109 protein-coding genes, 1 other RNA gene, 1 pseudogene and 1 riboswitch (2 of these 112 cut by a window edge) are annotated in these 114,146 nt (G+C 72.3%); of the genes and pseudogenes, 31 read left to right on the top strand and 80 right to left on the bottom strand.

From position 1 onward, the window contains the following. A protein-coding gene (locus ACZDYF_RS12140) for a nicotinate phosphoribosyltransferase (protein ID WP_475057054.1) crosses the window boundary here: on the top strand, positions 1-7 show its 3' end. Its footprint begins 1,394 nt before the window's first position; only the last 7 of its 1,401 coding nucleotides appear in the window; its start codon lies off the left edge, out of view; its stop codon occupies positions 5-7. Between the two features lie 77 nt (positions 8-84). On the opposite strand, the gene ACZDYF_RS12135 is transcribed toward ACZDYF_RS12140, so the two are convergent. The 9 genes from ACZDYF_RS12135 to ACZDYF_RS12095 all read right to left on the bottom strand — a co-directional run bounded on the left by ACZDYF_RS12135 (position 85) and on the right by ACZDYF_RS12095 (position 9,943). Beyond that, positions 85-1,839, bottom strand: coding sequence for a DEAD/DEAH box helicase (locus ACZDYF_RS12135; protein ID WP_225226564.1), 1,755 nt, complete (start codon positions 1,837-1,839; stop codon positions 85-87). Positions 1,840-1,931: 92 nt separating this feature from the next. Then, entirely contained in the window at positions 1,932-2,282 is a 351-nt protein-coding gene (locus ACZDYF_RS12130; RefSeq protein ID WP_475057050.1) for a DUF3039 domain-containing protein, read from the bottom strand. 112 nt (positions 2,283-2,394) lie between these two features. Continuing rightward, complete coding sequence (gene nagB, locus ACZDYF_RS12125; RefSeq protein ID WP_191788885.1) at positions 2,395-3,177, bottom strand: glucosamine-6-phosphate deaminase; 783 nt, start codon at positions 3,175-3,177, stop codon at positions 2,395-2,397. Next, the gene (locus tag ACZDYF_RS12120; protein WP_307824141.1) at positions 3,177-4,157 is read right to left on the bottom strand and encodes an ROK family protein; all 981 of its coding nucleotides are present in this window, start codon (positions 4,155-4,157) and stop codon (positions 3,177-3,179) included. Before ACZDYF_RS12120 ends, nagB begins: the two co-directional genes overlap by 1 nt. Before the next feature lies 1 nt (position 4,158). Next, positions 4,159-5,088, bottom strand: coding sequence for a carbohydrate ABC transporter permease (locus tag ACZDYF_RS12115; RefSeq protein WP_372440741.1), 930 nt, complete (start codon positions 5,086-5,088; stop codon positions 4,159-4,161). Next, the gene (locus ACZDYF_RS12110) at positions 5,085-6,038 is read right to left on the bottom strand and encodes a carbohydrate ABC transporter permease (RefSeq protein WP_191788884.1); all 954 of its coding nucleotides are present in this window, start codon (positions 6,036-6,038) and stop codon (positions 5,085-5,087) included. Before ACZDYF_RS12110 ends, ACZDYF_RS12115 begins: the two co-directional genes overlap by 4 nt. A gap of 158 nt (positions 6,039-6,196) precedes the next feature. Beyond that, positions 6,197-7,495, bottom strand: coding sequence for an extracellular solute-binding protein (locus ACZDYF_RS12105; RefSeq protein ID WP_475057035.1), 1,299 nt, complete (start codon positions 7,493-7,495; stop codon positions 6,197-6,199). A gap of 134 nt (positions 7,496-7,629) precedes the next feature. Continuing rightward, a complete protein-coding gene (locus ACZDYF_RS12100) occupies positions 7,630-8,790 on the bottom strand; it encodes an ROK family transcriptional regulator (RefSeq protein WP_191788882.1) in 1,161 nt (386 codons plus the stop codon). Positions 8,791-8,965: 175 nt separating this feature from the next. Further along, the gene (locus tag ACZDYF_RS12095) at positions 8,966-9,943 is read right to left on the bottom strand and encodes a PfkB family carbohydrate kinase (protein ID WP_475057027.1); all 978 of its coding nucleotides are present in this window, start codon (positions 9,941-9,943) and stop codon (positions 8,966-8,968) included. A 58-nt stretch (positions 9,944-10,001) separates the two neighbouring features. On the opposite strand from ACZDYF_RS12095, the gene ACZDYF_RS12090 reads away from it, so the two are divergent. From ACZDYF_RS12090 to ACZDYF_RS12080, 3 genes are all read left to right on the top strand, one after another. Continuing rightward, entirely contained in the window at positions 10,002-11,048 is a 1,047-nt protein-coding gene (locus ACZDYF_RS12090) for an LLM class flavin-dependent oxidoreductase (protein WP_191788881.1), read from the top strand. 189 nt (positions 11,049-11,237) lie between these two features. After that, positions 11,238-12,218 (top strand): DUF4349 domain-containing protein, encoded by a 981-nt coding sequence (locus ACZDYF_RS12085; RefSeq protein ID WP_475057020.1) that lies wholly within the window; start codon positions 11,238-11,240, stop codon positions 12,216-12,218. Beyond that, positions 12,211-12,588 (top strand): hypothetical protein, encoded by a 378-nt coding sequence (locus ACZDYF_RS12080; protein ID WP_475057017.1) that lies wholly within the window; start codon positions 12,211-12,213, stop codon positions 12,586-12,588. Before ACZDYF_RS12085 ends, ACZDYF_RS12080 begins: the two co-directional genes overlap by 8 nt. Positions 12,589-12,694: 106 nt before the next feature. Here ACZDYF_RS12080 and ssrA read toward each other — a convergent pair. The 16 genes and pseudogenes from ssrA to ACZDYF_RS12000 all read right to left on the bottom strand — a co-directional run bounded on the left by ssrA (position 12,695) and on the right by ACZDYF_RS12000 (position 25,928). Next, positions 12,695-13,063: a transfer-messenger RNA gene (ssrA, locus tag ACZDYF_RS12075) on the bottom strand. 129 nt (positions 13,064-13,192) lie between these two features. Then, complete coding sequence (locus tag ACZDYF_RS12070; protein WP_191788878.1) at positions 13,193-13,606, bottom strand: hypothetical protein; 414 nt, start codon at positions 13,604-13,606, stop codon at positions 13,193-13,195. 134 nt (positions 13,607-13,740) lie between these two features. Continuing rightward, positions 13,741-14,211 carry an SsrA-binding protein SmpB gene (gene smpB / locus ACZDYF_RS12065; RefSeq protein ID WP_030151535.1) on the bottom strand — a complete coding sequence of 157 codons (471 nt, stop codon included), beginning with the start codon at positions 14,209-14,211 and terminating at the stop codon, positions 13,741-13,743. 111 nt (positions 14,212-14,322) lie between these two features. Beyond that, on the bottom strand, positions 14,323-15,687 hold the full coding sequence (locus ACZDYF_RS12060; RefSeq protein ID WP_475057011.1) for a peptidoglycan DD-metalloendopeptidase family protein: 1,365 nt from the start codon (positions 15,685-15,687) through the stop codon (positions 14,323-14,325). Position 15,688: 1 nt separating this feature from the next. Further along, a complete protein-coding gene (ftsX, locus tag ACZDYF_RS12055) occupies positions 15,689-16,600 on the bottom strand; it encodes a permease-like cell division protein FtsX (protein ID WP_191788876.1) in 912 nt (303 codons plus the stop codon). Between the two features lie 204 nt (positions 16,601-16,804). Then, positions 16,805-17,485 (bottom strand): annotated as a pseudogene (ftsE, locus tag ACZDYF_RS12050) (cell division ATP-binding protein FtsE); the annotation flags it as partial. A gap of 181 nt (positions 17,486-17,666) precedes the next feature. Next, entirely contained in the window at positions 17,667-18,791 is a 1,125-nt protein-coding gene (prfB, locus tag ACZDYF_RS12045) for a peptide chain release factor 2 (protein ID WP_475057005.1), read from the bottom strand. A gap of 73 nt (positions 18,792-18,864) precedes the next feature. Further along, positions 18,865-20,097 carry a hypothetical protein gene (locus tag ACZDYF_RS12040; RefSeq protein WP_475057001.1) on the bottom strand — a complete coding sequence of 411 codons (1,233 nt, stop codon included), beginning with the start codon at positions 20,095-20,097 and terminating at the stop codon, positions 18,865-18,867. Between the two features lie 113 nt (positions 20,098-20,210). Continuing rightward, on the bottom strand, positions 20,211-20,816 hold the full coding sequence (locus tag ACZDYF_RS12035; protein WP_191788872.1) for a hypothetical protein: 606 nt from the start codon (positions 20,814-20,816) through the stop codon (positions 20,211-20,213). Between the two features lie 221 nt (positions 20,817-21,037). Continuing rightward, entirely contained in the window at positions 21,038-21,463 is a 426-nt protein-coding gene (locus ACZDYF_RS12030) for a pilus assembly protein TadG-related protein (protein WP_475056994.1), read from the bottom strand. Positions 21,464-21,549: 86 nt separating this feature from the next. Further along, the gene (locus ACZDYF_RS12025) at positions 21,550-21,960 is read right to left on the bottom strand and encodes a pilus assembly protein (protein WP_475056992.1); all 411 of its coding nucleotides are present in this window, start codon (positions 21,958-21,960) and stop codon (positions 21,550-21,552) included. A gap of 161 nt (positions 21,961-22,121) precedes the next feature. After that, positions 22,122-22,544, bottom strand: a complete 423-nt coding sequence (locus ACZDYF_RS12020; protein ID WP_475056988.1) for a TadE/TadG family type IV pilus assembly protein — start codon at positions 22,542-22,544, stop codon at positions 22,122-22,124. After that, entirely contained in the window at positions 22,541-22,738 is a 198-nt protein-coding gene (locus ACZDYF_RS12015; RefSeq protein ID WP_475056983.1) for a hypothetical protein, read from the bottom strand. Before ACZDYF_RS12015 ends, ACZDYF_RS12020 begins: the two co-directional genes overlap by 4 nt. A 133-nt stretch (positions 22,739-22,871) precedes the next feature. Continuing rightward, entirely contained in the window at positions 22,872-23,822 is a 951-nt protein-coding gene (locus tag ACZDYF_RS12010) for a type II secretion system F family protein (RefSeq protein WP_475056979.1), read from the bottom strand. Continuing rightward, the gene (locus tag ACZDYF_RS12005; RefSeq protein WP_475056974.1) at positions 23,819-24,679 is read right to left on the bottom strand and encodes a type II secretion system F family protein; all 861 of its coding nucleotides are present in this window, start codon (positions 24,677-24,679) and stop codon (positions 23,819-23,821) included. The genes ACZDYF_RS12010 and ACZDYF_RS12005 overlap by 4 nt, the downstream gene beginning before the upstream one ends. Position 24,680: 1 nt before the next feature. Further along, the gene (locus ACZDYF_RS12000; RefSeq protein WP_204809524.1) at positions 24,681-25,928 is read right to left on the bottom strand and encodes a TadA family conjugal transfer-associated ATPase; all 1,248 of its coding nucleotides are present in this window, start codon (positions 25,926-25,928) and stop codon (positions 24,681-24,683) included. Positions 25,929-26,182: 254 nt separating this feature from the next. Here ACZDYF_RS12000 and ACZDYF_RS11995 point away from each other — a divergent pair, with 254 nt between their 5' ends. Beyond that, on the top strand, positions 26,183-27,457 hold the full coding sequence (locus tag ACZDYF_RS11995; RefSeq protein ID WP_475056965.1) for a pyridoxal phosphate-dependent aminotransferase: 1,275 nt from the start codon (positions 26,183-26,185) through the stop codon (positions 27,455-27,457). A 14-nt stretch (positions 27,458-27,471) separates the two neighbouring features. On the opposite strand, the gene ACZDYF_RS11990 is transcribed toward ACZDYF_RS11995, so the two are convergent. The 4 genes from ACZDYF_RS11990 to ACZDYF_RS11975 all read right to left on the bottom strand — a co-directional run bounded on the left by ACZDYF_RS11990 (position 27,472) and on the right by ACZDYF_RS11975 (position 31,464). Then, entirely contained in the window at positions 27,472-28,761 is a 1,290-nt protein-coding gene (locus ACZDYF_RS11990) for an LCP family protein (RefSeq protein ID WP_475056961.1), read from the bottom strand. A gap of 112 nt (positions 28,762-28,873) precedes the next feature. After that, on the bottom strand, positions 28,874-30,157 hold the full coding sequence (locus ACZDYF_RS11985; protein ID WP_475056956.1) for a multidrug effflux MFS transporter: 1,284 nt from the start codon (positions 30,155-30,157) through the stop codon (positions 28,874-28,876). Positions 30,158-30,265: 108 nt separating this feature from the next. Beyond that, entirely contained in the window at positions 30,266-31,066 is an 801-nt protein-coding gene (locus ACZDYF_RS11980) for a hypothetical protein (RefSeq protein WP_475056953.1), read from the bottom strand. Beyond that, positions 31,063-31,464: a PadR family transcriptional regulator gene (locus ACZDYF_RS11975; protein WP_475056948.1), complete on the bottom strand. Its 402-nt coding sequence runs from the start codon at positions 31,462-31,464 to the stop codon at positions 31,063-31,065. The genes ACZDYF_RS11980 and ACZDYF_RS11975 overlap by 4 nt, the downstream gene beginning before the upstream one ends. A gap of 127 nt (positions 31,465-31,591) precedes the next feature. Between ACZDYF_RS11975 and ACZDYF_RS11970 the strand changes: the two genes are divergently transcribed. Next, the gene (locus tag ACZDYF_RS11970; protein WP_364072434.1) at positions 31,592-32,335 is read left to right on the top strand and encodes an SOS response-associated peptidase; all 744 of its coding nucleotides are present in this window, start codon (positions 31,592-31,594) and stop codon (positions 32,333-32,335) included. A gap of 9 nt (positions 32,336-32,344) precedes the next feature. On the opposite strand, the gene ACZDYF_RS11965 is transcribed toward ACZDYF_RS11970, so the two are convergent. Continuing rightward, positions 32,345-33,508: an adenylate/guanylate cyclase domain-containing protein gene (locus ACZDYF_RS11965; protein ID WP_475056941.1), complete on the bottom strand. Its 1,164-nt coding sequence runs from the start codon at positions 33,506-33,508 to the stop codon at positions 32,345-32,347. Between the two features lie 40 nt (positions 33,509-33,548). Continuing rightward, the gene (locus tag ACZDYF_RS11960; protein ID WP_475056936.1) at positions 33,549-34,517 is read right to left on the bottom strand and encodes a biotin--[acetyl-CoA-carboxylase] ligase; all 969 of its coding nucleotides are present in this window, start codon (positions 34,515-34,517) and stop codon (positions 33,549-33,551) included. Positions 34,518-34,649: 132 nt separating this feature from the next. Between ACZDYF_RS11960 and ACZDYF_RS11955 the strand changes: the two genes are divergently transcribed. From ACZDYF_RS11955 to ACZDYF_RS11925, 7 genes are all read left to right on the top strand, one after another. Then, positions 34,650-36,269, top strand: coding sequence for an acyl-CoA carboxylase subunit beta (locus ACZDYF_RS11955; protein WP_307824148.1), 1,620 nt, complete (start codon positions 34,650-34,652; stop codon positions 36,267-36,269). Positions 36,270-36,354: 85 nt separating this feature from the next. Then, positions 36,355-36,963 (top strand): hypothetical protein, encoded by a 609-nt coding sequence (locus ACZDYF_RS11950; RefSeq protein ID WP_239527411.1) that lies wholly within the window; start codon positions 36,355-36,357, stop codon positions 36,961-36,963. Then, positions 36,960-37,226 (top strand): acyl-CoA carboxylase epsilon subunit, encoded by a 267-nt coding sequence (locus tag ACZDYF_RS11945; protein WP_191788859.1) that lies wholly within the window; start codon positions 36,960-36,962, stop codon positions 37,224-37,226. The genes ACZDYF_RS11950 and ACZDYF_RS11945 overlap by 4 nt, the downstream gene beginning before the upstream one ends. Beyond that, positions 37,223-38,206 (top strand): hypothetical protein, encoded by a 984-nt coding sequence (locus ACZDYF_RS11940; protein WP_475056922.1) that lies wholly within the window; start codon positions 37,223-37,225, stop codon positions 38,204-38,206. Before ACZDYF_RS11945 ends, ACZDYF_RS11940 begins: the two co-directional genes overlap by 4 nt. A gap of 51 nt (positions 38,207-38,257) precedes the next feature. Continuing rightward, positions 38,258-40,012: a DUF885 domain-containing protein gene (locus ACZDYF_RS11935; protein WP_204809531.1), complete on the top strand. Its 1,755-nt coding sequence runs from the start codon at positions 38,258-38,260 to the stop codon at positions 40,010-40,012. Next, on the top strand, positions 40,009-40,725 hold the full coding sequence (locus ACZDYF_RS11930; protein ID WP_475056916.1) for a Maf family protein: 717 nt from the start codon (positions 40,009-40,011) through the stop codon (positions 40,723-40,725). The genes ACZDYF_RS11935 and ACZDYF_RS11930 overlap by 4 nt, the downstream gene beginning before the upstream one ends. 274 nt (positions 40,726-40,999) lie before the next feature. Further along, on the top strand, positions 41,000-42,817 hold the full coding sequence (locus ACZDYF_RS11925) for an acetyl/propionyl/methylcrotonyl-CoA carboxylase subunit alpha (protein ID WP_475056912.1): 1,818 nt from the start codon (positions 41,000-41,002) through the stop codon (positions 42,815-42,817). A gap of 96 nt (positions 42,818-42,913) precedes the next feature. On the opposite strand, the gene ACZDYF_RS11920 is transcribed toward ACZDYF_RS11925, so the two are convergent. Next, positions 42,914-44,341: an MFS transporter gene (locus tag ACZDYF_RS11920; protein WP_475056907.1), complete on the bottom strand. Its 1,428-nt coding sequence runs from the start codon at positions 44,339-44,341 to the stop codon at positions 42,914-42,916. A gap of 161 nt (positions 44,342-44,502) precedes the next feature. Between ACZDYF_RS11920 and ACZDYF_RS11915 the strand changes: the two genes are divergently transcribed. Next, positions 44,503-45,045: an NUDIX hydrolase gene (locus ACZDYF_RS11915; RefSeq protein ID WP_307824151.1), complete on the top strand. Its 543-nt coding sequence runs from the start codon at positions 44,503-44,505 to the stop codon at positions 45,043-45,045. Positions 45,046-45,152: 107 nt separating this feature from the next. Here ACZDYF_RS11915 and ACZDYF_RS11910 read toward each other — a convergent pair whose 3' ends face one another. Beyond that, entirely contained in the window at positions 45,153-45,533 is a 381-nt protein-coding gene (locus tag ACZDYF_RS11910) for a DMT family transporter (RefSeq protein WP_475056899.1), read from the bottom strand. Between the two features lies 1 nt (position 45,534). Further along, complete coding sequence (locus ACZDYF_RS11905) at positions 45,535-45,849, bottom strand: DMT family transporter (RefSeq protein ID WP_138823905.1); 315 nt, start codon at positions 45,847-45,849, stop codon at positions 45,535-45,537. A gap of 13 nt (positions 45,850-45,862) precedes the next feature. Next, a riboswitch (guanidine-III (ykkC-III) riboswitch) is annotated at positions 45,863-45,929 on the bottom strand. Positions 45,930-46,060: 131 nt separating this feature from the next. Here ACZDYF_RS11905 and ACZDYF_RS11900 point away from each other — a divergent pair. From ACZDYF_RS11900 to efeB, 4 genes are all read left to right on the top strand, one after another. After that, on the top strand, positions 46,061-46,837 hold the full coding sequence (locus ACZDYF_RS11900; RefSeq protein WP_364072415.1) for a methyltransferase domain-containing protein: 777 nt from the start codon (positions 46,061-46,063) through the stop codon (positions 46,835-46,837). A gap of 228 nt (positions 46,838-47,065) precedes the next feature. Then, entirely contained in the window at positions 47,066-47,941 is an 876-nt protein-coding gene (gene efeU / locus ACZDYF_RS11895; RefSeq protein WP_475056890.1) for an iron uptake transporter permease EfeU, read from the top strand. Then, positions 47,938-49,158 (top strand): iron uptake system protein EfeO, encoded by a 1,221-nt coding sequence (gene efeO / locus ACZDYF_RS11890; RefSeq protein WP_475056886.1) that lies wholly within the window; start codon positions 47,938-47,940, stop codon positions 49,156-49,158. Before efeU ends, efeO begins: the two co-directional genes overlap by 4 nt. A gap of 13 nt (positions 49,159-49,171) precedes the next feature. Continuing rightward, positions 49,172-50,566: an iron uptake transporter deferrochelatase/peroxidase subunit gene (gene efeB, locus ACZDYF_RS11885; protein WP_475056881.1), complete on the top strand. Its 1,395-nt coding sequence runs from the start codon at positions 49,172-49,174 to the stop codon at positions 50,564-50,566. 38 nt (positions 50,567-50,604) lie between these two features. Here efeB and ACZDYF_RS11880 read toward each other — a convergent pair whose 3' ends face one another. The 5 genes from ACZDYF_RS11880 to ACZDYF_RS11860 all read right to left on the bottom strand — a co-directional run bounded on the left by ACZDYF_RS11880 (position 50,605) and on the right by ACZDYF_RS11860 (position 57,098). Continuing rightward, on the bottom strand, positions 50,605-51,720 hold the full coding sequence (locus ACZDYF_RS11880) for a TIGR03842 family LLM class F420-dependent oxidoreductase (RefSeq protein WP_475056877.1): 1,116 nt from the start codon (positions 51,718-51,720) through the stop codon (positions 50,605-50,607). Between the two features lie 16 nt (positions 51,721-51,736). After that, positions 51,737-53,173: a dihydropyrimidinase gene (hydA, locus tag ACZDYF_RS11875; RefSeq protein ID WP_475056873.1), complete on the bottom strand. Its 1,437-nt coding sequence runs from the start codon at positions 53,171-53,173 to the stop codon at positions 51,737-51,739. A gap of 76 nt (positions 53,174-53,249) precedes the next feature. Then, positions 53,250-54,083: a nitrilase-related carbon-nitrogen hydrolase gene (locus ACZDYF_RS11870; protein ID WP_475056868.1), complete on the bottom strand. Its 834-nt coding sequence runs from the start codon at positions 54,081-54,083 to the stop codon at positions 53,250-53,252. Continuing rightward, entirely contained in the window at positions 54,080-55,546 is a 1,467-nt protein-coding gene (locus ACZDYF_RS11865; protein WP_475056864.1) for an aminotransferase class III-fold pyridoxal phosphate-dependent enzyme, read from the bottom strand. The genes ACZDYF_RS11870 and ACZDYF_RS11865 overlap by 4 nt, the downstream gene beginning before the upstream one ends. 13 nt (positions 55,547-55,559) lie before the next feature. Then, positions 55,560-57,098 carry a CoA-acylating methylmalonate-semialdehyde dehydrogenase gene (locus tag ACZDYF_RS11860; RefSeq protein ID WP_475056860.1) on the bottom strand — a complete coding sequence of 513 codons (1,539 nt, stop codon included), beginning with the start codon at positions 57,096-57,098 and terminating at the stop codon, positions 55,560-55,562. A gap of 197 nt (positions 57,099-57,295) precedes the next feature. On the opposite strand from ACZDYF_RS11860, the gene ACZDYF_RS11855 reads away from it, so the two are divergent. Continuing rightward, entirely contained in the window at positions 57,296-60,007 is a 2,712-nt protein-coding gene (locus tag ACZDYF_RS11855) for an endonuclease/exonuclease/phosphatase family protein (RefSeq protein ID WP_475056857.1), read from the top strand. A 75-nt stretch (positions 60,008-60,082) separates the two neighbouring features. Here the strand turns inward: ACZDYF_RS11855 and ACZDYF_RS11850 are convergent, their stop codons facing one another. Beyond that, positions 60,083-61,531, bottom strand: a complete 1,449-nt coding sequence (locus tag ACZDYF_RS11850) for an NAD(P)H-quinone dehydrogenase (protein WP_475056855.1) — start codon at positions 61,529-61,531, stop codon at positions 60,083-60,085. Between the two features lie 110 nt (positions 61,532-61,641). Here ACZDYF_RS11850 and ACZDYF_RS11845 point away from each other — a divergent pair, with 110 nt between their 5' ends. Together ACZDYF_RS11845 and ACZDYF_RS11840 are read left to right on the top strand one after the other, a co-directional pair. Then, complete coding sequence (locus ACZDYF_RS11845; RefSeq protein WP_191788843.1) at positions 61,642-62,481, top strand: purine-nucleoside phosphorylase; 840 nt, start codon at positions 61,642-61,644, stop codon at positions 62,479-62,481. A 1-nt stretch (position 62,482) separates the two neighbouring features. Then, positions 62,483-64,306: a phospho-sugar mutase gene (locus ACZDYF_RS11840; protein WP_475056851.1), complete on the top strand. Its 1,824-nt coding sequence runs from the start codon at positions 62,483-62,485 to the stop codon at positions 64,304-64,306. A 105-nt stretch (positions 64,307-64,411) separates the two neighbouring features. Here ACZDYF_RS11840 and ACZDYF_RS11835 read toward each other — a convergent pair whose 3' ends face one another. Next, complete coding sequence (locus ACZDYF_RS11835) at positions 64,412-65,113, bottom strand: DUF4352 domain-containing protein (protein ID WP_475056848.1); 702 nt, start codon at positions 65,111-65,113, stop codon at positions 64,412-64,414. 171 nt (positions 65,114-65,284) lie between these two features. On the opposite strand from ACZDYF_RS11835, the gene ACZDYF_RS11830 reads away from it, so the two are divergent. Then, complete coding sequence (locus ACZDYF_RS11830; protein WP_475056843.1) at positions 65,285-66,733, top strand: sensor histidine kinase; 1,449 nt, start codon at positions 65,285-65,287, stop codon at positions 66,731-66,733. 28 nt (positions 66,734-66,761) lie between these two features. Here the strand turns inward: ACZDYF_RS11830 and ACZDYF_RS11825 are convergent, their stop codons facing one another. Beyond that, a complete protein-coding gene (locus ACZDYF_RS11825; RefSeq protein ID WP_475056841.1) occupies positions 66,762-67,715 on the bottom strand; it encodes a DUF2332 domain-containing protein in 954 nt (317 codons plus the stop codon). Positions 67,716-67,835: 120 nt separating this feature from the next. On the opposite strand from ACZDYF_RS11825, the gene ACZDYF_RS11820 reads away from it, so the two are divergent. After that, entirely contained in the window at positions 67,836-68,480 is a 645-nt protein-coding gene (locus ACZDYF_RS11820) for a response regulator transcription factor (RefSeq protein ID WP_475056837.1), read from the top strand. A 52-nt stretch (positions 68,481-68,532) separates the two neighbouring features. Here the strand turns inward: ACZDYF_RS11820 and ACZDYF_RS11815 are convergent, their stop codons facing one another. From ACZDYF_RS11815 to ACZDYF_RS11745, 15 genes are all read right to left on the bottom strand, one after another. Then, positions 68,533-69,345, bottom strand: coding sequence for a siderophore-interacting protein (locus ACZDYF_RS11815; RefSeq protein WP_475056834.1), 813 nt, complete (start codon positions 69,343-69,345; stop codon positions 68,533-68,535). Positions 69,346-69,462: 117 nt separating this feature from the next. After that, entirely contained in the window at positions 69,463-70,170 is a 708-nt protein-coding gene (gene deoC, locus ACZDYF_RS11810) for a deoxyribose-phosphate aldolase (RefSeq protein ID WP_475056830.1), read from the bottom strand. Further along, positions 70,167-71,282, bottom strand: coding sequence for an adenosine deaminase (locus tag ACZDYF_RS11805; RefSeq protein ID WP_475056827.1), 1,116 nt, complete (start codon positions 71,280-71,282; stop codon positions 70,167-70,169). The genes deoC and ACZDYF_RS11805 overlap by 4 nt, the downstream gene beginning before the upstream one ends. Positions 71,283-71,382: 100 nt before the next feature. Continuing rightward, positions 71,383-71,631, bottom strand: coding sequence for a hypothetical protein (locus ACZDYF_RS11800; RefSeq protein ID WP_475056824.1), 249 nt, complete (start codon positions 71,629-71,631; stop codon positions 71,383-71,385). A 28-nt stretch (positions 71,632-71,659) separates the two neighbouring features. Beyond that, complete coding sequence (locus ACZDYF_RS11795) at positions 71,660-72,721, bottom strand: hypothetical protein (RefSeq protein ID WP_475056820.1); 1,062 nt, start codon at positions 72,719-72,721, stop codon at positions 71,660-71,662. 43 nt (positions 72,722-72,764) lie between these two features. Further along, a complete protein-coding gene (locus ACZDYF_RS11790; RefSeq protein ID WP_475056818.1) occupies positions 72,765-73,079 on the bottom strand; it encodes a DUF202 domain-containing protein in 315 nt (104 codons plus the stop codon). Continuing rightward, positions 73,076-73,513, bottom strand: coding sequence for a YidH family protein (locus ACZDYF_RS11785; protein WP_377677538.1), 438 nt, complete (start codon positions 73,511-73,513; stop codon positions 73,076-73,078). The genes ACZDYF_RS11790 and ACZDYF_RS11785 overlap by 4 nt, the downstream gene beginning before the upstream one ends. A gap of 1 nt (position 73,514) precedes the next feature. After that, positions 73,515-74,861 carry a thymidine phosphorylase gene (locus ACZDYF_RS11780; RefSeq protein ID WP_475056815.1) on the bottom strand — a complete coding sequence of 449 codons (1,347 nt, stop codon included), beginning with the start codon at positions 74,859-74,861 and terminating at the stop codon, positions 73,515-73,517. Continuing rightward, positions 74,858-75,289, bottom strand: a complete 432-nt coding sequence (locus ACZDYF_RS11775) for a cytidine deaminase (protein ID WP_475056813.1) — start codon at positions 75,287-75,289, stop codon at positions 74,858-74,860. Before ACZDYF_RS11775 ends, ACZDYF_RS11780 begins: the two co-directional genes overlap by 4 nt. Positions 75,290-75,293: 4 nt before the next feature. Beyond that, positions 75,294-76,571 carry an ABC transporter permease gene (locus ACZDYF_RS11770; protein WP_400273298.1) on the bottom strand — a complete coding sequence of 426 codons (1,278 nt, stop codon included), beginning with the start codon at positions 76,569-76,571 and terminating at the stop codon, positions 75,294-75,296. After that, a complete protein-coding gene (locus ACZDYF_RS11765) occupies positions 76,568-77,836 on the bottom strand; it encodes an ABC transporter permease (protein ID WP_191788828.1) in 1,269 nt (422 codons plus the stop codon). The genes ACZDYF_RS11770 and ACZDYF_RS11765 overlap by 4 nt, the downstream gene beginning before the upstream one ends. Continuing rightward, positions 77,833-79,386: an ABC transporter ATP-binding protein gene (locus ACZDYF_RS11760; protein ID WP_191788827.1), complete on the bottom strand. Its 1,554-nt coding sequence runs from the start codon at positions 79,384-79,386 to the stop codon at positions 77,833-77,835. Before ACZDYF_RS11760 ends, ACZDYF_RS11765 begins: the two co-directional genes overlap by 4 nt. 111 nt (positions 79,387-79,497) lie before the next feature. Then, positions 79,498-80,589, bottom strand: coding sequence for a BMP family lipoprotein (locus ACZDYF_RS11755; RefSeq protein WP_400273648.1), 1,092 nt, complete (start codon positions 80,587-80,589; stop codon positions 79,498-79,500). Positions 80,590-80,900: 311 nt separating this feature from the next. Beyond that, positions 80,901-82,091: an amidohydrolase gene (locus tag ACZDYF_RS11750; RefSeq protein WP_475057192.1), complete on the bottom strand. Its 1,191-nt coding sequence runs from the start codon at positions 82,089-82,091 to the stop codon at positions 80,901-80,903. Between the two features lie 232 nt (positions 82,092-82,323). Continuing rightward, complete coding sequence (locus ACZDYF_RS11745) at positions 82,324-83,493, bottom strand: mannose-1-phosphate guanylyltransferase (protein ID WP_475056807.1); 1,170 nt, start codon at positions 83,491-83,493, stop codon at positions 82,324-82,326. A 324-nt stretch (positions 83,494-83,817) separates the two neighbouring features. Here ACZDYF_RS11745 and sdhC point away from each other — a divergent pair, with 324 nt between their 5' ends. The 4 genes from sdhC (at position 83,818) to ACZDYF_RS11725 (ending at position 87,351) form a co-directional block, all read left to right on the top strand. Continuing rightward, positions 83,818-84,201 (top strand): succinate dehydrogenase, cytochrome b556 subunit, encoded by a 384-nt coding sequence (gene sdhC, locus ACZDYF_RS11740; RefSeq protein ID WP_082608862.1) that lies wholly within the window; start codon positions 83,818-83,820, stop codon positions 84,199-84,201. Beyond that, a complete protein-coding gene (gene sdhD / locus ACZDYF_RS11735; RefSeq protein ID WP_191788824.1) occupies positions 84,201-84,662 on the top strand; it encodes a succinate dehydrogenase, hydrophobic membrane anchor protein in 462 nt (153 codons plus the stop codon). The genes sdhC and sdhD overlap by 1 nt, the downstream gene beginning before the upstream one ends. Positions 84,663-84,745: 83 nt before the next feature. Beyond that, on the top strand, positions 84,746-86,578 hold the full coding sequence (gene sdhA / locus ACZDYF_RS11730) for a succinate dehydrogenase flavoprotein subunit (RefSeq protein WP_191788823.1): 1,833 nt from the start codon (positions 84,746-84,748) through the stop codon (positions 86,576-86,578). Further along, positions 86,578-87,351 carry a succinate dehydrogenase iron-sulfur subunit gene (locus ACZDYF_RS11725; RefSeq protein WP_191788822.1) on the top strand — a complete coding sequence of 258 codons (774 nt, stop codon included), beginning with the start codon at positions 86,578-86,580 and terminating at the stop codon, positions 87,349-87,351. Before sdhA ends, ACZDYF_RS11725 begins: the two co-directional genes overlap by 1 nt. A 69-nt stretch (positions 87,352-87,420) precedes the next feature. Here the strand turns inward: ACZDYF_RS11725 and ACZDYF_RS11720 are convergent, their stop codons facing one another. The 7 genes from ACZDYF_RS11720 to sigE all read right to left on the bottom strand — a co-directional run bounded on the left by ACZDYF_RS11720 (position 87,421) and on the right by sigE (position 93,931). Then, positions 87,421-88,617 (bottom strand): YihY/virulence factor BrkB family protein, encoded by a 1,197-nt coding sequence (locus tag ACZDYF_RS11720; RefSeq protein ID WP_475056803.1) that lies wholly within the window; start codon positions 88,615-88,617, stop codon positions 87,421-87,423. A gap of 29 nt (positions 88,618-88,646) precedes the next feature. Further along, the gene (locus ACZDYF_RS11715) at positions 88,647-89,198 is read right to left on the bottom strand and encodes a 2'-5' RNA ligase family protein (protein WP_191788820.1); all 552 of its coding nucleotides are present in this window, start codon (positions 89,196-89,198) and stop codon (positions 88,647-88,649) included. Continuing rightward, a complete protein-coding gene (gene trpS / locus ACZDYF_RS11710; RefSeq protein WP_475056800.1) occupies positions 89,198-90,235 on the bottom strand; it encodes a tryptophan--tRNA ligase in 1,038 nt (345 codons plus the stop codon). The genes ACZDYF_RS11715 and trpS overlap by 1 nt, the downstream gene beginning before the upstream one ends. A gap of 68 nt (positions 90,236-90,303) precedes the next feature. Beyond that, on the bottom strand, positions 90,304-90,681 hold the full coding sequence (locus ACZDYF_RS11705) for a twin-arginine translocase TatA/TatE family subunit (RefSeq protein ID WP_191788818.1): 378 nt from the start codon (positions 90,679-90,681) through the stop codon (positions 90,304-90,306). Positions 90,682-90,690: 9 nt separating this feature from the next. Next, a complete protein-coding gene (locus ACZDYF_RS11700) occupies positions 90,691-92,286 on the bottom strand; it encodes a S1C family serine protease (RefSeq protein ID WP_475056797.1) in 1,596 nt (531 codons plus the stop codon). Next, the gene (locus tag ACZDYF_RS11695) at positions 92,283-93,299 is read right to left on the bottom strand and encodes an anti-sigma factor family protein (protein ID WP_475056795.1); all 1,017 of its coding nucleotides are present in this window, start codon (positions 93,297-93,299) and stop codon (positions 92,283-92,285) included. The genes ACZDYF_RS11700 and ACZDYF_RS11695 overlap by 4 nt, the downstream gene beginning before the upstream one ends. Continuing rightward, positions 93,296-93,931, bottom strand: coding sequence for an RNA polymerase sigma factor SigE (gene sigE, locus ACZDYF_RS11690; protein WP_475056793.1), 636 nt, complete (start codon positions 93,929-93,931; stop codon positions 93,296-93,298). Before sigE ends, ACZDYF_RS11695 begins: the two co-directional genes overlap by 4 nt. Before the next feature lie 288 nt (positions 93,932-94,219). Here sigE and ACZDYF_RS11685 point away from each other — a divergent pair, with 288 nt between their 5' ends. After that, positions 94,220-94,807, top strand: a complete 588-nt coding sequence (locus ACZDYF_RS11685) for an O-methyltransferase (protein ID WP_475056790.1) — start codon at positions 94,220-94,222, stop codon at positions 94,805-94,807. A gap of 60 nt (positions 94,808-94,867) precedes the next feature. Here ACZDYF_RS11685 and ACZDYF_RS11680 read toward each other — a convergent pair whose 3' ends face one another. The 6 genes from ACZDYF_RS11680 to dapE form a co-directional block, all read right to left on the bottom strand. After that, a complete protein-coding gene (locus ACZDYF_RS11680) occupies positions 94,868-96,496 on the bottom strand; it encodes a leucyl aminopeptidase family protein (RefSeq protein ID WP_475056788.1) in 1,629 nt (542 codons plus the stop codon). A gap of 6 nt (positions 96,497-96,502) precedes the next feature. Continuing rightward, positions 96,503-96,670: a DUF3117 domain-containing protein gene (locus tag ACZDYF_RS11675; protein WP_064506638.1), complete on the bottom strand. Its 168-nt coding sequence runs from the start codon at positions 96,668-96,670 to the stop codon at positions 96,503-96,505. A 203-nt stretch (positions 96,671-96,873) separates the two neighbouring features. Next, a complete protein-coding gene (locus ACZDYF_RS11670; RefSeq protein ID WP_475056783.1) occupies positions 96,874-98,220 on the bottom strand; it encodes a hypothetical protein in 1,347 nt (448 codons plus the stop codon). Then, positions 98,217-99,188, bottom strand: coding sequence for a dihydropteroate synthase (gene folP / locus ACZDYF_RS11665; protein ID WP_475056779.1), 972 nt, complete (start codon positions 99,186-99,188; stop codon positions 98,217-98,219). The genes ACZDYF_RS11670 and folP overlap by 4 nt, the downstream gene beginning before the upstream one ends. Before the next feature lie 47 nt (positions 99,189-99,235). Beyond that, positions 99,236-100,054, bottom strand: a complete 819-nt coding sequence (locus tag ACZDYF_RS11660; protein ID WP_191788812.1) for an LOG family protein — start codon at positions 100,052-100,054, stop codon at positions 99,236-99,238. Between the two features lie 42 nt (positions 100,055-100,096). Beyond that, a complete protein-coding gene (gene dapE, locus ACZDYF_RS11655; protein ID WP_475057189.1) occupies positions 100,097-101,203 on the bottom strand; it encodes a succinyl-diaminopimelate desuccinylase in 1,107 nt (368 codons plus the stop codon). A 122-nt stretch (positions 101,204-101,325) separates the two neighbouring features. Here dapE and dapD point away from each other — a divergent pair, with 122 nt between their 5' ends. Then, entirely contained in the window at positions 101,326-102,309 is a 984-nt protein-coding gene (gene dapD, locus ACZDYF_RS11650; RefSeq protein ID WP_475056774.1) for a 2,3,4,5-tetrahydropyridine-2,6-dicarboxylate N-succinyltransferase, read from the top strand. A gap of 139 nt (positions 102,310-102,448) precedes the next feature. Next, positions 102,449-103,309, top strand: coding sequence for a hypothetical protein (locus ACZDYF_RS11645; protein ID WP_475057187.1), 861 nt, complete (start codon positions 102,449-102,451; stop codon positions 103,307-103,309). A gap of 83 nt (positions 103,310-103,392) precedes the next feature. Here the strand turns inward: ACZDYF_RS11645 and ACZDYF_RS11640 are convergent, their stop codons facing one another. The 3 genes from ACZDYF_RS11640 to fdxA form a co-directional block, all read right to left on the bottom strand. After that, the gene (locus tag ACZDYF_RS11640) at positions 103,393-104,691 is read right to left on the bottom strand and encodes a citrate synthase (protein WP_475056772.1); all 1,299 of its coding nucleotides are present in this window, start codon (positions 104,689-104,691) and stop codon (positions 103,393-103,395) included. Between the two features lie 296 nt (positions 104,692-104,987). Then, on the bottom strand, positions 104,988-106,124 hold the full coding sequence (gene dapC / locus ACZDYF_RS11635; protein WP_475056767.1) for a succinyldiaminopimelate transaminase: 1,137 nt from the start codon (positions 106,122-106,124) through the stop codon (positions 104,988-104,990). Positions 106,125-106,141: 17 nt separating this feature from the next. Further along, positions 106,142-106,459, bottom strand: a complete 318-nt coding sequence (gene fdxA / locus ACZDYF_RS11630) for a ferredoxin (RefSeq protein WP_056764260.1) — start codon at positions 106,457-106,459, stop codon at positions 106,142-106,144. 92 nt (positions 106,460-106,551) lie between these two features. Here fdxA and ACZDYF_RS11625 point away from each other — a divergent pair, with 92 nt between their 5' ends. Continuing rightward, a complete protein-coding gene (locus tag ACZDYF_RS11625) occupies positions 106,552-106,881 on the top strand; it encodes a hypothetical protein (protein WP_475056763.1) in 330 nt (109 codons plus the stop codon). A gap of 5 nt (positions 106,882-106,886) precedes the next feature. Here the strand turns inward: ACZDYF_RS11625 and ACZDYF_RS11620 are convergent, their stop codons facing one another. The 7 genes from ACZDYF_RS11620 to ACZDYF_RS11590 all read right to left on the bottom strand — a co-directional run. Next, positions 106,887-107,288, bottom strand: coding sequence for a RidA family protein (locus ACZDYF_RS11620; RefSeq protein ID WP_204809553.1), 402 nt, complete (start codon positions 107,286-107,288; stop codon positions 106,887-106,889). Between the two features lie 61 nt (positions 107,289-107,349). Further along, positions 107,350-108,414 carry a prephenate dehydrogenase gene (locus ACZDYF_RS11615; protein WP_475056758.1) on the bottom strand — a complete coding sequence of 355 codons (1,065 nt, stop codon included), beginning with the start codon at positions 108,412-108,414 and terminating at the stop codon, positions 107,350-107,352. Then, positions 108,411-109,433, bottom strand: a complete 1,023-nt coding sequence (locus tag ACZDYF_RS11610) for a prephenate dehydratase (protein WP_475056754.1) — start codon at positions 109,431-109,433, stop codon at positions 108,411-108,413. The genes ACZDYF_RS11615 and ACZDYF_RS11610 overlap by 4 nt, the downstream gene beginning before the upstream one ends. Continuing rightward, entirely contained in the window at positions 109,430-110,317 is an 888-nt protein-coding gene (locus tag ACZDYF_RS11605) for a hypothetical protein (RefSeq protein ID WP_475056750.1), read from the bottom strand. Before ACZDYF_RS11605 ends, ACZDYF_RS11610 begins: the two co-directional genes overlap by 4 nt. Positions 110,318-110,596: 279 nt before the next feature. Then, positions 110,597-113,188, bottom strand: a complete 2,592-nt coding sequence (locus tag ACZDYF_RS11600) for a VanW family protein (RefSeq protein WP_475056748.1) — start codon at positions 113,186-113,188, stop codon at positions 110,597-110,599. An 81-nt stretch (positions 113,189-113,269) separates the two neighbouring features. Beyond that, positions 113,270-113,731: a DUF6113 family protein gene (locus ACZDYF_RS11595; RefSeq protein ID WP_475056746.1), complete on the bottom strand. Its 462-nt coding sequence runs from the start codon at positions 113,729-113,731 to the stop codon at positions 113,270-113,272. Beyond that, positions 113,728-114,146: the 3' end of a PIG-L family deacetylase gene (locus tag ACZDYF_RS11590; RefSeq protein ID WP_475056744.1), read on the bottom strand. Its footprint extends 679 nt past the window's final position; 419 of the gene's 1,098 nt are visible here — the last part of the coding sequence; its start codon lies off the right edge, out of view; it ends in the stop codon at positions 113,728-113,730. The genes ACZDYF_RS11595 and ACZDYF_RS11590 overlap by 4 nt, the downstream gene beginning before the upstream one ends.

Here is a 114,146-nt window from a genome sequence, read left to right as displayed (position 1 = left end):
CGACTGACACGCGTCTCCCGTCGACGGCGCGAGGCCCGCACGCTCGGTGAGCGTGCGGGCCTCGCGCCGTCGTGGCACAGGTCGCTACTTCTTGCCGACGAACCATCCTCGGAGCACCGCGACCCGCGCGTCGAGCTGGGCGACCGTCGCCAACGGCACCTCGGGCCCACCGCAGCGGCGGCGCAGCTCGGTGTGCACCGTGCCGTGCGGCTGCCCGCTGCGGCGCGCCCAGGCACCGACGAGCTGCGACAGCTCCTTGCGCAGCTCCGCGGCACGACGGTGGTCGAGCTCGCTGCGCTCGACCTCGGCCGCCCGAGACTTCTTGGACCTGGCGGACATCTGGTCGGCCTGACGCTGGCGCAGCAGGCTCGTGACCTGGTCCGCGTCGAGCAGCCCCGGCAGACCGAGGAAGTCCTGCTCCTCGTCAGAACCGACGTCCGCCTCGGTGCCGAACTCGCCCCCGTCGAAGAGCACGCGGTCGAACGACGCCTGCGCCTCGAGCGCCTGGAAGGAGCCCTGCATGCCGTCCGCGAGATCGTCGGACGCCTTGTCCTCCCGGTTGGCGGCCGCCATGAGCGCGTCCTCCGGGTTGTACATGTCCCCCTGCTCCTCGGCCGTGAGCGGCCGGTCGAGCGCATGGTCGCGCTCGAGCTCCAGGCCGTTCGCGAGCGCGAGCAGGTGCGGCACGCTGGGCAGGAAGACCGATGCCGTCTCGCCGCGCCTGCGAGCACGGACGAACCGTCCCACGGCCTGCGCGAAGAACAACGGGGTCGCGGTCGACGTCGCGTAGACGCCCACGGCGAGCCGCGGCACGTCGACCCCCTCGGAGACCATCCTGACCGCGACCATCCACCGACCGTCACCGTCCGAGAACTCGTCGATGCGACCGCTCGCGCCGTCGTCGTCCGACAGGACCACCGTCGGCGACCTGCCCGTGATGCGCGCCAGATGACCCGCATAGGCCCGCGCGTCGGTCTGGTCGGTAGCGATGACCAGGCCGCCCGCGTCGGGGATCGCCCGACGGACCTCGGTCAGACGCTTGTCGGCCGCTGCGAGCACCGACGGGATCCACTCGCCGTCCGGGTCGAGCGCCGTGCGCCAGGCCTGGCCCGTCATGTCCTTGGTGAGCGCCTCGCCGAGACGTGCGCTGACCTCGTCGCCCGACTTGGTACGCCAGCGCATCTGTCCCGAGTACGACAGGAAGATCACCGGGCGCACGACGTGGTCGCGCAGCGCGTCGCCGTAACCGTAGGTGTAGTCCGCGGCCGACCGACGGATGCCGTCGGCGCCCCGCTCGTACGTCACGAACGGGATCGCCGCGGTGTCCGACCGGAACGGGGTACCCGTCAGGGCGAGGCGCCGGGTCGCGGGCTCGAACGCGTCCCGGACGGCCTCGCCCCACGACAGGGCGTCGCCACCGTGATGGACCTCGTCGAGGATGACCAGGGTCCGCTCGGCCTCGGTCCGCGCAGTGTGCAGCGCGGGCTTGGCGGCAACCTGGGCGTACGTGAGCGCGACACCGTCGTAGCTGGAACCGTGGCGTCCCTGGCTGTTGCGGAAGTTCGGGTCGATGCGCACACCCACGCGGGCCGCTGCGTCCGCCCACTGGTGCTTGAGGTGCTCGGTGGGCGCGACGACGGTCACCCGGCGAACGACCCCCTGCTCCAGGAGCTCGGTCGCGACACGGAGCGCGAACGTCGTCTTGCCCGCACCCGGGGTAGCGACCGCGAGGAAGTCACGCGGCGCACGGGTCCGGTAGAGCTCGAGCGCCTCGGCCTGCCAGGCGCGCAGCTTGGACGCCGTGCCCCACGGGGCACGACGAGGAAAGGCCGGCGACAGGTGCGACGCGGCGGCCGAGGACGCCCCGAGCGGGGCCGTTGGGGGAAGGTTCGAGGACGGGCGAGCGGACGAGTTCGAGAGTGGTTGCCCGCTCACTTGCCGGAATCACCCTCGCCGTCCTGCGGGGCGCGAAGGCCGTCGTAGATCTCCTTGCACGTGGGGCACACGGGGAACTTGTTGGGGTCACGGCCCGGCACCCAGACCTTCCCGCACAGCGCGATCACGGGCTTGCCGGACAACGCCGACTGCATGATCTTCTCCTTGCGCACGTAGTGCGCGAAACGCTCGTGGTCCCCGGGCTCGACCTCCGCCGTGGTCTCCGTGCGCTCAAGGACGCTCGTCGACGTACCGCTGCTCGGGTCGCTGTCCGGGACGATCGGTTCCGGTCCGGACGGGCTGCCTACCGCAGGTCCGTTGGTGGGGAGGGTCAAGGGTTCGATCATGATCTCGAGTCTACGTCGGGGAAGGAGAAACCCGTCGGCTCCGACCAGGGGCGTGATCGGAACCGACGGGCGGCTGTGGGTCGGGCCCGCAGGGCCCGCCGGGGTGGGTCGGTCAGAGACCCTGCCACTCCGGCTTCGAGAGGAACGTCTGGCGGTAGTAGTCGCCGAGCTGCAGACGCGAGGCTGCGGCATCGTCCACCAGGACGGTCGCGTGGGGGTGCATCTGCATGACCGTGGCGGGCCACATCGCGGAGACCGGGCCCTCGACGAGCTGGTGGACGGCTTCCGCCTTGCCCTTGCCCGACGCGAGGAGCACGAGGTGTTTGGCCGACATGATGGTCGCCAGGCCCTGGGTGAGGCAGTGCTGCGGCACCTGCGCGAGGTCGTCGCCGAAGAAGCGCGCGTTGTCCTCACGGGTCTGCGCGGTGAGCGTCTTGATACGCGTCCGCGAGGCGAGCGACGAACCCGGCTCGTTGAACGCGATGTGCCCGTCCGTGCCGATCCCGAGGATCTGCAGGTCGACGCCGCCGGCATCGACGATCTTGCGCTCGTAGTCGGCGCACGCCGCGACGAGGTCCTCGGCGTTCCCGTCGGGTCCCTGCACGGCGTCCGGGGCGAAGTCGACGCGCGAGGCGATCTCCTTCTCGATGACGTTGCGGTAGCGCTCCGGGTGGTCCTCCGCGATCCCGACGTACTCGTCGAGCATGAAGGCCTTCGCCTGGGCGAACGAGAGCCCCTCCTGCGTGTGACGACGGACGAGCTCGTCGTACACCTTGAGCGGGCTCGAACCGGTCGCGAGACCGATCACCGAGTCCGGCTTGGCACGGACCAGCTTGTCGATCGCCTCGGCGGCGAGCACCGCGAGCTGATCGGCGGGCGCAATCACAACTTCCATTAGGACACCTTCCTACGGCCGGCGATGGCTGCTCCCACCGCGGCAACGGGCACATCGCTGGGTGCCAAGGAGACACGCTTCTCCAGCTCCAGCGAGGACAAGAACGGCGACGTGCTCGCCTGGGCGACCAGGGCCCCCCGCACGGCGTCGAGGAGAGGCTGACCGAGACCGGTCACTCCACCTCCGAGGACGACGTGCCGGACGTCGACCGTCAGCTCGAGGATACGGACAGCACTCGCCACAGCGGCGGCGAACTCGCCCTTGATCCTGAGCGCTTCGGGATTCCCGGCCGCGGCCGCCTCGAAGAGCTCGAGCGGCGCCGGACGGCCGAACTGCGAGGGCCATCGAGCGCTGAGCGCCGTGCCCGAGGCGTAGGTCTCGACGCAACCACGCTGCCCGCACGCGCACAACGGCCCCTCGGGGTTGATCGGGATGTGGCCGATCTCACCGGCCGCCCCGCTCACACCACGACGGAGCCGACCTCCGAGCACGATGCCGGCCGCGAGCCCCGTACCGAGGGCGAGGAAGGCCAGGTCCTGACCGTCGGCGCCCATCGCGTGCGAGGCGCCGAGCGCCGCGACGTTCAGGTCGTTGTCGACGTCCACGGGGATCCCCCCGAAGATCGCCGACAGCTCGTGGGCGAGCGCGAACGGCTCACCCTCGATCCCCAGGTTCACCGCGTGCATCACGGAGCCGCTCTGCGGGTCGACGAGCCCGGGGACACCGAGGCCGAGTCCCGCGAGCGCGGCAGGCTCGAGGCCTGCCGCGTCCGTCAGGGACCGGACGGCCCGAGCAGCACTGGAGACCACACCCTGCGGGCCTCGAACGGTCGGCAGCTTGACCGACCCCTCGATCGAGCCGTCCGGTCCGAGCAGGACGCCGAGGACCTTCGTTCCTCCGACGTCCAGGCCGACCGAGTGGCCGCCGGGCAGGGCGGCTGCCTCGCCGAGCGACGAGGCAGCCGTTCTCACCTCGCTCACGTCAGCCCTTCACCGCACCCGAGACGAGGCCACCGGTCATGCGTCCCTGGACGATCAGGAAGAAGACGACCACGGGGATCGCGATGAGCACCGAACCGGCCATCAGCCCGCCCCAGTTCGTCGCCTGGGTCGCCTGCTGGAACGTCCGCAGCCAGAGCGGCAGCGTCATCGACTCGGGACGCGTCATGATGATCAGCGCCATCACGAACTCGTTCCAGGCCTGGATGAACGCGAAGACACCGGTCGCCACGAGACCAGGGGCAAGCAGCGGGAAGGTGATCCGCCAGAACGCCTTGGACCGCGAGCAGCCGTCGATCATGGCGGCCTCCTCGAGCTCTGCCGGGACGCCTGCCACGAACCCACGAAGGGTCCAGATCGTGAAGGGCAGCACACCCGACAGGTAGACGATGCCGAGGCCGATGATCGTGTTGAGGAGCTGCCAGCCGTCGATGATCCGGAAGATCGAGATCATCATGGCCTCGCCCGGGATCATCTGCACCGCAAGGATCGCGATGATGAACGCCTTGCGACCCTTGAAGTTGAACCGGGTCACGGCGAGCGACGCCATGAACGCGAGGATCATCGACACGATCAGGACGAAGAACGTGACCAGGATCGAGTTGCCCAGCGCGGGCAGGAAGGGCGCGCGCTCCTGGTTGAAGATCGCGTCCTGATAGTTGTTGAGCGTGAAGTTGGACCCCGGGAAGAACGTCAGGTCCTTGTTGCGGATGAGGTTCGTCGGGAGGAACGACGAGTTGACCATCCAGTAGACAGGGAAGATGGAGCAGAGGAAGACGACCACGGCGATCACGCTGTAGATCGCGTTCGAGACCTTCTTGCGCTGTCCCTCGCGGGTCTTGCGCGGTCCGCGCCCCGCCGACAGGGGTGCCACCTTCGCCGTCCCGGCGACGGTGGGGTTGAGGGTGCTCACAGCTCTTCCTCCTTGACGGTCTGGCGCACGTAGTAGTACGAGATCCCCATCATGATGAACACCAGGATCACCGCGATGGCGCTTGCGGCGCCGTAGTGCCCCTGCGCCATGCCCATCTGGTAGATGTACACGCCGATGGTGTTGGTCTTCTCCGCGATACCGCCGATGCCCTGCAGCGCGAAGATCTGGGTGAAGACCCGCAGGTCCCAGATGATCGACAGGATGATGAGCACCACGATGATGCTGCGCACGTAGGGCACCATGATGAGGCGGAAGCGCTGAGCCGGCGTGGCGCCGTCGAGCGACGCGGCCTCGAGCACCTCGCCGGGGACCTGGGTGAGGCCGGCGTACATCGTGAACGCGACGAACGGGACGCTCTGCCAGACGATGACGAGCGTGGCGACGAGGAAGAACATCCACGGGTTGATGAGCCACGAGTGACCCATCCAGTTGTCCCCGGTGATCTTCGTGAGGATGTTGTTCACGACGCCGTACTGGGTGTCGAAGATCCACCCCCACACGATGACGGCCGCGAGGGCGGGCATCGCCCAGGCGAGCAGCAGGCCGACCGACACGAGCAGCCGGAAGAACTTGTTGAGACGCATCATCAGCAGGGCGAGGAGGATCCCGATCGCCATGGTGAGGAACACGCACACGACCATGAAGGCGAAGCTGCGCGCGAGGACCGTCCAGAACATCGGGTCGGTCAGCGTGTCCGTGTAGTTCTCGAGGCCGACCCACTCAGCAGGCACGCCCATCAGCTGGGCGCGCTCGTACTTCTGGAACGACATGATGAAGAGGTTGATCAGCGGGTAGCCGACCATGATGCCGAGCACCAGCAGGCTGGGGGCGAGCAACAGCCACGGCAGCTTGGGCGAGCGCTTCTTCGGGGGCTTGAGAGTGTCCTTCAGCTCGACCGCTGGGGACGACTCGAGGGTGGATGAGCTCATTTTCTCACTCCGTCGAGGGGGTGCACGGTTCGAGCAGGACCGTGCGGGGTACAAGTCGTGCGATGGTCCAGTCATGCCGAGGGGCGGGGGCTCCGTGGAACCCCCACCCCTGCGGCACCTGGTAGGGCACCCCTCCTCACGAAGGCGTACCCCGGGGATCAGCTGTTGAGGGTTTCCTCGATCTGCTGGTCGAGCTTCTCGGCGATCGCCTTGACGTCGCCACCCTCGGCGATCTGGACGAACGCGTCCTGGAGGTAGCGCTTGGCCTCGACGTCAGCCCACTTCGGGGAGGCCGGGGTCAGCTCCGAGTTCTTGGCGGCAGCAGCGCCGGCCAGCGTGATCTCGTCCTGCGGGAGGAACTGCGCCTGCGATGCCTTCGCGGGGATGTTGCCCTTCTCCGCGAGGAACTTCTGGTAGCCGTCGCTCAGCATGATCTCGAGCGCGCTCAGCGCGAGCTCCTGGTTCTTCGACTTGGCCGCGATGGCCAGGTTCGAACCACCCGCGAAGACCTTGGCGGCCTCGCCGGCCGTCGCACCCGGGAGGGCGAAGGCGTGCAGGTCCGAACCGTAGGTCGTGGGGCAGCCGGGCGCCTTGGCGTCGTCCTCAGGCGTCTTGATGGCGCCCTGCAGCCAGGTCGGAGCGGACAGGTAGCCGATGTTGCCCTCGCAGAACGGAACCTGCTGGTCCGTCTCCTGGCCGTCCTTGGGAGCCTTCGAGGCCGTCGTCATGACCTCCTGCACCTGCTGAAGGCCCTTGATGCCGCCCTCGGACGAGAACCCGGCCTCCCACTTGCCGTCCTTCTGCTCGGCGATGAAGCCGCCGTTCTCCCAGACGTAGGGCAGAGCGTTGTACCAGTCCTGGCCGGGCCAGTAGATGCCCGAGCGCGTGTCGGTCGTCATGGCCTGGCCGTTCGCGACGTACTCGTCGAGCGTCGTCGGGACCTGCGTGCCGGTCTGGTCGACGACCTGCTGCGAGTAGAAGACCACGCGCGCGCCCGAGTAGTACGGCGGGGCGTAGAACTTGCCGTCGTACGAACCGGCCTTGACGAAGCCCTGGAGCAGGTCGTCGCCGCCGAGCTCCTCGTAGTGGTCCGTCAGGTCCGTGAAGAAGCCGGACGAGGTGAAGGCAGCGGCCTGCGTGTTGCCGACCTCGACGACGTCAGGGCTGTCCGAGCTCGCGAGCGAGGTCGTGAGCTTGTCGACCAGGCCGGTCCAGGACTGCTCCTCGATGGTGAGGGTCGAACCCTTGTTCTCGGCCTCGAACGTCGTCTTCAGGTACTCGCGCGCTTCCTTCGGCGTGTCCGTGGCGCCGACGAGCCAGACGCGGATGTCGCCGGTCTTCGCGTCGCCGGACGCGGTCTCGCCGGAGCCGGAGTCGCCGGAGCCGCAAGCGGTCAGCGCAAGCGCAAGGGTGATCGTCGAAGCCACCGTGGTGGCGACGAGGCGGTTCCTCTTCACTGGGGTACTTCCTCTCGGTAATTCGAAGTGGCGGCGTCGATGACACCACCTGAGGTGAAACGGGAGGTACTGCGGTACTGCTACTGGGATTACTGCAGGACCGGTTCAGCCTGACGGGAGCTCACGAGCAGTGCTCACGAGACGCCCAGCTGGCCGGACAGGATGAGGACGGCGGCTCCGGCGAGGACGACGTCCTCGTCGAGAGAAGCCATCCGGAGCTCGAGGCCGGAGTTGATGGCCGGCATCGTTCGAGCGTTGATGGTGTCGATCGCTGCATCGCGCAGAGGACCGTCGAGCAGGTCCGCCGGACCGCTGATGAGGATCTCGCCGAGGTTGAGCGCTGACACAACAGGCGCCAGGGCGATGCCCAGGAGCCTGCCGACCGAGGCCAGGACGGCATCGGAAGATTCCTTGTCGAGCCCGTCCACCGCGCGGCGCAGAGCCGGCACAGAGAGGATCGTCTCGAGGCACCCCGACCGCCCGCAGGCGCAGGGCAGACCGTCGTCGACGACGGTGACGTGGCCCAGCTCGCCCGCCGCGTCGGCAGCGCCGCGCACCCGGGAACCGTCGAGCATGATGCCCGCGCCGACACCCTCGCCGACGGTGAGGACCATGAGGCCCGTGCCGTCCGCGCCGCCGAACGTGAACTCACCGAGGGCCGCGATGTTGGCGTCGTTGGCGACGTGCACGGGCAGGGCCAGGCTCTCGCTGAGCTGCTCCGCGAGCGGGACGTCGTACCACCGGCGGTTCGGCGCCTCGACGACGCGCCCCTCGCTGTCGACGACACCCGGCGAGCCGATCCCGACCCCAAGCACCGGACGCGTCGCGACGGCGATGAGCCCCCGGCAGAAGCGCGTCAGGAGGTCCACGAGCTCTGTGCCGGCACGACCTTCGATCGGCAGGCTCTGCCGGACCACGAAGTCGCCCGTCAGGGACATGACGGCCCCACGCATGAGGGCGTCGTCGGTGAGGTCGACGGAGACGATCTGGTAGGCGCTCGTGCGCATCCCGATGAGGATGGCCGGCTTGCCCACCCGCTGCCCCGGACGGATCCCGAGCTCCTCGACGAGCCCCTCGGCGATGAGCACCGAGACGAGGTCCGAGATGGTGACCCTCGTCAGCGAGGTCGCTCGCGCAAGGTCTGCACGCGACGTCGGGCCCTCGTGGAAGAGGTGCTGGAGGACGAGCGAACGGTTGTGCGCGCGAGCGTGCTCGGGAAGCACCTTGGAGGTGGGCCTGAGACCTGTGCTCAGACCTCTCCGGGTGACTGCACTTCGCGTGACTGCCGTTGTCATGTTTGTTAGTAGACCTCCTTTACTAAGCGCCTGTCAACCCGCTCGGGCGGCCGAGACCAAACCGTTGTACTTCGTTCGGGCCGCTGCGCATCCCGGCCGGGAGCGCCCGAGGTCAGACCACTCGGTAGCCGCGAGATCGTGCCGTTCCGGCCGCGCGCGGCCGGCCTCGAGCGACTCAGTGCGCGATCCAGCCACGCGCTCCTTCGAAGGTGACGGAGCGGCTCGCGACGACCGACGCCTCCCGCAACGCTCCTTCCCACGACCGCCCGCGGGACACCTCTGCGGCGAACGCACCGTGCAGGACGTCGCCGGCTCCCAGGGTGTCCACGACGATCCCCGCCGCCGGTACGGGGAGCTCGGAGCGGCGGCCGTCGTCGAGCACCTCGAGCGGCTCGCCGCCGCGTGAGCGGGCGACGAACGCCGGACCGAGAGCCGCCACGTCCTCGAGCACGTGCTCGACCTGACCTCCGGCCACCCTGAAGTCCTGCGAGAGCACCACCGCGTCGCACAGCCGGACGAGCTCGGCGGTGCCGTCCTTCCACGAGCCGCCGTCGAGCACGACGAGGACGCCCAGCTCGCGAGCCCGCTCTGCGAGCGCTCGGGCGAGCCGAGGATGATGGCCGTCGAGGAGCAGCACGTCGCGCCCGCCGTCCGACGCACCGCGGGTCGAGCCGGTCGCGCCGCTCGTCCCCTCGCCGATAGCGCTGACCGACACCGACCCGACGGCGGCGACGGAGCGCACCCCGTCGAACGCACGACCCACCGCGCCCGCGTCGCCGGAGGCCGCGGGTCGGTCCGTCGCGTTCGTGCTCACGACCGCACGTTCGCCCGTCCCACCGGTCACCAGGACGGTGGACACCGCGGGCCCCCTCACCACCGCATCCGCTGCACCGGCCGCACCCACGGTCACGTCGACCAGGTCGACCCCGGTGGCGAGCACCTCGGCGCGCACGACCTCGGCGAGAGCCCCTGCGCCGATCGCCGTGACGAGCCGCACGGGCACCCCGAGGGCTGCAGCCGTCGCGGCCGCGTTCGCGGCCGGCCCTCCGAAGGTCGCGCGCTGCGACGTCGCGACGACCTTCTGGTCCGGCCCTGGCATCTCGTGGACCACCTGGGTGATGTCGAACGTCGTGAGCCCGCAGCAGATCAGCACACCTCATCCTCGCGCACGCGACGGGGAATATCCGCCTGCTCCATACGTTTGCATTGACATGCGACTTGGCTTCTACACCTTCGGCGACAACGCCCCCGACCCGACCACCGGCGAGCAGATGCCGGTCTCCCAGCGTCTGCGCGACGTGCTGGAGCGGATCCGCCTCGCGGACGAGGTCGGGCTCGACTACGCCGGCATCGGCGAGCACCACCGTCCCGACTACGCGATCTCCTCCCCCTCGACGATGATCGCCGCGGCGCTCGCCCAGACGGAGCGGATCACGGTCGGGAGCGCCGTCACCATCCTCTCGACCGAGGATCCGGTGCGCGTCTACCAGCAGTTCGCGACGATGGACCAGTACTCGGGAGGCCGCGTGGAGCTGCTCGCCGGGCGCGGTTCGTTCATCGAGTCGTACCCGCTCTTCGGGGCCGACCTCGACGACTACGACGCGCTCTACGACGAGAAGATCGTGCTCCTGCGCCTGCTCGACGAGGGCAAGCCCGTGACATGGTCGGGCAAGTTCCGACCGCCGCTCGAGGATGCGCTCATCCTGCCCCGACCGTTCGACAAGCCCGGGCGCGGCGAACACCTCGACATCGCCATCGCCACCGGCGGCAACCCGCAGTCCTCGGTGCGCGCAGGCGTCCTGGGCCTGCCCGTCAACTACGCCATCATCGGCGGCAAGCCCGCGCAGTTCGCCCCGCTGGTCGACCTGTACCGCCGTGCCGCGACCCAGTCCGGGCACGACGCCGCCGCGCTCGAGGTGTCGGTGTCGACCATGGGGTTCCTCGCGGACGACGGCAAGCAGGCTCGGGACTTCTTCTATCCCTACTACCTGCAGAACATGAAGAAGATCTCGGCGGAGCGCGGGTTCCCCATGCCGAGCCGTGTCTCGTACGAGGCGACGGCCGCACGCGGAGGCGCCTACTTCATCGGCGCGCCCGAGGAGGTCGCGGAGCGCATCGTCGAGCTGCACGGCGCGCTCGGCCACGACCGCCAGATCTTCCAGATGGACCTGTCGGGCGTCCCCCAGAAGGAGTCGCTGCGCGCGATCGAGCTGCTGGGCACCGAGGTGGCGCCCCGCGTCCGAGAGGCGCTCGGCTAGGCTCCGGCGCCCCCTCACGGACCCCGGGTGGAAGCGTTCTCGCAGGTCGAGGGGCTGGGAAGGGCCCCTCGACCGACGCCCCGTCGCGGCACGGCCACGTGTATCGGTGCGATGTCGGAGAGTTCACAAGACGGTCACGATCCGCCCGAAACACCGACCTCCGGGCGACCCCCCACCTAGGGTCGTCGCATGCGCACCTCGCCCCGCACGCCGTCGGTCGTCACGATCGCCCTCCTCGGCAGTCTTCTGCTCGCGGGGTGCTCCGCCACGGACCGCGGCACCGACGCGTCGGACGCCGCGGGGGCCGCGGGGGCCGTCAGCCAGCAGAGCGTCGCAGACGACGGAGGCGACGGTGGGTCCGGCCTCCAGGTAGGGGCGTCGGCCCCCGACGAGGACCGCGAGGTCATCACCACGGGCGACCTCACGGTCGTCGCGGGAGACCCGCGAGCGGCGGTCCAGGCCATCAGCGAGCTCGTCGAGACCGCCGGCGGCCGGGTGGAGAGTCGCGCCGAGCACGTCGGGGACGACGGCGAGGCCTTCGGCAGCCTCACGGTCCGCGTCCCCGCGGAGAAGGTCACGGCCACCGTCGAGGCCCTGGACGGGATCGGCGAGGTCCAGGACGTCTCCCTCGACGCCCAGGACGTCACCGCCACCGCGATCGACCTGGACGCGCGCATCCAGGCGCTCAGCACCTCGGTCGCCCGCCTCCAGGCGCTCATGGCCGAGGCCGCCACGACCGCGGACCTCCTGGCGGCGGAGAAGGAGCTCACGGCACGGCAGGCGGAGCTCGAGAGCCTCCAGTCCCAACGCGCGTCGATCACCGACCGGGTCGACATGTCGACCCTCACCGTCCAGGTCCTCTCGCAGGCTCCCGAGGTGACGATCCGCCCCGCGGGCTTCCTCGGGGGCCTCTCGGCCGGTTGGGGTGCGCTGCTCGTCGCGCTCAACGCGCTCGTCGTCGCCGTCGGCGCGCTGCTTCCCTGGCTCGTGGTCGCCGCGCTCGTGCTGCTGGTCGTCCGCGCGATCGTGACGGCCTTGAGGAACCGGCGCCCGGGCACCGCCCCTCGCGGCGGGCACGACGGCCCCGAGTCCCCCGGCGACGACGACGGCGGCGGAGACGCTCCCCACCAGGACGCCCGTCTCGTCGGATCCGGTGGTCGCCGTGGATGAGCTTGCAGCGGTCGAGGGGCGCGAGCAGCGGCTAGAGACGTATCGGCGTCGCGTCGGGAGGGTGTACGACGGAGCCGCTCCGATCGGTCACCTCGTGACCAGGGTCTGCACGCACTGGGAGACCGTGGGCCCGCAGTCCTTCCCGACCTACGTCAACCCCGAGGAACGCCTGCAGTGGCGCGTCCACTTCGACGACGCCGACCGCGTGGACGCCTTCAGCGACGACCGCGACCGGTACGTCACCGACCTCCTGGGCCGCGAGATCGACGCCTGGGAGGCGGGGCGCCTCGAGCTCGGCGACCTGGTCCTGCGCATCGACTGGCTCGACGGCGACGACGGAGCCGCGGCCTGGCGGGCGAACGGCTGGTAGCGGTTGCCCGCCCCCGTGAACGGCAGAGACGGACACGACGAAGGGCCGCCCCGTGGGGCGGCCCTTCGTCGTGACAACTGGGGTGATACGCCGCCCGAGGGCGGCATGGTGGAGGTGCGGGGAATCGAACCCCGGTCCGGTGGCGCAAATCCAGGACTTCTCCGGGCGCAGTCTGCTGTTGATTTTCTCGGCCCCAGCACTCACGCAGACAAGGTGCTGACGGGCTCAGTCATCTAAGAGTCCCTACGCCGCCGGTGACGAACGTCGTAAGCAGTGGCTCTCTAGCTGACGCCAGGGACCGGGGCGAGAGCAACCCCGGGCTGACGGACTTCGAAGGCTCGCTCAGGCGGCGAGTGCGAAGTCGGTGCGCTTGGAATCGGCACCTATTGGTTTGCAGACGTCGTTTACGAGATAAGTCTGCATCCTCGGCCCGCTTCTCCTCGAAGCACGACCACCGTCGAAACCGATCACCCCCTGTGCAGTTGTCAATCACCGACCGAGCCCCGCCCCGTCCGGCCGCCGTGGCGACCGTCCGGTTCGACACCGTGTCAGTGGTACCAGCCTACGGGATCAACACCCCCGCGGGCGAACGTATTTCCAGGCGCTACTTCTTACGGCTCAGGGCGTCGACGAGGAGCCCGCCGGCGATGCCCAGGAGGAAGACGTCCTTGGCGAGACCGATCCCCTGAGGGGTGGGCCGGATACCGTCCTGCTCGGTCATCCCGGGCGTCTTGAGGTACATCGAGACGAGCCCCGCGGAGAAGGCCCCGAGCCCGAGCGCGACCACGCCGGTCGGCACGAACGGGACGAGAAGTGCCGTGCCCAGCGCGATCTCGGTCGTGGACAACGCCTTGGTGAACTGCACGGGGTCCTGGTCCTCGAGGAACGGGAACGTCCCCGCGGCCATGCCATGGATCCCCTGCGCGGTGGCCTCGTCCGCGCCGCGCTTCGTGAGTCCGGAGTTGAGGATGAAAGCGCCTGCTGCGACGCGAGGGATGTACTGACGGAGCTTGACCACGGGGCCTCCTCGGCAAGGTGACGACGACTACCCTGCGACGCTACGTCGTCGGGCAGCCGGATGCACGTCCACCGGGCGGGCGCGCCGTCCGACGGCGCGAGGAGGACGACGACGTCGCCCACCTCGCGCACTCGTCACCGGTTCTGCCGGTGGCGCATGGCGCGCTGCGCCTCACGGTTGTCCTGCTGCTCGCGCAGAGCCTGACGCTTGTCGTACTCGCGCTTGCCCTGCGCGAGAGCGATCTCGACCTTCGCGCGGCCGTCGAGGAAGTAGAGCGAGAGCGGCACGATCGTGTACCCCTTCTCGCGCGACTTCGCCTCGAGCCGCAGGATCTCGTCCTTGTGCAGCAGCAGCTTGCGCTTGCGCCGGGGAGCGTGGTTGTTCCAGGTCCCCTGCGAGTACTCCTGGATGTGCACGTTCTCGAGCCAGGCCTCACCGCCGTCGACGGCCACGTAGCCGTCGAGCAGCGACGCTCGCCCCTGACGCAACGCCTTGACCTCGGTGCCGCTCAGGACGAGCCCGGCCTCGAACACGTCGACGATCAGATAGTCATGGCGGGCCTTGCGGTTGCTGGCGATGATCTTGCGGCCAGTCTCCTTCGCCATGAGGGCATCATCCGATCTGCTCGAGCTCGTGGTGCGCCCAGGACGGACCCACCCGCACCGTGCGGCGCGACGTCCCAGGTTACGCGAGTTCGACGCGCGACCAGTAGGTGATTAGCGCAGCCACTTGGCCGGGTCGACCGTCGACCCGTTCTCGTAGACCTCGAAGTGCAGGTGACAGACCTGGCTCGTGCCGGTCGTCCCCGAGTAGCCGACGAGGGTCCCCTGCGAGACGCTCTGCCCGGCCGAGACGACGTACCGGGTGAGGTGGTTGTAGCTCGTCATGAGGTTCTTGCCTCCGACCGTGCCGTGGTTGACCACGACCTGGTTGCCGAGACCGCCGTACGTCCGCGCGAACTGGACGGTGCCACCGGCCGCCGCGTAGATCGGGGTGCCGCAGTACGCGCGCAGGTCCATGCCCGCGTGCAACCTCGTCACGGGCAGGAACGGGTGCTTGCGCATCCCGTAGCTCGAGGTGATGTGCGGGACCGCCGTCGGGTAGGCCAGGAACCCGGACGTCACGGCACCGCCGCCGCCACCACCCCCGCCGCCGCCGCCGGTGCTGCCACCACCCCCGCCGGACCCGCCACCCGTGGCGGGCGGCGGCTGCTTGACCGCCTCCTCGGCGGCCTTCCGGTCGCGCTCGGTCTGTGCCGCGATGATGCCCTGGAGCTCGGAGGTCAGCGCTGCCTGCGCCTGCTCGTTGGCGGCCATCTGGGCGAGCGCGGCTTCCTTGCGCGACTCGATCGTCGCCTGCTTCGCCTGCTGCTCCGCGATCAGCCCCTCGATCTCGGCCTTGCGGTCCGCCGCCGCGGTCCGCGCGGCGTCGGCCGCGACGACGTTCTGGTCCGCCTGGACCTTGAGGTCCGCGATCGTCTCGCGGATCGCCGTCAGGCGCGCCTCACGGTTGCGTGCGATCGACTCGGCCTCCTGGAGGTCCGTGAGGGCGCGAGCCTGCGTGCGCGCCGCCGTCGACGACATCGCGTACTGCTCGATGAAGTCCTCGGTGCTCTGCGCGCCGGTCACGATGCCGAGACCGCTGACCTCGCCCTGGCCCCGGTAGGCCTGGCGAGCCATCTCCGCGATGCTCTGCTTCGCCGAGCTCGCCTTGCCCGCGGACTCCTGGATGTCCAGGTTGATGGCCTGCTCCTCGGCCTGCGCGTCCTGGAGGCGCACCTCGAGCTGCGCGGCCTCGCGCTGGGTGCGCTCGAGCTCCGCCGTCGCCGTGTCGAGCTCGGCCTGCGCCACGGGCAGGCGACCCTCGATGGTCTGCAGGTCCAGGATCGCCTGGGCCAGCTCCGCGTCGGTGCCCTCGAGCTGCGACTCCAGCCCCTCCCTGTCCTTGAGGGCCTGGCTCTGGCGACGCTCGGCCGCGGCACGCTTGTCGTCCAGGTCGTCGGCGGTCGCGGCGACCGCGGTTCCCAGGAGGAGGAGCAGCGCGGTTCCGCCCGCTGCGAGGCGTCGGGTCAGCTGGGACATGTCACACCCTCGTGTATCGGCTGAGCGTGACGACCGAGGAGATGGCCGCCAGGACGAATGCGATGAGGAGCAGCAGCGGCGCGATGCGCAGCACGTCTGACTCGGAGATGTACGCGATCCAGCTCACCGAGCTCTGGAGCCAGTCCGTCACGAGGTACTTGACCCCGAGCCACAGGCCCCCGACCGCGAGGAACGCACCGACCACCGCGGCGATCGCCCCCTCGAGGATGAACGGCAGCTGGATGAACAGCTTGGACGCGCCCACGAGCTTCATGATCTCGGTCTCGCGCTGACGACTCATGGCGGACAGGCGGATCGTCGTCGTGATCAGGAGCACCGCGGCGAGCATCATCACGACGGCGAGGCCACCGGCCATGAGCGAGGCGCGGTTGAGCGCCAGGAAGAGCGAGTCGAAGATCCGGCGCTGGTCCTCGACCCCCTCGACGCCCGGGCGGCCGGTCACGACGTCGTTGACGACCTCGTAGTTCTCCGGGTTGGTCAGCTTGAGGCGGAACGAGGCCTGCATGTCGTCGACCGTGAGCTGCGTGCCGTTGTACCCGTCGGGGAACCGCTCCTGGAAGGCCGCGAACGCGTCCTCCTTCGACTCGAAGTAGACCGTCTGGACCTCGGCTCCGAGCTCGGTCTCGAAGAGCGACTCGAGCGACTCGACCTGCTCGGGCGAGGCCTCGCCCGCGGCGCACGTCGGGTTGGGCGAGTCGATGGGGCACAGGAAGACGGAGACCTCGACCCGGTCGTACCAGTCGTCCTTGAGCTTGTCGATCTGCATCTGGAGGAGCGCGGACGCCCCGACGAACGTGAGCGACACGAAGGTCACGAGGACGACCGAGATGGTCATCGCGAGGTTGCGGCGCAGGCCGGCACCGATCTCGGCGAGGATGAACTGGGCGCGCACCTGCTACCACTCCCCCCGGCTGGACCGCTGCACCTGCGTCGAGCTCACGGCGGAGCCGCGCGTCGCACCCTGCTGCGACGGCTGGACGCGAGCAGGCGGCTCGATCGTGGGCACCGGGCGCACCTCGACGGGCGGCGACCACGGTCGCTCCGCGAGGTGACCGGTCGGCTCACGCAGAGCGTCGCCGTCGGGCATGGGCACCCCCGCGCCGTAGACGCCGTCCTTCTGGTCGCGCAGCACGACACCGTTCGAGAGCTCGATGACGCGCTGGCGCATCTGGTTGACGAAGCCCGAGTCGTGCGTGGCCATGACGACCGTGGTCCCCGTGGCGTTGATGCGGGACAGCAGGTTCATGATGCCGAGCGACGTGTTCGGGTCGAGGTTTCCCGTGGGCTCGTCCGCGAGCAGGATCGAGGGTCGGTTGACGAACGCGCGAGCGATGGCGACACGTTGCTGCTCACCGCCCGAGAGCTCGTGCGGGCGCCGCTTCTCCTTGCCCTGCAGCCCGACCGTCTCGAGGACCTCGGGGACGGTCACGGCGATCATGTGACGCGGCCGGCCCGTCACCTGGAGTGCGAACGCGACGTTCTCGAAGACCGTCTTGTTCTGCAGCAGGCGGAAGTCCTGGAACACGACGCCGATCTGCCGGCGCAGCGACGGGACCTTCCAGCTCGACAGGGTCGACAGGTCGCGGCCGGCGACGAAGACCTTGCCCTGCGTGGGCCGCTCCTCGCGCAGCGCGAGCCGCAGGCAGGTCGACTTCCCGGAGCCGGACGCGCCGACCAGGAAGACGAACTCGCCGCGCTCGATCTCGGCGGACATGCCGTTCAGGGCAGGTCTGGCGCCGCGGGCGTAGACCTTCGAGACGTTCTCAAAACGGATCACAGGGGTTGACCAGTCTCTCGTTGGGGGAAGCGAAAACAGTTCGCTGGTCGCCCACGAGAGTAGGCACGCCCTCATGCCCTGACACCGCTGACACGCCGGGTGCGTCGGGATCCGGACCGCCGGAGGGACGTTTCACCCCGGGTGACGGGAGAGGCCGGGACACGAGGTCCCGGCCCCTCCGTCAGGCCTGGTCAGCGCTACGGCGCCACCGGATCCCGGCCTCGATGAAACCGTCGATGTCGCCGTCGAAGACCCCCGAGGTGTTGCCTACCTCGTACTCGGTCCGCAGGTCCTTGACCATCTGGTAGGGGTGCAGGACGTACGAGCGCATCTGGTCGCCCCAGCTCGCCTTGATGTCTCCTGCCATGGCCTTCTTGGCCGCGCTCTCCTCGGCCTGACGCTGCAGGAGCAGGCGGGACTGGAGCACGCGCAGGGCCGCGGCACGGTTCTGGATCTGCGACTTCTCGTTCTGCATCGAGACGACGATCCCCGTGGGGATGTGGGTCATGCGCACGGCCGAGTCCGTCGTGTTGACGGACTGCCCGCCGGGGCCCGACGAGCGGAACACGTCGACCTTGATCTCCGACTCGGGGATCTCGACCGAGTCCGTCTGCTCGATGAGCGGGATGACCTCGACAGCGGCGAACGAGGTCTGGCGGCGGCCCTGGTTGTCGAACGGCGAGATGCGGACCAGGCGGTGCGTGCCGGCCTCGACCGACAGGTGCCCGAAGGCATAGGGAGCCTTGACCTCGAACGTCGCGGACTTGAGGCCTGCCTCCTCGGCGTAGGACGTGTCGAGGACCTGGGTCGGGTAGCCGTGGCGCTCGGCCCAGCGCAGGTACATGCGCATGAGCATCTCCGCGAAGTCGGCCGCGTCGACGCCGCCGGCACCGGCGCGGATCGTCACGACCGCCTCACGGGCGTCGTACTCGCCCGAGAGCAGGGTCTTGACCTCGAGGACGCCCAGGTCCTTGCGGATCAGCTCGAGCTCGGATGCCGCCTCAGCGAGGGTCGCCGCACTGTCAGCGTCGCCGACGTCAGCATCACTGGCCATCTCGACGAGCGTCTCCAGGTCGTCGATCCGGTCGCTCATGCTCGTGATGCGGTCGAGCTCGGACTGCGTCTGCGAGAGCGCGGTCGTGACCTTCTGGGCGGCGTCCGTGTCGTCCCACAGGTCCGGCGCCGACGCCTTGTCCGACAGCTCGGCGATCTGGACGCGCAGGGCGTCCGGGTCGCTCACGGCGCTGATGGTGTCGAGCGTCGATCGGAGGGCGCGGATCTCGTGCGGGAAGTCGATGGTGGCCACGGTCCTCAAGGTTACGCGACGACGGCGCCCCGCACGGCCCGGTCCCGTGGGCGTGCGCCCGCAGCGTCTCTCGTCAGCCGCCCGACGACGGCGCTCGCGCCCCGTGCACGGGCTCGACCTCGGCGTCGGGTGCGGCGAGCGTGCCCGTGCCGGGCTGTGCGGGAGCGGTGCCGTCGTCGGCGGCGGGCTCACCTGCCGCCGAGGCGCGACCTTCGGCGCGGGCCGTCGCGAGGAGCGCCTCCAGACGCTGCTTGCGGCGTCGGCGGTTGTCGCGCACGCCGAGCACGACGAGCACCACCACGGCGACGAGGAGCAGGTGGACCCAGGGGACGGCCCAGGTCGTCACCGTGACGGTGACGGGACGCAGGTCCGCGGCGGGGACGTCGATCGCGCCGCCCGTCTCCCCCTCGGTCGCCACGAGCGACGGGACCACGACGACCTCGGTCGTCACGGGGCCGACGGGCCAGATCCCTCCGATCGTCACGGCCGTCGAGCGCGACGTGCCGGGGATCAGCTCCTTGACCCCCTCGACGCCCCGGTCGACGGTCGTCGCTCCGATGCCGAACGCCCCGGAGGCCTTGATGGTCTGGTCCCCGCCGACCCGCAGGTTGCCGTCGTTGGTGACCTCGTAGGACACCCGGACGTCGCCGGGCGCGAACGGGTTCCACGACGGCGTGTAGGTCGCGGTGACCTGGTCGAGCGCGATCGACGGCACGACCTCCCCCGGCACCCGCAGGTTGACGCGGACACCCACCCGGCTCTCGACCCCGACCCCGGGGCCGGCGGCAGAGGATGCCGTCGTGACCGTCGCGACGATCCCGGCGGGGTGGTCGCCCGGTGTCACGTTGTCCGGCACCGTGATGGTGAACGGCACGACGACGGTCTCCCCTGCGGGGACCTCGACGCTCTGCTGCACCTCGAACCACCCGCCGGAGTCCTGGGGCTCCTGGTCGGAGGTGCGGATGTCGAAGCTCCCCGTGGGCGTGAAGATCCCGTCGTTCGTGACCATGGCGAACGTGACGGGGGCAGGGCCGTGGTTGGAGACGGCGACCTGGTCCTGGATCTGGGCGCCCGGTTCCGCGACGAAGTCGAAGATCCTCCGGTCGTCGGGGCCGTCGGGCGAGGCCGTGGTGACCGAGAACCGGATGCCCCCCGGGTCGGGGGCGGTCGCCTGGGCAGATCCGACGACGCCTGTCAGGGCGAGGGCCAGGACCCCCAGCGACGCGAGCCCGCGCACGAACCCGCCACCAGGCCTCCTCGCAGGCCGAGGTCCTGTCTCACGCGCCTTCTTCATGTCCGTGCTCACCACGACTTCCGGTCTTCGTCGAACGGGATTGCTGCTCCGGAGACGGTACAGGGCCGACGGACATCCGTCGGCCCTGCGTCGTCACCGTCCGTGACTGGTCTCGCGAGGAGCCGTCAGCTCTCCATGAGCGTGAGCGTCAGCGTCGACGCGTACGCACCGGAGGGCGTGCCCTTGGGGACCGTGAGGTTCAGGCCGGCCTTGACGCCGAACGACTGCCCCTTGGCCTCGAGCGAGGAGCCGCTCGACACCAGCAGGTCGCCGACCTGGACGCCACCCGTGAGCCAGTCCCCACCGGGGCCCTCGCCTGCGGGGACCTCCTGGAGCTCGCCCGCGATCGGCTGGCCCGGCGTGACGTTGAAGTCGCCGGGGATCGGGTTCGCCAGCTCGGGGACCCAGCCGAGGTTGGAGGAGTCGATCTCCGGCAGGCCTGCCGCCGTGAAGCTGCTGACCTGGCCGGTGACGGTCCAGCTCGCGTCCGCACCCACGTCGTTGCGGTCGTCGGTCACGCTGATACCGTCGAGGAGACCCGTGAACTCACGGTTCCCAGCGGCCCAGATGTCCTCGTCCGTCGTCTCGCCCAGCGTGACGGACGGGTTGGCGACGTTGAGCGCGAGTGCTCCGACCGGCGTGACGGCGACCTGGATCTGGACGTCCTCCTCACCGTGGGTCACCTCGTCGGCGACGGCCCCGGAGGCCATCGCGACGGTTCCGAGAAGCATCGCACCGAGTGCTCCGCCGGCAATCCACTGCTTCCTTGCACGTGCGTTCATGTAAGTCTCCGTCGTTGGAGGGTGTCGGACCGGATCACCATAGCGGCGAACCCTTGTTTTGTCAGTCATCAGACAAAAGTTGCATGGTTCGTTAAGAAAGTGAACGTACTTGGTCACCTTGTACCGCCCGTGTTCACCGGATGGTCATGCGTACCACCGACCCTCGGGACTCACCAAGCGCGCGCTCTGGACTCGGCACGCACGAGGATGCCGTCCGACCACAGCTGGGTCACCCAGGTGACGAGGACCGGGCGGGACAACCCGACCAGCCGGACCTCCGCGGTCCGTCCGTCGGGCGTCGACGCCTCGACGATGGTGACAGCATGCAGGTCGTCCAGCATCTCGGGGTGCGCGGCCACGAACTCCTCGACCGAGGCCCGCACCTCCGCGTCGCTGAGCCGGAGCACCGCCTGCTCCCCAGGGACGGGCACCCGCCCCTCGTAGAAGATGTCCTCGCTCATCGAGTCGGCGGCGTCGAGCGCCGCCGCGTCCGCGACGTCGAGAAGTCGCTTGCGGTCGAGGTGGACCCCCGTCGCCGAGACCACCACGGTCACCAGGAGGAGCGCGAACGCGACGAAGGCGCTCGTGAGGAGCATGATCTGGCCGTCATCGTCGCGCCCCCGCACGAGCCGGCCGCGTCCTGCGTCGGTCCGGGGCGCTGACGCGGTCCGGCGTCCGCGCCTCACGGCCGGGCCCCCGCGTACCGGTCCACGGGCGAGACGTGGGCGGCCTCGACCGGGACGGACAAAGGTACCCACGACCGGACCCCCGGCGGGACGAACGGGAGCGGGACGTCATAGCGCACGACCGTGGCGACCTCGCTCCCCGGGGCGAGGCAGTGCGGGCTCGAGCACGAGATCGACAGGACGTCGGCAGGTCGCACCTCCTCGAACCCCTGGTCGGCCAGCGCCAGGGAGACCGCGACGCCGGCCCGCGCCTCACCCTGCGCGACCGAGTCGGCCGTGACGAAGGCACGGGCCGACTCCTTCGCGGCGCCCTCGACCGCGAAGGTCGCCGCCTGGATCCTCCCGAGAGTCAGCGCGAGGTACATCACGGGCAGGAGGAGCAGGAGTGCGGCTCCCAGGAACTCCACGATCGCGTTCCCCTGCTCCCGCCCCCCGAGACGTCTCGAGCGACGCCTGGGGACCGCGCGGGGCCCGGGTCCCCTCCGCAGCCTCCGGACTGCCACTCGGGCGGCCCCTCCGTCCCGGGCCGCCCGCTCACGCTGTCGCACTCCGGCCCCCTCGCGCCCGCTCACTGCTCCTCCTTCAACGCATGCCCGTCCACCGTGACCGCTCCCGACGGGCCGAGCAGCCCGACGGCGGGCAACGGAAAGGTCACCGTCACCTCGACGACCCGCAGCCCGTCGTGGTCGACCTCTCGCGCCGAGACGTCCTGCGCGAACCGCTCCGACAAGGCCGCGTCGATCAAGGCTCGCGTCCGCGCCACTCCGTCCTCGGTGGTCCGGTCCGCCGTGCCAGCCAGCCGCGCTCCTTCCGCCGCGCTGTCGATCACGATCGCTCGCACGTACACCGCGAGCACCACCTGGAGAACGCCCAGGAACAGGACGAGGAGAAGGACGGAGACGAGGACGAAGTCGACGACAGCCGAACCCTGCTCCTGCGCGCGAACGCCCCGGCCAGGGGGCGGGACCAGTCGCCGACGCGCCAGGCTCACGGACCGCCGACGCTGTTGATCGCGTTCGTGAAGGTCTCCGTGAGCGCCGGGCCCGCGACGGCCCACAGCGCGATGACCAGTCCCGCGGTCATCAGGGTCACCAGGACCCAGCCCGGGACGTCTCCGCGATCACGCTCCTGCGCGACCTGCTGGAACCTCGCACGCACGGTCATGCTCATCAGTCGTCTCGTCATCTCGTTCCTTCGGTCGGTCGCGCGCTGCGGTCGCGTGCGGTCGTGGTCCAGGTCGGTCGTCCTGGTCGGTCGTCCAGGTCTTTTCGTCAAGATCGAGAACGGACGGCGGGTCGCCCGCCGTCCGGAAAGGTCGTCACAAGCCGATTCGCAGGGTCGCGATCGACGGGAATATCGCGAAAACCACGGTCACGGGGAGGATCAGGAAGACGACGGGCACCATCATGAGAACCTCCTTGCGCCCACCCGACTCCATGAGGGCCCGGCGGCCCGCCTCCCGGACGTCCTGCGCCTGCGCGCGCAGGACGTCGGCGAGCGGCGTGCCTCGCTCGACGGCCACGGCGACCCCCTCCGCGAAGCGTGTGAGGCTCGTCAGCGCAGTCCGGTCGGCGAGCCCTTCGAGAGCACGGGCCAGCGGCACCCCCGAGCGGACCATCGAGAGCGTCAGCGCGAGCTCGGTCGACAGCTCGCCCCGGGCCATGGTCGCGACACGCTCCATCGCCGCGACCGGCCCCTCCCCCGCCCCGACGGACAGCGCGAGCAGCTCCGCGATCGTGGGAAACTCCATGAGCATGCGCTCCTCGCGCCGGGCGACCTGCCGAGAGAGCCGGTAGTCGCAGCCGAGCAGCCCACCAAGTCCGCAGAAGGCGACGAGAGCAGCCAGGACCACGGGGGACGATCCCCTGGTCGCGGCCAGGAGCAGGGCGAGGAGAAGGCCGCCGACCAGTGCGAGCGCTGCCCACACCACCTGCTGGGCCCAGAACTGGTCGACGCTCTCGAGTCGGCCGGCCTGGTCGAGGCGCCGGCGAAGCACCGCACGGGTCGACCCGAACTTCTCGAGCCCCCGCCCGACCTCGGCGAGCCACGGGCCTACGAGACGGTCGAGGGACGGGAAGGGCGATCGCGTCGACGACTCCTGCAGCAGTCCCGACGTGGTGCCGATCACGCGCAGATAGGGTCCGACCCGCTCGTCGAGGCGGACCCGGCTGGCACGCAGACGCGACACGACGACGAGGAGCCCGCATCCCAGCATCGCCCCGGCCACGACACCGATCCACGACACCTCGATCCCTTCGGACCCGTTCACCGCAGGACCCGCACTTCCTCGGGCAACCGCCCGATCCGACGCATGATCTGGTAGGCGACCACCGAGGTGAGCGCGCCGGCTCCGAGCACGACGGCCCCCTGGAACGAGCTGTAGGCCTGCGCGGTCTCGGGTCGGGTGGCCAGCAGGGCCAGGACGACCCACGGACCTGCCACCGCGAGTCGGGCGCCGTTCACGGTCCACGACTGGCGCGCCTCGAGCTCTCCTCGCGTCCTGGCGTCCTCGCGCAGGAACATCGCGAGCGTGCGCAGCAGCTTGCCGAGATCCGTGCCCCCCACCTCCCTCGTCATGCGCAGGGCCTCGACGATGCGGTCGGCGACGGGATCTGCCAGTCGCGCCTTGAGCGCGTCCAGGCAGTCGCCGAAGCGCCCGGTCGCACGAAAGTCCTGGGCAAAGCGAGCGAAGGGTTCCCGCAGCTCGACCGGCCCCCGCTCCCCGAGCTGGCCCACCGCCTCGGGCAGCGAGAGGCCCGCACGCACGCCCGAGGCAAGGTGATCCACGACCTCGGGCCACACGTCACGCAGGCTCGAGCGGCGCCGTCGGGCACGCGAGCGCACGAGAGCGACGGGCGCAGCGCCCGCCATCGCCGCGAAGCACACCGCGACGGGCAGCGCCCGGGTGAGTGCGAGCACGACCAGCAGGACGAACGCTCCGAGTGCCACGCTCACGCCCACCAGGGCGCGCGGGGTGACCGTCGGGGCCCCGGCGAGCACCAGGAGGTCCTGCGTCCTCGTCGCCCAGGCGTCGGCCCGACGGGGAGGGCGAGGCGCCGGCTCCCACCAGGCCCACCAGACGCAGAACACCCCGACCCCGAGCAGCAGGCCCACCATGACGCCCATGTCAGCGGGCCTCCCCCGGTCGTGGACCGACCATGAGCGCCGCGAGGTCGATCCCGGCCCGGGCGAAGCGCTCCTCTGCCGGCGGGAACCCGTCGCCGCGCACGAGACCGCCCCCGACGCGGTGGAAGAGGTCCGAGGTCTCGACAACCCCCTGCTCCACGCGCCCGGGGACCCCGACGATCTCGCGGACCTGACGTCGACCGTCCGCGGTCACGCCCAGGTGGACCACGACGTCGACCGCACCGGCCACGGTCGGGACGACGAAGCGGTCCGAGACGTTCTCCCCGGCCAGCAGCGGCAGCGTGCACATCTTGGAGATCGCCTCCCGCGCCGAGTTCGCGTGGATCGTGCACATCCCCGGGACGCCAGCGTTCAGGGCGATCAGCAGGTCGAAGCTCTCCGCCTCGCGCACCTCGCCGATGACGATCCGGTCCGGACGCATGCGCAACGCCTCCTTGACCAGACGTCGCAGCGGGATCTCCCCCGTGCCCTCGAGGCTGGGCTGACGACACTGCATCGAGACGATGTCGCGCACCGCGAAGCGCAGCTCGAACACCTCCTCGCACGTGATGACCCTCTCGTGCGAGGGGATCGACCCGGCGAGCGCGTTGAGCATGGTCGTCTTGCCCGCCTGCGTGGCGCCCGCCACGAGGACGTTCAGCCCCGCCCGGACGCAGGCGTGCAGGAACGCCGCGGCGTGCGGGGTGAGGGACCCCAGGCGCACCAGGTGCTCGAGGTGAGAGGCCCGCACGACGTGCTTGCGGATGTTCACGGCGAAGTGCTCGCGCGTGACGTCCGGGATCACGACGTGCAACCGCTCGCCCCCGGGCAGCGCGGCGTCGACGAAGGGGCTCGAGAGGTCGAGGCGCCGACCGGAAGACTTGAGCATCTGCTCGACGAGGTCGCGGACCTGGGTGCTCGTGAGGATGGTCGAGGTGAGCTCGGCCGTCCCGCCGCGCGCGACGAAGACCTGCGCGGGCGAGTTGATCCAGACCTCTTCGATCTCCGGGTCGTCGAGGTACTTCTGGAGGGGGCCGAGCCCCGCGACGGCGTCGAGGACCGCCCGCACGGCGCCGGGGACGTCGGCGAGCGGGGGCACGACGCCCAGCGCCGTGCGGGTGTCGTAGTCCGCCAGGGCGTCGGCGACGAGCTGGTCGATCCCCGCCTTGTCGCGCAGCGGGTCGACGCCTCGGCGGCGGATCAGCTCGCGAACCTCGCGCTCGAGGATCGCCACGCCTGCGGTGCTCATCGTCGTGCCACGCTCCCCTGCGTCCCTGCGCGCCCCCCGCGCAGTCGACCACCCGGCGGGGTGGTTGCGCGCCGAGACTAGGGCACGACCGGCCGGGTCCGCACCGCCCCCTGTGGACAACCGCTCAGGATCCGCGGGATCTCGCGGATCACACCTCGGTGGATGTCCGAACTGTGGTCAGGGCCCCACGAGCTCCGGGCAGGGCAGCAGCGCGGGCCGCCACGGCGAGCGCACACCCGGCATAGGGTCGGCGCATGTCTGCGAGCACCCCCGCCGTCCCCCGTCCCGCCCTTCCCCAGGTCCCCGGCCGTTGGCGCGCCGCGGCCGCCGCGACGGGCCTGCTGCGCCCCGACGGGTCGGTGGCGTCGACGATCTTCGCCGAGATGACGAACCTCGCGCTGCGCACGGGGGCGATCAACCTGGGCCAGGGCTTCCCCGACGTGGACGGCCCGCACGCGATCAAGGAGGCCGCGATCCGCGCGATCGAGAACGGTCACAACCAGTACCCGCCGGGCACGGGCATCCCGGTGCTGCGCGAGGCGGTCGCGGACCACCAGCGCCGCCACTACGGTCTCGACCTGGACCCGGACACCGAGGTGCTGGTCACCACGGGGGCCACCGAGGCGCTGGCCGCGACGATCCTGGCTCTGGCGGGACCGGGCGACGAGGTCGTGACCCTCGAGCCCTTCTACGACTCGCACGCGGCGTGCATCGCGCTCGCGGGCGCGACGCACGTGCGCGTCCCGCTCCACCCGACCCCGGACGGGTTCCGCCTCGATCCCGCGCAGGTGCGCGCCGCCGTCGGGCCGCGGACGCGGTTGATCCTGGTCAACACGCCGCACAACCCGACCGGGACCGTCCTGACGCGCGCCGAGCTCGAGGTGGTCGCGGAGGCGGCGCGGTCCGTGGACGCGGTCGTCGTGACGGACGAGGTCTACGAGCACCTCGTGTACGACGACGCGGTGCACGTGCCCGTCGCGACGCTGCCGGGCATGGCCGAGCGCACGATCACGATCTCCTCGGCCGGCAAGACGTTCTCCTTCACGGGCTGGAAGATCGGCTGGCTGCACGGCCCGGCGCACCTCGTGGAGGCCGTGCGCACGGTCAAGCAGTTCCTGACGTACACGTCGGGGGCGCCGTTCCAGCCCGCGATCGCGCAGGCCCTGGCCGACGACGAGGCGCCGCGCGCCCTGGCCGCGTCCCTCGCGGCCCGGCGGGACCTGCTGTGCGAGGGCCTGGTGGCCGCGGGCTTCGAGGTCGTCGTGCCGCGGGGCACGTACTTCGTGGTCGCCGACGGCGCGCCGCTCGGCTTCGAGGACGGCACCGAGCTGTGCCGTCGGCTGCCCGGGCTCGCGGGCGTCGTGGGCGTGCCGGTGAGCGCGTTCTGCGCCGCGTCACCGGGCGACGGGGACCCCTCGGGCCCGACGACGGCGCAGGCCCTGGCCTCTCGGGTCCGGTTCACGTTCGTCAAGCGTGAGGACGTGCTCCGCCAGGCGGTGAACCAGCTCGCCACGCTGCGCCCGCGCTAGCGACCTCGGAGGAGTCAGCAGACCCCCGGCAGGCGCGGGTCGTCCTCGGGCACGGGCGGCGCGACGGGGGTCTCGCCGCCGGTTGTCCCGGCCCCGGTGTCGCCACCGGACGTCGAGTCGGTCCCGGTGTCGGCACCCGCGCCGGTGCCGGTCCCCGCGTCCGGCACGGTCGCGTCGTCGCGAGGGTCGGTCGGAGCGGAGGTCTCGTGCCCGGGTGGCGGGGTGTCGGTGGCCATACGGTCCCAGATCGCCTGGGCGTCCTTGGTCCACACGACGCGGTTCTTGTCGGTCGGTGCCTCGACGACGGGCAGCTCGGTGAAGACGATCTCGTTGGTGTCGATGTCCTTGAGCGAGAACGCGAGGCCGGCGAGCGAGTCGAGGCCGGCGAGGTTCGGGCTCGCGCTCACGGACGACAGCACGGCCTTGATCATGGCGTAGAGCTGGGGTGCGTTGGTGATGAGGTTCTTGGACAGGACCTCGCGCAGCATCGAGTCGATGAAGGCCTGCTGCCGCGGGATGCGGGACAGGTCACTGCCCATCTCGAGGCCCATGCCCGTGCCGTGACGGGCCCGGAGGAAGCTGATCGCCTGGTTCCCGTCGAGCGTGGTCTGACCCGCCGGCAGGTCGAGCGTCCCGTACCTGGGGTTCTCCTTCATGGGCTCGGGCAGGCACATCGTCACCCCGCCGATCGCGTCGACGACGCCCACGACCCCGTTCATCTTCACCACGACGTGGTCGGTGATCGTGAGCCCGGTGAGCGACTGCACGGTCGAGATGGTGCAGGCCGCAGCGCCGACCATGTCGTCGTCCTTGCCCGCCCCGATCTGGAAGGCCTCGTTGAACATCGCGCTCTTGCGCGCCTTGGTGGTCGACCCGTCGGTCAGGTTGCACGCCGGGATCGCGACGAGCGAGTCGCGCGGGATCGAGACGAGCTCCATGCGGGTCCGGTCGCCCGAGACGTGCACGACGAACGTCGTGTCAGAGCGCATGCCCTCTTCCTCGCCCGCGATCGCAGCGTTCTCGGCGTCACGGTAGTCCGTGCCCATCACGAGGATGTTGAGCGCCTGCCCGGCGAACGGGTCGTCGGGATCGCGGGGCGGCTCGGGCGACGCCCCCACGACGAGGTCCGAGACGTCGCTCACGTCCACGGCGTTCTGCATGTCGACGTACGTCGCGACGGCCGCGGAGCCGACGAAGACGAAGGCAGCGGTCGTCAGCATGCCGACCGCTCGAAGGACCTTGTGCGTGCGCTGCGAGCGCGCGTGATGAGGGCCGCTCTTCGAGGCGGTCTTCGGGCTGGGCATGGGATGAGCCTAGATGCAGCTCACGGGTAAGGCCTTCGTGTCGTGCAAAGGAAATGTGAAGTGTCCTGCTGGATCGCCCGTCCGACGGGGGGTGCATCGACCCTGGGTGAAATCATGCGGGCAGGTGCCAGCCACCCTTGCGGAACGCGGGCGTCGCGAGCCCGAGGACGAGGAGGGAAGCCACGACGGCCCCCAGCATGACCGTGCTCATGGCCACCGCGTCGCCTCCGAGGACCCCGACGAGGGGGCTCACGAGCCCGGCGACCCCGGCCTGGAAGGCCCCGATGACCGCGGCGGCCGTCCCGGCCCTCTCGCCGTGCCGGGTCAGGGCCAGCGCGGAGGCGTTGGCCGGGATGAGTCCCTGGAGCGCGAGCGTGAGCCACAGCGCGGCCAGGAGCCCGATCAGGCCGCCCGCCCCGGTGAGCGCCACGACGAACAGCCCCACCGCGAACACCCCCTGGAGGACCAGGGCGGCGCGCAGGATCCGCACGGGGGCGACGCGCCGCACGAGCGAGGCGTTGACCTGGGCCGAGATCACGAGGCCGATCCCGTTGACCGCGAACAGGGCGGCGAACTGCTGGTGGGTGAGCCCGTACCCTTCCTGCAGGACGAACGGCGAGCCGACGACGTAGCTCATCAGGACGGCCATGCCGAGCCCGGGGAGGACGGCCAGGGCGACGAAGTGGCGGTCCTTGAGGAGCGCTCCGTAGCCGCGGAAGACGCTGCCGACCCCGCCCACCTGGCGGCGTTCGGTCTCGAGGGTCTCGGGCATGAAACGCAGGACGACGAGCCCCAGGACGAGGCCCAGGACCGCGAGGACCCAGAACACCCAGCGCCAGTCGCCGTGCCCGGCGACGAACGAGCCGATGGTCGGCGCCAGGAGCGGCGCGAGCCCGATGACGAGCATGAGCCGCGACAGGATCCTGGCGGCGTCCGACCCGGTGAACCGGTCGCGGATCACGGCGATCGAGACGACCTGGGCCGAGGCGTTGAAGAAGCCCTGGAGGACGCGCAGGACGATGAGCCAGCCGATGGTCGGCACGACCGCGCACAGGACCGAGGTCACGACGTGCAGCGCGAGGCCGATGATGACGGGCGCCCGGCGTCCGTACCGGTCGGACAGCGGGCCGATCACGAGCTGTCCGAACGCGCCGCCGACGAGCATCCCGGCCAGGGTGAGCTGCGCGAGGGCGGGGCTGGCGTCGAGGTCCGCCGCGACGTCGGGCAGGGACGGCAGGTACATGTCGACCGTGAACGCCGGGAGCGTGGCGAGTGCGCCGAGCAGGAGGACCCACTTGACGGTGGAGCGGCCGGGGCGCCGGGCCGTGGCGGCGGGCTCCGAGGTGGAGCGGGGGGCCGGCGGGGTGGGTGCAGTTCCTGCCGGGGGTGTCTCCATGGGTTCGATCATAACGATTCGACCGCCCGGCCACGCCCGGATCCGGGACCAGGTTTCGTGACGTGCTCGACGGCGCAGCCGCCTGTGCCACCCGACCTCACCGCACGCTCAGCGGCCCAGCAGGAGCCACGTGACGCCGAGGGAGACGAGCGCGAACGCCGGAACGACCCACGTGACCGTCGCCGACAGGCGTCGCGTCCGCCGCACCGGGCCGTCCTGCGGTTCACCGGGCAGCGGCGAGACGATCGGGTCGTCGAGCGTGCCTCTCCTGGCCTGGACCGCGCTCCACGCCGTGCCCACGGCGAGCACGAGCGCACCGGCGACCGCGACGGGCCAGGCCGGGAGCGAGACGAGGACGCCGTCCAGCAGGACGGGGACCACGACGAGCACCGCCATGCAGCCCGCCAGGGCGAAGAACGACACCAGCGGTCGCTCCAGGATGGTTCGCAGCACCGGGGAGCTGAACCGGTAGAAGAGCAGGATCGCCGCCCCGAACGCCGCGATCATCGCGAGCATCCCGGCCGTCACGTCGACGCTCGGCGCCGCATCGCCGGCTCGCCCGGCCAGGGCCACCGCCGAGCCGCCCCAGCCGAGGAGCAGCAGCCCCAGGAACTGGGCGGTCACCGGCCCGAGCACCTTCACGACCTCCCACCGCTTGTCGGGCTCGACGGGCAGGTCGAGGCTCCTCGCGTAGGCCACGGGGTTCCCGAACGCCTCTGCGGCGGACTCTCCGCTCTCCGCGCAGTGGGACTCGACCTCGGTGAGCGCCCCACCGAGGGCGGCGCCCGGCACGTCGAGCAGCCTCAGCTCGATCAGGAAGGCCTCGGCCCACTCCTCCTCGACGTGCGGCGCGAGGCGCCTCTCGATCTCGTAGCGCGCGGCGGTCCGCTTCTCGCTCGTGCGGGTCATCGGTTCTCCTCGGTGGGGGTGGATCGACGGGCGGGGTCGTCGGCGCCGGGCTGCTCGGCCTCGGCCCCGGTGCCGGCGACGAGCTCACGGGTCGTCCGGGTGAACGCCTCCCACAGCGCGACACGCTGCGCGAGCTCGTGGCGGCCCGCGTCGGTGAGGTCGTAGTACTTGCGCCCGGGCCCGCCATCTCCGGCCCGCCACTCGACCGTGACGAGACCGCCCGTCTCGAGGCGCCCGAGCAGCGGGTAGAGGGTCCCGCCCTTGATGACCCCGAGGCCGCCGTCGGCGAGGCGCGCGGCGATCGCGTACCCGTAGGTGGGGCCCTCGGCGAGGGTGCGCAGCACGCAGACGTCGAGGACGCCGCGGAGCCACTCGCTGGGCCAGGTGCTCTCGGTCATGGCTAGATCGTGTCGCTAACTAGTCAGCCTGTCAACCTAGCCACGACCGAGGCCCGACGGCGCCGCTCGCCGACGCGATCGCCGAGCGCAGCGCGCGGCGTGGGTGGCACGAGGCATCCTGGGAGACATGTGCGGACGCTATGCCTCCTTCCGGGACGCCCAGGACCTCGCCGACGATTTCGCGATCGCCGACCTCGCCGACGACGCGCGGCTCCTGCCACCGTCGTGGAACGTCGCCCCCACCGACCCCGTGCGAATCGTCGTCGAACGAGCGGCCAAGGACACGGGCGAGGTCCGCCGTTCCTTGCGCGTCGCCCGCTGGGGCCTGGTGCCGAGCTGGGCCAAAGACCCCGGCGTCGGGGCGCGCATGATCAACGCGCGGGCCGAGTCGTTGCTCGACAAGCCCGCGTTCGCCAAGCCGTTCGCGGCCCGCCGCTGCCTCGTGCCGGCCGACGGGTACTACGAGTGGCGGAAGGTCGAGACGCCTCCGGCTCCCGGATCCACCGCGCGCAGGCCCAAGGTGACCAAGCAGCCGTTCTACATCCATCCGGACGGGCCCGCGGTCGCCGCCTTCGCGGGCCTCTACGAGTTCTGGCGGGACCCCGCCAAGGCCGACGACGACCCCACCCGCTGGCTCGTCTCGACCACGATCATCACGACCGACGCCGCCCCGGCGCTCGCCTCGATCCACGACCGCATGCCGCTCGCGCTCGCCCCGGACCGGTGGGACGCGTGGCTCGACCCTGCGGTCGGCAAGGACGAGGCTGCGGGACTGCTGGTCGCACCCGAGGTCCGCATGGAGGCCCAGGAGGTCGCGCCGCTCGTCAACAGCGTCGCCAACGACGGCCCGGAGCTCGTCCAGGCGGTCTGAGGCCCGACCTCAGCCCTTGTACGCCCACTGCAGGCGCACGGGCTCGATGACCCCGAGCCCGTGCACCTCGCGCTCGGGCTGCGCGGTCAGCGCGAACCGCGAGTCCCTGGCCAGCAGGGCCGCGGTCTCCCGGTCCATCAGCACGGTCGCGGGCTCGGCGATCTCGGTGAGTCGCGAGGCCAGGTTCACCGACGGTCCGAACACGTCGCCGAAGCGTGAGAGCACCCGGCCCCAGACCAGGCTGACCCGCACGGGCGGGACCTCCACGCCCTCGCCGGCCCGCTCACCCTCCTCGGCGAGCCCCAGCGCGACCTTGGCGCCGGTCGCGACGTCGTCGGCGACGTAGAGGACCGCGTCGCCGATCGTCTTGACGACCCGGCCGCCCGCCGCGGTGATGATGTCGCGCGCACGGGTCTCGAAGAGCTGGACGAACTCCGCGAGCTCGCTCGACCCGAGGCCCGCGGTGCGCTTGGTGAACGACACGATGTCCGCGAAGCCCACGGCCCGTGGCAGCGGGAGCGCCTGGGAGTCCGCGACGTCCCCCGCCCGCGCCTCGGAGAACTCGACCGTGAACCGCGCCGCGACCGCCGCGAGCTGGCGGCGCCACGCGTGGCGCAGCTGGGTCTCCAGGACGGGGGCGAGGTCGGGCAGGCGGTCCAGGACGAGCAGGCGGGCGCTCGTGTCGTCGAGGTCGAACCGCTTGGTCATGTGCTCGACGAGGGCCTCGACCTGCCACAGCACCAGCCGCTCGGTCGTGTGCCCCATCGACCGGATCAGCGTCGTGAGCGACCGGTCGTCGAACTTCTCGCGCTCCGCGACCGAGTAGATCTCCTCGAGGGCGACCGCGTCGTCCTCGGTGAACATCTGCTCCTGCTGCTCGGTGATGGGCAGGCCGAGCGCCTGCCAGTAGGAGCGCACCTGCCGCTCCGTGAGCCCGGCCCGCTCGGCGAGCCCCTCGACCGTCAGCGCGCGGGGCCCGCCCAGGAGCGCCTCGTCCAGGTCCGCCTCGACCGGGGAAGGGGCGGAGGGCGCAGAGGGCGGGCCGCCTGCCCCGGAGAGCGCGGAGAGCGCCGCCACGTCGGCTCGACCCTCCGGCCGACTCTCCCCAGCAGCCTCGGTCGTCTCGATGGTCTCGATGGTCTCGTCGGCTGCCTCAGGGATGTCGTGCGTCACAGACCGATCCTAGTTCAGGCGACCTGACACCCCGTCGCACTCACCCCGCGGGGACGTCGCCGCCCGCCCCTGCAGAGGGGGTAGGCACAGCAGAGGGGGTCGGCACCGCAGCGGGGGCCGCAGCGCCTGCACCCGCGGGCGCCCCGTCCCGCAGCCGGAGGTGGTGCACGTCGCCGCTGTGCAGCACGCGGGACGTCCCGTCCTGCTCCCGCACCAGCAGCGAGCCGTCCGGCCCGAACCCGTAGGCCTCACCGCTCACCTGGCCGCCGCCCGTGAGGTCGACCCGCACCTGCGCCCCGAGCGTCGCGCTGACCTCGGCGCACTCCTCGGCGAGCCCGGCCTCGACGGCGTCGCCCACTGCGTCCTGCCACCGGCCGAGGGTCTGGGCGAACGACTCCTCGAGCGCGGTCAGCAGCACCTCACGGTCGGTCGTCGCGGCCCCGACCAGGGCGAGCGAGGTCGCCGACGCGACGGGGAGCTCGCTCTCGCTCTGCCGGACGTTGAGCCCGACGCCCACGATCGCCCCGCCGTCGGGCAGGAGCTCGCACAGGATGCCCGCCACCTTGCGGTACGTGCCCCACCCGGCCATCTCGACGACGGGTCCCGCGCCCGGCGCAGGGACCAGGACGTCGTTGGGCCACTTGACCACGGCCTCGACCCCCGCGGTCGCGCGCAGGCACCGGACCGTCGCGAGGCCCGCGAGCAGCGGCAACCAGCTCAGACGCTCGCGGGGCACGTCGGGACGCACCAGGAGCGAGCCCGTCAGCGCGGTCCGGGCGGGCGTCTGCCACGCGCGGCCCGAGCGCCCCCGCCCGGCCACCTGGTGCTCGGCCACGAGCAGCGCGGGCGCGGGCCAGGCCTGCGGGTCGGCGGCCACGGCCGCAGCCAGCTCGGTGTTCGTCGAGGCCGACTTCGCCACGACCTCGAGCCGGGCGAGCGGGCCGTGCGGGGCCACGAGGAGGTCCGCCAGGAAGCCGGGGCGCAGCGCAGGGTGGTCGGCAGTCGTCATGTGCTCATCATGCACGCGCACGGGCCGTGCACGGCAGAGGGAACACCTTGTGGAAACCCTCCAACGTCTGCGGCCACGCCGGTGCGATCCCTCGCACCCTCTTGGTCCCACCCACCAACTAGGCTCGGCTGCGTGAACGAACCTGTCGCCGGCACCACCCCGGCCCCCACCGGTCAGCTCATCGGCACCGCAGCGAAGCTCGCCGACCTCGACCGTCGGCGCGCCGAGGCGTCGCTCGCGCCCGAGGAGGCCGCGCGTGCCAAGCAGCACGCCCGGAACAAGAAGACGGCCCGCGAGCGCATCGAGGCCCTGCTCGACGAGGGCAGCTTCGTCGAGCTCGACGCGTTCGCCAAGCACCGTTCGGTGAACTTCGGGCTCGAGAAGAAGCGCCTCGCGGGCGATGGCGTGGTCGTGGGCCACGGCACGGTCGACGGCCGCCAGGTGTGCATCTACTCCCAGGACTTCACGGTCTTCGGCGGCAGCCTCGGCGAGGTGCACGGCCAGAAGATCACCAAGGTCCAGGACCTCGCGCTGCGCACGGGAGTCCCCCTCATCGGGATCTCGGACGGCGGCGGTGCGCGCATCCAGGAGGGCGTCGCGGCCCTGACCCAGTTCGCGGAGATCTTCCGCCGCAACGTCGCGGCCTCGGGCGTGATCCCGCAGATCTCGCTCATCCTGGGCCCGAGCGCGGGCGGCGCGGTGTACTCCCCCGCCCTCACGGACTTCATCGTCATGGCCGACCAGACCTCGAACATGTTCATCACGGGCCCGGACGTGATCCGCGCGGTCACGGGCGAGGACGTGGGCTTCGAGGAGCTCGGCGGGGCACGCACGCACAACGAGCGCTCGGGCGTCGCGCACTACATGGGCACCGACGAGGACGACGCGATCGACTACGTGCGCCATCTCCTCGGCTACCTGCCGCAGAACAACCTCTCCGACGCGCCGAGCTTCGCCCCCGAGGACACCGAGCTCGAGGTGAGCGACGAGGACCTCGAGCTCGACGCGCTGATCCCCGACTCCGACTCGCAGCCGTACGACATGCGCACCGTGATCGAGCACGTCCTGGACGACGGCGACTTCCTCGAGGTCCAGCCGCTGTTCGCGAAGAACGTGATCGTCGGATTCGGGCACGTCGAGGGGCAGTCGGTCGGCGTCGTCGCGAACCAGCCCCTCGCGATGGCCGGCACGCTCGACATCGACGCGGCCGAGAAGGCCGCCCGGTTCGTGCGCACGTGCGACGCGTTCAACATCCCCGTCCTGACCCTCGTCGACGTCCCGGGCTTCCTGCCGGGCGTCGACCAGGAGCACCAGGGCATCATCCGGCGCGGCGCCAAGCTCATCTACGCCTACGCCGAGGCCACGGTCCCGCTCGTCACGCTCATCACGCGCAAGGCGTACGGTGGCGCGTACATCGTCATGGGCTCCAAGCAGCTCGGCGCGGACGTGAACCTCGCCTGGCCCACGGCCCAGATCGCGGTCATGGGGGCCGGCGGCGCGGTCAACATCCTCCAGCGCGGGGCCCTGAAGGCCGCAGCCGACCAGGGGCTGGACGTGGACGCCGAGCGCGCCCGCCTGGTCGCCGAGTACGAGGAGGCCATCGTGAACCCGTGGGACGCGGCCGAGCGCGGCTACGTCGACGCGGTGATCCGCCCGTCGGAGACCCGCGTGCAGGTCGTGCGCGCGCTGCGCGCCCTGCGCACCAAGCGTGCGAGCCTGCCCCCCAAGAAGCACGGGAACATCCCGCTGTGATCCTGGGGACGCGTTGACACCAGGGCCGCCACCGGCCCTGCCCCCGACACCACCACCGAACGACGAGACCAACGGCGAGGACGACATGCCCGACCAGCAGCACGGCGACGACCACGCAGGACACGGCCACGAGCACGCCGAGGGCGGCCACGACGGCGAGTCGCACGGCCCCACCCCCCTCGGCCCGGTCGACGAGGCCCCGATGCACTCGGCCGTGGACGCCTTGGCCGCGGCCCTGCACGAGTACGTCGGCACGGCAGTCGGGGTACGTGCCGAGTTCGGCGCCTCCGAGGCCGACGAGGACCCGCGCGTCCTGGCGCTCGAGGCCGCGATCGGCGCGCTCAACGCCCGGCTCTACGACGCGCTCCACGACTCGCTCGGCATGCACCCGGACCTGAGCTCGCTCGTGTGGGGCACCGAGGACGACCTCGGCGCCGGGACCGACGCCGACGCGCCGCCCGCCCCCGAGGTCGCCGAGCCGTTCTACCTGGGCTTCGTCGTGGGCCCGGGCCAGACCCCCGACACGTCGCTCGACTCCGTGATCGACTTCCTCGACAACGCGGGCGAGCAGGTCGTGGCCGCGCTCGTCGAGTCGGGCTTCGACGTCCCCGAGTGGGCCGCGTCGCGCGGGGAGGCGGCGGACTTCGACGGCTACGGCGACGCGGACGACGAGGCGCCGGGAGGCGCCCTGTGAGCGAGACCGGCGCGGCGTCGTCCGGCCGGGAGCTGCGCGTGGTGCGCGGCGCCCCGGACGACGTCGAGGTCGCGGCGCTCGTCGCGGGGCTCGCCGCCGCGGCGGCCGCCGCGCACGTGCCCGACGACGAGGCGCCGCTGCCCGAGTGGACCAACCGGTCGCGCGGCCTGCGCGGGACGGGGTCGGGCGCGACGGCGAAGAGCTTCGGCGGACGCTCGGGTCGGCACAACGCCGACTCCTGGCGGTGGAGCCTGCAGTCATGAGCCAGACCACGACCGTCCTGGTCGAGCTCGCGGACGACCCCGGGGCCGTCGAACGTCCGTTGGCGGACGGCCCCGGGTCGAGCGTTCCCCCGCTCCCGGTACGTACCGGCTGGCGCCGGTGGGCGTGGGTCGTGCCGACCGTCCCCGCGGTCGCGCTCGTCGTCTACCGCCAGCTCGCGCCCTCCCAGGGCTGGCCGCTGCCCGCGGCCGTGCTGGGCGTCCTGGCCGTCCTGCTGCTGCTCGTCGCGGTCCTCGCGCTCGCGCGCTACCTCGACGACCGCGACGCACTGCGCGAGTCGCGCGCGCGGGACGCCCTGCTCGCGGGAGCCGAGCGCACCACGGGTTCGCTGCTCGTCGACGGTGCGGCGGGATCCGACGGGGCGGGCCAGGACTCGGCGCCCGCCCCGGGCGTCCTGCCCGACGGCGCCACGCACCTCGGCGGCCGGCTCACGTTCTCGGTCGACCACCTCCCCGTCCGGGCACCGTTCACGGTCACCGTCCCCGCGGGGACGGCCGGCCCGCGCTCGGGCGACCCCGTCGCCGTCTGGTACCCCCGCGGTACCGACGGGCGACCGCGCGTCGTGCTCGTGCGCTACCAGCGCGCCTGGGCCGACGACCTGCTCGCGGCCATGCACCCGGGCCGGGCCGACGACCGGGCTCCGACCACCGAGGGTCCGACGTCGGCCGACCACGGAACCGACGAGCCCGTCGCGGCCTCGAACCAGGACGTCCTGGCGGCCGTCGGTCGGGCCGGGGCCGAGCACCCCCGCCTGGCCGTCGAGGTGGTCGCCCCGACGGACGTGTGGCGGACCCTGCGCGTCGACCTCTCCCTCCCGGGCAGCGTGCGGTCGGTCCTCGTCTTCGAGGACGCCGAGGAGCTCGTGTGCATCGGACCCGACGGGGGCCGCCCCGTCCCGCTCGACACCCTCGACCCGGCCGAGGTCCTCGACCTGGCCGAACGGCTCCTGCGAGCCGACTGATCATCCTCCCGGACGACGCCCGACCGGGTACCGCGCAGTAACCTCTACCGGGTGACCTCACCCACCGCGCCGGCCGAGCCCGGCACCCCCACCGCCCGGACCCCCCGCACGCCCACGGCGATCGACGCGATCGCCGACGCCTACGTGCGCACGGTCGCCGACCTGAACCCGCTCGCCGCCACCGCCATGGGCCTCGCCGGGTACGACCACCTCATGACCGACCTGTCGCCCGCCGGGTACGAGGCCCTCGCAGCCGCTGACCGCGCAGTGCTGGCCCAGCTCGCGGACGCCGACCCCGTCGACGACGTCGACCAGGTCACGCTCGCGGCGATGCGCGAGCGCATCGGGCTCTCGCTCGAGCTGCACGAGGCCGGCGAGGACCTCGCGATGCTCAACAACATCGCGTCCCCGCTCCAGGAGCTGCGCGACATCTTCGACATGATGCCCACGGGCACCCTCGAGGCGTGGGAGAACATCGCAGCCCGGCTCGCGGCGCTTCCCGGCGCCATGGACGGCTACATCGCCTCGCTGACCGCCGCCGCCGAGCGCGGCAACGTCGCGGCGGTCCGCCAGGTCCGCGAGGGTGTCAAGCAGGCCCGCGAGCTCGCCGACCCCGAGTCCTCGTTCTTCGTGGAGTTCGTCCGGGGCGAGGCCGCCGCCGCCGTGCTCGACGAGTCGTCCGCCTGCTCCCTGGTGCGCAAGGAGCTCGAGCTCGGTGCCGCGGGCGCCCTGGCCGCCTATGCCAGGCTCGCCGACTTCCTCGAGGACGACCTCGCGCCGCAGGCCCCCGTGGCCGACGGTGTCGGGCGCGAGCGCTACGCCCTGGCCTCGCGCGCCTTCCTCGGCGCCGAGGTCGACCTCGAGGAGACCTACCGCTGGGGCCTCGAAGAGCTCGCGCGCGTGGTCGCCGAGCAGGAGGCCGTCGCGGCACAGATCGCCGGGCCCGGTGCCACGGTCGAGGAGGCCGTCGCAGTCCTCGACGCCGACCCGAGCCGCAAGCTCGACGGCACCGACGCGCTGCGCGCCTGGATGCAGGAGACCTCGGACGCCGCGATCGCGGCGCTCGACGGCGTGCACTTCGACATCCCGACCCCCGTCCTGGACCTCGAGTGCATGATCGCCCCGACCCAGACCGGCGGGATCTACTACACGCCCCCGAGCGACGACTTCTCGCGCCCCGGGCGCATGTGGTGGTCCGTCCCGCCGGGCGTGACCGAGTTCAACACCTGGCGCGAGAAGACGACGGTCTACCACGAGGGCGTCCCCGGCCACCACCTCCAGTGCGGCCAGGCCGTCGCCGCTCGCGACACGCTCAACTCGTGGCGCCGGCTCGCCTGCTGGGTCTCGGGCCACGGCGAGGGCTGGGCCCTGTACGCCGAGCGCCTCATGGCCGACCTCGGCTACCTCGACGACCCGGGCGACCGCCTCGGGATGCTCGACGGCCAGCGCATGCGCGCGGCCCGCGTCGTGCTCGACATCGGCGTGCACCTCGGCCTCGACGCCCCCGAGGAGTGGCGCGGCGACTCCGAGGACCCCCGCTGGGACGCCGACAAGGCCTGGGAGTTCCTCAAGGCCAACGTCAACATGGACGAGTCGTTCGTGCGCTTCGAGCTCAACCGCTACCTCGGGTGGCCGGGCCAGGCGCCGTCGTACAAGGTCGGGCAGCGACTGTGGGAGCAGACCCGCGACGCAGCCCGCGCGGCCGCCGAGGCGCGCGGCGAGGAGTTCGACGTCAAGGCGTTCCACGAGCGCGCCCTGAACCTCGGGTCGGTCGGCCTCGACGTCCTGCGCGGGGCTCTCCAGTGACGGCTCCGACGACCTCGGCGCCTGCTCCGAGCATCCGTCTCCTGCTCGCCTCGCAGTCCCCCGCGCGACTCGCGACCCTGCGCTCCGCGGGGGTCGCACCCGAGGTCCGCGTCTCGGGGCTCGACGAGGACGCCGTCCTGGCGTCGGCCGCGGCCCGGTTCGGCGCGCTCGACCCGGCCGACGCGGTGCTCGTCCTCGCCCAGGCCAAGGCCGAGGAGGTCGCCCAGGTCGTCACGCGCGAGGCGCGCGAGCGCGACGAGGCGAGCGACGTCGTCGGGCCGGACGAGGTCGCCCCCCTCGTGGTCGGCTGCGACTCCATGCTCGAGTTCGCCGGCGCCGTCCACGGCAAGCCCCGGGACGCCGCCGAGGCGACCGAGCGCTGGCGCGCGATGCGCGGCAAGACCGGCGTGCTCCACACGGGGCACTGGATCGTCGACCTGCGCGACCCGCAGGACGGCGGCAGCGGTGCCACCCTCGGGGCCACGAGCTCCACGACGGTCCACTTCGCCGACCTCTCCGACGCCGAGATCGCGGCCTACGTCGCGACGGGCGAACCCCTCGCGGTCGCGGGCGCGTTCACGGTCGACGGCCTGGGCGGTGCGTTCGTCGAGAGCATCGAGGGCGACCACCACGGCGTCGTCGGGATCAGCCTCCCGCTCGTGCGCGAGCTGCTCGGCGAGATCGGCGTGGCCTGGACCGACCTCTGGTCCTGAGGTCCCTCCGGCCCCGCGACTGCTGGGCCACTGCTCGTCAGGCGGCGGCCCGACCGCTCCTCCTGCTCGTGCGCTCCGGTGCCGGGCGCGAGGACGCGGCGGGCCGCCTGCTTGTCGGTGCCGCACAACCATGACGAGCCACGGCCCGGTTCGCCCCGCCGACCATGGAGGGTTCCTACAAACGACCCCGGTGAGCCTTGGCCTGATCTCCAATCTTGTCCAGTACCGCCGGTCGGAGCGTGAACCCAGGGCGCCGGACGCGCTACCGTGAGCCGTGCCCGAGAACTCCACGAACCCCGCGACCAGCCCGACCCGACGCCTGTCGAAGGTTCTCATCGCCAACCGCGGCGAGATCGCGGTGCGCATCGCGCGCGCCTGCGCCGACGCCTCGATCGCGTCGGTCGCCGTCTACGCGGACTCCGACCGCGAAGCCCTGCACGTCCGCCTCGCCGACGAGGCCTTCGCGCTCGACGGTGCGCGCGCCGCGGACACCTACCTCGACATCGCCAAGCTGCTCGACGTCGCCCGCCGCTCGGGCGCCGACGCCGTGCACCCCGGCTACGGGTTCCTCGCGGAGAACGCCGGGTTCGCGCAGGCCGTGATCGACGCGGGCCTCGTGTGGATCGGCCCGCCGCCCGCGGCCATCGACGCCCTGGGCGACAAGGTCAGCGCCCGGCACATCGCGCACCGTGCGGGCGCGCCCCTGGTCCCCGGCACCCCGGACCCCGTGGCCGACGCGACCGAGGTCCACGCGTTCGCCGCGGAGCACGGGCTGCCCATCGCGATCAAGGCGGCGTTCGGCGGCGGCGGGCGCGGCCTCAAGGTCGCGCGCACGGTCGACGAGATCGACGAGATGTTCGACTCGGCGGTCCGCGAGGCCACGGCCGCGTTCGGCCGCGGCGAGTGCTTCGTCGAGCGCTACCTCGACACCCCGCGCCACGTCGAGACCCAGTGCCTCGCCGACGAGCACGGCACGGTCGTCGTCGTCTCGACGCGCGACTGCTCGCTCCAGCGCCGCCACCAGAAGCTCGTCGAGGAGGCACCTGCGCCCTTCCTGACGGACGAGCAGCGCGCCGAGCTCTACAAGGCCTCCGAGGCCATCCTGCGCGAGGCCGGCTACGTGGGTGCCGGGACCTGCGAGTTCCTCGTCGGCGCCGACGGCACCATCTCCTTCCTCGAGGTCAACACCCGCCTGCAGGTCGAGCACCCCGTCACGGAAGAGGTCTCGGGCATCGACCTCGTGCGCGAGCAGCTGCGCATCGCGGCGGGCGAGCCGCTCGGCTACTCCTCGGTGGCCACTCGCGGCCACTCGCTCGAGTTCCGCATCAACGGCGAGGACCCGGCCGCGAACTTCCTCCCCGCCCCCGGCCGTATCTCGCGCCTGCACTTCCCCAGCGGGCCGGGTGTCCGCGTCGACAGCGGCGTCACGCAGGGCGACGTCATCTCGGGGGCGTTCGACTCCATGATCGCCAAGATCATCGTCACAGGTGCCACGCGCCGCGAGGCCGTCGAGCGTGCCCGCCGCGCGCTGCGCGAGACGGTCGTCGAGGGCATCCCCACGGTCCTGCCGTTCCACCGGGCCGTGCTCGACGCCGAGGACTTCGTCCCGGCCGACGACTCGGCCTTCCGTGTGCACACCCGCTGGATCGAGACGGCCTTCGCCGACGAGCTCAAGCAGCTCACGCCTGCGACCCCCGCCCCGGCCCCCGACGACGACGAGGCGCCCGCGACCGAGCGCGTCGTGGTCGAGGTCGGTGGCAAGCGCCTCGAGGTCGTCCTGCCCGCCGGGCTCGGGATGGCCGCGGGGCGCGCACGTACGGCCAACGCCGCCCGTCGACCCGCGCGTCGCGCCGCCGCCAAGGCCACCGCGGGCAACGGCACGACCCTCGCCTCGCCCATGCAGGGCACGATCGTCAAGGTCGCGGTCGCCGACGGCGCCGTGGTCGCCGAGGGTGACCTCATCGTCGTCCTCGAGGCCATGAAGATGGAGCAGCCGCTCGTCGCGCACCGAGCGGGCCGGGTCACGGGCCTGTCGGCCGGAGTCGGCGCGAGCGTGAGCTCGGGCACCGCGATCTGCGAGATCGTCGACTGACGACGCGTCGGGCGACCCGACGCGTCGACCACGAGGCCGGTCGGGCCGCTCCTACGAGCCGCCCGACCGGCCTCTGCTCGTCCTCCCCCGGTGCCGCTACGCGCCGGCGCTGCTGTGCGCGTCGGCCGCGCGCATCGCGCGGCGCCCCGAGGGGACGAGCACCGCGATCGCGATCACCAGGAACATGAGCGCGCCTGAGACGATCAGGAGCGACTCGACCGAGTACCGGTCCGCGAGCGGCCCGAAGATCAGCATCCCGAGGGGCATCGCGAGCGCCATCACGATGCCGACGAACCCGAAGACACGCCCCTGCCGGTCGGGTTCGACCGTCTCCTGCAGGACCGTCATCGAGGTCGTGGCGAACGCGGGCACGGCGACGCCGAGGAGGAACATGAACGTGAAGAAGACCCACATGTTCGTCGAGAGCCCCAGCCCGACGGAGAGCACGCCGAACACGAACGTCGCGCCCACGATCATCGCGACGCGGTTCTTGAGCCCACCCCACGTCGCGAGCAGCACGCCGCCGACGATCGCCCCGAACGAGAACGCGAGCTCGTTGGCCGTGAGCTTCCAGACCTCCTCGCCAAACGTGCGCACCACCATGAGCGGCGTGAGGTAGGACGGGGCCACGATCAGCAGGAACACGACCGCGTACAGGCCCAGGACCCAGCGCACGAAGGTGTGGCCGCGCAGGTAGCGCAGGCCGCCCACGAGGTCGTCGAAGTACCCGACCTTCTCACCGGCCGCGACGTCGGCGCGCAGCACCTTGGTCACGGGGATCAGGGCCAGGAGGCCGATCCCGATCACGGCCGTGACGACGTCGACGAAGAAGATCGCGACGATCGAGGCGCTCGCGTAGACGCCCGCCGCGACCGCGGGGGCCAGCAGCGTCATGGCCGACTGGATCGACCCGTTGATCCCGTTGACCCGCATGAGCTTGCTCACCGGGACGAGCTGCGGCAGGAGCGAGGACACCGCGGGCATCTGGATCCCCGCGCCGACCGAACGGATCGCGAGCGCCGCGTAGACGAGCCACAGGTCGTCGGTGCCCGAGAGCATGAGCAGCGCGAGCGCGAGGGTGGTCACGGCGATCGAGGCGTCGGCCGCGATGATCAGGACCTTGCGGTTGAGCCGGTCGGCCCAGACCCCGCCGAAGATCGACACGACCGCCTGCGGCAGGAACCCGAAGACCGTCGCGAGCGCCAGCACGGACCCGGACTTCGTCTCGAGGGTCAGGTGCCACATGATCGCGTACTGCACGAGCATCGACCCGAACAGCGAGACGGTCTGGCCGCCCAGGAAGATCGTCGCGTCGCGTCGCCAGCGCGGCTTGTCCGCCTCGTCGTCCGCCGGGGTCGCTCCGGCCCGGGCTGCGGGGTCGACGGGGTCGACGGGGTCGACGGGGCCATGGTCGGCGGCTGCGGGGTCGGCGGACTCACGGGGGTGGTAGGGCGTGGCGTCGGCGCCTGTCGAGGCATCCTCTGCGGTCGGGTCGGACACGGTGTTCGGCTCGGGATGGCTCACCCGTCCATGGTGCGGGGCGGGGGGTTGCACGTCCAGGAATTTCCACCGGTGATCGATCGCGCCGGGGGCACCGCGGGTGCGCGTCACGAGCGCGGGGTCCACGTGGTGGGCACCCGGGCGACGCACTGTCCCGGGACTCGCCCGGATGGCAGGGTGGGACCGTGACGATCCCGACCGAACCCACGCCTCCCCGCGACGCAGCCGACACCCCGCACGCACCGCGCCACCTCCAGCCCGGGGACGGGTGGGTCGAGTGCACGTGCGGCAGGCGGCACTGGGGGCTCGCGGGCGCCGCGGGGCTGCTCGTCGCCCGCCGGGACGAGGACGGCCGCGTGAGCCACGTGCTCCTCCAGCACCGGGCTCCCTGGAGCGACCAGGGCGGCACGTGGGGCGTGCCCGGCGGCGCGATCCATCCCGACGAGACGCCCGAGCAGGGCGCGCTGCGCGAGGCGCACGAGGAGGCGGGCGTCGATCCCGCGCTCGTGACGATCGTGGGCGACCGGGTCCTGGACCACGGGCCCTGGCGGTACACGACCGTCCTCGCGGAGGTCGTGCACGGCGCGCACCTCGAAGCTCGCGCGACCGACGCGGAGAGCCTGGAGATCGCGTGGGTCGCGGTCGGTGACGTCCTCTCGCTCCCGTTGCTGGAGGCGTTCCGGGACGCGTGGCCCGAGCTCGTGGGGCGCTTCGCCGAGGTCGCCTGACCAGGGCGCCGCCGGAGCGGAGCCCGTCGCCGGAAGTCCTCCGGATGCACGCACGGCCCGTGACCGCCCGCTGTGCGGGTGTCACGGGCCGTGCGGTGGCGCGGTCTCTACGGGGTGCCGGTCCCGGACGCCTCCGCCCCGCGTCCGGACTTCGCAGGTTCCTTCGCGGGGGCGTGCGGGACGAGCTTGAGCCCCACGACCGCGGCGATGATGCCCGCGATGAAGATGACCTTGCCGACCGAGGCGGACTCGTCACCGGTGAGGATCGCGTAGGACACGGTCAGGGCCGCGCCGATCCCGACCCACACCGCGTACGCGGTGCCGATCGGGATGTGCTTGACGGCCCAGCCGAGCCCGCCCATGCTGACGGCGAGCGCGACGAAGAAGACGATCGACGGGACGAGCTGCGAGAACCCGTCGGACTTGCCGAGGGCCGTGGCCCAGACAGCCTCGAACACGGCGCTGACGAGAAGGACGATCCACGGCATGTCAGCTCACCACCTTGAGGCCGACCACGGACCCGACGAGCAGGACCAGGAGGAGCCCGCGCAGCCAGGTGAAGGTCTCGGAACCGGTGATGAAGCCCCAGACGACCGTGAGCGTCGCCCCGATGCCGACCCAGACCGCGTACGCGGTGCCGGTGGGCAAGGAGGTCATCGCCCAGGCGAGACCGACCATGCTCAGCGTCAGGGAGACGAGGAAGACGACCGTCGGCCGTCTGCGCGTGAAGTTCTCGGATGCGGACAGCGCCGTCGCCCAGACGGCCTCCAGCATCCCGGAGAGGACGAGGACAACCCAAGCCATGACAAGTAACCCCTCTGAGTCAGTCTTGTCCGTGCGGGTACTGCTCCCTCGTCCGCGCGTCCCTCGTCAGGAGGGACTTGGTACCAGCGTACCGACATCGTGTCGCCTTGGCCAGGGATCGGCCGTGGGGCACCCCCGGCTTCACACGATCCACCCCGTCGCTCCCGACCGGCCTCACCTTCGACCGCGACGCCCCCGCCAGGATCGTCGGATGTCGACCGCCTTCGAGCTCTCCCCTCCCGACGACTACCTGATGCGCCTCGCCGCCTCCGACCTGGGCCGGGGCTACAAGGCTCTCGCCACGGCCCAGCTCGACCTGCACGACGGCCTCGACGTGCTCGACCTGGGCTGCGGCCCGGGTGCCGACCTGCTCGCGTACGCGAAGGCGGTCGGGCCGACCGGGAGCGTCCTCGGGCTCGACCACGACGCCGACGCCGTGGCCCGGGCCCGCGCGCGGGTCGGCGGCCTGACCACGGTCCGCGTCGAGGAGGCGGACGTCCATCGCCTCGACATCGCCAGCGACAGCGTCGACCGCGCGCACACCGACCGGGTGCTCCAGCACGTGGCGCATCCCGGGCTCGTCCTCGCGGAGACGTTCCGGGTCCTTCGCCCCGGTGGTCGCGCGGTGCTCGCGGAGCCGGACTGGGGCACGCTCGTCGTCGACGGCCCCGACGCCGCGACGAGCGACGCCTACGGACGCTTCGTCGTCGAGCAGGTCGTCCGCAACGGCAGGATCGGGCGCCGGCTCACCGGCCTCGCCGAACGGACGGGCTTCACGGTCGAGCGCGTCGTCCCCGTGACCGCCGTCTTCCGCGACGTCCGCGAGGCGGACCGGGTCCTGGGCCTGGCACGGGTCGCCCGCCGAGCCGTCGAGGCGGGATACCTGCGCGAGCGTGCGGGGGCACGCTGGACCGAGCACCTCGCGACGCAGCCGTTCTTCGCGTCGGTGACCCTCTTCGTGGTCGTGGCCGACCGCCCGCCGACCTAGCCCCTCGCGCCCCTGGGGCGCGGCGCACCAGCGCCGCGTGTGGGGCGGGTCACGCGCCCGCGGGTTCGCGCACCCCGACGACAGGAGTACTGTTCTCGCGGAGGAAGGCAAGCCTTACCAAACTAGGACGCGAGTCCCAAGTCGGCCGGGCCCCACCGCTGCGACCACCGGCCGCCACGGCCTCCGGCTCCCGGGCTTCCCCGCCCCGCGACCCGTCGAAGGACTCCCGTGTTCGCCAACTTCCTCATCGGCCTGCGTGAAGGTCTCGAGGCCGCGCTCGTCGTCAGCATCCTCGTCGCCTACCTGGTCAAGACCGGGCGGCGCGACCTGCTCCCCTTCCTCTGGCTCGGCGTCGGCATCGCCGTGGTCGTCTCGATCGGCTTCGGCGCAGCCCTGACCTACGGGCCGCAAGGGCTGACGTTCGAGGCCCAGGAGGCCATCGGCGGGACGCTCTCGATCCTCGCGGTCGGCCTCATCACCTGGATGATCTTCTGGATGGGCCGGACCGCCCGGCACCTCAAGGCCGACCTCCAGCACAAGCTCGACGACGCCGTCGCCGCCGGGAGGTGGGCCGTCGTCGTCATGGCGCTCCTCGCCGTCGGGCGCGAAGGCCTCGAGACCGCCCTGTTCCTCTGGGCCGGCGCCCAGGCCACGGGCACCACGACCAAGCCGCTGCTCGGCGCGGTGCTGGGGCTCGCCGTCGCCGTCGTGCTCGGCTGGGCCGTCTACAGGGGTGCCGTGAGGCTCAACCTGCGCGTCTTCTTCGCCTGGACCGGCGTGTTCCTGATCGTCGTCGCCGCCGGGGTGCTCGCCTACGGCGTGCACGACCTCCAGGAGGCCGGCATCCTGCCCGGGCTGCACAACCTGGCGTTCGACGTCAGCGCGCAGATCCCGCCCTCGAGCTGGTACGGCACGGTCCTCAAGGGCGTCTTCAACTTCTCCCCCGCGACCACCTGGCTCGAGCTCGCCGCCTGGTGGCTCTACCTCGTCCCCACGCTGTTCTTCTTCGTCCGGACCGTCTGGTTCAGCGCGCCTCGCACCAGTGCCCCCGCGCAGGCCAGCACCCCGGCACCTGCCATCACGACTCCCGGAGGAAACCGATGACCCGCTCACGGGCCACCCGCGTCGCAGCGCCGCTGCTCGCTGCCGCACTGCTCGTCCCCGTCCTGGCCGCCTGCACGCCCAACGACCCGGCCCCCGACGGCGCGAGCGGCTCCGCGGCCGGCTCCGCGAAGCTCACGGTCGACTCGTCGGCGGACGCGTGCACGCTCTCGGCCGCAGAGGCCCCCTCGGGCAACATCGTCTTCACCGTGACCAACACGGGCGACGACGTGACCGAGTTCTACCTGCTCGCCGAGGACGGCCTGCGCATCGTGTCCGAGGTCGAGAACATCGGCCCCGGCATCAGCCGCGACCTGGTGCTCACGGCCAAGCCCGGGCAGTACGTCACCGCGTGCAAGCCCGGCATGATCGGCGACGGCATCCGCTCCGACTTCACCGTGACCGACTCGGGCGCGGACGTCGAACCCACGGGCGCGGTCGCCGACCAGATCGCCCTGGCCTCGACCAACTACGTCGCGTACGTCAAGGACCAGACCGAGCAGCTCCTCGAGGGCACCCAGGAGTTCGTGACCGCGTACGAGGCGGGCGACGACGAGGCCGCCAAGGCTCTCTACGCCCCGGTGCGCGTCCACTGGGAGCGCATCGAGCCCGTGGCCGAGTCGTTCGGCGACCTCGACCCCAAGATGGACCTGCGCGAGGCCGACCTCGAAGAGGGCCAGGAGTGGACCGGCTGGCACCTGCTCGAGAAGGACCTGTGGCAGCCCGCGCCCGAGGCCAACGGCGGCGAGACCTACGTGGCGCTGACGCCCGAGCAGCGCGCGCAGTACGCCGACCAGCTCCTCGCCGACACCCAGGAGCTCTTCGACCGCACGCACGAGGCGTCGTTCGCGGACGGCATCGACGCGCCCGCGATCGGCAACGGCGCCAAGGGCCTGCTCGACGAGGTCGCGACGGGCAAGGTCACGGGCGAGGAGGAGATCTGGTCGCACACCGACCTGTGGGACTTCCAGGCCAACGTCGACGGCGCCAAGGTCGCCTACGACGGTCTGCGCGACGTGGTCTCGGCCAAGGACGAGAAGCTCGCCACGACGCTCGACGAGCGATTCCAGGCCCTTCAGGGCTTGCTCGACGAGCAGCGGCAGGGCGACGGGTTCGTGCTCTACACCGACCTCACGCCCGAACAGGTCAAGGCCCTCTCGCAGGCCGTGGACTCGCTGAGCGAGCCGCTCTCGCAGCTCACCGCCGCCGTGGTGCTCTGAGGACCGCCGCGACATGACGACAGTGCCCGACCAGCCCGACCAGCCCGACTCCCGTCCCTCCTCGCCCGGCGCCCCGGCGGGACCTGCCGAACCCGCGCACGAGGCGCGCCGCATCTCGCGGCGCGCGCTCCTGGGGATGGCCGGCGTCGGGCTGGCCGGGGCGGGGCTCGCCGGCGGCTTCGCGGCCGGGAACGCCGCGGCCCGCACCGCGGCGCCCAGCGCGGGCCCCGCCGAGGGGGACGGCGCGTTCGCCTTCGCGGGCGAGCACCAGGCCGGGATCACGACCCCGGTCCAGGACAGCCTGCACTTCGCGACCTGGGACGTCACGACCCAGGACCGCGACGAGGTGGTCGCGCTGCTGCGCGCCTGGACGCTCGCGGCCTCGCGCATGACGCAGGGCCTGCCCGCCGGGGAGTTCGGGCCCATGTCGGGTCCGTACGACGCGCCGCCGGACGACACGGGCGAGGCCGAGGGGCTGCCTGCCTCCGGGCTGACGATCACGTTCGGGTGCGGCCCGTCGTTCTTCACGGCCGCCGACGGGTCGGCCCGCTTCGGCCTCGACGGGCGCAGGCCCGACCTCCTCGCGGACCTGCCGCACTTCCCGGGCGACATGCTGGAGGACGCGCGCTGCGGCGGTGACCTCGCGGTCCAGGCGTGCGCGAACGACCCGCAGGTCGCGGTCCACGCGATCCGCAACCTCGCGCGCATCGCGTTCGGGACGGCGTCGGTGCGGTGGAGCCAGCTCGGCTACGGGCGCACGTCGTCGACCACGACGACCCAGCCCACGCCCCGGAACCTGTTCGGCTTCAAGGACGGCACGGCCAACATCACGTCCGAGGAGTCGGCGGCGATCGAGGAGCACGTGTGGGTCGCCCCGGGCGACGGGGCCGACGGAGCCGACTGGCTGGCGGGCGGCTCGTACCTGGTCGCGCGCCGTATCCGCATGACGATCGAGACGTGGGACCGGGCTCCCCTGCGCGAGCAGGAGACCATCGTGGGCCGCACCAAGGGCTCGGGGGCTCCGCTGTCCGGCGGCGAGGAGCGGACCGAGCCCGACTTCGAGGCGGCGGGCCGCGGCGGCGCCCCGCTCATCGACCCGGCCTCGCACGTGCGCCTCGCGCACCCCACGAGCAACGGCGGGGCGCGCATGCTGCGCCGCGGCTACAACTACACCGACGGCTCGGACGGGCTGGGCAGGCTCGACGCGGGGCTGTTCTTCCTCGCGTACGTGCGCGACCCGGCCACGCAGTACGTGCCCCTGCAGAACGCGCTCGCCAAGCACGACCTCATGAGCGAGTACCTGCGGCACACGGGGTCGGGGATCTGGGCCGTGCCGCGCGGGGTCGCCGAGGGCGCCACGCTGGGCGGGGCCCAGGGCGCGTTCGTCGGTCAGGACCTGTTCTCCTGAGCCGTCCGCCGCGCCCGGGCACCACGGGCGCGGCCCGCTCACTCCCTGACCCGGCCCGCCCCCTGCACGGCCGGGCGGACCAGCTCGCCGTACGCCTGGAGCGTCTCGTCGTTCGCGTCGTGCTGGAGGTAGAGCGCGAACTGGTCGACGCCGAGGGCCTTGAGCTCGAGCAGCCGCTCGACGTGCCGCGCGGGCGGCCCGATCAGGCAGAACCGGTCCAGGATCTCGTCGCTCACGAACGCGGTGTGCGTGTTCCCCGCACGACCGTGCTCGTTGTAGTCGTAGTCGACGCGCCCGGCCACGAAGTCGGTCAGGGCGCGGGGGATGCTCGGCCCGCCGCCACCCAGCCCTGTGCCCGTGCCGTCCCCCGCCCCGTAGCGCGCGACGATCTCCGCGACGTGGTTGCCGACCATGCCGCCGAACCAGCGGCACTGGTCGTAGGCGTGGGCGAGCGACCGCCCGCCCGCGCTCCCACCCGTGCCCGACGGCGCCTCGTCCGTCACGTACGCGGGTGCGGCCACGCAGATGGTCACCTCGGCCGGGTCGCGGCCGGCCCGCTCGGCCGCCTGGCGCACCGCGTCGATCGACCAGGCCACGATGTCGGGGTCGGCGAGCTGGAGGATGAAGCCGTCCCCGACCTCGCCCGCGAGCGCCAGCGCACGCGGGCCGTAGGCCGCGACCCACACGGGGGTGCGGCTGTCAGGGGCCCACGGCAGGTGCAGGGTCGTGCCGTGGTACTCGACCGACTGCCCGCCGGCGAGCCCCCGGATGGTCGTGACCGCTGCCCGCAGCTCGGCCAAGGTCACGGGCTTGCCGTTGGTCACCCGGACCGCGGAGTCACCGCGACCGATCCCGCAGACGGTGCGGTTGCCGAACATGTCGTTGAGGGTCGCGAAGAGCGAGGCGGTCACGGTCACGTCCCGCGTCGCGGGGTTGGTGACCATGGGCCCGACGGTCACGCGGTGGGTCGCGGACAGGACCTGGGAGTAGATGACGAACGGCTCCTGCCACAGCAGGTGGGAGTCGAACGTCCACACGTGGCTGAACCCGTGGAGCTCTGCGCGACGCGCGAGGTCGACCACGCGCCAGGCGGGCGGGTTGGTCTGCAGGACGACGCCCAGGTCGAGGCGCGCGGCGGCGCCTGCTGCGGTCATGGCTGGTTCCCGCCCGTCATCGCAGGTAGGCCGAGGTGCTGCGGCGCAGGTACCGACCGTGCCCGGCGTGCCCGTGGAACTCGCCGCCGGTGATCAGGACCTCACCGCGCGAGATCACGACGTCGACGTGCCCGTCGATCTCGAAGCCCTCCCACGCGGAGTGGTCCATGTTCATGTGGTGGGTCTTGCCGTTGCCGTCCGAGGGGTAGCCGATCGAGGTGTGCCCGGCGGGGTCGTAGACCACCACGTCGGCGTCGGCTCCCGGGGCGAGCACGCCCTTGCGGTCGCCGAGGCCGAACATGCGTGCCGGCGTCGTGCAGCACAGCTCGACCCAGCGTTCGAGCGAGATTCGCCCGTCGACGACGCCCTGGTAGACGAGGTCGAGGCGGTGCTCGACGCCGCCGATCCCGTTGGGGATCTTCGAGAAGTCGCCGAGCCCGAGCTCCTTCTGCTCCTTGAAGCAGAACGGGCAGTGGTCGGTGCTCACGACCGACAGGTCGCCCGTGCGCAGGTAGCGCCACAGCTCTTCCTGGTGCTCCTCGGCCCGCGAGCGCAGCGGGGTCGAGCACACCCACTTGGCCCCCTCGAACCCGGGCGCCCCGAGCTGTTCCTCGAGCGAGAGGTACAGGTACTGGGGGCACGTCTCGCCGAACACGTTCCACCCGTCGTCGCGGGCCCGCGCGAGCGTGGCCACGGCCTGCTTGGCCGACATGTGCACCACGTAGAGCGGGGCGCCCGCGAGGCGCGCGAGCATGATCGCGCGGTGCGTGGCCTCCTCCTCGGTCTCCCACGGGCGCGTGGTGCCGTGGAAGTACGGGGCCGTGTCGCCGCGGTCGAGGGCCTGACGCACGAGGACGTCGATCGCGATGCCGTTCTCGGCGTGCATCATGACGAGCGACCCGTTGGTCGCGGCCTTCTGCATGGCTCGCAGGATCTGCCCGTCGTCGCTGTAGAACACCCCGGGGTAGGCCATGAAGAGCTTGAAGCTCGTGATGCCCTCGGCCACGAGCTCGTCCATGGCCTTGAGCGAGTCGTCGTCGACCCCGCCGAGGATCTGGTGGAAGCCGTAGTCGACGGCGCAGTTCCCCTCGGCCTTGGCGAACCAGGCGGCGAGCGAGTCCTGGACCCGCTCCCCGGTGCGCTGGACCGCGAAGTCGACGATCGTCGTCGTGCCTCCCCAGGCCGCGGCGCGCGTCCCCGTCTCGAACGTGTCCGAGGCGGCGGTGCCGCCGAACGGCAGCTCCATGTGGGTGTGCGGGTCGACCGCGCCCGGGATGACGTACTTGCCGGTCGCGTCGATCACGGTCTGCGCGACCGAGGCGAGGTCCACGCCGAGCGACGTGTCGCCCGGTCGCAGCAGCGCGGCGACCTGCTCGCCGTCGAGCAGGACGTCGGCCCGCGAGCGCCCCGTGGGCCCGACGACGGTGCCACCCGTGATGAGGGTCAGTGCCATGGCGTGCGTCCTCTCGTTCGTCGGTCGGTGCGGGGTGCGGCGCTGTGGGGCCGGCGGGGCCGCTCGTGGGACGGCGTCAGGGCGCGGTCAGCGGGCCGTACGCGTCGGGGCGGCGGTCGCGGTAGAACTGCCACCGGTTGCGGACCTCGGTCAGCAGGTCGAGGTCGAGGTCGCGCACCACGAGCTCCTCCTCGTAGGCGTCGGCCGGCTCCCCCACCAAGGCCCCCTCGGGGCTGACGAAGTAGCTCGTGCCGTAGAAGTCGTTCGACCCCAGCTCCTCGAAGCCGACCCGGTTGATGGCTCCGACGAAGTACTCGTTGGCCACGGCCGCCGCGGGCTGCTCGAGCCGCCACAGGTAGTTGGACAGGCCGCGGCTCGTGGCGCTCGGGTTGAGGACGATGGTCGCTCCCGCGAGCCCCAGCGCGCGCCACCCCTCGGGGAAGTGCCGGTCGTAGCAGATGTAGACCCCGATCCGCCCGACCGCGGTGTCGAAGACCGGGTAGCCGAGGTTCCCGGGACGGAAGTAGAACTTCTCCCAGAACCCGGGCAGGTGCGGGATGTGGGTCTTGCGGTACTTGCCGAGGTAGCGGCCGTCGGCGTCGATCACGGCCGCGGTGTTGTAGAGGATCCCGGGCTGCTCGAGCTCGTACACGGGCAGCACGACCACGATGCCCAGCTCCCGGGCGAGGGCCGCGAAGCGTTCGGTCGTCGGGCCCGGGACGGACTCGGCGTAGGAGTAGAACGCGGCGTCCTCGACCTGGGGGAAGTAGGGCGCGTTGAACACCTCCTGGAAGCAGATGACCTTCGCCCCCTGGTCCGCGGCGAGGCGCAGCTGCGTCTCGTGGGCCGCGACCATGGACTCCTGGTCGCCGGTCCAGCGGACCTGGGTGAGGGCGGCACGCACGATCATGGGGTCTCCTCGGGTGGGGGCTGGGCAGGACGCGGGCGGTGACCGTTGTGCTCGGCCGACGGCGCCGACGGCGCCGACGACACGGCGCGTCGCCGGTGCTGGACCGGCTCGACGACGTACCGGTCGGCGACGTCGAGCGCCGCGTCGACGACGTCGAGGCCGTGCTCGAGGTCCTCGACCGACGTGACGAGGGGCGGGGCGAGGTGCAGGCGGTTGACCTGCGGGAAGGGCCAGACGCCGCCCGAGGTCACCGCGGCGACGACCTCGGCCATGGGGGCGTTCTGCTCGGGCGTGCCCTGGAACGGCACGAGGCGTTCGCGCGTGAGGGGGTCGTGGACGAGCTCGATCGCCCAGAGGAACCCGAGGCCACGGACCTCGCCCACGCTGGGGTGCCGGGTGGCCATGTCGCGCAGCCGGTCGCCCAGGACCCGCTCGCCCAGCGACCGGACCCGGTCGAGGATGCCCTGCTCCTCGAACACGTGGATGCTCGCGACGCCGGGCGCGCACGCGAGCGGGTGGCCCGAGTAGGTGAGCCCGCCGGGGAACGGGGTACGGTCGAAGCTCGCGGCGACGCGCTCGGACACGATGACCCCGCCGAGCGGGACGTATCCCGAGTTGACGCCCTTGGCGAAGACCACGAGGTCCGGCACGACGTCCCAGTGGTCCACCGCGAACCATTCGCCGACGCGTCCGAAGCCGACCATGACCTCGTCCGCGACGTACAGGATGCCGTGCTCGTCGCACAGCTCGCGGACGCCGGCGAGGTAGCCGTCGGGGGGCACGAGCACGCCGTTGGTCCCGACCACGGTCTCGAGCAGGATCGCGGCGATCGTCGCGGGCCCTTCGAGCTCGACGACCTCGCGCAGATGGCGCAGCGCCGCGACGCACTCGTCGGCGTCGGTCGCGGCCCCGAACGCCGACCGGTACGTGAACGGCCCGAAGAAGTGCCGCACCCCGGGGTCCACCTCGTTGGGCCAGCGCCGCGGGTCGCCCGTCGCGGTCACGGCCGTGCCGGTGTTGCCGTGGTAGGAGCGGTAGGCGGCGAGGACCTTCTGCCGACCGGTGTGACGCCGGGCGAGGCGCACGGCGTTCTCGACGGCGTCGGCGCCCCCGTTCGTGAAGAACACCCGGTTCAGCCCGCCGTCGGCGCCGCCCGGTGCACGCTCGACGATCAGGCGCGCGAGCTCGCTGCGCACCGGGTTCGCGAACGAGGGCGCGACGGTCGCGAGGCGTCCGGCCTGCGCCTGGATCGCGCCCACGAGCGCGGGGTGCTGGTGGCCCAGGTTGAGGTTGATGAGCTGCGAGGCGAAGTCGAGGTAGCGCGTGCCCTGCTCGTCCCAGAACCAGGCCCCCTCCCCGCCTGCGATCGTCACGGGGCTGATCAGCTCCTGCGCGGACCACGAGTAGAAGACGTGGGCGTCGTCGCGCCCGGCCCGCCCGGTCAGTCTCGTCGCGTCGGTCATCTCGCCCCACCCCTCACCGCGTCCGCGGAAAGCCCAGGTCGATGCTGCTGGTCGCGGGGTCCGGCCACCGCGACGTCACGACCTTGGTCCGGGTCGCGAAGTGGATGCCCTCGGGCCCGTACATGTGCGAGTCCCCGAACAGCGAGCCCTTCCAGCCGCCGAACGAGTAGTAGCCGACGGGTACCGGGATGGGGACGTTGACCCCGATCATCCCGGCCTGCGCCTCGACCTCGAAGCGTCGGGCCGCTCCCCCGTCACGCGTGAAGATCGCCGCGCCGTTGCCGTACGGGTTCTCGTTGACGAGCCGCAGGGCGTCGTCGAACGTCTCGGCGCGCACGACCGAGAGCACGGGCCCGAAGATCTCCTCGCGGTACACCGTGTGCTCGGGTCGCACGTGGTCCACGAGGCTGGGTCGCAGGAAGAACCCGCCGCTCGTGTCCTGCCCGTCCGGCCCCGGCCCGACGGGTGGTCCGTCCCGCCCGTCCAGGACCAGGACCGCCCCCTCCTCGACCGCGCTGCCCACGCGCGCCGCGACCCGGTCCCGGTGCTCGGCCGTGATGAGCGGCCCCATCTGGGAGGCGGGGTCGTTCCCCGGCCCGACGACGAGCCCCGCCACGCGCGTCCGGATCGCCTCGACGAGGGCGTCGGCGACGTCGCCCACCGCGACCACGACCGAGATCGCCATGCACCGCTCGCCCGCGGACCCGTACCCCGCCGAGACCGCGGCGTCCGCCGCGGCGTCGAGCTCGGCGTCGGGCAGGACGACCAGGTGGTTCTTCGCCCCGCCCAGCGCCTGGACCCGTTTGCCGTGGCGCGTGCCCGTCTCGTAGACGTGGCGGGCGACGGGCGTGGAGCCGACGAAGCTGATCGCGGCGACGTCGGGGTGCTCCAGGAGCCGGTCGACCGCGACCCGGTCGCCCTGCACCACGTTGACGACGCCGTCGGGCAGACCCGCCTCGGCCAGGAGGCGCACGACGAGCAACGAGACCGACGGGTCGCGCTCGCTCGGCTTGAGGACGAACGTGTTGCCGCACGCGATGGCCGTCGGGATCATCCACAGCGGCACCATGGCCGGGAAGTTGAAGGGCGTGATGCCGACCATGACGCCCAGCGGCTGCTTGACCTCGTGCACGTCCACGCCCGTGGAGACCTGCTGGCTGAAGCCCCCCTTGAGCAGGTGCGGGATCCCGGCCGCGAACTCGACGTTCTCGAGCGCCCGCGCCACCTCCCCCTCGGCGTCGGACACGACCTTGCCGTGCTCGGCCGAGACCAGGTGGGCGATCTCGTCCCGGTGCCCGCGCAGCAGCTCGTGGAACGCGAACAGGATCTCGACGCGCCGCGACAGGCCCGTCCGGGACCAGCCCGGGAAGGCCGCGAGCGCCGCTGCGACGGCCGCGTCCACGTCGGCCGGCGAGGCGAGGGCCACGCGCCCCGTGACGCGTCCGGTCGCCGGGTCGTGGACGGCTCCGTACCGTTGCGCCTCGTCCACGCGGCGGCCACCGACGACGTGTCCGATCACCCCTGGGGTCTGCTCGGGGGTGCTGCTCGTCATGCTGGCCTCCCTCCCGGGTACGGCACGCAGGGCGGCGGCCCGGGTCGTCGACGACTGAGTCTCAGTGTGGCACGAGGACGCCATTCGTGTGAGGTCGATCACACCGCTCGGGGTCTGCCCGGGTGAAGCGTGCTGGAGCGCCGCGCCGCCGTGCGTGCCGCTGTCGTCGCGCCACCGGGCCCGGGTACGGTCGGGCCGTGACCGACGAGCACCGCACGAGCAGCCACGACCCGGGCGACGGCCGAGCCCCGACAGGGCCTCTCCCTCCCGGACCGGACCCCGCTCCCGCACGGCCGATGACCCGCGCCGAGCGACGCGCTGCCGAGCAGGCCGCCCTGGAGCGCCAGGCGGACACGTCGTGGCGCTCACCGTCCCCCACCGGCGCGCTGCCCACCGCACGCCCGGCGACAGCGGCGCTGCCCACCACGACCGGTGCCACGGCCTGGGAACGGGTCGAGGTGTCGGCCGAGCCGTCACCGCCACCCTCGGCCTGGCGCGAGCGCGCAGCACGCTTCGCCCCGACCCTGGCCCCGGCGCCAACGCCGGCACCGGCGCCGGGCACCGACGCGCCGGCAGTCCAGGCAGCCCCGGCCGGACCCGACGCACCGTCCCCGACGAGGTCCGTCGGGGCCTCTCGCGAGGTCGAGGACCCTTCTGAGGGAGCCTCGTCGCACACCCAGCCGACGCTCACCCTCACGGGGCCCCCGCCCAGCACCGAGGGCAGCGTCCCCCCCGCCGTAGTCAGCTCCTCGACGCCGTTCCCGACCCGTCGCCAGATCTCCCACGCGGCCCGGCACGTGACGCGCCTCGGTCGCGGAAACGCGGCCCGCCTCCTCCTGCTCACCGTGGTCACGGCGATCGCGGTCGAGATGATCCGGGCGAGCGGCCCGCTGCTGGACCGCGCCTTCGCCTCCGGCGTGACCGTCGCGGCCGGGACGGCCCTGATCACCTACGCGGCTCCCGCGCTCGCCGTGACGATCATCGCCGCGCGGCTGCCGATCTCGGGGCGGGTCACGCTCGGAGCGGTGCTCGCCCTGGTCGGTTGGCGGCTGGGGCTGCAGGGTCTCGGGGTCGCCGCCGGCACGGACGGCGTTCTCGGTTCTGCGCGCTACGGGCTGGGGCTCGGTGGCACCGCGCTCGCGGTCGCCACGCTCGTCATCGTGGCCGCGTTCGTGAGCGGTGTCCGTCCGGTCCCCGCCGACGACTCCCCCGAGCGGGTCGCGGGTGCCTGGACACCGCTCGCGAACGGCCGGATGGTCGCGCTGGGCGTCTCGCTGGGGGTGCTGGGCGCTGCGGGGGTGAGCCTGCTCCACGGGACGTGGGACGCGTACTGGCGCACGGGGCTGCTCTCCTGGGTGGCTCCCCTCGCGCTCGGCGGCCTGGCGGTCGTCTCGGCGTGGCTGCTGCGCCGCGACACCGCCGCCCCCGGGGCCCGCGGGTTCTGGGTGCTCGGTCCGTACCTGGCACTGGGTGTCCTGGTGTTCGGCAACCCGGCCTTCATCGCCTCCCAGACGGGCCTCCCGCTGTCGGTGGCCGCGGGTGCCGTCGCGACGATGGCCCTCATGGTCGGGTTGACCACCGTTCGAGGCACGGCTCGGTCGAGCCGCCCCGGGGGCAACGCCCTCCTGTCGACCGTGGGACGGTGCGCCGACCTCGTGGCCCTCCTCGCCTTCGCCCTCGTGGTCTTCGCGCTGCCCGGCCGGACCGAGGTGCTCGACGGCCTGCTCTCCTGGGCGCTCCTGGTGTGCATCGTCGGCCTCGCGGTCGCCGCGACCGACGCCGTGGTGCACGCCCTCACCCGACCCGCCCAGGACATCGGCTGGTTGCGACTGGCCGGGGCGAGCACCGCCGTCGGGCTGGGGCTCATCCTCCCGCTCCTGGTCTACCAGCTCGACTACGACGTCCCGCTGCCGGTACCCAACGCCGTCGTGCCGGTCCTGGTCGCGCTCGCGATCGGGGCCGCGGGTCTGCGCCGCACCCGCCCCCTGCCGCAGGCCGCCGCGGGCACCGCAGCGGCAGCGCGCGTCGCTCCCCCGAGCGTGCGGGTCGCCCTGCCCGTCGTCGCCGCGGTCGCCGTGCTGGCCGCGGGCGGTGCTGCCGTGCAGCTCGTCGACCTGCCGACGGGCACGTCGGGCAGCCCGGCGGCTGGCGCCGAGCCGGGACTCGTCGTCCTCGACTGGAACCTGCACTACGGGGTCAGCGCGACGCCGTCGGTCGAGCTCGACGACGTGGCAGCGACCATCCGCGACTCGGGCGCCCAGGTCGTGACGCTCCAGGAGGTCTCGCGCGGCTGGGTGCTGGGCGGCGGCGTCGACATGGCGAGCTACCTCGCTCGCGCGACAGACATGGAGGTCGCGTTCGTCGGGGCCGCCGACCGCCAGTTCGGGAACGCGATCCTCTGGGACCCGGCGGCGGTCACCGTGGCCGACGTCTCCCGTCTCGCGCTCCCGTTCGGTGCTGGCCCTCAGCACCGCTCGGCCGTCTCGGCGACCGTGGCCCCGCGCGCAGGGACGGAGACCGCATGGGCCGGCGGTGTGCGCGTGACCTCGGTGCACCTGCAGCACCGCGAGCAGAGCACGCCGACCCGGCTCGACCAGCTCGACGCGCTGTTCGCCGCCGAACCGGTCGACGGGACGTACCTGCTCGCGGGGGACTTCAACGCCGAGCCGGACTGGGAGGAGATCACCCTCGTCGAGTCGCAGGGCCTGGTCAGCGGGCAGGACACGGCGGGCCACCCCGACGACCTCACGTCGCCGGCCGACGCACCGCGCCACCGCATCGACTGGATGTTCGGGTCCGGCCTGACCTTCGAGCGCTTCAGGGTCCTGGACGACGTCTCGTCCGACCACCGCCCGCTCGTGACCGTGGTGCGACCCGGGCAGGAGCCGGAGCCCGCCCCGGCCGGGTAGCGGGCGGCAACGCTCGACGCCGCTGCCCGTGCCGGCCGGGCGCCGTCGGCCCCGCTGGCCGCCGCTGCCCGCGCCTCAGTCCTCGCGGTGGTGCAGCATGCGCGCGACCTCGGCGATCGACCCGGACAGCGACGGGTAGACCGTGAAGGCCTCCGCGACGTCGTCGACCGTGAGGCGGTGCGCGACCGCGAGCGTGATGGGGAAGATGAGCTCGCTCGCGCGCGGGGCCACGACGACGCCGCCCAGGACGACGCTCGCCTCGGGGTGCGCGAACAGCTTGACGAACCCGTCGCGCATGCCGAGCATCTTGGCGCGCGGGTTGCGGGCCAGCGGGAGCGTCGTGGTCACGTACCTCGACCCCTGCGCCTTGAGCTTCTCCTCGCTGTACCCGACCGTCGCGATCTCCGGGGCCGTGAAGATGTTCGCGGCGACCGTGCGCAGCTTGATGGGGCTCACGGCGTCGCCCAGGGCGTGCGACATGGCCACGCGGCCCTGCATCGCCGCGACCGAGGCGAGCGGCAGGATGCCCGTGCAGTCACCGGCCGCGTAGATGCCGCGCACCGAGGTGCGGGAGACCTTGTCGACCTGCACGTGGCCGCTCGGGGTCAGCCGCACGCCGGCCTCCTCGAGGCCGATGCCCGCGGTCGAGGGGATGGACCCGACGGCCAGCAGCACGTGCGAGCCCTTGACCACGCGACCGTCGGCGAGCGTGACCTCGACGCCCTCGTCGGTGCGCACGGCGGCCTCGGCGCGCGTGCGCGACATGACCGTCATGCCGCGCGAGCGGAAGACGCCCTCGATGAGCTCGGCCGCGTCGGCGTCCTCGCCCGGCAGCACGCGGTCGCGGCTCGAGACGAGCACGACGTCGGAGCCCAGCGCGTTGTAGGCGCCCGCGAACTCGGCGCCCGTGACGCCCGAGCCCACGACGATCAGGCGCTCGGGGAGCTCCTTGAGGTTGTAGAGCTGGGTCCACGTGAGGATGCGCTCCCCGTCGGGGATCGCGGTCGGCAGGACGCGGGGGGTCGCGCCGAGCGCGAGCAGGATCACGTCGGCGTCGACCGAGACCTCGGCCCCGTCCTCCTGGAGCGTGACGTGCACGCGGGACGGGCCCTCGAGGCGCCCCTGCCCGATCAGGACGCGCACGCCCTCGCGCTCGAGGCGGGCGTGGATGTCGGCGGACTGCGCGGCCGCGAGCGCCATGACTCGGGTGTTGACGGCGTCGAGGTCGACCATGTGGCGACGCATCGCGGGGTGCGCGGCCTTGACCGTGTCGACGGGGAGGCGGATGCCGAGGTCGGCGGCACGGTCGGCGATCGTCATCCAGTCGGCCGTCGCGATGAGGGTCTTGGACGGCACCACGTCGGTGAGCACGGCGGCGCCGCCCAGCCCCTGGCGCTCGACGACGGTGACGTCGGCACCGAGCCGACGGGCGACGAGCGCCGCCTCGTAGCCTCCGGGTCCACCGCCCAGGATCACGATGCGGGTGGCCTGCAGGTCGGGGTTCTCGTTCGTCACGGGTGCCATTCTGTCAGCATCCGAGGTGCGTTCGTGTCAGCATGCGGACACCGCGACCCGATGAGGCGAGGACGGGCGTTCCGCGCGGCGCTGCGCCCCAGAACGGATAGCCTCGTCCTATGACGACGACCTTGTCTCTCGACGACCCCACGACCGACCCGTTCCTCGTGGCCCGCGCCGCTGCGGACCACATCGCCGAAGCCACCGGGATCGAGGGCCACGACGTCGCCCTCGTGCTCGGGTCGGGCTGGGGCGGGGCGGCAGAGCTCCTGGGCGACGTCGTCGCGGAGATCCCCACGAACGAGATCCCCGGGTTCTCCAAGCCTGCCGTCGCCGGCCACGTCGCGACCACGCGCTCGATCCGCATCGAGCGCGCCGACGGCTCGGTCCGCCACGCGCTCGTGCTCGGCTCGCGCACCCACCTGTACGAGGGCAAGGGCGTGCGGCACGTCGTGCACGGCGTGCGGACCGCGGCGGCGACCGGCGCGCAGACCGTCATCCTCACCAACGGGTGCGGCGGCCTGAACCTCGACCACGGCCCGGGCACCCCGGTCCTCATCCGCGACCACCTCAACCTCACCGCGACGTCGCCCCTGGAGGGCGCGACGTTCGTCGACCTGACGGACCTGTACTCCCCGCGCCTGCGGGACCTGGCCCGGTCGGTCGACGGCTCGCTCGGCGAGGGCGTGTACGCCCAGTTCCCCGGACCGCACTACGAGACCCCGGCCGAGGTGCGCATGGCGGGCATCCTGGGGGCGGACCTGGTCGGCATGTCGACCACGCTCGAGGCCATCGCCGCGCGTCACGCGGGGCTCGAGGTGCTGGGCATCTCGTTGGTCACGAACCTCGCCGCGGGCATCAGCCCGACGCCGCTCTCGCACGGCGAGGTCATCGAGGCCGGCCAGGCGGCCGGCCCCCGGATCAGCTCCCTGCTCGCCGAGATCGCGAAGCTGGTGTGACATGACGAACCCCCACGACTCCCTCGACGTGGACGACCCCGGCTACGAGGCCGGGCAGGGCCACGCGTCCTTCCTGGCGCAGGTCGAGGCCTGGATCGAGGCGGACCCCGAGCCGCGCGACCAGGCCGAGCTGCGCACGCTCCTCGCGGAGGCCGACTCCCCCGACCCGCGCGACCACGAGGTGCGCGCCCGGGCACGGGCCGAGCTGCGTGACCGCTTCGTGGGCACGCTCCAGTTCGGCACCGCGGGCCTGCGCGGGGAGATGGCGGCGGGCCCCAACCGGATGAACCGTGCGGTCGTGATCCGGGCCGCTGCGGGCCTCGCGTCGTTCCTGCGCGACGCCCTGCCGGGGCATACGCCGCGTGTCGTCATCGGGTACGACGCCCGTCACCACTCGCACACGTTCGCGCTCGACAGCGCCGCGGTGTTCACGGCCGCGGGCGTCGAGGCGTCGATCCTGCCGTCCGCGCTCCCGACCCCCGTGCTCGCCTACGCGGTGCGCCACCTGGGCGCCGACGCGGGCGTCATGGTGACCGCGAGCCACAACCCTCCGGCCGACAACGGCTACAAGGTGTACCTCGGCGGCCGCGTGGTCACGGACTCGGGCCAGGGGGCGCAGATCGTGCCCCCGTACGACGCCGAGATCGCGGCCGCGATCGACCGCTCCCCCGTGGCCGCGCAGGTTCCCCGCGCGACCGACGGCTGGACGGTCCTGGGGCGCGACCTGGCGCTCGGCTACGTCGAGTCCGTGGGCAGGTTGTCCGACGGCGCCGCTCGCGAACTGCGCATCGTCGCCACCCCGCTGCACGGCGTGGGCGGCGAGGTGCTCAACCGGGTCCTCGAGGACGCGGGGTTCACCGACGTCATCAGCGTCGCCGAGCAGTTCGAGGCGAACCCGCTGTTCCCGACCGTCGCCTTCCCCAACCCCGAGGAGCCCGGCGCGATCGACCTCGCGCTCGCGTACGCGCAGGACGCCAAGGCGGACCTCGTCATCGCGAACGATCCCGACGCGGACCGGTGCGCCCTGGCGGTGTACGACCCGCGCGTCGGGACGTACCAGGGGGCCGAGACCGCCCGGTCGAACGGGTGGCGCATGCTGCACGGCGACGAGGTGGGATCGCTGCTCGGCGAGGAGATCGGCCGACGAGCGGACGCGCCGGGAGGCACGGACGGAACTCCGTTCTTCGCGAGCTCGATCGTGTCGTCGCGGCTGCTGCGCAAGATCGCCGACAGCCACGGGCTGGGCTACTCCGCGACGCTCACGGGGTTCAAGTGGATCTCGCGCGTCGACGGCCTGGTCTACGGCTACGAGGAGGCGCTCGGCTACTGCGTCGACCCGCAGGTCGTGCGGGACAAGGACGGCATCAGCGCCGCCCTGCTCCTGGCCCAGCTCGCGAACCGCCTCAAGGCCGAGGGGCGCACGCTCGTCGACGCGCTCGACGACCTGGCCCGTGCTCACGGTCTGCACGTGACCGACCAGCTCTCGGCCCGGTTCACCGACCTCGACCAGATCCCGGCGGCCATGTCCCGGCTGCGGGCGGCGCCTCCGCGCACGCTCGCGGGCTCGGGGGTCAGCGACGTCGTCGACCTGTCCGAGGGTCTGGACGGGCTGCCGCCGACCGACGGCGTCCGCCTGCTGTCCGCGGACGGCACCCGGGTCATCGTCCGCCCCAGCGGCACCGAGCCCAAGGTCAAGTGCTACCTCGAGGTGATCGTCCCGGTCGCGCCCGACGCGAGCTACGACGACCTCACGGCCGCCCGCGCCTTCGCCCGGACACGCCTCGACCACGTGCGCCAGGACGTCGCGGCCGCGCTCGGCATCTGACGGCGCAGGCGCCCGGCGCCGCGACCGCGTGACGACGAGGGCCGTCGCCCCCTCCACGAGGAGCGGGCGACGGCCTTCGTCGTGCGCGGCGGGCCCTCCCGGCCCTCAGCCGAGCGCGACCGTCGTGCCGCCCGACATGAACGAGTCGTGCAGCTCGACGCTCGCCGGCACCGCGTCGGCAGGCACGTCGAACACCACGACGCCCTGGATCGAGTTCCCGGGGTTGATGTCGTTGAGGAAGCTGTTGGCGTCCCCGAGGTAGATCCCGGCCGTCGAGTCGGCCGAGTGCTCGCGTCCCTGGGTGTCGAACAACTTCTGCGAGCTCGCGTCGAACATCTGGGCAGCGTCCCCGATGTTCGTCACCGTGACGTGCACCAGGACGAACTGCCCCTGCGCGTCCACGCTCAGGAACTCGTCGCCCACGTTCGTGCCCCCCGGCTCGACGGCCGTGACCGTGAACTCGAGCTTCCCGTCTCGCACCGCCGTGCCGAGGCCCGGGACGGTCTCCTCGGGGTCTGCGGCGGCCGGAGCCTGCGCACCGCCCGCCGTGTCCGCGGTGCCGGCCGTCCCCGTGGTCGTGTCACCGCCGCCGAGGCTCGAGGCGACCGACACGACGACGATCAGCGCGACGATCGCCAGGAAGACCGTGAGGACCTTGTGCCGGGCGAAGAACGACTTCCGCGGGGCGGGCTCCGGCTGCCCCAGGTAGGGCTGCCCGGGGTAGGGCTGGCCCGGGTGCTGCTGCGGGGCGTGCAGCTGGTGCGGGTACTGCTGGACGGGCGGCTGCTGCGCAGGGTCGTTGCTCATGGGAGGGCCTCTCGTGGTTCCGGATCGGTACGGGACCACTTCATCGCCTCGCGCCGCGCGGGCGCGTCGGCGGAACGGCTACGGCCTGCGCACCGAAAGTCGTACACGTGGACGGGGCCACCGACCTGGTCGGTGGACCACGCCGTCGGCGGTGTTCCCTACGCTGGGTCCGTGACCACCCCGTACCCACCCCCGGGCTCCTCCTGGCCCCGTGCGACGCCGCCGCGCGGCGGGCCCGTGCCGCCGAGCCCGCCCGGCGCGGTCCCCGACCGCCCGACCGCCGGGCGTCGGTGGTGGTCGAGGGTCGCGACGGTCTGGATCGTGGTCGCCTCCTTCGTCGCCTCGACGCTGTGCATCGCCTTCGCGGGGTCGGCGGGAGGGATGGTCGACGGCGCCGCTCCCAGCGGAGGCACGGTGCTCTGGGTCGCCCTCGGCTGGATGTACGCGCTCGGCGTCGCGACCCTCCTCGTCTTCCGGCGCCGCTATCCCGTCGCGGTGTGCCTGGTCGCGTGCGCGGGCGCGCTGGTCTTCCCGCTCGACGCGGTCGGGGCGCTCGTCGCGCTGTCCTGGGTGATCTCGTCGCGCCCTGCCCGGCAGGGCTGGATCCTCGGCGTGCTCACCGCCCTCGCGACGACGGTCGCCCTCGGACGGGACCTGCTCCGTGCGCCCGAGCAGCAGATCTTCTCGTTCACCCCCACGGGTTCCCAGACGCCCGTGGGCGCGGCGGCCTGGGTGTACGTGGTGCTGCTCGTCGCGGGTCTCGCGCTCTCGGTCAGCGTGGGCTGGGCCCGCCGGGCTCACTACCAGGTCGGTCGCTTCCGGGGCGAGGCGCAGCGCCACGAGCTCGTGGCCGAGCACCTGCGCGACGAGGTCGCCCGGCAGGACGCCGAGGCCGAGAGGCTGCGGGACGAGGTGACCCGGCAGCAGGAGGAGGTGGCCCGCCAGCAGGAACGGCACCTGATCGCCCGCGAGGTGCACGACACGCTCGCCCACAGCCTCTCGCTCGTCTCGTTGCACTCGGGGGTGCTCGAGGTGTCGGTCCCCGAGGAGGACGGGCAGCTGCGCGACGCGGCCAAGGTGGTCCGCGAGAACGCTCACCGGTCGCTCGAGGACCTCCGGGACCTGATCGAGATCCTGCGCGATCCGGACGGGCTGGCCCAGCGCCAGGCCCGACGCGCGGGCGGGACATTGGCGGACCTGTCGGCACTGCTCGCCACGACGCGGGCCGCAGGCACGCGCCTGGTCGCGACCGTGGTCTTCGACGACGCCTCGTCGGTCAGCCCGCAGGTCGCCCGCGCGACGTACCGGATACTCCAGGAGTCGCTGACCAACGTGCACAAGCACGCGCCGGGGAGCGAGGTCCTCATCGATCTCGGCGGTACCCCGGCGAGCGGTGTGAGCCTGCGCGTCACCAACGTGCTCCCGGAGGCGCCGGGCCCGCGAGCACCCGGGAGCCGCGCGGGGGTCACGGGCATCGCCGAGCGGGTCAAGCTGCTCGGGGGACGGTCGACGGTCGGGCCGCGTGACGGCAGCTTCGTCGTCGAGGTGTGGTTGCCGTGGGTCAGCGACGTCGTCGACCTCGGTGAACCGCCACCCGCCACGGCGGGTCGCCGGCCCTGACCGCACGCCGCACGCGCGCGGTCCTCCCTCACAGGCGCACGAGTCCCCGCCCGTGCGGGTCCGCCCGCGCGACCGGGACGTCGTCCACGGTGAGCACGGTCCTGCCGTCGTGCACCAGACCGGCGGAGGACTCCAGCACCAGGGACCCTTCGTTGGAGATCCATGTCCCGTCGAGCCCGCGCATGCGCTCGACGAACCTCTGTCGAGGCGCGGGCTCGACGTACGTGAGCACCGAGCTGTGGAAGACCACCAGGTGCGCGTCCGGGGGCGCGGACCCCAGGAGCGCGTCGAGGTCGTCGAGGAGATCTCCGCGGACGAGGTGCGGGGGCTCGGTGGCCACCAGTGCGCACGCCGCCTCGAGGCGCTCGCGACGGTCGTGGTGCTCGGGCCACACGAGGGCCCGCAACCACGCGACGTCGTCGGGATCGCGGACGTCGAGCGGGTTGAGGTCGATGCCCGCTCGCCACACCACGTCGGGCAGCCGCGTCGGCGCCGCGCTCTCGTCGTCGATCCTGCACTCGATCACCACGGGCGAGGGACCTGGGACGGGGTCGAGCGTGACGACGCCGTCCGGCGAGCGGTAGCGGTAGGAGTACCGGTCCGGGTAGAGGCACAGTCCTGCGGACGCGCCGACCTCGACGAGCGCGAGCGGGCCCTCGAGGCGGGCCAGCTCGGGCAGGAGGACTGCGCAGCGCGCCGCTTCGTTGGTCTGGGTGGAACGGGCGAGCACGATGTCCACGACGTCGGACCAGTGCTGGACGAGCCACGGGCGGAACCGCTGGTAGACGTCGAGCGGGGCGCCCGCCGTCCGGGCCGCGGCGAAGACGAGGTTGGGCTGCCGCTTGCGGGCGGGCAGTGCCTCGATGAGGGCGAGCACCTGGTCGTCGCCCGCGATCGCGCGCGCCCATCCCTCGTACGACGGGGACGACCCGCGCGTCTCGATGTCGGCCCACCGCACGTATGCCTCCGCCAGCGACGTCATGCGCCCAGAGCGTAGCCGACCCGGCGCACGCCGCAGGCCCGCCCGGGCTGCACACGACCGGCGGCCAGCTCGGACGCCGCGGAGGAGGAGGCTGTGGGCGCCACCCCCTACGATCGACGCGTGATCCGAGTCCTCCTGGTCGACGACGACGCGCTCGTCCGTACGGGCCTGCGCCTCATCCTCTCGAGCAACCCCGGCATCGAGGTCGTCGCAGAGGCGACCGACGGCGACGAGGCCGTCCCGGCGTTCCTCGCGCACCGTCCTGACGTCGTGCTCATGGACCTGCGCATGGCGCGGGTCCAGGGGGTCGAGGCGACGCGCGCCCTGCGGGCCCTCCCCGATCCCCCGGTCGTGCTGGTCCTGACGAGCTTCGAGAGCGACACCGACGTCCTGGGGGCGCTGGAGTCGGGGGCGGGCGGCTTCCTCCTCAAGGACGCCTCGCCGGACGAGCTCATCGGCGGAGTCCTCGCGGTCGCGGGTGGCGAGTCGGTGCTCGCGCCGCGGGTCGTCCGCTACGTCGTCACGCGGGTCGCGCAGGGGCAGGTGAGCAGCGAGCAGCAGCGTGCCCGCGCGCTCGTCGGCCGGCTCACCGAGCGTGAGCGGGCGGTCGCCCAGGGAGTCGCGGAAGGGCTGAGCAACGCGCAGATCGGCGCGCGGCTCTACTGCGCCGAGGCGACGGTCAAGACGCACCTGAGCCGCGCCATGACCAAGCTCGACCTTCCCAACCGGGTCGCGCTCGCGATCGCGGTCGAGCGCGCCCGCTGAGCACACCGCTCAGCGCGTCCGCTGCGGCCGTCGGCTCAGCGCTGAGGAACCGTCAGGCGTGGAGCGCGGGCTCCTCGTCGAGCGCGACGGCGGCCTTCCAGTCGGCCTTCTCGGCGCGCCAGCCCTCCTCGGTGCGCCCGCGACGCCAGTAGCCGGACGCGGAGAGCGCCGTGACGGGCACGCCCCGGTCGAGGCGCAGGTGGCGGCGCAGCGTGCGCACGAACCCGGCGTCGCCGTGCAGGAACACCTGGGGCTGCCCGGGCAGGAACGTGAGCGCCTCGACGGCCTCGACGAGGACCTCGCCGGGCGCTCGGTCCGGGTGGGCGTCCCGGTGGACCCAGCGCAGGTCGAGGTCCCCGGGCGACGTGAGGGACTGCTCCTCCGCTGCCGAGGCGACCTCGACGACCGCGCGGACGGGTGCCCCGTCGGGCACGGCCTCGAGGGCCGCCGCGATGGCGGGCAGGGCGCTCTCGTCGCCCACGAGCAGGTGCCAGTCGTAGCCGCCCGACGGCGCGTAGTCGCCACCGGGGCCGAAGAAGGACATCGTGTCACCGGGCCGGGCGGCGGACGCCCAGGGGCCCGCGAGGCCCTCGTCGCCGTGCGCGACGAAGTCGATGGCCAGCTCGTGCGCCGCGGGGTCCCACGAGCGGATCGTGTAGGTGCGCATCGGGACGCGCCCCTCGGGGCCGGCCGCGGCCGGGAAGAGCAGCTTGACGTAGCGGTCGGTGTGCGGGCCGGGGTCGAAGCCGTCGAGCCCCTCTCCCCCGAGGACCACACGGATCATGTGCGGCGTGAGGCGCTCGGTGCGCACGACCACGGCGTGGGTCGCGACGCGCTCGGGCTTGCGGGGGGCAGGGTCGGTCATACGGTCCTCCAGGGTGCGCTCCGCCCGCGATGACGAAGTGAGGCTAGCCTAACCCCGGATGCACCGAGGGGTGACCGCCCGTCCAGGCTCGGCCACCCCTCGGTCCGTGAGAACAGGTCAGTAGCCCCCTGCGCCGCCCTCGGCCGGCTCGACCCCGTCGAAGCCTGCGAGCACCGCGGCGGTGCGCGACAGGCCCAGGCGCGTCGCACCGTGCTCGATCATGGCGAGCGCGTCGGCGAGCGTCCGCACGCCCCCCGAGGCCTTGACCCCGAGGCGTCCGCCGACCGTCTCGGCCATGATGGACACCGCGTGCGTCGAGGCGCCGCCGGCCGGGTGGAAGCCCGTGGAGGTCTTGACGAAGTCGGCACCGGCGGCCTCCGAGGCGCGGCACGCCTCGACGATCTCGTGGTCCGTCAGCGCGGCGGACTCGATGATGACCTTGAGGACCTTGGGGGCAGGGACTGCGGCCCGGACGGCCGCGATGTCGGACTGGACGTACGCCCAGTCGCCTGCCTTGGCAGCACCCAGGTCGATGACCATGTCGACCTCGTCCGCGCCGTCGGCGATCGAGCGGGCCGCCTCGGCGGCCTTGACCTCGCTGTGGTGCGTCCCGGACGGGAACCCGCACACGGTCGCGATCTTCAGGCCCTTGCCGTCGAGCGGCAGGACCGAGGGCGAGACGCACACCGAGTAGACGCCGAGCGCGACGCCCTCGTCGACGAGCGCCTCGAAGTCCGCGCGGGTGGCCTCGGGCTTGAGCAGGGTGTGGTCGACGAACTGCGCGAGGGCCGCGCGGTCCAGCGGGGACGTGCCGGGGGTGCTCACAGCTGTGCTCCTTGGATCTCCTGGTAACCGGGAAGGATGACGTCGTCGATGAGCGCGCGCCGCTCGTCGTGGTGGATGAAGGCGCTCCACGCGGCCGTGGCCGTGACGTCGTAGAGGTCCTCGAGCGTCCAGCCGGCCTGCTCGACGAGCAGCGTCATCTCGTGGGTCATGGACGTGCCCGACATGAGGCGGTTGTCCGTGTTGAGCGTGACCGCGAAGTCGAGCTCCTTGAGCCGCGTGATGGGGTGCGCCGCGATCGAGGTCGCCGCCGCACCGGTCTGCAGGTTCGAGACGGGGCACAGCTCGAGCGGGATCTGGTGGTCGCGGACCCAGTGGGCTAGCTGCCCCAGGGCCGCGGTGCCGTGCTGCTCGTCGAACGAGATGTCCTCGATGAGGCGCACACCGTGCCCGACGCGCGAGGCCTGGCCCAGGTGGACGGCCTCGGCGATCGACGAGACGCCCGAGGCCTCGCCCGCGTGGATCGTCACGGGGAAGTTCTGGTCCGCGAGGTACTGCCACACGCCCGGGAAGCGCGAGGGCGGGAAGCCGTCCTCGGCGCCCGCGATGTCGAACCCGACGACGCCGTTGCCCCGGTTGGCCACGGCGAGCTCGGCGATCTCCTGCCAACGGTCGGCGTGCCGCATCGCGGTCACGAGCTGGCCGACACGGATCGTGCGACCCTGCGCCGCCACGAGGGCGACGCCCTCCTCGAGCCCGGCCTGGACCGCGTCGACCGTGTCCTGCAGGCTCAGGCCGGCGCGCAGGTGCTGCTCGGGGGCCCACCGCTGCTCGGCGTACACGACGCCGTCGGCGGCGAGGTCCAGGACGGACTCGCGCGCGACCCGCACGAGCGCGTCGCGCGTCTGCATCACGGCGATCGTGTGGTCGAAGGTCTCGAGGTAGCGCACGAGCGAGCCCGAGTCGGCCGACTCGACGAACCAGGCGCCCAGCGCGTCGGCGTCGGTCGCGGGCAGGTCGTGCCCGATCTCGGCGGCGAGCTCGATGATCGTCTGGGGCCGAAGCCCACCGTCGAGGTGGTCGTGGAGGACGACCTTGGGGAGCGCGGCGATCGCCGCGACGGTCTCGCTCACGGAGGAGGGTGTGGAGGTCATGGGCTCACGCTACCGGGCGCGGGGCGGGCGCACGCGACAACGGCCCGGTCCCAGGTCACGGGTGCGTCACGGGTGCGTCACGCCGGGCTCTTGCCTGGCTTCACTCCCCGTCGGCGTCCGCGTCCTCGCCGAGGGGCACCACGGACGCCTGCTCGACGACGTCGGCCTCGTCCGCCGCGCCGTCGAGGTCGGGGCGCGGCGTCCGGGGGCTGTAGTCCTCCACGTCGTCCGTGTCGCCAGTGGCGTCCGGGGGCGTCAGCTCCTCCTCGACCAGGTTCTTCGGGGCGTCGTCGTCGGGCGTGACCAGGCCTGCGTCCCGCCAGGAATCGGTACCGGGGACCGTGCTCATGGTGAGCTCCTCTCGTCTCTCCCCATCGTCACCCGACGCGGCGCGACCCGCCAGCCCGTCCGGCGGGCAGGACCGCCCAGGTGACGTGCGACCACCCACCGAGCGCGCGACGCACGCCCTTGCCGGGCTCGCCGTCCTCACCGACCCCCGCGAGCAGGTCCGCGACACGCAGCCGGTGCAGCGTCCCGGAGGACGGTTCGTAGACCGCGCACCAGCGTCCGCCGAACGCCGAGGCGGCGTCCTCCTGGGGCTCCTGCGGGCCGCTCACGCCCGCGAGCAGCACGACGTGACGTGGCACGGCGGTCGACCACCCCGTCTCGACGTCCCCGCCCGTGTACAGCGGCACGGGCACGCCGGCGGCGGCCGAGCGCAGCGCGCTCGCGAGCACGGGGTCGCGCTCGCCGTCGCCGACGATCCGGTGGGCGAAGCGGACGTCGGCGTAGCGGGCGTCGCGCGCGGCGGTCCAGGGCGGCGTGCCGAGCGCCCCCGGCCAGGGCAGGGGGCCGAGCGCGGCGTGCGTCGTGCGGGCCTTCAGGACGCGCTGGAGCGCCGCGAACCGGCCCGACGACGTCTCGAGCTCTCTGGCGGTCGCGCCGCCCTGGCCCTCGCCCACCACGTGCGTCGACGCCCCCTGCGAGACGTCCGTGCCCGCGACGAGCCACAGCGCCACCACGGGGTCGCCCGCTGCTGCGAGGACCGCGAGCACCGCCGAGCCGCACGTCGTCTGGTCGACCTGGACCGCGCGGGCGCTGCCCAGCACGAGCGGCTCGCCGAAGCGGGCGTCGGGCCCAGCAGGGGGCGAGGCCGGTCCCCCCGCCACCTCCCCGTGCGCCGGGTCGGGCGCGGCCCGACGCAGCGGGTCGAGCACGTGCGCCCGCTCCCACGGGCGCAGCGTCCCGAGCGCGTCGACCAGGCGGTCGGCGACCTGCTCGGGGTGACCTGCGCGGCGGGCGAGCCGACGGACCGCGGGTGCGGCGCCGTCGGGCCTGGGGGCGCCGTAGCGTCCCGACGGCGGCACAGGCGGCAACAGCCCACGCCCCGCTCCCAGAGCACGCAGGACCCGGGTCAGATGGAGGTCGGCGACGATCATGCCGACAGCCTGCCATCCCCTCCGCTCCGCCGACGACCCGCTCTCACAGCAGGCTCACGACCGCGCTCGCCGCACCGAGGAACCCGAGGACGCCCACGAGCGTCGCGACCCGCACGAGGAATCCCCAGGAGCGCAACCGGCCGTCCTGGGGCAGGCCGCCCGACGGAGGCCGCAGGACGGCGGGCACCAGGGTCGCGACCGCGAGGGCGCCCGCGAGCACGGACAGGACGGGCTGCCCCACCCGCAGGTTCACCGCGGCCAGCAGGACCGACCCGATCACGACGCCGAGGACCGTGCGCTGCCACGCGAGGGCGGTGCGCTCGGGCTGCAGGCCGGGGTCGCGGGCCGCGGAGGTCACGTCCGCCAGACCTCGGTGACCGCGTACCCGGCCACGAGCAGCGCGAGGACGAGCACGCCCGCGACGAGCACGGGCAGCCCTGTCGGCGCGGGCAACGGCTCGCCCCGGCGCATCGCCCGTTCGTTGCGTCGCCACGCCAGCAGCGCGTAGGCCGCGAAGCCCGCCCCCGCGAGGCATGCGACCGCCGCGATCACGTCGACGAAGCCGGACATGGACGCGAACGACGCGAACGACGTGAGCGCGACACCGCCCGCGACGAGACCGAGCCCCGTCCGCACCCAGGCCAGCGCGGTGCGCTCGTTGGCCAGGCTGAAGCGGATGTCGGGCTCCTCGCCGACGCCGTACACCGAGCGCGGACGACGGTCGTCGGGCGGGGGCGCCCCCGGGCCACGCGTCGCCGCGTCGTCCGAGGGCTCCCCCGCCTGCGCCGTCATCTCAGCTCAGGCGGTCGAGGATCAGGGCCGGGGTCTCGACGACCGTGCCCGGGTCTGCGACCCCCCACGTCCCGTCGAGGGCCTCGACCGCGCGGTCGAAACGCTCGGGGGTGTCGGTGTGCAGGGTCAGCAGGTGCTGGCCCTTGGTCACGACGTCGCCCGGCTTGGCGTGGATCTCGACACCGGCCCCCGCCTGCACGGGGTCCTCCTTGCGGGCGCGGCCCGCCCCCAGGCGCCAGGCCGCGACCCCGACGCCGAACGCGTCGAGGTGCGAGAGCACGCCGTCGCGGTCCGCGACCACGTGCTCCTTCTCGCGTGCCACGGGCAGCGGCGCACGGGCGTCGCCGCCCTGCTCCGCGATCATCTCGCGCCACTTGTCCATGGCCCGGCCGTTGGACAGCGCGTGCCGGACCTCCTCCTCCGGGACGGGCTTGCCGGCGGCGGAGAGCATCTCGACCGCGAGCGCGACCGTGAGGTCCACGACGTCGCGCGGGCCACCGCCCGAGAGCACCTCGAGAGTCTCGCGGACCTCGAGCGCGTTGCCCGCCGTCAGGCCGAGCGGCGTCGACATGTCGGTCAGGAGCGCGACCGTGCGCACACCCGCGTCGGTGCCCAGGTCCACCATGGTGCGCGCGAGCTCGCGCGCCTGGTCGAGGTCCTTCATGAACGCCCCGGAACCCACCTTGACGTCCAGGACCAGCGCGCCCGTGCCCTCGGCGATCTTCTTGCTCATGATCGACGACGCGATGAGCGGGATCGCCTCGACCGTGGCCGTGACGTCGCGCAGCGCGTAGAGCTTGCGGTCCGCGGGCGCCAGCCCGGAGCCCGCCTGGCAGATGACCGCACCCACGTGCTCGAGCTGGTGCATCATCTGCTCGTTGGTCAGCGCAGCACGCCAGCCCGGGATCGACTCGAGCTTGTCGAGCGTGCCTCCCGTGTGCCCCAGGCCGCGCCCCGAGAGCTGCGGCACGGCCACGCCGAAGACCGCGACGAGCGGGGCGAGCGGCAGCGTGATCTTGTCGCCCACGCCACCGGTCGAGTGCTTGTCCGCGGTGGGCCGGGAGAGCTCCGAGAAGTTCATGCGCTCGCCCGAGGCGATCATCGCGGCCGTCCACCGGCCGATCTCCGTGCGGTCCATGCCGTTGAGCAGGATCGCCATGTTGAGGGCAGCCATCTGCTCCTCGGCCACGACGCCACGGGTGTAGGCGTCGATGACCCAGTCGATCTGCTCGGCGGACAGCCGGCCCTTGTCCCGCTTGGTGCGGATGACGTCGACCGCGTCGAACGACTCGGTCGCCTTGTCGGGCAGCGCGCCGGAGGCGCCCGCCGGGATGCTCTTCGTGCTCATGCTCGCTCCACCAGATCCTCGGGCCCGAAAGCGTCGGGCAGCACTTCGCTCATGGGCTTGATGCCACGGGTCGTCTCGACGAGCAGCGTGGGACCGCCGTGCTCCCACAGGAGCTGGCGGCACCGCCCGCACGGCATGAGCGTGTTGCCATGACCGTCGACGCACGCGAACGCCACGAGGCGACCGCCCCCGCTCCCGATCAGGTCGCTCACGAGCGAGCACTCGGCGCACAGCGTCACGCCGTACGCCGCGTTCTCGATGTTCGCACCCGTGACCAGACGGCCGTCGTCGACGAACGCCGCCGCCCCGACCTTGAAGGACGAGTACGGCGCGTACGCCTTCTGCATGGCGACCCGTGCGGCGTCGCGCAGTGCCTGCCAGTCGAAGCGGTCCCCCGCGTCGACGGCCGCGCGGTTGCTCTCGCTCACGCCGTCACCCCTTCACGTAGGGCTGACCCGCCGCGGCGGGACCGCGGACGCGGCCGACGAGACCCGCCACGGCGAAGATCGTGACGATGTACGGCAGCATCAGCATGAACTGGTTGGGGATCGGCGTCTCGAGGACACCGAGCACCTGCTGGAGCTTGTCGGCGAAGCCGAAGAGGAGTGCTGCGCCGAGCGCACCCCACGGGGTCCACCGACCCAGGATCATGGCGGCGAGCGCGATGTACCCCTTGCCGGCCGTCATCTCCTGGCCGAACGCCCCCACGGAGCCGATCGTGAAGAACGCGCCACCGAGCCCCGCGACCATGGACCCGAGCAGGACGTTGCGCCACCGCGTGCGGTTGACGTCGATGCCGACCGTGTCGGCCGCCTGCGGGTACTCGCCCACCGAGCGGACACGCAGACCCCACTTGGTGCGGAACAGCGCGATGCTGATCACGATGACCGCGACGTAGAGCAGGTAGACGATGATCGACTGGCGGAACAGCACCGGTCCGACGATCGGGATCTCCGACAGCAGCGGGATCGGGAGCGTCGGCAGGCGCGGCGGGGTGTTGAGCGTGGCCGCGTCGTTCTTGAGCACCGAGCTGAACAGGAAGCTCGTCAGGCCCACGGCGAACACGTTGAGCACCACACCGACGATGATCTGGTTCACGTGGTACTTCACCGTGAACAGCGCGAGCATCGCGCCGATGAGCAGACCCGCGATCGGGGCGGCGACCAGCCCGATGTAGGCGTTGCCCACGACCGAGGCGAGCACCGCGGCGCCGAAGGCCCCCGTCAGGAGCTGACCCTCGATCGCGATGTTGACGACGCCCGCCCGCTCGTTGAGCAGGCCGCCGAGGGCGCCGAACGCGAGCGGGACCGCGAGGAGCAGCGACCCCTGGAGAAGGCTCACGATCGACGTGCTCTTGTCCGCGACGGCCCACACGAGGAACGTCAGGACCCACAGGACACCGAAGACGGCGAGCACCCATCGGCCGACCGGCTGGTCCGCGCGCACCCGGACGTACGCGTAGCCCGCGAGCAGGAGGCACAGGACCGAGAGCACGATCGCGGTCGCCCTGGTCGGGACGGCGACCGGGTCGAACTGGAGCAGGTCAGCCCCGGTCGAGATGCCGAACGTCGTGACCGACCCCGCCGGTCCGAGGAGACCGAACAGGACGAACGAGAGGAGCCCGAAGACGCCCAGGGTGATGGGGAGCTTCCAGCTGCGGGCCGCGGTGACGGTAGCGACCTGGGTAGCAGGTGCAGCCATGGCGGTCATGCGCTGACTCCCTTCATGACGACGGGGTTCGGGGCGGGCAGGCGGAAGATCGCCCGCACGAGCGGCGGCGCCGCGATGAAGAGGACGACGAGCGACTGGATGACCAGGACGATGTTGATCGAGGTCCCGGTCGAGGCCTCCATCGCGCGCCCGCCGACGTTGAGCCCGGCGTACAGGAGTCCGGCGAAGAAGATGCCCAGCGGCTTGGAACGCCCCAGGAGGGCGACGGTGATCGCGTCGAACCCGATCGAGCCCGCGATGCCGCCCGTGAGCGCCTTCTCGGTGCCGAGGATCTGCACGGCACCTGCGAGCCCGGCGAGGGCGCCGGAGACGACCATGACGAGGACGAAGGACGACGCGACGCCCATGCCCGCGGTCCGGGCGGCCTGCTGGTTCGAGCCCACGGCCCGGAAGCGGAAGCCCCAGGTCGAGCGCGTCATGAGCCACCACACGAAGACCGCGGCAAGGATCGCGACCAGGAAGCCAGCGTTCAGGCGGAACTGGTCGCCGAGGAGCAGCGGGAGCTGCGCGGTGTCCTTGACCCCGGGGCTCTTGGGCTGGTTCGACCCGGGCCGGGTGAAGGCGCTCGTCGTGAGGAACCACGCCACGAGGTAGAGCGCGACGTAGTTCAGCATGATCGTCACGATCACCTCGTGCGCACCGGTGCGCGCCTTGAGGAAGCCCGCGATGCCGGCCCAGAAGCCACCGGCGAGGATGCCACCCAGCAGGGCGAGCAGCAGGTGCAGCACCGGCGGGAGGTTCCACGCGAAGCCGACGTAGCCGCCGATCGCGGCCCCCATGATGACCTGGCCCTGGGCGCCGATGTTGAACATCCCCGCGCGGAAGCCGACAGCCACGCCGAGCGCGGCGATGATCAGCGGGGTCGAGACCGTCATGGTCTCCGTGAGGGAACGGATGCCGCGCGCGAACGTCGGTGCGTCGTAGTTGTACACCGCTCCGCGGAACATGGCCGCGTAGGCCTCGCTCACGGCTGTCCAGGCCGCACCGAAGAAGTCGGCCGGCTTGGCGAAGAGGTAGCTCGCGGCCGCGGTCACGTCGGGGTCGGTGACGATGATCAGGAGCCCGCCGATGACCAGTGCGAGGACGAACGCCAGGACGGTCACGCCGAACGGGCCGGTCGTGATCTCGCGGAAGGTGGCGGTCCAGCGAGCGGACTCCGAGCCCTCGGGCTGAGGCTTTGCCGCGCCGGCCGGCTCGGGCGCCGGCTCTCCCGTCGGTGGCGGGGCGGGCTGCTGGTCGGTCACTGGGTTGCTCCCGTCGTGTCGGTCTGGTCGTGCACCTGTGCGATGGCCTCGTCGTGCGGGACCCCGGCCATCATGAGGCCGAGCACCTCGCGCGACGTCGTCGGCGGCACCACGCCGACGATCCCGCCCCGATACATCACGGCGATGCGGTCGGCGAGCTCGACGACCTCGTCGAGCTCGGTCGACACGATGATCACGGGCGTGCCGTTGTCGCGCTCCTGCACGATGCGACGGTGCAGGAACTCGATCGAGCCCACGTCGACGCCGCGCGTCGGCTGGCTCGCGATGAACAGCTTGAGCGGCCTCGAGAGCTCGCGCGCCAGCACGACCTTCTGCTGGTTGCCGCCCGAGAGCCGCCCGACCTCCTGGCCAGGGCCCTGGGTACGGATGTCGAACTCCGAGATGCGCTGCTCGGCGTTGCGGCGGATCGCCCCCAGGTCGAGGCCGATGCCCTTGGCGTAGGGCCGCTTGTCGTAGAGGTCGAGCACGAGGTTCTCGGCGACCGAGAAGTCGAGCACGAGCCCGTCGACCTTGCGGTCCTCGGGGACGAAGCCGATCCCGGCGTCGAGCGCCGCGTCGGGCGTCAGTCCCCGCAGCTCCTGCCCGTGCAGGGAGATCGACCCCTCGGCCGAGGGCAGGAGCCCGAGGATGGCCTCGGTGAGCTCGGTCTGCCCGTTGCCCTGCACGCCTGCGACGGCGAGGATCTCGCCCTGCGCGACGGAGAACGACACGTGGTCCACGACCGCCTGCCCGTTCGGGGCGAGGACCGTGAGGTCGGTGACGACGAACGTCTCCTCGCCGGGCTGCGCGGGCGCCTTGTCGAGGCCGAGGGAGACCGCGCGTCCCACCATGAGGGAGGCGAGCTCGCTCTCGGAGGCGGTCGGCTCGGCGGTCCCGACGACGGCGCCCCGGCGGATGACCGTGATGACGTCGGCGACGGCCTTGACCTCGCGCAGCTTGTGCGTGATGAACACGATCGAGGTGCCGGACTCGCGGAGCTGGCGCATGATCTCGATCAGCTCGTCGGTCTCCTGCGGCGTGAGCACCGCGGTGGGCTCGTCGAGGATGAGCACCTTCGCCTCACGAGCGAGAGCCTTGACGATCTCGACGCGCTGCTGGACGCCGACGGGGAGGTCCTCGACGACCGCGTCCGGGTCGAGCCCGAACCCGAACCGCGCGGACAGCTCGCGCACGCGCTTGCGGGCGGCGTCCAGGTCGAGGAGTCCCCCGGCCTTGGTGTCCTCGTGGCCCAGCATGACGTTCTCGGCGACGGTGAAGACCGGCACGAGCATGAAGTGCTGGTGCACCATGCCGATCCCGGCTGCCAGGGCGTCTCCCGGTCCACGGAAGGCGCGCTCGACGTCGTCGAGCAGGATCTTGCCCGAGTCGGCCTGGTAGAGGCCGAACAGCACGTTCATCAACGTGCTCTTGCCCGCGCCGTTCTCCCCGAGCAGGGCGTGGATCTGCCCCGGTTCGATGACGAGGTCGATGTGGTCGTTGGCGACGAGCGGTCCGAACGACTTGGTGATTCCGCGGAGCTCCAGCTTCACGTACGGTCTCCTTCGATGCACAGGCAGCCTTGCCTGCGACGTTAGCCCAAGACTGGTCGAGCCGGCCCGGCGAGGTGCCGGGCCGGCTCGACCACGATGTACTGCGTCAGGTCACGGCGAGCTCGGGGACTCCACGACGATCGTGCCGTCGATGATGTCCTTGCGGAGCTGGTCGATCTCGTCCTTGAGCTCCTGAGGAACCTTCGACTCGAAGTCGTGGTACGGAGCGATGTCCACGCCGCCGTTCTCGAGCGTGCCCACGTAGGGCTCGTTCGAGAACTCGTCCTCGGAGGCCGCCGTGATGACGTCCTCGACGCCCGCGCCGATCTCCTTGAGCACGGAGGTCAGGATGAGGTCGCCGCTGTCGGGGTTGGTCTCGAAGCCGTCGGCGTCGACCCAGATGACCGACACGTCGGTCGCGTCCTTGGCGGCGGCGAGCGTGCCGACGCCGACCGGACCGGCGACGGGCATGATGATGTCCGCACCCTGGTCGATGAAGGTCTGGGTCAGCTGCTGGCCCTGGGACTGGTCCTCGAAGCCACCGGCGAACGAGCCGTCCTGGGTGTCCTTGTTCCAGCCGAGCGTCTTGACGTCGGTGCCGTGCGTCTCGTTGTAGTTCGCGACGCCGTCGACGAAGCCGTCCATGAAGATCGTCACGGACGGGATCTCCAGGCCACCGTAGGTCGCGACGGTGCCGGTCTTGCTCATGCCCGCGGCGAGGTAGCCCGCGAGGAACGAGGCCTGGGCGGTGTCGAAGCTGATCGGCTTGACGTTGTCGAGCTCGATCGTGTTGCCGTCAGCGTCTTGCGCCGTCGAGTCGACGATCGCGAAGTCGACGTCCGGGTTGGCCTGGGCGGCGTCGCCCGTGGCCGTCGCGAGGAGGAAGCCGACCGTCACGATGACGTTGCAGTTCTCGGAGATCAGGTTGTCGATGTTCGGAGCGAAGTTCGACTCCTCCTTCGACTCGGCGGTGGCGGTCTGGATGCCCAGGCTCTTCTCGGCAGCCTTGAGGCCGTTGTAGCCCGACTCGTTGAAGGACTTGTCGTCGAAGCCTCCGGCGTCGGACACCATGCACGCCTTGAAGCTCGACTCCGAGCCCCCGGCCGTGCCCGACGCGCTGCCCTCGTCGGGTGCGCTCCCACATGCAGCCAGCGCCAGCGCGGCGACGGCCGCGAGCGCTGTCATCTGCGTTGCTCTCTTCACCATGAGCTCCGTTCGATCTCGTCGATGGCCCCCGGGAGAAAACCGGGACCTGCCCGCGCGACGTTGCACGGGTAGGTCACGGGGTCCGTCGGCCTGTATTGATCGAACACTAGCCACGTCGAGGGACGTCGGACGTTACTTGCGGGTAACGCGGACGCTTCGTTATGGAAGCGTCATCTGACGTCTCAGCCGTGACCGTTCGCGTTCCAGCCGTCGGACACTTGGTTGCACAAGGCAACGGTTCGTCCTGCGTGCGCCCCCGGCCGTACGCGACAGCGCCCCCGGGACCCGGGTTCCGGTTTCCGGGCCGCTCAGCCCAGCGCGACGCGCGCGAGCAGGCGGACGCCCGCGCCGATCGCGCTCTCGTCCACGCGCAGGTCCCCCTGATGGATGTCGTACGACCGCCCACCGGGCGTCCGCGTGCCCAGCCGGGCCATCGCGCCGGGCACCTTCGTCAGGTACCACGCGAAGTCCTCGCCGCCGAGCGACTGCTCCGTGAGCAGCACCGACGCGGGTCCGAGCACGTCGCGCGCAGCAGCCTCGAGCGAGGCCGTGCAGTCCTCGGCGTTCTCGACCGGCGGGACCCCACGGGTGTGGTTGACCGTGACCTCGACCTCGTAGGGGGCGACGACCTGCTCGACCGCGTCGTGCAGCACCTGACCCGCGAACTCCCACGCCCGGACGTCGAGGCAGCGCAGCGTCCCGCGGACGGTACCCGTGCTGGGGATCGCGTTGTGCGCCGACCCTGCGTGCACCGCGCCCCACGTGAGGTTGACGCCCGAGCGCGGGTCGAGGCGCCGACCGAGCACCGCGGGGACCTGCGTGATCACCTGCCCGAGCGCATAGACCACGTCGCCGGTCAGGTGCGGGCGGGACGTGTGCCCGCCGGGCGAGGTGATGGTCACGGAGACCTCGTCGGACGCCGAGGTGATGGGGCCGATGCGCGTCCCGATCTGCCCGGCGTCGACCTTGGGGTCGCAGTGGACCGCGTAGATCTCCTCGATCCCGTCCAGGCCGCCCGCGGCGATCACGTCGAGCGAGCCGCCGGGCTGGACCTCCTCCGCCGGCTGGAACACGAGCCGGACCGGACGGGGCAGCTCGCCCTGCTCGGCGAGCGCGGCCAGGACGAGCCCTGCGCCCAGCACGACGGTCGCGTGCACGTCGTGCCCGCACGCGTGCGCGACCCCCGGTGTGGTCGAGGCCCACGGGAGCTCGCAGCGGTCCTGGACCGGGAGCGCGTCGATGTCGGCCCGCAGCGCGACCCTCCCGGGCGCCCCGCCGTCGGGCCCGTCGCCGATGTCGCACACGAGGCCCGTGCCCGGCAGGAGCCGCGGCTCCAGGCCCGCGGCGCGCAGCCGGTCGGCGATCAACGCCGTGGTGCGGGTCTCGGTGCGCGAGACCTCGGGATGCTTGTGGATGTCCCGGCGGATCGCGACGAGCTCGTCCTCGAAGGCCGCCGCGAGCTCGACCACCCTGTCCCCGCGCACCGTCCGCGGTAGCACGTGCACCGACGCGGGCGGCCTCGCCCCCGTCCCGGCACGGTCCGACGGGGTGCTGTTCTCGGTGCTCTCCTCAGGACTGCTCACCAGCCGAGACTATCCCCGGCCTCGTCGGCGCGGGCGACGGGGTCACGCACCGGACGGCACGGGACGGGTGTCGCCGTCGGGCAGGAGGAACCCCTCCGTGCCCGGCGGCGCCGCTGGCCCGTGCACCCGCGCACCCGGGCGCGAGGCGTCAGAGCAGCTCGTCCAGGCCGCGCTCACGCACGAGGTCGACCATCGACTTGACCTGCTGGGCCCGCGCCCGCGTGGTGACCAGGAGCGCGTCGGGCGTGTCGACGACCACGACGTCGTCGAGCCCCAGGACGGTCACGACCCGGTTGCTCGCGGGGACGACGACCGAGCCCGCGCTCTCGTGCCGCACGACGCGCCCGACGTCGCCGAGGACCTTGGAACCCGACTCGTCGGCCGAGGGGAGCAGCGCGGCGAGAGAGTTGAAGTCACCGATGTCGTCCCAGCCGAAGTTCCCCGGGACGACCGCGACCCCGCCCACGGCCGCGACCGGCTCCGCGACCGCGTGGTCGATCGCGATCTTCTCGAGACCGGGCCAGACCTCCGCCAGGACGCGGTCGCGGTCCGGGGTGTCCCAGGCCGCGGCCACGGTACGCAGACCGTCGTGCAGCTCGGGGCGCTGGTCCGCGAGGTGCCCCAGCAGGACCGACGTGCGGGTGATGAACATGCCCGCGTTCCAGCGGTACTCCCCCGAGCGCACGTACCGCTGGGCGGTCGCCGCGTCGGGCTTCTCGGTGAACCCCTCGGCGTGCAGCGCGCTGGGAGCGCCCTCGAGGTCGAGCGAGGCCCCGCTCTTCACGTAGCCGAAGGCCGTCGACGGCCGGGAGGCCGCGATCCCGACCGTGACGACGTATCCCGCCCGGGCCGCCTCCACCCCCTCACGGACGGCCTGCTCGAACGCCGCCCGTCCGGTGATGACCTGGTCCGCCGCGAACGAACCGATCACGACGTCGCCGTGCCGCTGCTCGAGTACCGCGGCGGCCAGGCCGATCGCGGCCATCGAGTCCCGGGGAGAGGGCTCGGCCAGCAGCGCGTCGTCCCGCAGGGTCGGGAGCTGGGTGCGTGCCGAGGCGACGTGCTGCCGACCCGTCACGAGGACGATGCCGTCCTGGCCCGCGAGGGGCTCCAGGCGGTCGACCGTGGCCTGCAGCAGCGACCTCCCCACCCCGGTGAGGTCCAGCAGGAACTTGGGGTTGCCACGGCGCGAGAGGGGCCAGAGCCTGGTGCCGGCTCCACCCGCGGGGATCACGGCGTAGAAACCGGGGATCGCCGGGACCTGCGAGGTCGAGTCGGCGGGTGCGGGAGCAGGAGCGGGAGAGGGGTGCGTCGACATCCTCGGAGCATAGTGACCGACGCGTGACCGGGCGTGCGGGGAGCTCCCGTGGACGGGCAGCCGCGAGCCATCGACCCCCGTGTGGAATGGGTCACAAACAGGGGTGACCGGGCCGCCTGGAACCCCCCGCGGTCCGCACCACGATGCCGGTGTCACTATGGTGGAACCCCAGAGACGGATATCGGCGGACTCCGGCGAGCCCTGGATCTGCCGCTCCACCGGACTCGCCAGAGCCTCGGCGCGGAGCGGTCGTGAACGGCCCCCGGCGGACGACGTCGTCCAGCTCGATATCTCACCCCTGAACTCGCCACAGGAGGCCCCTAAGTGCCCAGTGCACCTGCTGGCACGCTGTACCGCGGCCGTGAAGGCATGTGGTCGTGGGTCGCGCATCGCGTGACCGGCGTGCTCATCTTCTTCTTCCTCCTCGTGCACGTGCTGGACACAGCACTTGTACGAGTCTCGCCCGAGGCGTACGACGCCGTGATCGGCACCTACAAGACCGTGATCATGGGACTCGGAGAGGCCGGCCTCGTGGCCGCCATCGTGTTCCACGCCTTCAACGGTGTCCGGATCATCCTCGTCGACTTCTGGGCCAAGGGGCCCAAGTACCAGCGCACCATGCTCTGGGTCGTCGTCGGCCTGTTCGCCGTGACGATGGCGGGCTTCCTGCCCCGCCACCTCATGAACGTCTTCGGAGGTGGGCACTGATGAGCACCACGAGCACCAGCTCTCCCCTCGCGGCCCCCCGCGACCCGTACAAGCGGCAGAAGTCCACGCGCTCGAACTACGAGCTGTACAGCTGGGTCTTCATGCGCGCCTCGGGCGTCGTGCTGATCGTCCTGATCTTCGGGCACCTGTTCGTCAACCTCATGGTCGGCGAGGGCGTCCACGCGATCGACTTCGGCTTCGTCGCCGGCAAGTGGGCCTCCCCGTTCTGGCAGGTCTGGGACCTCCTGATGCTGTGGCTCGCGATGATCCACGGCACCAACGGCGTCCGTACGATCATCAACGACTACGCGCAGCGCGACGGCACGCGCCTCGTGCTCAAGCTCGCGCTGTACCTCGCGTTCGTGGTCGTCACCGTGCTCGGCACGCTCGTGGTCTTCACGTTCGACCCGTGCCCCCCGAACGCCCTGGACTACCAGCTCCCGTCGTTCTGCACCGCCTGACGGACCCGCCCGGCGACGTTCCCCCAGCCGTCGCCTGACGTCCCGTCCCCCCTTCCCACTCGTCACAGGAGGCATCGACACCGATGCAAACCCATCAGTACGACGTCGTCATCGTCGGAGCAGGCGGCGCCGGCATGCGCGCGGCACTGGAGTCGTCCGGCAAGGTCCGCACGGCGGTCATCTCGAAGCTCTACCCCACCCGGTCCCACACCGGCGCGGCGCAGGGCGGCATGTGCGCCGCCCTCGCGAACGTCGAGGAGGACAACTGGGAGTGGCACACGTTCGACACGGTCAAGGGCGGCGACTACCTCGTCGACCAGGACGCCGCGGAGATCATGGCCAAGGAGGCCATCGACGCGGTCCTCGACCTCGAGCGCATGGGCCTGCCGTTCAACCGGACGCCCGAGGGCAAGATCGACCAGCGCCGCTTCGGCGGGCACACGCGCAACCACGGCGAGGCCGCGGTACGCCGCTCGTGCTACGCCGCGGACCGCACGGGTCACATGATCCTCCAGACGCTCTACCAGAACTGCGTCAAGCAGAACGTCGAGTTCTTCAACGAGTTCTACGTCCTGGACCTCATCACGGACCACGACCTCGCGGCCGAGGACGTGCCCGACGGCGAGCAGGTCAACGCGACGGGCGTCGTCGCCTACGACCTCGCGACCGGCGAGATCCACGTGTTCCAGGCCAAGGCGATCATCTTCGCCACGGGCGGCGCGGGCAAGATCTTCAAGACGACGTCCAACGCGCACACCCTCACGGGCGACGGCATGGCGCTCGCCTACCGGCGCGGCCTGCCGCTCGAGGACATGGAGTTCTTCCAGTTCCACCCGACGGGCCTCGCGGGGCTCGGCATCCTCCTGTCGGAGGCCGCCCGTGGTGAGGGCGGCATCCTGCGCAACGGCGAGGGCGAGCGCTTCATGGAGCGCTACGCCCCGACCATCAAGGACCTGGCCCCGCGCGACATCGTCGCCCGTTCGATGGCGAACGAGGTCCGGGAGGGCCGCGGCGCCGGGCCGAACAAGGACTACGTCCTGCTCGACCTCACGCACCTCGAGCCCGCGCACATCGACGCCAAGCTGCCGGACATCACGGAGTTCGCGCGCACGTACCTCGGCATCGAGCCCTACACGGAGCCCGTGCCCGTCTACCCCACGGCGCACTACGCCATGGGCGGCATCCCGACCAACGTCGGCGGCGAGGTGCTGCGCGACGGCCACAACGTCGTGCGCGGCCTGTACGCGGCCGGCGAGGTCGCGTGCGTCTCGGTCCACGGATCGAACCGCCTCGGCACCAACTCGCTCCTCGACATCAACGTGTTCGGCAAGCGCGCCGGTCGCGAGGCCGCGAGGTACGCCGCGACGGCCGAGTACCGCGAGCTCCCCGAGAACCCTGCAGCGGCCGTGATCGCGCAGCTCGACGAGATGCGCAACCGGCCCGACGGCGAGCGTGTTGCCGACGTCCGCAAGGCGCTCCAGGAGACCATGGACGCCAACGCCCAGGTGTTCCGCACGGGCGAGTCGCTCGACCAGGCGCTCTCGGACATCCGCACCCTCCAGGACCGCTACCGCAACGTCTCGGTCCAGGACAAGGGACGCCTGTTCAACACCGACCTCCTCGAGGCCATCGAGTTGGGCTTCCTGCTCGACATCGCCGAGGTTACGGTCATCGCCGCGATCAACCGCAAGGAGTCGCGCGGCGGTCACTACCGCGAGGACTACCCGAACCGCGACGACGCCAACTACATGCTCCACACGATGGCCTACCGTCGCCCCACGTCCGCCGGCGACACCGCCGACGGTCACGTCGACGGCTACTTCGACCACGTCGAGGAGTTCGATTCCTACAAGATCGTGCTGGGTTCCAAGCCCGTCACCCAGACCCGGTACGAGCCCATGGAGCGTAAGTACTGATGACTGCCACACTCGAAGCCCCTGCCGGTTCTGAGAAGACCGAGGTCGGTGCCGTGCCCTCCTTCGAGGTCACGATCAAGCTCCGCCGGTACAACCCCGAGTCCGAGCACGGCGAGGACGCGTACTGGGAGGAGTACACGGTCCTGGCCCACGGCACGGACCGCGTCCTCGACGCCCTGCACAAGATCAAGTGGGAGCACGACGGCTCGCTGACCTTCCGTCGCTCGTGCGCGCACGGGATCTGCGGGTCGGACGCGATGCGGATCAACGGTCGCAACCGCCTGGCCTGCAAGACGCTGCTCAAGGACGTCAACCCGGACAAGCCGATCACCGTCGAGCCCATCAAGGGCCTTCCGGTCATCAAGGACCTGGTCGTCGACATGGAGCCGTTCTTCGCCTCCTACCGCGAGATCATGCCGTTCCTCATCACCTCGGGGAACGAGCCCAGCAAGGAGCGCCTGCAGTCGGCCGAGCAGCGCGAGCGGTTCGACGACACGACCAAGTGCATCCTGTGCGCGGCGTGCACGTCGTCCTGCCCCGTGTTCTGGACCGACGGGCAGTACTTCGGCCCTGCGGCGATCGTCAACGCCCACCGCTTCATCTTCGACTCGCGCGACGAGGGAGCGGCCCAGCGCCTGGAGATCCTCAACGACAAGGAGGGCGTGTGGCGCTGCCGCACGACCTTCAACTGCACCGAGGCGTGCCCTCGTGGCATCGAGGTCACCAAGGCCATCCAGGAGGTCAAGCGGGCGATGATCACCCGCGCGTTCTGACACGTCTCCCGCACTGCCCGACGGCGGTCCCCGGCTCCTGCCGGTGGGCCGCCGTCGGCGTTCGTCGGCTCAGATCTTGACGGACACCCTGGGCGCCCTGCCCCGGCGGATCCCACGGACGACGGGGCTCCAGGGATAGCCGTACCCGGCCCCGCGACGGACCCGGGCCTCGAGGCGTTCGTCCTGCTCCGCCTCGGCCCGCTCCCGCAGCTCGTCCGCGGTCGGTTGTGCCGGCGGGTCCGCGATCCACGCAGCGACCATCAGCAGGATCCGTGTGACGAAGTTGGCGAGCAGCAGGATCGTCACGAACGTCGCGAACGAGCCCAGCAGCGCGTTGCGCGACGAGCTCCCGACGATGATGCTCGTCCCGAGGTACCGCAGCACCCCGAAGGCGGCCGCCGCCGCCAGGGCACCGATGTACAGGTCCTTGCGCGGCGGCTGTACGCCCGCGACGAAGCGGATGATCAGCAGGACCACGATCGCGTCGAAGACGAGCCCGACGAAGATGCCGACCACGGGCACCAGGACCGACGCCAGGACGCCGTCGCCGAAGAGCGTCGCCCCGAGCGTCTGGACCACGACTGTCGCTGCCGCAGAGATGACGACGCTGATCCCGAGCACGGCGAACCCGCCCAGCTCGCGCAGCTTGGACAGCACAGGGTTCTGCCCCACGTCCGTGAGCGAGAACATCGCCCGGGTCGAGGTGCGCAGCGCCGCCATGAAGGAGATCGCGCTGAAGAGCAGCACGAACACCGCGATGATGCTCGACAGGTCGAAACCACGGTCCAGGATCAGGTCGTCGGGCGAGATGACGCCCGGCCCGTTGGGCGTCTGCTTGATCAGTCCCGGGATCGCCTTGTCGATCTGCGCGAAGATCTCGTCGCGCAGCTCCTCCCTGTTGCCCAGGAACGCCATGAAGGCCGTGTAGAAGATCGTCAGCCCGGCGAACAGCGAGAACAGCGCCGAGTAGGCCATGCCGCCGCACAGGAGGGCTCCGCGCTGGACCCCGTACTGCGCGAGCGCCCTGGCCGGGCGCGTCGTGTTCCACCAGGCCTGGACGGCCTTCGCACGGGCCGTCAGGCGGGCGACCGCCCCCGGGGCCCCGGGGGCGCCGGGGGCGCTGTCGTCGGGCGTGGTGCCGCGCGCGGTGCGGGGCGTGCGGGCGTGCGGGGTACTCGTCTTCTGGGCGTCGGAGGAGGGGCCGTCACGGCCCGGACGTACGGCCCCGGCCTTGCGATCGGGTGCCGGGTTGGTTGCCTGGGTCATCGCCCGAGCCTAGAAGACGACCGCCCGTCTCACCCGTCCGACAGCCCGGTGAGCTCGAACCTGCGGGCCGGCCGCCACACGCCGTCGTCCCCGTGCTCGTAGAGGTGGATGCCCGTGACGTCGAACGCCGCCTCGAACCCGGCCATCTCGTCGAACGCGAGGTCCAGCGCCTCGTCGTCGACCTCGTGCGCGACCGTCACGTGCGGGTGGTAGTTGAAGCGCAGCTCCTGGTCGAGGATGCCCGACCGGACCGCCCCCTCGAGCCCCTCGCACTCGGCGATCCCCTGCGCGACGATCACGAAGACCACGGGCGAGACGGGGCGGAACGTCCCCGACCCGCGCAGGATGACCCGGAACGGCGCCGCCTGAGCCACGACGCCCTCGAGATGGGCGTAGACCTCGTCGAGGTCGGACTCGTCCACCACGGTCGGCCCGAGCAGCGTGATGTGCGGCGGGATGTCTCCCGCGAACGGGTCGCCGAACGCGGCCCGTGCCTCCTGGAGGGCGGTGCCGTAGGGCTCGGGGATCTCGATCGCGATACCGATCCGCACCTGGTGCGGACCCCGCTCCGGGAGGTTCATCAGCGTGTCCGACGAGCAGGCAGCAGGCCGACCCGGTCGTAGATCCGGTCGAGGGTCGCCTGAGCCAGGCCCCGAGCCCTCTCCGCGCCGCGCGCGAGGACGGCGTCGAGCTCCGCCGGGTCCGACAGGTACTCGTTCGCCCGCGCCTGGAACGGAGTCAGGAAGTCGACCACGACCTCGGCCAGGTCCACCTTGAGGTGCCCGTAGCCCTTGCCCTCGTAGTCCGCGGCGATGTCCGTGACGGGCCGCGACGTCAGTGCCGAGAAGATCGTCAGGAGGTTCGAGATGCCGGGCTTGGCCACCGGGTCGTAGCGGATCTCGTTCTCCGAGTCCGTCGCCGCCGACCTGATGCGCTTGGCCGCGACCTTGGGGTCCTCGAGCAGCCAGACGACCCCCTTGCCCCCCGAGGAGGACTTGCTCATCTTGGCCGTGGGTTCCTGCAGGTCGTAGATCTTCGCGACGGCCTTGACGATGTGCGGCTCGGGGACGACCGCGGTGTCCTCCCCGAACCGGGAGTTGAGGCGCTCGGCCAGGTTGCGTGCGAGCTCGAGGTGCTGTCGCTGGTCCTCACCGACCGGGACCAGTGCGGCGTCATACAGCAGGATGTCGGCAGCCATGAGCACGGGATAGGTGAAGAGCCCCACCGTCGTGCCGTCCGTGCCCTGCTTCGCGGACTTGTCCTTGAACTGGGTCATGCGTCCGGCCTCGCCGAAGCCGGTCTGGCACGAGAGCACCCAGGCGAGCTCGGCGTGCTCGGGGACGTGCGACTGCACGAACAGCGTCGACCCGTCGGGGTCCACCCCGCCCGCCAGGTACTGGGCCGCGGTGCGGCGCGTGCGCTCGCGGAGCTTCTCCGGCTCGGGGTTGACCGTCAGGGCGTGCATGTCGACGACGCAGTAGATCGCGTCGTAGGACTCCTGCAGGGCGACCCACTGGCTCAGAGCCCCGATGTAGTTGCCCAGCTGGAGGGAATCCTCCGTGGGCTGCATCCCCGAGAAGATGCGTGGACGCCGTACGCCGGGAACCTCGTTGACCATTGCCCCATTCTGACAGGTCGCCGTGCCCTGGCCGAATCCGGTGCCAGGCGTCCGGGACGGGACCGGCCTCAGGTCGCCTCGTCGTCGAAGGGGGCGCGCCGTCCTGGCACGGGCACCTCGGCGACGGGGCCCCCGGAGGGCGGGGGCGGGACGGGGCCCGGGGCACGCGGGCGCGAGGGCGGGCTGAGCACGTCGTCGTCGAGCAGCGCCTCCCGGACGATGCGGCGCGGGTCGTACTGCCGCGGGTCCAGCTTGGACCAGTCCACGTCGCCCACCTGGTCGCCCAGCTCGTCGTCCACGCGCTCCTTGGCGTCCTTCAGGAAGCCGCGGGCGGTGCGGACGAACGCGCCGAGCTGTTCGGCGTACCGTGGCAGCCTCTCCGGACCGATGACGATCACGGCGACCACCAGAATGATCCCGAATTCCCAGCCGTTGATTCCGAACACGCGGTCAGACTACTCGCTCGTGGCTTCGTCGAGCACGACGCGGACGTCGCGCTCCTGGTCTCCCGTGCGGACGCGCAGCGTCACGGTGTCCCCGGGCGCCTTGGCCCTGATCGCGACGATGAGCTCGTCGCTCTGGCTCACAGGCCTGCCGTCGATCGACAGGATGACGTCACCCGCCTGGATCCCGGCCACGGCGGCCGGGCCGTCGGCCGTCACGGGAGCCTGACCGCCCTGCGGCTCGGTCGTCACCTGGACGCCCTCGCCCTGGTAGCGCGAATCGAGCAGCACGCCGATCACCGGGTAGGTGGCCGTACCGCTCGCCATGAGCTCCTCCGCGGTGCGCCGTGCCTGGTTCGACGGGATCGCGAACCCCAGCCCGATGCTGCCCGTGGCCGCCCCCGTGCCCGGCGGCTGCGCGATCGCCGAGTTCACCCCGACGACCTCCCCCGCCCCGTTGACGAGCGGTCCCCCCGAGTTGCCGGGGTTGATCGCGGCGTCCGTCTGGATCGCGTCGATGAAGGCGGTCTCCGCCGAGTCGCCGGCTGCGACCGGTCGGTGCAGCGCGCTCACGATCCCCGTGGTGACCGTCCCGTTGAGACCGAGCGGCGCACCGATCGCGACGACGGGGTCGCCGACGACGACCGCGTCGCTGTCGCCCAGCACGAGAGGGGTCAGACCCGTCTCGTCGACCTTGACGACCGCGAGGTCGTAGTCGGGGGTGCGGCCGACGATCTCGGCCGGACGCTCGCTGCCGTCGGCGAAGAGCACCGTGACCTCACCACCGGACGCGCCTCCCGCGACGACGTGGTTGTTCGTGAGGATGAACCCGTCCTCCCGGATCACGAAGCCCGACCCCGTGGAGACGCCGTCCGCACCCTCCACCTGGAGCGAGACCACGCTCGGCAGGACGCTCGCCGCGACGGCCGCGACCGATCCCGCAGGACGCTCCTCCCCCGGCGCCGCGCCCGCTGCGGGCAGCGAGACGTCCACGGGTCGGCGGTCCGTCCCGTCGACGATCCGGTCGGCCGCGACACCGCCGACGGCGCCGGCGACCAGGGCGAGCGCCGCGATACCGGCGACCGCGCCCGCACCGAGCCTGCGTCGCTTCGGCGGGGCCACCGCCGTCTGCGCGGCCCAGGGCTCGACGGGGGTCGGCGACGGTCCCGGCTGCGGGTGCGTCAGCAGCTCCTGCTGCTGGGGCATCTGCCCCGGCGGGTACGTCCCGGGGCGGCGCACCTGGTAGGACGGCGGTGGCGGGACCGGGGGCTGCGTTCCCTGGGCGGCGCCGTAGCCCGGAAGGCCGGGGCGCGCGACGGGCAAGGAGCCGAGCGGTGCACCGTACGGGCGCGTGTCGTGCTGTGCCGTCGGCGCGGGGGTGGCCGGAGCCGCAGGAGGTGTCTGGACGGCGGGCGTCAGCGGTGCACCGGGCGTGGGCCGGTAGGCCGACGGCGGCGCGAAGGGGTTGCGCGGCTCGGGCGGCGGCGCCGCGGCCTGCGTCGCGGCCTGCGCGGGCTCGGGCGTCGTCGGTGCGGGCTCCGGCGTGGGGCGCGGCGGTAGGGCCGGCTGCGGCTCCGCGGGTCCGGGTGCTGAGTCGTGTGCGGTCATGGGGTGCCCAAGGCTCCTGTCATGGTCGTCCATCCCCGGGAGATGCGGGCCGGGACCCCCTCGTCGAAGTCGTGCGCCGGGAACGTCGCCACGAACGCGGCGAGGACCTCCTTGCGAGCCTCGGCCACCACGTCGATCACCGTGTCCCCAGCCTGCCACACGACGTGCCACGGCTCGTCGGACAGGACGTAGACCGCGCGTCCGTCGAACCCTTCGGACCGGGTCAGCGACGTGGTGTCCAGCCGGCCCGGCTGCTCGCGCACCACGATCGTCCCCTCGGGGCCCGCGAGGTCGACCTGCAGGACGTCCTTGTCCTCGCCGACGAGGTGGACGCCCGTCACGTCGAACCCTTCGAGCATCCCTGACGGGCTCGTCCAGCCGTGGTCGGCCATCCATGCGAGCGCGGCCGAGTCGACCAGGTCCATCGAGTCGCCGGATGCCGCGCCCGGGTCCCCACCCGCGGCGCTCGTCCCCGACCCGCCCGTCGAGGGCAGCACCGGCACCAGGTCGGCGCTGGCCGCGTCGCGCACCTCGTTCCCGGCCTGCGCGAGAAGGGTCAGCGGGGCTGCCACGTGCCGGTCGGGCACGACCACCGGCCGGTCGCCGAGCGTGAACAGCGCGACGGCGAGCACGGCGACCCCGCTCGAGGCCGCGACGGCCACGCGACGTGCGCGACGTCGTCGGGCGTGCGCCACGAAGTCCCCCGTGAGGGCGTCCCGCAACGCTCCGGTCTCGGGCGACGCGGCCCACGGGTCTCGCACCGGTGGCCCCTGCCGCAGCGGGTCCCCCTGCGCGGCGGGCATCTCCGACGACAGCGCGAGCAGACGAGAGGTCAGGTCCGTCGTGGGCAGCACGTCCCGTGCGCACGACAGCCGCTTGCGCACCGCACGCGCCACCGCGAGCTCCGCGGCGCACTGGTCGCAGCCCGCGACGTGCGTCAGTGCACGCTCACGCGTGGCCGGTGAGAGCTGGTCGTCGGCGAGAGCGCTGACGAGCGTCCCGAGGTGCGTCATGGTCCCCCCGGTGCGGTGTGCGTCGCGAGCTCGGCCAGCTCGTCGACGGCGGTGTCCGCCGAGGTCACGTCGCCGACGTCGTTCCCGGGGCGCTCCGAAGGATCACGGTGCGGCAGCGCCGCCCGGAGCTGGGTGCGGGCGCGGTGGATGCGCGAGCGCACCGTGCCCAGCTTGATCCCGAGCGTGACGGCGATCTCCTCGTAGCTCAGTCCCTCGATGTCGCACAGCACGACCGCCGCACGGTACTCCGGGGACAGGGCGTCGAGCGCCCGCTGCACGTCGTGGTCGAGGTTCGTGTGCTCGTACCCTCGCTCCGGGTGGGTCATCTCGCCCGTGGCCGGGTACTGCGCCGAGTCGTCCCCCATGGCCTCCATGCGGATGCGCTGCTTGCGCCGCACCTGGTCCAGGAAGAGGTTGGTCGTGATGCGGTGCAGCCAGCCCTCGAACGTCCCGGGCGTGTAGCTCGACAACGAGCGGAACACCCGGATGAAGGTCTCCTGGGTCAGGTCCTCGGCGTCGTGCTGGTTCCCCGTCAGGCGGTACGCCAGCCGGTACACGCGCGCGGAGTGCTCCCGCACGATCTGGTCCCACGAGGGGGGCGTCCAGGGCTGGGCACTCACGTCACTGCTCACACGGTCCATTGTCCCCTCTCAACGCCGCGGGACCCGCATCCGTTCCCACGCGCACGGGGACGTCGACACGACGTGCACGAAACCTCCCCCCGAACACGCTCCAGCCAGCGCTCAGAGGGCCTTCGACCGGTACGATCGCATCACCTGCACCGCGCGGTGCCGCCGCACCGCAGCAGTCCGTCCGGGTCTCCGGCGACACGCGGTGCCCAAGACCAGGAGGGTTCTATCACCACCGACATCGGCCGGACCAACGCCAAGGCGTCGAGCTGGACCTACTGCGAGGAGTTCGTGCCGGAGGACGACGTCCTCCTGCGCGCTCGAGCGCGCGCTGCCGAGCTGGGTTGTCCCGCCGTCCTGCCCGGCGTGGGATCGGTCCTCCAGGCCCTCGCCGCCGCCCTGGCCGCCCGAGCCGTCGTCGAGATCGGCACGGGCACCGGCGTGGCCTCCCTGTGGCTGCTCCGCGGGATGCCCGAGGACGGCGTCCTGACGACGATCGACGTCGACGTCGAGCACCAGCGCGCCGCCAAGGAGGCCTTCTCCGAGGCAGGGATCCGCCCGACCCGCACCCGGACCATCCCCGGCCGGGCGAGCGACGTGCTGCCTCGCCTGACCGACAACGCCTACGACCTCGTGCTCGTCGGCGCCGACCGGCACAGCTACCCCGAGTACGTCGAGCAGGCGCTGCGCCTCCTGCGTCCGGGCGGGATCGTGGCGGTCGACGGCGCTCTGGTGGGCGACCGCGTGGCGGACCCGGCACGCCGCGACGAGGTCACGGCGATCGTCCGTGAGGTCGGCCGCTCCCTGCGCGCCGACGAGCGTGTCCTGCCCGCCCTGATCCCCAGCGGCGACGGCCTCCTGCTGGGCGTCCGTCGGTAGCCGGAACCACGAGAGGGCCCCTCACCGAGGACGGTGAGGGGCCCTCTCGCACGTCGAGGGTCAGTCCAGGTCGCGCAGGAACTGCAGCAGGAGGCGCGCCCCGTAGCCGGTCGCCCCCTCCGTGACCTCGTGCCGCGACGCCGTGGCACGCGCCGGCCCCGCGATGTCGAGGTGGACCCACGGCAGACCGCCCGTGAACTCGCGCAGGAACAGGGCAGCGGTGATCGAGCCACCACCACGGGCCTCGAGCGGCACGTGACGCAGGTCTGCGAGGTCCGAACGCAGCGCGCTCGTGTAGTCCTCGACGAGCGGCATGTGCCAGACCCGCTCCCCCGTCACCGCGGCTGCCGCCTCGAAGCCGCTCACGAGCTCGGGGCTCGTGGCGTACAGCGCAGCGTGCCCCCGCCCGAGGCCGACGCTGGCCGCACCCGTGAGGGTCGCGACGTCGACCAGCAGGTCCGGTGCGAGCGTGGCGACCGCGTACCCGAGCGCGTCGGCGAGCACCAGGCGCCCCTCGGCGTCGGTGTTCGCGATCTCGACGGTCGTGCCGGAGTACGTCCGCAGGACGTCGCCCGGCCGGTAGGAGTCCGCGCCGAAGTGGTTCTCGGCGAGCGGCAGGACGGCCGTGACCTTGTGGCGCACGCCCGACTCCGCGGCGCCGAGCACCGCGGCCAGCGCGGCGGCGGCGCCGGCCATGTCCGTCTTCATGGGCACCATGGCCTCGCGCGGCTTGATCGAGAGACCGCCCGTGTCGTACGTGATGCCCTTGCCGACGAGCACCACGTGCCGCTCGGCGGCCTCCGGCTCGTACGTGACGGTCACGAGGCGGGGCGGGCTGGCCGAGGCCGCTCCGACCGCCAGGAGCGCGCCGAAGCCCTGCGCCGCGAGCTCCTTCGGCCCGAGCACCTCGACGGCCAGACCGGCAGCGCCGGCCAGGGTCGTGGCCTGCTCGGCGACCCACGCAGGGTCCTTGACGTTGGAGGGCGTGTTGGCCAGGTCTCGCACGAGCCACGTCGCGGTCGCGGCGACGCGGGCCGCCTCGAGCTGCGGCTCCCGGCTCTCGCCGAGGAGCACGAGCTGTTCGGCAGGACCGTCCTGCGCGGCGCCCTCTCCTGTCCGGGCGGCGGCCGGGCGGCCGAAGCGCGGGATGCGGTAGGCCGCGAGGAGGTAGCCCTCGACGAAGGCCTGCACGCCGGTCGCGGTCGCGTCCCCGGTGGCCGCGCTGACGACGCGCTCGAGGCCCCGGGTGGCACCGGCCAGTGCCGCGCCGGCGCGGCGCAGCTCCAGGTCCGTCCCGCCACCGATCCCGAGCAGCACGATCGTCGACGGCAGCCCCGCCCAGGGCAGGCGGTGCGTGGAACCGGTGTGGGTGCGCGGGAGGTCGACCGTGGCGACCTGACCGGCCGCGCCGCGGAAGGAAGCGCCCCCGGAACGGTCCGCGAGCTCGGCCAGGTCGATGCCATAGCGTGCGGTCGCGTCCACGGTCCCCGCACGCGGCTGGAGGCCGTCCTCCTCCTCGAGCGGAGGAGCGACGGCGACCACGAGCGCGGCGACCGCGTCATCGGTGAGGAACGGGCAGTCCAGGACCGTGCCTGGCGCCCCGACCACCTCGGGCAGGTGCCGGGGAGCGCCCCCGACGGGTGGGAGGTCCGGGACTGGCTGTGGAGCCTGGGCTGCGCGCGCGGTCAAGGCGTCTCAGCCCACGACGGCTTGGAGGGCCTCGCCCAGCTCGCTGGCCTCGGTCGCGTTGAGCTCCACCACGAGTCGACCGCCACCCTCGAGCGGGACGCGCATGACGATGCCGCGACCTTCCTTGGTGACCTCGAGCGGGCCATCCCCCGTACGCGGCTTCATCGCAGCCATTGTGGGCTCTCCATTCCGTAGTCCAGTACTGCTGTGGTCGACGTCCCGGCAGGTCGGCGGCGCGTCTCCGCGCCGACCGTCCAGAGGACGTCCAGGTACCATTCTAGTTCACCGATACGACACGCCGTGGCCGCAAATGCCCAGATCGTGACCTGTGTCGCGCTAGGGGCCCCCTTCCGTGACGTCAGGAGGCACCGCGGGTCCTACGGCGGCCAGCCGCTCGGCGGTGTGAGACGCCACAGGGACCACACCCACCACACCTGCCCGGCCACTCCTGCGGCCAGGCATGCCCAGAGCCACCAGCGTGAGCGGGTCCACCCGAGCGTGACCGCGCCCAGGGGGAACGCCAGCAGCAGGAACCTGACGAGGCTCGTCCACGGTTCGATCACCGCGACCAGGTATCCCAGGTAGGCCAGCGGCCAGGCCTGGAGCTCCGGGCCCAGCCGGCGCGCGACCGGGCTCAGCCCGAGGGCCGCCACGCCTGCCAGAACGGCCGCCAGCACCCACGGGCCGGCTCCGCCGAAGAGCGCGTGCGACACGTCCAGCCAGGGCTGGAACGGCACCACGGGACCGGTCCCGCGCCAGGCGCCCTGCGTCAGGAAGTACGCGTCCGAGCGCCCCGTGACGATCCCGCACACGAGCTGCCAGAGGAGCCCGCTGACCACGGTGACGACGAGGAGGACGGCGATCCGTGCGCCGTCCCCCCACGGGAAGGGCACGCGGGCGCGGGGGCCGGCGAGGGCCACCGCACCCGTGGCTGCCGCGCCCGTCTGCGTCGTGCCCGTCGAGCGGGTCCGCCGCCACTCCCGGTACCGCACGACCGCGTGCCATGCCACGACCAGCGCGAGCGGCAGCGCGACCGCGCGCGTGAAGCCGAGGAGCACGATCACGAGCCCGGCCCACTCGTAGCGCCGTGCCCAGAGCAGGTACAGGGCCGAGGCGACCAGCAGCAGCGCGAGCGCCTCGGTGTAGGCGACCTGGAGGACGACCGAGGACGGGAAGACGCTCACGAGCGCGACCGTGGCGAGCGGCAGGCCGGGCCGCAGCTCGACGGCCCGGTGCCCGGCCCGTTCGACGAGGCGATGGATGACGAGCACGGCCCCCGCACCGCAGAGCAGGGCGATCGTGGGTGCCACGACGTCCCAGCCGAGCCCGGTCACCTGCTGGACCGCGCGGACCAGGAACGGGAACAGGGGGTAGAAGGCCCAGACGTTCTGCTGCACCGCACCGTCGGGCCCCACGGGCAGCTCTGCCGGGTACCCGTTCTCGGCGATCTGCTGGTACCACGAGGCGTCCCACATCCGCCCCGTCCACGCGCTGTACGACGGCGCGGCGTCGGTCCAGAGGTTGGCCTCCTGCCAGCGCGAGACGACCAGGAGGATCACGGCGGTCACGAGCCGCGCCACGGCGTACACGGCGAGCACCCTGGCCCACCAGGGCCACCGTGCGGGGGTGAGCACGGCGGCCAGGGAGCGGGAGGGCTGGGACCGCGACGGGGCGGGTGCGTCCGCGCCGCGCGTGCCGCCCGTGGCCACGTCGCGCCGACTCATGCCAGACCGCGCAGCGCGCGCGCCGGTGGGGCGTCACCGCGGATCGCGGCGACGGTCTCCAGGACCCGACGGGTCGCGGCGACGTCGTGGGCGCGGAACACGCGGGCACCGAGCCACGCAGCGACCGCGGTCGCCGCGAGCGTCCCCTCGAGCCGCTCGTCGGCGGGCAGGTCGAGCGTCTCGCCCACGAAGTCCTTGCGCGAGAGCGCCATGAGCAGCGGGTGGCCGAGGCCCGCGAGCGCCTGCGTCCTGCGCACCAGGTGGAGCGAGTGCCAGGTGTTCTTGCCGAAGTCGTGGGTCGGGTCGACGAGGACCGACGCTGGGGGCACGCCGCACGCGACCGCGCGCGCGGCGGCAGCCGTCAGGGTCGCCACGACGTCCTGCACGACGGCGTCGCGAGGGTCGTGCTGCCGGGTCGCCCCGTCCTGCTCCACGGTCGGGTACGCGACGCGGAACGGGTCGGTCCGCGGCACGGCGCCCCCCGTGTGCGAGCACACGACGCCCACGCCGAGCTCGCCCGCGACCTCGACGAGGGCCGGGTCGTGCCCTGCCCAGGTGTCGTTGATCAGGTCGGCCCCGGCCAGGGCCGCCTCGCGGGCGACCTCGGCCCGCCAGGTGTCGACGCTCACGAGCAGGTCGGGGAACTCCGCGCGCACACGCTCGACGAAGGGGACGACGCGACGGATCTCCTCGGCCGGGGTGACCTCGGGCCCGGTCCCGGCACGCACTCCCCCGACGTCGACGATCGCAGCCCCCTCGGACCACGCCCGCGCGACCGCCTCGAGAGCCGCGCCGTCGTCGAGCTGGCGGGCAGGGGCGTAGAACGAGTCGGTCGTGCGGTTGACGATCGCCATGACGACGGGGCGTTCCGGGCGACCGGGCGCCGACTCGTCGACGCCGACCTCCCGTCCCCGCAGGACGAGCGGTGCGCACTGCGCAGGGACCGGCGAGGGGGCGTGCGACGACATGTGACGTCCTGACGCCCGGTCTCCCTGCGCCGGGGGCGAAGCACCGGTCACCGGTCGCCGGACGCCCGCTGCTGGGCGGCCGCCGTGTCGGCCACGGCCTCGAGCTCTTCAGCACGCAGCTCGGCCCCGCGCTCGCACACGTACTCGACGGCCTCGGCCGGGTCGTCGCACAGGTACAGCAGGTCGAGGTCGTGCGCGCTGATCATGCCGCGCCCGGCGACCGTCGTGCGCGCCCAGTCGAGCAGGCCCTGCCAGTACTCGGTGTCCACGAGCGCGATGGGGAACTCGGTGACCTTGTGCGTCTGGACCAGGGTCAGCGCCTCGAAGAGCTCGTCGAACGTGCCGAACCCGCCCGGCAGGACGACGAACCCCTGCGCGTACTTGACGAACATGGTCTTGCGGGCGAAGAAGTATCGGAAGTTCACGCCGAGGTTGACGTACTTGTTCATGCCCTGCTCGAACGGGAGCTCGATCCCGAGGCCGATCGACAGGCCGCCCGCCTCGTTGGCGCCCTTGTTCGCGGCCTCCATGATCCCGGGGCCACCACCCGTGATGACCGCGAGGTCGCGCTCGGCCAGGAGGCGGCCGACCTGCTCGGCCAGCGCGTAGTCCGGGTGGTCGGGACTCGTGCGCGCCGACCCGAAGACCGACACCGCCGGCCCGACCTCGGCGAGGGCTCCGAAGCCCTCGACGAACTCGCTCTGGATCCTCATGACCCGCCACGGGTCGCTGTGCACCCAGTCCGCGCTGCCCGCGGTGTCGAGCAGCCGCTGGTCGGTCGTCTGCTGGGGGATCTGCTCGCCCCGCAGCAGCACCGGTCCCTTGCGATAGCCGGTGCCTGCCTGGGGAACTCCGTCGTCGCTCATGCTCCCGAGCCTAAGCGTTCCCGGGACCCGTGGCGGGGACGATCAGCGGGTGAGCCACGCGCGCAGCGCGTCGTGGCACAGCGCGAGGTGCCCGACCGGGCAGCGCTCGTCGTCCTTGTGCGCGAGCACGGGGTCGCCGGGGCCGAAGTTCACCGCCGGGATCCCCATCTCGGCGAAGCGCGCGACGTCGGTCCAGCCGTACTTGGGCGCAGGGGCGCCCCCCGTGACCTCGAGCACGGTGGCCGCGAAGTCGGCCGCGAGCGGGTCGTCGAGCCCGGGCCGCGCACCGGGAGCGGCATCGGTGACGACCACCTCGAAACCGGAGAAGAGGTCGCGGACGTGCGCCTCGGCGTCGAGCAGCGAGCGCGAGGGCGCGAAGCGGTAGTTGACCGTGACCACGCACTCGTCCGGGATGACGTTGCCCGCGATGCCGCCGCGGATGCCGACCGCGTTCATGCCCTCGCGGTAGACGAGACCCTCGACCTCGATCGACGCGGGCTCGTAGGCCGCGAGACGGTCGAGCACGACCGACGCCGAGTGGATCGCGTTGGAGCCCATCCACGCGCGCGCCGAGTGCGCCGTGACCCCGGGGACGCGGACCTCGACCCGCAGCGTGCCGTTGCAGCCGCCCTCGATGCCCGCGGCCGTGGGCTCACCGAGGATCGCGAAGTCGCCCTGCAGGAGCTCGGGGTGGTTGCGCGCGAGGCGCCCCAGGCCGTTGAGGTCGGACGCGACCTCCTCGAGGTCGTAGAAGACCCAGGTGACGTCCTGGGTGGGGGCGGTGAGCGAGGCCGCGAGCGCGAGCTGGACCGTGAGGCCGCCCTTCATGTCGACCGTCCCACGCCCCCAGACCTCGGCCTGGGCGCCCTCGCCGACCATCCGGGTGGGCAGGTTCGGCGGGTCGGTGAGCGGCACGGTGTCGATGTGCCCCGCGATGACCACGCGGCGCGAGCGCCCCAGGTGCGTACGCGCGACGATCGCGTTGCCGTCGCGCACGACGTCGAGGTGCGCGAGCGGTCGTAGCGCGGCCTCGATCGCGTCGGCCAGGGCCCTCTCGTCCCCGCTCACGGACGGCACGTCACACACCGCGCGGAAGAGCGCGATGAGGTCGCCGTCGACGTCGAGCCGGATCGCCGGCACCGACGGCACAGGCGGCGCAGTCTGGCCCGCGGTCTGGTCGGAGGTCTGGTCGGGAGTCTCGTCGCTGGTCACACGCAGACCCTACCCGGACGGTTCACCGTCCGGCCGGGAGTGACGGATAGGGTGAAGGCATGACTTCAGCGACTCCCACCGGCGCCGCACCCGGCCCCCGCACCGCCTGGGCCTTCGGCCTCGCCACCGTGACCGACGAGGGCACCGTCCTCGACGTCTGGTACCCGTCACCCGCCCTCGGGCAGGCCCCGGCGGACGAGACCGCACCCGCCTCCCTCGACGTCCTCACGGAGCGCGACGACGCGCGCCGCGTCGACGTCGTGGTCGTGCGCACCGAGATCGACCTCGACGCGGCCCCCGCGGGCGCGGCGGACGCGTACCTGCGCCTGCACCTCCTCTCGCACCGCCTGGTCGCACCGCACGGCCTCAACCTCGACGGCGTCTTCGGCGCGCTCGCGAACGTCGTCTGGACCAACCACGGCCCGTGCGCGGTCGAGGGCTTCGAGGAGACCCGGCTGCGCCTGCGCGCCGCGACGGGCCAGCCGGTGCAGGTCCTCGGGGTCGACAAGTTCCCCCGCATGGTCGACTACGTCGTCCCCTCGGGCGTCCGCATCGCCGACGCCGACCGGGTCCGCCTCGGCGCGCACCTCGCTGCGGGCACGACCGTCATGCACGAGGGCTTCGTCAACTTCAACGCGGGCACCCTCGGCACCTCCATGGTCGAGGGCCGCATCTCGGCCGGCGTGGTCGTGGGCGACGGCTCGGACATCGGCGGTGGCGCCTCCATCATGGGCACGCTGTCCGGCGGCGGCCGCGAGGTCATCTCGATCGGCCAGCGCTCGCTGCTCGGCGCCAACGCCGGGCTCGGCATCCCGCTCGGGGACGACTGCGTCGTCGAGTCCGGCCTCTACGTGACGGCAGGGACCAAGGTGACCCTCGTCGGCCGCAGCGGACCCGACGGCGCCCCGGTCGTCGTCAAGGCGCGCGACCTCTCGGGACAGGCCAACCTGCTCTTCCGTCGCAACTCGCTCACGGGCGGTGTCGAGGCGGTCTCGCGCACAGGCGTCGGGATCGAGCTCAACGCCGCGCTGCACGCCAACTGACGTGACCACCTCCAAGGGTCCCTCCGGTCCGCAGGGCGGCGCGCCCTTCTTCGGACCGGAGGGCCCGGGGGCGGGGCCGCGCACGCCCCGTGTCCGGCGGCGACGACGCCCCCTCCGTCTCGCCGTCACGGTCGTCACCGTGCTCGCGGTCGCCACGACGGGAGTCGTCCTGGCCCTCAACCGGCTCGACGACCACAGCCCGGTCGCCGAGAGGTGCGCCGCGACGGCCGACGGGCAGGCCTGGCACCTGTCCCCCGCGCAGTCGGACAACGCGGCCCTCATCGCGGTCACGACCGTGCGGCGCGGGATGCCCGCCCGGGCGGCGACGATCGGCCTCGCGACCGCCCTGCAGGAGTCGAGACTGCTCAACATCGACTACGGCGACCGCGACTCGATCGGCCTGTTCCAGCAGCGCCCCTCGCAGGGCTGGGGGACGATCGAGCAGATCATGGACCCGGTCTACTCGACGACGGCGTTCTACGACGGCCTGGACAAGGTCGACGGCTACACCGAGCTGCCCGTCACCGTGGCCGCCCAGGCCGTGCAGCGCTCGGGGTTCCCCGACGCGTACGCCCAGCACGAGTCCCGGTCGCGTGCCTGGGCCTCCGCCCTCACGGGCAACTCCCACGGCACGCTGACCTGCGACCTTGCCCCCGTCGACCCCTCGACGCTCACGAGCACCGCGGAGTCCGTCGCGGGGCTCGAGGCGCGCGTGCAGCGCGACCTGGGCGACCTGCCGACCAGCGTCGACGGAGCGGCCGTGACGGTCGACTCCCTGCCGCTCGCGGGGAACCCGCCGGAGACGGGGCGGGCCGGGTGGGCCGTCGCCCAGTGGGCCGTGGCGAGCGCGGACGCGACCGACGTCGTGCAGGTCGACGTCGGGGACAGGACCTGGTCCCGCGAGTCCCCGGAGTGGGCCGTCAGCGAGCCCACCGACGAGGCGCCGCACCCCGGTACCGGACAGGTCCGGATCACGGTCGCGACGACCGACGAGCCCTGAGCGCCCCTCGCCCGGGCCCAGACGCGCCGACGGCGCCCCGCACCGGGAGGTGCGAGGCGCCGTCGGGCGCAGGCGGGGTGAGGTCAGCGACCGTCGACCGGCACGTACGGACGCTCGGTCGCGCCGGTGTAGACCTGGCGCGGGCGCCCGATCTTGGTCTGCGGGTCCTTCATCATCTCGCGCCACTGCGCGATCCAGCCGGGCATGCGTCCCAGCGCGAACAGCGGCGTGAACATGGCCGGCGAGAAGCCCATGGCCTTGTAGATCAGGCCGGTGTAGAAGTCGACGTTCGGGTAGAGCTTGCGCTCGATGAAGTAGTCGTCGTTGAGCGCGATCTCCTCGAGGCGCAGCGCGATGTCGAGGAGCTCGTCCTTCTTGCCGAGGGTCGACAGGACCGCGTCGGCCTTGGCCTTGACGATCGCGGCGCGCGGGTCGTAGTTCTTGTAGACCCGGTGCCCGAAGCCCATGAGCCGGACGCCGTCCTCCTTGTCCTTGACCTTCTTCATGAAGGTGTCGACGTCGAAGTCGCTGTTCTGGATCTTGTCCAGCATCGACAGGACGGCCTCGTTCGCGCCGCCGTGGAGCGGGCCGGAGAGGGCGTTGACGCCCGCGGCGACCGAGGCGTAGAGGTTCGCGTGGCTCGAGCCCACGACACGGACCGTCGACGTCGAGCAGTTCTGCTCGTGGTCCGCGTGAAGGATGAGGAGCTTGTCGAGCGCGTCGACCACCGTGGGGTCGGACTCGTACTTCTCGTACGGCGTCGCGAAGGTCATGCGCAGGAAGTCGTCGACGTACCCGCGCGAGTAGTCCGGGTAGAGCAGCGGCTCGCCGACCCGGCGCCGGTGCAGGTACGACGTGATGGTCCGCGTCTTGGCGAGCAGCAGGACCGTCGCGAGCTCGACCGTGTCGTCGTCGAAAGGATCGAGGGAGTCGGGGTAGAACGTCGACAACGCGTTGATGGCCGAGGAGAGCACGGCCATGGGGTGCGCGTTACGGGGGAAGGTCCCCATGAACGTCCGGAAGTCCTCGTGCACCATGGTGTGGCGGTTGACGCGCTCGACGAACGCGTCGAGCGTCGGAGCGTCCGGCAGCTCGCCGTGGATCAGGAGGTACGCGACCTCGAGGAACGTCGACTTCTCGGCGAGCTGGTCGATCGGGTACCCGCGGTAGCGCAGGATGCCCGCGTCACCGTCGATGTACGTGATCTCCGACTCGCACGAGGCGGTGTTCATGAACCCGGGGTCCACGGTGACGAGCCCGGTCGACTTCAGCAACGAGGAGACGACGATGCCGTCGTTGCCCTCGGTCGCTGCGACCACGGGCAGGTCCTGGCTCGATTCGTTGACGACGAGCCGAACTGTCGCCTGCTGGGTGGTGGTCATGTCTTCCTTCCTTGCGCGCTGCCGCACCCCCTGCGGGTGGCTGCGCGTGTCTTTCCGAGGTGTCGCTGCGAGATCGTCACCTGTCCGGCCTGGGTCATTCGATGGCCGAGAGCGTCGGACAGCATTGGCCTGGGTCGACGGTACTCGCTTCACCCACACGTGACCAATCTGGAACGGTCACGAAACCGTCACGCGGCTGTGACGCGAGTCACAGGCGAGAACGGGGAGGGATTGCACCAACAATCTCCCCGTGACCGTGCGGGCCACCGCACGGTCACGGCGTGGTCACCTCGTGGTCACCGCGCGGAGAGCCTGGACGCGGCCTCGTGCACCCTCTCGTCGCTCGCGGTGAGCGCGACCCGCACGTGCCCTGCGGCCGTCGGGCCGTAGAACGCCCCCGGGCCGACCAGGATCCCGAGGTCCGCGAGGTCCCCGACGACCGACCAGCAGTCCTGCTGCGCATCGACCGCGCCCGCGGGGCGCGACCACAGGTAGAGCCCCGCCTGGGAGCCGTCGACCTGGAGGCCGACCTCGCCGAGCGCGGGCAGCAGCACGTCCCGACGGCGCCGGTAGACCTCGCGCTGCGCCGCGACGTGCGCGTCGTCCGTGAGAGCCGCGACCATGGCCGCCTGGACCGGCGCGGGCACGATCATGCCCAGGTGCTTGCGCGTCGTGAGCAGGTCCGCGACGACCGCGGGGTCACCCGCGACGAACGCGGCCCGGTACCCGGCGAGGTTCGACTGCTTGGACAACGAGTACGCCGCGAGCAGGCCGTCCGTCGAGCCCCCGCTCACGCGCGGGTCGAGGATGCTCGGCACCCCCTGGCTCGCGAACGGCTCCTCCCAGGCCAGCTCGGCGTAGCACTCGTCGCTCACGACGAGCGCGCCGATCTCCCGGGCTGCGGCGACGACGCGCGCGAGCTCCTCGACGTCCAGGACCTGCCCTGTCGGGTTCCCCGGCGAGTTGACCCAGACGAGCCGCACGTCGCTGCGGCCGGCCCAGTCCTCGACGCGGTCGGTCGCGAGCGGCGTGGCCCCGGCGAGGCGCGCGCCCACGTCGTAGGTGGGGTACGCCGTGGCGGGATGCACGACGACGTCCCCCGGGCCCAGCCTGAGCAGCGAGGGCAGCAGGCCCACGAGCTCCTTCGAACCGACCGTGGGCAGGACCGCGTCCGGGTCGAGGCCGGGCACGCCGCGACGGCGGTCGAACCACCCGACGACGGCCTCGCGCAGCGTGGGAGTCCCGTGCGTGGTCGGGTAGCCGTGCGCGTCGCCGGCTGCGGCGAGAGCGTCACGGACGACGGCAGGAGTCGGGTCGACCGGCGTGCCGATCGACAGGTCGACGATGCCCCGCGGGTGCGCGCGTGCGCGCTGCGCGTAGGGCGTGAGCGAGTCCCACGGGTAGGCGAGGCCTCCCAGGTCGGCGAATCCCATGCTCCGCTGCCCCGTCCTCAGGCCTGCGGGGCCAGGGCCGCGATCATCGGGTCGTCCTTCTCGATCATGCCCATCTTCGCCGCACCACCCGGCGACCCCAGGTCGTCGAAGAACTCCACGTTCGCCCGGTAGTAGTCGCTCCACTCCGAGGGCACGTCGTCCTCGTAGTAGATCGCCTCCACCGGACACACCGGCTCGCACGCACCACAGTCCACGCACTCGTCCGGATGGATGTACAACGACCGCTTGCCCTCGTAGATGCAGTCCACCGGACACTCCTCGATGCACGCCTTGTCCTTCACGTCCACACAAGGCTGAGCAATCACGTACGTCACGTCGGAGGTTCCCTTTCACCTGCTGCACCGAGCACTTCCCCCTAGTATCGCTCAGGAACGGGGCATCCCGGCCATCGGCGGACGAAGAGAGCGTGACCACGACCATGAACTCCACCCCGCGCCCGGCGCTCGACCCGCAGTGGGCCGCATGGCCCCCGGGCGCCCGCGTCGTGGTCCGGCGACGACTCACGCCGGACGAGGCGCGCGCCACCCAGGACCCCGCGACCGGTGAGGGGCAGTCGGTGACCGACGTGATCGGGATCGTCGTCTCGGTGTCTCCCGGCGCCTCGATCACCCTGCGCACGGACGCGGGCGGATCCTCCGGGTCGGTCGAGGTGAGGATCCCCGCCGAGCAGCTCGTCGCCGCCAAGCGGATCCCGCCCCGGCCCCCGCGCAGGCTGCCGCGCCAGCCGGTCGACTGACCGTCTCAGGCGGGGACGACCGCCGCGATCGCGCTCACCTCGACCAGCGCACCCGGCACGCCCAGGCCCGCGACGCGCGCGGCCGTGACGAGCGGCGGCACCCCCGGCCCGGCGAGCCGTGGCGCGATCGCGCCGTAGGCCGCGCCCAGGTCCGCGTCCTCGACCAGCAGCACGGTCCACTGCACGACGTCGGCGAGCGTGGCCCCCGCCGCCTCGAGGGCGACGGTCACGTTGTCGATGGTCCGGACAGACTGCTCGGCGACGTCGTCCGAGACGACCGCCCCCGTGTCGTCGACGCCGTTCTGGCCGCCGACGTAGATCGTCGTGGCGCCCGGTGGGACGATCGCGACATGGCTGAACGCCGGGCTCACGACGAGGCCGGCCGGCTGAATCCGTGTGATCTCCATGACCTCCACGGTTCCACTGCCCACCCACACCCGCACGCCGCGCGCACGCCGTACCGCGGGACTAGCGGCCCAGCTCCAGCAGGGTGCCGTGCACCGCGACGACGACCCAGCCTGCGAGGCAGAGCTCGACGAGCTCGGAGAACCAGTCGGGGTCCCCGAGGTCGACCGACAGCTTCTCGACGGCGGGCACGACGGGCAGGGCGGCAGGGCCGACGGCGGCAGGCCCGACGGCGGCAGGCCCGACGGCGGCAGCGCCCTGCGGCCGCCACGTCGCCCGGACGTCGTCGGCCCGGTCGAAGAACTCGGCCGTGGCGGCGTTGGCCTCGAGCGCGGTCGCGAGCGCCTCGAGGTCGCGCGCCGCGAGCCGGAGCGCCGGGGCGACCCAGCCGGCGTTCTCCGTGAGCATGGCCTCGGTCCGGCGCGGGTCGGTCCGGCCCACGCGGGTCCCGTCCCGGAAGCTCCCCGCAGCCAGCGCGAGCGCCACCTCCCGGACGGGGGCGGCCGACACGAGGTTGAGCAGCTCGATCGCGAACGCGTGCGGGACGTGGCTGACGAGCGCCGCGGCCTCGTCGTGCACGTCGTCGGTCAGCACGAAGGCGCAGCCGCCCGCGTCGCCCGTCACGAGCGCGAGCACGCTCGCGAGCCGGTCGGGTCGGGTCGCGCCGGTGACCGTCACGGCCCACCGGGCACCGTCCAGCAGCTCGGCCGACGAGGCGGCGAAGCCCGACTCCTCGGTCCCTGCCATGGGGTGCGCACCGACGTACCGCTCCCCCAGGCCGCATCCCTCCAGGACGTCACGCACGGGCCCCTTGACCGACCCGACGTCCGTGACGACGGTGGTCGGGGCCAGGTGCCGGGCGACCTCGGTGGCCACGGGGCGCATGGCCCGCAGCGGTACCGCGAGGACCAGGACCTCCGGCGCCGAGCCGCACAGCGACCCGACGTCCTGCACCACCGCGATACCCGCTTCCTCGGCCTGCGCGCGGGTCTCCGGAGAGGCGTCGTACCCCGTGACCGTCACGCCCTCGCGCGCCAGGCGCCGAGCCAGGGAACCCCCGATGAGCCCCAGCCCCAGGACCGCGACCGTCCGAGGGCCGGCGCGGTGCGCTCCCCCGTCCTGCCTCACGCCCACAGCAGACCTCGGTCGAGCTCGTCGGCCAAGGCGCCGGCCCGGACCGAGCCCACCGGGACGTGGTCGGAGGACAACGCCTCGTCGAGCTCCCCGCGCGCCGGGAAGACCCCGAGCGTCTTGACCGAGTCCCCCGCCCGGAGCAGCCCGTCGAGTACCTTGCGCACGGCCGGCTCCCAGGGGGCCGCGTCGACCGTCAGGACGAACACGTACCTGCCCTCGAGCGCCTTGAGCGGACGCGTGATGAGGCTCGACAGGTTCACTCCCCCCTCGCCGAACGCCTGCGTGATCCTCGCCAGCACGCCCGGACCCGTGAGGTGCGGCGTTAGCGCGAGCATGGTGCGCCACTGCGCCGCCCCCTCGCCCGCCCGCGCGGCGGCGAGCGTCGCCCGCGCCCGGTCGCGCCGGACGATCGCGAGGAACCGGGTGCGCGCGCCGCGGAAGTCCTCGACACCTGCCTTGAGCAGGTCGAGACCGTACAGCTCGCCGCAGATGGCGGGGCCGATCGCGATCTGGTGCTCGGTCGCGTCCCGGCACGCCGCCGCGTTGGACGACGACGGGACGGGCACGGCGCCAGAGCGCACCACGAAGCCCTGGCACTGGGCCAGGCCGTGAGGGTGAGCCGTGACCTCGGTCAGCTCGCCGTGCCCCGGCCGGACGAACGCGTCGAACGTGATCTCCAGGACCACCTCGTCGATCGCCGCGACGTCCTCGCTGCCCACGATCGCGTCGAGCGAGGGCACCACGTAGCCCTCGACCGAGTTCTCGATCGCGACGATCCCGTGGTCGAACTCGCCCGCCGCGACACCCGCGTAGACGTCCGTCACGGTCAGGGCCGCGACGAGCTCGAACCCTGCAGCGCCACCGGCGTCGCCGGCGACCACGGGCTCGCCGGTGCGCGCCGAGCCAGAGGCGGACGACGCCGTCGGGCCCGCCGACGCCTGCGCGCGCGCCCACCGGACCGCCGCCTGGTGCGTGAACGTCCCCTCCGGCCCGAGGTAGCCGACCCTGGTCACGAGCCCACGCGCTCCGGTGCCCACTGCGGCGCCAGGGCGTCGGGGCCGGGGACGAACTCGCGGCCCGGGAGGACCGCGAGCACCCGGTGGGCGACGTCGCGCGACGCGAGCTCCGCGATGAGGCCCGTCAGCACCGAGGCGTCGGGGCACGAGAACGAGGAGAAGAAGATGTGCGGGCCCGCCGACGAACGGTGGCTGCGCAGGTGCTGCATGTCGATGCCGCTCTCCGCGACGACCGCCAGGGTCTGCTGGAGCGAGCCACGGTGGTCGTCGCGCGGGCCGAACGCGAACCACACCTGCGCCTCTCCCGCGAACTCCGGTGCGGGACGGCGGGCCTCGACCAGGCCGTACCAGATCGGCGCACCCTCGCTCAGCCGCTCGCTGCCGGGGATCTCCTCCCACCCCGCGGGGATCTCCGAGCGCTCCACGACGAGAGTCCCGCTGGGCCCCGCCAGGGCGATCCGCTCCTCGAGCGCCGTGCGCGACGGGACGAGGCGAGGGTTGGCCCCCAGCGTGCGCAGGACGTGGCGGCAGTCGCGCATGCCCGCCTCGTCGACGACGACGCTCCCGGTGGACTGGCCCGGTCGGCCGGCCCACACCCACTGCGCGGGCACGGCGACGGCGGACGTGATGACCAAGGACGGCGCCGCGGCGAGCAGCGCTCGCTCGAGGTCGTGGGACGGCTGCGCCGGGTGCCCGATGTGCACGACCGCGGCCAGGTCGTCGATGCTCGCCACCGTCGCGAGCGTCGTCGAGGTGGACCCCAGGTCCAGCAGGTCGTCGGCCCCCGTGCCCGCGGGCCAACCGTCCGCTCCGTGCCACTTCGCGATCTGCGCGGCGAGCCGTGCGTGGGCCCCCGACTCGCGTTCACTACGTCCGAGCATCGAGTGTCCTCGCCCCTCTCACGGTGGCCGCGCGTGCGCGGCGCCTGTCAGCGTCCGACGAGCAGTCTAGCCGCGCGGCCCGGCCCGGACGGGGGGCGTGCGCCCCGCTGAGACGCAGGTCGTCGAGGCGTCGGGGCGCCGCCCTGACCCGGCGCCCGCCGTACCGACGACGGAGCGGGCCGGGACCTCTCGGTCCCGACCCGCTCGTGGTCTCGAGGTGGTCGCGGGGCCCCGCGTGGAGGCGGAGCCACGAGCCGCACGTCCCGCGACGACGCGACCTCAGGGCGCGCAGACCACCTGGTTGTCCGGCTTGTAGCGCCAGGTGTCCTTCTCGTCCTTCACGACCTGCCCGTTGAGCAGCACCTTGCGGTAGGTCGTGACCGAGAAGCCCGGGTTGCCCATGGGCTGGGGCACGCAGTCCGCGCCGGTGTGCGTGACCGTGGTCGGCTGGACGATGTTCTGCTGCCCGCTCGACGACGTCTGCACCTCGTAGTGCTTGGTGCTCCAGACCGCCACGTGCAGCTGGCCGCCGGCCACCCACGACTGCATGAGGACACCGTAGGGCGTGTCGTTCTTGAACTTCATGTCGATCGACCCGACGAAGATCGTGGCTTCACGGCCCGCCGGGTACCGGGTGAACCAGTAGCTGTGCTGGCGGTGCTCGACGTCGTCGAGCCCGGCGAAGAAGCCCGCGTTGTAGGTCGTGGTCGCCATCTGCGAGAGACCGCCGCCGATCCCCTCCACGTGCTTGCCGTCCTGCACGATGCCCGAGGAGTGGTAGCCGCCCGCCGTCGTGATCGGGGACAGCGTCTCGACCAGCGAGAACGTCTCCCCGGGCTTGACCAGGGTGCCGTTGACCTTGCTCGCCCCGACGCGCAGGTTCTCGGTGCGCAGCGAGTCGTTCGTCAGGGGGGTCGAGAACTCGGAGATCTTCTCCTTGACACCGAGCGCCTCGAGCGCGGCCACCGACTGGGCGGGGTCCGACTGCGTGAGCTCGACGGTCGCCGTCCGCTCGGTGCCGAGGGCTGCCGTCGCGACCGCGGAGCTCAGGGCGGCCGGGTCGATCGTGGTGCCCGGGGACCCGCCCTCGATGACGGGCGCACCGTTGACGAAGACGAACTTCGCGTCAGCCGCCTCGTCGAGCAGGTCGTCGGTCCCCGCGACGACCGCCTCGAGCAGCGTGGGGCCGTCGAACGTGAGCTGAAGGGCTCCTTCGACCGCGTTGAAGGCCGCCGCGGACGCGAGCACCTCAGGCGTGAGCTCCGCCTCCTGCCCCCCCACCGCGACGGTGACAGGGGCGGAGACCACGCTCTGCGCCTGGGCGAGCGCCGCGTCCGTCTCCTCCTGCGTGACCGCCGGCGCCTCCGACGTCGTCGGGAGGTCGAGCGGGTCAGGACCCGTCAGCCACGACGAGCCGATGATCTCGATCGCCTCGTCCTCGACGATCTCCGAACCGTCCTGCGCGGGCGTCGCCACGGCCTGGCCGTCGGTGAAGACCACGCTCCCGTCGACCGGCTCGAGCGCGAGGCGCGCCTTGAGCTCGGTGACCTGGGCCTCCAGCTTGGCGGTGTCGACGGTCGTGACGGGTTCCTCGTCCGCGCCGCCGAACACGTGCTTCCAGAGTCGCACCGGGCTCATCGAGAACGACGTGAGCTCGTCGGCGGTCGCCTGTGCGTCGAACGCGAGCCCGGCAGCCGCCGGGTCGAGCGTCGTCGTGGAGGCCCCGGCCTGGAGCGTGATCGGCTCTGCGGCACGCGGACCGATGCCCTTCTCGAGGGCCGCGGCAGCGCTCTTCGTGTCGAGGCCTCCCACGGCCACCCCGGCCACGGTGGTCTCGGTCGGGACCTTGTCGGAGTAGAACCACTGGGCCCCCGTGTAGAGGCCGCCGAGGACCACGACCCCGATCCCCGCCCACAGCGCCACCTTGGGCAGACGGCTGGGCGCCTTGTCGCCCGAGATGCCGTCGAGCGGCGAACCGCCGTCCGTCGGCCCACCGTCCGCCGGACCGCCGGGCGTCACCTCGGGTGCACCCACCGGGGAGAACGCCGACGCGATCGACGTGCGCGCGGGCGGCGCAGGGGTCTCCTGGGCAGGCGCCTCCTGGGTCTCCTGGGCAGGCGTCTCCTGGGCCGCGGTGCTCGCCGCGCCCGACGTCGCAGCGCTCGTCCACGCCGACGTCACCGGCGCGAACGGGGCGCTCGTGTCCGGCTGCGCCCCGGGTCGGGTGGGCACGGGCGGCTCGACGTCCGCGGCGACGGGCGGCATGACCTGCGTGGACCGGGCATCGGCGCTCGGCGTCGCGGTCGGCGCGACCGGAGCCTCGGGCGTCGCCGCGGGCGTCTGCACGCTCGGCGGCTGAACCGCCACGGGCTCAGCAGACGCACGATCAGCAGGCGCAGGATCGGCAGGCGCAGGCGCAGGCTCGGTCGCTGCGGGTCGCGCGGCCGGCGCGTCAGGTGCCTGCGGCGACCGGGGCGCCGCGGCCACGACCGGGACCGCGACCGGCTCCTCGAACGCGAACACCCGAGGCGAGTACGGCACGTCGTCGTCGTCGTCGAAGGAAGGCAGACGCGGCTCCGCCGCCGGAACCGTCGAGGTCCCGGCTACGTGCTCCGTCGTGGGGGCCTCCGAAGCAGCGGGCGCAGGAGCGGCCGGGGCCTGTCCGCCGGGCTCCTGCGAAGTCGTCCCCGAGCCCGACGCGGACGCGCCGAGGGTGGGCGTCGTCTCGGCGACCGGCTGTGCTGCGGCCTCCTGCGCCTCCTCAGGCTCGGTGGTCTCAGGAGGAGTCACCGCGGTCGGCTGCTCCGGGGTCGACACCTCGTCGGTCGTGCTCGGTTCCTGCGCGTTCTCACGCTCGGTCGGGTGGCCCATCGACTGTCTCCGTGACGGTTCTGGCGCGCGGCCAAGGCCGCGACGAAGGAGGGTGGTGCGGACTGCCCGCGGGGGGCAATTCTATGCGTCCGTACCGATCTGTCCGGTCGGTCTCCGGCGTGAAGATCCGGTGACGATCTGCCCGGCGGACGGGCCGGCGCCCGCCGGCCGCAGCGGTCGGTCGCTGAACCAGGACCACGGCAGGAAGGCGGCGATCGCGATGACGGCCATGCCGCCGTAGACCCATACGAGCCCGACGGTCTGGTTCGGCACCAGCAGGTCTCCACCCGGTCCCTTGGACGCGAGGACCTGCACCGCGACGACCCAGCCGATCCCGTAGCCGACGACTCCGCCCCAGGAGGTCCACGCCCTCGCGAGGACTCCCCCGGAGAGGACCGCGAGCAGCGCCACCACGATCCCGACGGGCAGCAGGTGGTCCGTCACCACGACACGGTGCATCACCGTGCCCACGGCGCCCACGACGAGGCCGAGCACGAGGCACAGCAGCGCGCGCCCGATCGTGCGGGCTCCGGTCGTCTTCACTGGGTCCACGCTACTGGTCCTGTCTGGTCATTTCCCGTGAACCTGCGGGGAGGTCCCGCAGACTCCGGGGTCACGGTGTAGAACTCGCGTGAAGGAAGGGCGGCAAGGACGTCGTTGCTCAGCGCGTACCACCCGAGCACACCTGCGGACCGCTCGTGCGCGCCCGCGTCCCGCACCTCGTCGACGGGCACGGTCCCGACGTGCTGGACCTGCGTCGCGTGGGCGCGCAAGGCACCGGTCACGGCATCGAGCACGGGCGCCACCTCGACGACCACGACGTCCTCGAGGTCGTCCTTCGCCACAGGGGGCAGCTCCTCGTACGGGTCCGGCAGGGTGAGCTCCGGGTGCTCGGCGAGCAGGGCGCGCACCCCCGCGAGGTCGGCCAGCTCCCGTCGGGCGGCGCGGGCCACCCCGG

Source organism: Oerskovia sp. PE-21s (genome assembly GCF_056158145.1).
Note: the sequence above shows the minus strand (reverse complement) of the source record. Positions and strands in the feature narration are given on the sequence as shown.

Bases quoted from the DNA above. Each gene is read 5' to 3' on its own strand.
- ACZDYF_RS12130 (WP_475057050.1), bottom strand. From the start codon at position 2,282: ATGATCGAACCCTTGACCCTCCCCACCAACGGACCTGCGGTAGGCAGC.
- nagB (WP_191788885.1), bottom strand. From the start codon at position 3,177: ATGGAAGTTGTGATTGCGCCCGCCGATCAGCTCGCGGTGCTCGCCGCC.
- ACZDYF_RS12110 (WP_191788884.1), bottom strand. From the start codon at position 6,038: ATGAGCTCATCCACCCTCGAGTCGTCCCCAGCGGTCGAGCTGAAGGAC.
- ACZDYF_RS12100 (WP_191788882.1), bottom strand. From the start codon at position 8,790: ATGACAACGGCAGTCACGCGAAGTGCAGTCACCCGGAGAGGTCTGAGC.
- ACZDYF_RS12090 (WP_191788881.1), top strand. From the start codon at position 10,002: ATGCGACTTGGCTTCTACACCTTCGGCGACAACGCCCCCGACCCGACC.
- ACZDYF_RS12085 (WP_475057020.1), top strand. From the start codon at position 11,238: ATGCGCACCTCGCCCCGCACGCCGTCGGTCGTCACGATCGCCCTCCTC.
- smpB (WP_030151535.1), bottom strand. From the start codon at position 14,211: ATGGCGAAGGAGACTGGCCGCAAGATCATCGCCAGCAACCGCAAGGCC.
- ACZDYF_RS12060 (WP_475057011.1), bottom strand. From the start codon at position 15,687: ATGTCCCAGCTGACCCGACGCCTCGCAGCGGGCGGAACCGCGCTGCTC.
- ACZDYF_RS12035 (WP_191788872.1), bottom strand. From the start codon at position 20,816: ATGCTTCTCGGAACCGTCGCGATGGCCTCCGGGGCCGTCGCCGACGAG.
- ACZDYF_RS12030 (WP_475056994.1), bottom strand. From the start codon at position 21,463: ATGCTCCTCACGAGCGCCTTCGTCGCGTTCGCGCTCCTCCTGGTGACC.
- ACZDYF_RS12015 (WP_475056983.1), bottom strand. From the start codon at position 22,738: ATGACGAGACGACTGATGAGCATGACCGTGCGTGCGAGGTTCCAGCAG.
- ACZDYF_RS12005 (WP_475056974.1), bottom strand. From the start codon at position 24,679: ATGGGCGTCATGGTGGGCCTGCTGCTCGGGGTCGGGGTGTTCTGCGTC.
- ACZDYF_RS12000 (WP_204809524.1), bottom strand. From the start codon at position 25,928: ATGAGCACCGCAGGCGTGGCGATCCTCGAGCGCGAGGTTCGCGAGCTG.
- ACZDYF_RS11995 (WP_475056965.1), top strand. From the start codon at position 26,183: ATGTCTGCGAGCACCCCCGCCGTCCCCCGTCCCGCCCTTCCCCAGGTC.
- ACZDYF_RS11990 (WP_475056961.1), bottom strand. From the start codon at position 28,761: ATGCCCAGCCCGAAGACCGCCTCGAAGAGCGGCCCTCATCACGCGCGC.
- ACZDYF_RS11985 (WP_475056956.1), bottom strand. From the start codon at position 30,157: ATGGAGACACCCCCGGCAGGAACTGCACCCACCCCGCCGGCCCCCCGC.
- ACZDYF_RS11980 (WP_475056953.1), bottom strand. From the start codon at position 31,066: ATGACCCGCACGAGCGAGAAGCGGACCGCCGCGCGCTACGAGATCGAG.
- ACZDYF_RS11975 (WP_475056948.1), bottom strand. From the start codon at position 31,464: ATGACCGAGAGCACCTGGCCCAGCGAGTGGCTCCGCGGCGTCCTCGAC.
- ACZDYF_RS11970 (WP_364072434.1), top strand. From the start codon at position 31,592: ATGTGCGGACGCTATGCCTCCTTCCGGGACGCCCAGGACCTCGCCGAC.
- ACZDYF_RS11960 (WP_475056936.1), bottom strand. From the start codon at position 34,517: ATGACGACTGCCGACCACCCTGCGCTGCGCCCCGGCTTCCTGGCGGAC.
- ACZDYF_RS11950 (WP_239527411.1), top strand. From the start codon at position 36,355: ATGCCCGACCAGCAGCACGGCGACGACCACGCAGGACACGGCCACGAG.
- ACZDYF_RS11940 (WP_475056922.1), top strand. From the start codon at position 37,223: ATGAGCCAGACCACGACCGTCCTGGTCGAGCTCGCGGACGACCCCGGG.
- ACZDYF_RS11910 (WP_475056899.1), bottom strand. From the start codon at position 45,533: ATGCCGTGGATCGTCCTTCTCGTCAGCGCCGTGTTCGAGGCTGTCTGG.
- ACZDYF_RS11905 (WP_138823905.1), bottom strand. From the start codon at position 45,849: ATGGCTTGGGTTGTCCTCGTCCTCTCCGGGATGCTGGAGGCCGTCTGG.
- ACZDYF_RS11900 (WP_364072415.1), top strand. From the start codon at position 46,061: ATGTCGACCGCCTTCGAGCTCTCCCCTCCCGACGACTACCTGATGCGC.
- efeO (WP_475056886.1), top strand. From the start codon at position 47,938: ATGACCCGCTCACGGGCCACCCGCGTCGCAGCGCCGCTGCTCGCTGCC.
- efeB (WP_475056881.1), top strand. From the start codon at position 49,172: ATGACGACAGTGCCCGACCAGCCCGACCAGCCCGACTCCCGTCCCTCC.
- ACZDYF_RS11880 (WP_475056877.1), bottom strand. From the start codon at position 51,720: ATGACCGCAGCAGGCGCCGCCGCGCGCCTCGACCTGGGCGTCGTCCTG.
- hydA (WP_475056873.1), bottom strand. From the start codon at position 53,173: ATGGCACTGACCCTCATCACGGGTGGCACCGTCGTCGGGCCCACGGGG.
- ACZDYF_RS11870 (WP_475056868.1), bottom strand. From the start codon at position 54,083: ATGATCGTGCGTGCCGCCCTCACCCAGGTCCGCTGGACCGGCGACCAG.
- ACZDYF_RS11865 (WP_475056864.1), bottom strand. From the start codon at position 55,546: ATGACCGACGCGACGAGACTGACCGGGCGGGCCGGGCGCGACGACGCC.
- ACZDYF_RS11860 (WP_475056860.1), bottom strand. From the start codon at position 57,098: ATGACGAGCAGCACCCCCGAGCAGACCCCAGGGGTGATCGGACACGTC.
- ACZDYF_RS11850 (WP_475056855.1), bottom strand. From the start codon at position 61,531: ATGGCACCCGTGACGAACGAGAACCCCGACCTGCAGGCCACCCGCATC.
- ACZDYF_RS11845 (WP_191788843.1), top strand. From the start codon at position 61,642: ATGACGACGACCTTGTCTCTCGACGACCCCACGACCGACCCGTTCCTC.
- ACZDYF_RS11840 (WP_475056851.1), top strand. From the start codon at position 62,483: ATGACGAACCCCCACGACTCCCTCGACGTGGACGACCCCGGCTACGAG.
- ACZDYF_RS11835 (WP_475056848.1), bottom strand. From the start codon at position 65,113: ATGAGCAACGACCCTGCGCAGCAGCCGCCCGTCCAGCAGTACCCGCAC.
- ACZDYF_RS11825 (WP_475056841.1), bottom strand. From the start codon at position 67,715: ATGACGTCGCTGGCGGAGGCATACGTGCGGTGGGCCGACATCGAGACG.
- ACZDYF_RS11815 (WP_475056834.1), bottom strand. From the start codon at position 69,345: ATGACCGACCCTGCCCCCCGCAAGCCCGAGCGCGTCGCGACCCACGCC.
- ACZDYF_RS11805 (WP_475056827.1), bottom strand. From the start codon at position 71,282: ATGACCTCCACACCCTCCTCCGTGAGCGAGACCGTCGCGGCGATCGCC.
- ACZDYF_RS11800 (WP_475056824.1), bottom strand. From the start codon at position 71,631: ATGAGCACGGTCCCCGGTACCGATTCCTGGCGGGACGCAGGCCTGGTC.
- ACZDYF_RS11795 (WP_475056820.1), bottom strand. From the start codon at position 72,721: ATGATCGTCGCCGACCTCCATCTGACCCGGGTCCTGCGTGCTCTGGGA.
- ACZDYF_RS11785 (WP_377677538.1), bottom strand. From the start codon at position 73,513: ATGACGGCGCAGGCGGGGGAGCCCTCGGACGACGCGGCGACGCGTGGC.
- ACZDYF_RS11780 (WP_475056815.1), bottom strand. From the start codon at position 74,861: ATGAGCACGAAGAGCATCCCGGCGGGCGCCTCCGGCGCGCTGCCCGAC.
- ACZDYF_RS11770 (WP_400273298.1), bottom strand. From the start codon at position 76,571: ATGACCGCCATGGCTGCACCTGCTACCCAGGTCGCTACCGTCACCGCG.
- ACZDYF_RS11745 (WP_475056807.1), bottom strand. From the start codon at position 83,493: ATGTCGACGCACCCCTCTCCCGCTCCTGCTCCCGCACCCGCCGACTCG.
- sdhD (WP_191788824.1), top strand. From the start codon at position 84,201: ATGAGCACCACGAGCACCAGCTCTCCCCTCGCGGCCCCCCGCGACCCG.
- sdhA (WP_191788823.1), top strand. From the start codon at position 84,746: ATGCAAACCCATCAGTACGACGTCGTCATCGTCGGAGCAGGCGGCGCC.
- ACZDYF_RS11725 (WP_191788822.1), top strand. From the start codon at position 86,578: ATGACTGCCACACTCGAAGCCCCTGCCGGTTCTGAGAAGACCGAGGTC.
- ACZDYF_RS11720 (WP_475056803.1), bottom strand. From the start codon at position 88,617: ATGACCCAGGCAACCAACCCGGCACCCGATCGCAAGGCCGGGGCCGTA.
- ACZDYF_RS11715 (WP_191788820.1), bottom strand. From the start codon at position 89,198: ATGAACCTCCCGGAGCGGGGTCCGCACCAGGTGCGGATCGGTATCGCG.
- trpS (WP_475056800.1), bottom strand. From the start codon at position 90,235: ATGGTCAACGAGGTTCCCGGCGTACGGCGTCCACGCATCTTCTCGGGG.
- ACZDYF_RS11700 (WP_475056797.1), bottom strand. From the start codon at position 92,286: ATGACCGCACACGACTCAGCACCCGGACCCGCGGAGCCGCAGCCGGCC.
- ACZDYF_RS11695 (WP_475056795.1), bottom strand. From the start codon at position 93,299: ATGACGCACCTCGGGACGCTCGTCAGCGCTCTCGCCGACGACCAGCTC.
- ACZDYF_RS11675 (WP_064506638.1), bottom strand. From the start codon at position 96,670: ATGGCTGCGATGAAGCCGCGTACGGGGGATGGCCCGCTCGAGGTCACC.
- ACZDYF_RS11670 (WP_475056783.1), bottom strand. From the start codon at position 98,220: ATGAGTCGGCGCGACGTGGCCACGGGCGGCACGCGCGGCGCGGACGCA.
- folP (WP_475056779.1), bottom strand. From the start codon at position 99,188: ATGTCGTCGCACGCCCCCTCGCCGGTCCCTGCGCAGTGCGCACCGCTC.
- ACZDYF_RS11660 (WP_191788812.1), bottom strand. From the start codon at position 100,054: ATGAGCGACGACGGAGTTCCCCAGGCAGGCACCGGCTATCGCAAGGGA.
- dapD (WP_475056774.1), top strand. From the start codon at position 101,326: ATGACTTCAGCGACTCCCACCGGCGCCGCACCCGGCCCCCGCACCGCC.
- ACZDYF_RS11640 (WP_475056772.1), bottom strand. From the start codon at position 104,691: ATGACCACCACCCAGCAGGCGACAGTTCGGCTCGTCGTCAACGAATCG.
- dapC (WP_475056767.1), bottom strand. From the start codon at position 106,124: ATGGGATTCGCCGACCTGGGAGGCCTCGCCTACCCGTGGGACTCGCTC.
- ACZDYF_RS11620 (WP_204809553.1), bottom strand. From the start codon at position 107,288: ATGGAGATCACACGGATTCAGCCGGCCGGCCTCGTCGTGAGCCCGGCG.
- ACZDYF_RS11605 (WP_475056750.1), bottom strand. From the start codon at position 110,317: ATGCTCGGACGTAGTGAACGCGAGTCGGGGGCCCACGCACGGCTCGCC.
- ACZDYF_RS11600 (WP_475056748.1), bottom strand. From the start codon at position 113,188: ATGGGCCACCCGACCGAGCGTGAGAACGCGCAGGAACCGAGCACGACC.